This is a genomic window from Candidatus Paraluminiphilus aquimaris (assembly GCF_026230195.1).
GTDB lineage: Bacteria > Pseudomonadota > Gammaproteobacteria > Pseudomonadales > Halieaceae > Luminiphilus > Luminiphilus aquimaris.
The window spans coordinates 634,386-749,728 of sequence record NZ_CP036501.1; the positions used below are offsets into that span (position 1 = coordinate 634,386).

114 protein-coding genes and 1 tRNA gene (2 of these 115 cut by a window edge) are annotated in these 115,343 nt (G+C 53.0%); 76 read left to right on the top strand and 39 right to left on the bottom strand.

From position 1 onward, the window contains the following. Both E0F26_RS02850 and E0F26_RS02855 read left to right on the top strand, forming a co-directional pair. Positions 1-113, top strand: partial view of a cytochrome c oxidase assembly protein gene (locus E0F26_RS02850; protein WP_279242538.1) — the 3' portion only. 445 nt of this gene lie to the left of the window's left edge; the window shows 113 of its 558 coding nt (coding positions 446-558); the start codon falls outside the window, past its left edge; its stop codon occupies positions 111-113. A 42-nt stretch (positions 114-155) separates the two neighbouring features. Beyond that, on the top strand, positions 156-1,136 hold the full coding sequence (locus E0F26_RS02855; RefSeq protein ID WP_279242539.1) for a cytochrome c oxidase subunit 3: 981 nt from the start codon (positions 156-158) through the stop codon (positions 1,134-1,136). A 47-nt stretch (positions 1,137-1,183) separates the two neighbouring features. Here the strand turns inward: E0F26_RS02855 and E0F26_RS02860 are convergent, their stop codons facing one another. Then, positions 1,184-1,423, bottom strand: a complete 240-nt coding sequence (locus tag E0F26_RS02860; RefSeq protein ID WP_279242540.1) for a DUF2909 domain-containing protein — start codon at positions 1,421-1,423, stop codon at positions 1,184-1,186. Positions 1,424-1,512: 89 nt separating this feature from the next. Here E0F26_RS02860 and E0F26_RS02865 point away from each other — a divergent pair, with 89 nt between their 5' ends. Genes E0F26_RS02865 through polA form a run of 5 tightly spaced genes read left to right on the top strand, consistent with a single transcriptional unit; the run spans position 1,513 to position 7,213 of the window. Further along, the gene (locus E0F26_RS02865; protein WP_279242541.1) at positions 1,513-2,265 is read left to right on the top strand and encodes an SURF1 family protein; all 753 of its coding nucleotides are present in this window, start codon (positions 1,513-1,515) and stop codon (positions 2,263-2,265) included. A gap of 20 nt (positions 2,266-2,285) precedes the next feature. Then, the gene (locus E0F26_RS02870; RefSeq protein WP_279242542.1) at positions 2,286-2,942 is read left to right on the top strand and encodes a hypothetical protein; all 657 of its coding nucleotides are present in this window, start codon (positions 2,286-2,288) and stop codon (positions 2,940-2,942) included. A gap of 2 nt (positions 2,943-2,944) precedes the next feature. Continuing rightward, positions 2,945-3,832, top strand: a complete 888-nt coding sequence (gene cyoE, locus E0F26_RS02875; protein ID WP_279242543.1) for a heme o synthase — start codon at positions 2,945-2,947, stop codon at positions 3,830-3,832. Next, on the top strand, positions 3,829-4,488 hold the full coding sequence (locus E0F26_RS02880; protein WP_279242544.1) for an SCO family protein: 660 nt from the start codon (positions 3,829-3,831) through the stop codon (positions 4,486-4,488). Before cyoE ends, E0F26_RS02880 begins: the two co-directional genes overlap by 4 nt. Beyond that, positions 4,481-7,213: a DNA polymerase I gene (polA, locus tag E0F26_RS02885; protein WP_279242545.1), complete on the top strand. Its 2,733-nt coding sequence runs from the start codon at positions 4,481-4,483 to the stop codon at positions 7,211-7,213. Before E0F26_RS02880 ends, polA begins: the two co-directional genes overlap by 8 nt. Before the next feature lie 10 nt (positions 7,214-7,223). On the opposite strand, the gene yihA is transcribed toward polA, so the two are convergent. Then, complete coding sequence (gene yihA, locus E0F26_RS02890) at positions 7,224-7,943, bottom strand: ribosome biogenesis GTP-binding protein YihA/YsxC (RefSeq protein WP_420887700.1); 720 nt, start codon at positions 7,941-7,943, stop codon at positions 7,224-7,226. Between the two features lie 65 nt (positions 7,944-8,008). Between yihA and E0F26_RS02895 the strand changes: the two genes are divergently transcribed. The 3 genes from E0F26_RS02895 to E0F26_RS02905 are packed head-to-tail and all read left to right on the top strand — an operon-like array spanning position 8,009 to position 9,666. Continuing rightward, complete coding sequence (locus E0F26_RS02895; protein WP_279242546.1) at positions 8,009-8,317, top strand: c-type cytochrome; 309 nt, start codon at positions 8,009-8,011, stop codon at positions 8,315-8,317. A gap of 21 nt (positions 8,318-8,338) precedes the next feature. Continuing rightward, positions 8,339-8,974, top strand: a complete 636-nt coding sequence (locus E0F26_RS02900) for a c-type cytochrome (RefSeq protein ID WP_279242547.1) — start codon at positions 8,339-8,341, stop codon at positions 8,972-8,974. Between the two features lie 29 nt (positions 8,975-9,003). Continuing rightward, on the top strand, positions 9,004-9,666 hold the full coding sequence (locus E0F26_RS02905) for a thiol:disulfide interchange protein DsbA/DsbL (protein ID WP_279242548.1): 663 nt from the start codon (positions 9,004-9,006) through the stop codon (positions 9,664-9,666). A gap of 18 nt (positions 9,667-9,684) precedes the next feature. Here E0F26_RS02905 and E0F26_RS02910 read toward each other — a convergent pair whose 3' ends face one another. Next, the gene (locus E0F26_RS02910; RefSeq protein ID WP_279243186.1) at positions 9,685-10,161 is read right to left on the bottom strand and encodes an Lrp/AsnC family transcriptional regulator; all 477 of its coding nucleotides are present in this window, start codon (positions 10,159-10,161) and stop codon (positions 9,685-9,687) included. A 150-nt stretch (positions 10,162-10,311) separates the two neighbouring features. Between E0F26_RS02910 and leuA the strand changes: the two genes are divergently transcribed. From leuA to E0F26_RS02925, 3 genes are all read left to right on the top strand, one after another. Further along, positions 10,312-11,997, top strand: a complete 1,686-nt coding sequence (leuA, locus tag E0F26_RS02915) for a 2-isopropylmalate synthase (RefSeq protein ID WP_279242549.1) — start codon at positions 10,312-10,314, stop codon at positions 11,995-11,997. Between the two features lie 106 nt (positions 11,998-12,103). Beyond that, positions 12,104-13,126, top strand: coding sequence for a GGDEF domain-containing protein (locus tag E0F26_RS02920; protein WP_279242550.1), 1,023 nt, complete (start codon positions 12,104-12,106; stop codon positions 13,124-13,126). After that, positions 13,127-14,017: a DUF6279 family lipoprotein gene (locus E0F26_RS02925; RefSeq protein WP_279242551.1), complete on the top strand. Its 891-nt coding sequence runs from the start codon at positions 13,127-13,129 to the stop codon at positions 14,015-14,017. It abuts the gene before it with no gap. Here E0F26_RS02925 and ilvD read toward each other — a convergent pair. The 3 genes from ilvD to E0F26_RS02940 are packed head-to-tail and all read right to left on the bottom strand — an operon-like array spanning position 13,997 to position 17,347. Continuing rightward, positions 13,997-15,835, bottom strand: a complete 1,839-nt coding sequence (gene ilvD / locus E0F26_RS02930; protein ID WP_279242552.1) for a dihydroxy-acid dehydratase — start codon at positions 15,833-15,835, stop codon at positions 13,997-13,999. The genes E0F26_RS02925 and ilvD overlap by 21 nt on opposite strands. Before the next feature lie 28 nt (positions 15,836-15,863). Then, positions 15,864-17,120, bottom strand: coding sequence for an amino-acid N-acetyltransferase (gene argA / locus E0F26_RS02935; RefSeq protein ID WP_279242553.1), 1,257 nt, complete (start codon positions 17,118-17,120; stop codon positions 15,864-15,866). Positions 17,121-17,137: 17 nt separating this feature from the next. Then, positions 17,138-17,347: a hypothetical protein gene (locus tag E0F26_RS02940; RefSeq protein ID WP_279242554.1), complete on the bottom strand. Its 210-nt coding sequence runs from the start codon at positions 17,345-17,347 to the stop codon at positions 17,138-17,140. Positions 17,348-17,563: 216 nt separating this feature from the next. Here E0F26_RS02940 and glnE point away from each other — a divergent pair, with 216 nt between their 5' ends. The 6 genes from glnE (at position 17,564) to E0F26_RS02970 (ending at position 25,554) form a co-directional block, all read left to right on the top strand. Next, positions 17,564-20,368: a bifunctional [glutamate--ammonia ligase]-adenylyl-L-tyrosine phosphorylase/[glutamate--ammonia-ligase] adenylyltransferase gene (gene glnE / locus E0F26_RS02945; protein WP_279242555.1), complete on the top strand. Its 2,805-nt coding sequence runs from the start codon at positions 17,564-17,566 to the stop codon at positions 20,366-20,368. Positions 20,369-20,409: 41 nt separating this feature from the next. Next, a complete protein-coding gene (locus E0F26_RS02950; protein WP_279242556.1) occupies positions 20,410-21,339 on the top strand; it encodes a branched-chain amino acid transaminase in 930 nt (309 codons plus the stop codon). A 109-nt stretch (positions 21,340-21,448) separates the two neighbouring features. Further along, on the top strand, positions 21,449-22,285 hold the full coding sequence (locus E0F26_RS02955) for an alpha/beta hydrolase (RefSeq protein ID WP_279242557.1): 837 nt from the start codon (positions 21,449-21,451) through the stop codon (positions 22,283-22,285). 174 nt (positions 22,286-22,459) lie between these two features. Continuing rightward, positions 22,460-23,737 carry a glycosyltransferase family 4 protein gene (locus E0F26_RS02960; RefSeq protein ID WP_279242558.1) on the top strand — a complete coding sequence of 426 codons (1,278 nt, stop codon included), beginning with the start codon at positions 22,460-22,462 and terminating at the stop codon, positions 23,735-23,737. Continuing rightward, on the top strand, positions 23,731-24,474 hold the full coding sequence (locus tag E0F26_RS02965) for a class I SAM-dependent methyltransferase (protein ID WP_279242559.1): 744 nt from the start codon (positions 23,731-23,733) through the stop codon (positions 24,472-24,474). The genes E0F26_RS02960 and E0F26_RS02965 overlap by 7 nt, the downstream gene beginning before the upstream one ends. Positions 24,475-24,483: 9 nt before the next feature. Then, positions 24,484-25,554, top strand: a complete 1,071-nt coding sequence (locus tag E0F26_RS02970) for a prenyltransferase/squalene oxidase repeat-containing protein (RefSeq protein ID WP_279242560.1) — start codon at positions 24,484-24,486, stop codon at positions 25,552-25,554. 1 nt (position 25,555) lies between these two features. On the opposite strand, the gene E0F26_RS02975 is transcribed toward E0F26_RS02970, so the two are convergent. Then, complete coding sequence (locus E0F26_RS02975) at positions 25,556-26,161, bottom strand: class I SAM-dependent methyltransferase (RefSeq protein WP_279242561.1); 606 nt, start codon at positions 26,159-26,161, stop codon at positions 25,556-25,558. A gap of 148 nt (positions 26,162-26,309) precedes the next feature. Here E0F26_RS02975 and E0F26_RS02980 point away from each other — a divergent pair, with 148 nt between their 5' ends. Then, the gene (locus tag E0F26_RS02980; RefSeq protein WP_279242562.1) at positions 26,310-27,509 is read left to right on the top strand and encodes a 3-deoxy-D-manno-octulosonic acid transferase; all 1,200 of its coding nucleotides are present in this window, start codon (positions 26,310-26,312) and stop codon (positions 27,507-27,509) included. Between the two features lie 52 nt (positions 27,510-27,561). On the opposite strand, the gene E0F26_RS02985 is transcribed toward E0F26_RS02980, so the two are convergent. Continuing rightward, a complete protein-coding gene (locus E0F26_RS02985; RefSeq protein ID WP_279242563.1) occupies positions 27,562-28,986 on the bottom strand; it encodes a TolC family outer membrane protein in 1,425 nt (474 codons plus the stop codon). Between the two features lie 202 nt (positions 28,987-29,188). Between E0F26_RS02985 and E0F26_RS02990 the strand changes: the two genes are divergently transcribed. From E0F26_RS02990 to E0F26_RS03005, 4 genes are all read left to right on the top strand, one after another. Next, a complete protein-coding gene (locus tag E0F26_RS02990; protein WP_279242564.1) occupies positions 29,189-29,608 on the top strand; it encodes a DUF1249 domain-containing protein in 420 nt (139 codons plus the stop codon). Beyond that, positions 29,601-30,434, top strand: coding sequence for a metallophosphoesterase (locus E0F26_RS02995; RefSeq protein ID WP_279242565.1), 834 nt, complete (start codon positions 29,601-29,603; stop codon positions 30,432-30,434). The genes E0F26_RS02990 and E0F26_RS02995 overlap by 8 nt, the downstream gene beginning before the upstream one ends. Positions 30,435-30,485: 51 nt before the next feature. Further along, the gene (gene parE, locus E0F26_RS03000) at positions 30,486-32,369 is read left to right on the top strand and encodes a DNA topoisomerase IV subunit B (protein WP_279242566.1); all 1,884 of its coding nucleotides are present in this window, start codon (positions 30,486-30,488) and stop codon (positions 32,367-32,369) included. Positions 32,370-32,653: 284 nt separating this feature from the next. Beyond that, positions 32,654-33,238 carry a YceI family protein gene (locus tag E0F26_RS03005; RefSeq protein WP_279242567.1) on the top strand — a complete coding sequence of 195 codons (585 nt, stop codon included), beginning with the start codon at positions 32,654-32,656 and terminating at the stop codon, positions 33,236-33,238. Positions 33,239-33,247: 9 nt separating this feature from the next. On the opposite strand, the gene E0F26_RS03010 is transcribed toward E0F26_RS03005, so the two are convergent. From E0F26_RS03010 to E0F26_RS03020, 3 genes are read right to left on the bottom strand one after another with little or no spacing between them, the layout of a single operon-like run. After that, positions 33,248-35,563: a cytochrome c3 family protein gene (locus tag E0F26_RS03010; protein ID WP_279242568.1), complete on the bottom strand. Its 2,316-nt coding sequence runs from the start codon at positions 35,561-35,563 to the stop codon at positions 33,248-33,250. Next, positions 35,503-36,525 (bottom strand): MJ1255/VC2487 family glycosyltransferase, encoded by a 1,023-nt coding sequence (locus tag E0F26_RS03015; protein ID WP_279242569.1) that lies wholly within the window; start codon positions 36,523-36,525, stop codon positions 35,503-35,505. Before E0F26_RS03015 ends, E0F26_RS03010 begins: the two co-directional genes overlap by 61 nt. An 8-nt stretch (positions 36,526-36,533) precedes the next feature. Continuing rightward, a complete protein-coding gene (locus tag E0F26_RS03020; protein ID WP_279242570.1) occupies positions 36,534-37,097 on the bottom strand; it encodes a phosphatase PAP2 family protein in 564 nt (187 codons plus the stop codon). 79 nt (positions 37,098-37,176) lie between these two features. Here E0F26_RS03020 and E0F26_RS03025 point away from each other — a divergent pair, with 79 nt between their 5' ends. Continuing rightward, the gene (locus tag E0F26_RS03025; protein WP_279242571.1) at positions 37,177-37,884 is read left to right on the top strand and encodes a glutamine amidotransferase-related protein; all 708 of its coding nucleotides are present in this window, start codon (positions 37,177-37,179) and stop codon (positions 37,882-37,884) included. Between the two features lie 225 nt (positions 37,885-38,109). On the opposite strand, the gene E0F26_RS03030 is transcribed toward E0F26_RS03025, so the two are convergent. After that, the gene (locus E0F26_RS03030) at positions 38,110-38,550 is read right to left on the bottom strand and encodes a VOC family protein (RefSeq protein WP_279242572.1); all 441 of its coding nucleotides are present in this window, start codon (positions 38,548-38,550) and stop codon (positions 38,110-38,112) included. Between the two features lie 561 nt (positions 38,551-39,111). Between E0F26_RS03030 and E0F26_RS03035 the strand changes: the two genes are divergently transcribed. Continuing rightward, positions 39,112-40,017, top strand: a complete 906-nt coding sequence (locus tag E0F26_RS03035) for a recombination-associated protein RdgC (protein ID WP_279242573.1) — start codon at positions 39,112-39,114, stop codon at positions 40,015-40,017. Further along, positions 40,010-40,231: a DUF1653 domain-containing protein gene (locus tag E0F26_RS03040; protein WP_279242574.1), complete on the top strand. Its 222-nt coding sequence runs from the start codon at positions 40,010-40,012 to the stop codon at positions 40,229-40,231. Before E0F26_RS03035 ends, E0F26_RS03040 begins: the two co-directional genes overlap by 8 nt. Before the next feature lies 1 nt (position 40,232). Here E0F26_RS03040 and flgN read toward each other — a convergent pair whose 3' ends face one another. The 3 genes from flgN to flgA all read right to left on the bottom strand — a co-directional run bounded on the left by flgN (position 40,233) and on the right by flgA (position 41,828). Next, complete coding sequence (flgN, locus tag E0F26_RS03045) at positions 40,233-40,724, bottom strand: flagellar export chaperone FlgN (RefSeq protein WP_279242575.1); 492 nt, start codon at positions 40,722-40,724, stop codon at positions 40,233-40,235. Next, a complete protein-coding gene (gene flgM, locus E0F26_RS03050) occupies positions 40,724-41,035 on the bottom strand; it encodes a flagellar biosynthesis anti-sigma factor FlgM (RefSeq protein ID WP_279242576.1) in 312 nt (103 codons plus the stop codon). Before flgM ends, flgN begins: the two co-directional genes overlap by 1 nt. Positions 41,036-41,126: 91 nt before the next feature. Next, a complete protein-coding gene (gene flgA, locus E0F26_RS03055) occupies positions 41,127-41,828 on the bottom strand; it encodes a flagellar basal body P-ring formation chaperone FlgA (protein ID WP_279242577.1) in 702 nt (233 codons plus the stop codon). A 259-nt stretch (positions 41,829-42,087) separates the two neighbouring features. Here flgA and flgB point away from each other — a divergent pair, with 259 nt between their 5' ends. From flgB to E0F26_RS03245, 38 genes are all read left to right on the top strand, one after another. Beyond that, positions 42,088-42,489 carry a flagellar basal body rod protein FlgB gene (gene flgB, locus E0F26_RS03060; protein WP_279242578.1) on the top strand — a complete coding sequence of 134 codons (402 nt, stop codon included), beginning with the start codon at positions 42,088-42,090 and terminating at the stop codon, positions 42,487-42,489. Next, positions 42,486-42,905: a flagellar basal body rod protein FlgC gene (flgC, locus tag E0F26_RS03065; protein ID WP_279242579.1), complete on the top strand. Its 420-nt coding sequence runs from the start codon at positions 42,486-42,488 to the stop codon at positions 42,903-42,905. Before flgB ends, flgC begins: the two co-directional genes overlap by 4 nt. 10 nt (positions 42,906-42,915) lie before the next feature. Beyond that, positions 42,916-43,614, top strand: a complete 699-nt coding sequence (locus E0F26_RS03070) for a flagellar hook assembly protein FlgD (RefSeq protein ID WP_279242580.1) — start codon at positions 42,916-42,918, stop codon at positions 43,612-43,614. A 33-nt stretch (positions 43,615-43,647) separates the two neighbouring features. Beyond that, on the top strand, positions 43,648-44,856 hold the full coding sequence (locus E0F26_RS03075; RefSeq protein ID WP_279242581.1) for a flagellar hook protein FlgE: 1,209 nt from the start codon (positions 43,648-43,650) through the stop codon (positions 44,854-44,856). Between the two features lie 16 nt (positions 44,857-44,872). Beyond that, a complete protein-coding gene (locus E0F26_RS03080) occupies positions 44,873-45,613 on the top strand; it encodes a flagellar basal body rod protein FlgF (RefSeq protein WP_279242582.1) in 741 nt (246 codons plus the stop codon). 26 nt (positions 45,614-45,639) lie between these two features. After that, positions 45,640-46,425 (top strand): flagellar basal-body rod protein FlgG, encoded by a 786-nt coding sequence (gene flgG / locus E0F26_RS03085; RefSeq protein ID WP_279242583.1) that lies wholly within the window; start codon positions 45,640-45,642, stop codon positions 46,423-46,425. A 22-nt stretch (positions 46,426-46,447) separates the two neighbouring features. Then, a complete protein-coding gene (flgH, locus tag E0F26_RS03090; RefSeq protein WP_279242584.1) occupies positions 46,448-47,146 on the top strand; it encodes a flagellar basal body L-ring protein FlgH in 699 nt (232 codons plus the stop codon). A gap of 10 nt (positions 47,147-47,156) precedes the next feature. Then, positions 47,157-48,314, top strand: a complete 1,158-nt coding sequence (locus E0F26_RS03095; RefSeq protein WP_279242585.1) for a flagellar basal body P-ring protein FlgI — start codon at positions 47,157-47,159, stop codon at positions 48,312-48,314. Between the two features lie 8 nt (positions 48,315-48,322). Next, positions 48,323-48,724, top strand: a complete 402-nt coding sequence (locus tag E0F26_RS03100) for a rod-binding protein (protein WP_279242586.1) — start codon at positions 48,323-48,325, stop codon at positions 48,722-48,724. A 3-nt stretch (positions 48,725-48,727) separates the two neighbouring features. Further along, complete coding sequence (gene flgK / locus E0F26_RS03105) at positions 48,728-50,365, top strand: flagellar hook-associated protein FlgK (protein WP_279242587.1); 1,638 nt, start codon at positions 48,728-48,730, stop codon at positions 50,363-50,365. Beyond that, on the top strand, positions 50,362-51,270 hold the full coding sequence (flgL, locus tag E0F26_RS03110) for a flagellar hook-associated protein FlgL (protein ID WP_279242588.1): 909 nt from the start codon (positions 50,362-50,364) through the stop codon (positions 51,268-51,270). Before flgK ends, flgL begins: the two co-directional genes overlap by 4 nt. A gap of 373 nt (positions 51,271-51,643) precedes the next feature. Next, a complete protein-coding gene (locus E0F26_RS03115) occupies positions 51,644-53,122 on the top strand; it encodes a flagellin N-terminal helical domain-containing protein (protein ID WP_279242589.1) in 1,479 nt (492 codons plus the stop codon). 119 nt (positions 53,123-53,241) lie between these two features. Continuing rightward, the gene (locus tag E0F26_RS03120; protein WP_279242590.1) at positions 53,242-53,655 is read left to right on the top strand and encodes a flagellar protein FlaG; all 414 of its coding nucleotides are present in this window, start codon (positions 53,242-53,244) and stop codon (positions 53,653-53,655) included. 102 nt (positions 53,656-53,757) lie between these two features. Further along, complete coding sequence (gene fliD / locus E0F26_RS03125) at positions 53,758-55,179, top strand: flagellar filament capping protein FliD (protein ID WP_279242591.1); 1,422 nt, start codon at positions 53,758-53,760, stop codon at positions 55,177-55,179. 25 nt (positions 55,180-55,204) lie between these two features. Further along, complete coding sequence (fliS, locus tag E0F26_RS03130; protein ID WP_279242592.1) at positions 55,205-55,597, top strand: flagellar export chaperone FliS; 393 nt, start codon at positions 55,205-55,207, stop codon at positions 55,595-55,597. Continuing rightward, positions 55,597-55,983 (top strand): flagellar protein FliT, encoded by a 387-nt coding sequence (locus tag E0F26_RS03135; RefSeq protein WP_279242593.1) that lies wholly within the window; start codon positions 55,597-55,599, stop codon positions 55,981-55,983. The genes fliS and E0F26_RS03135 overlap by 1 nt, the downstream gene beginning before the upstream one ends. 92 nt (positions 55,984-56,075) lie before the next feature. After that, positions 56,076-58,457: an Ig-like domain-containing protein gene (locus E0F26_RS03140; RefSeq protein ID WP_279242594.1), complete on the top strand. Its 2,382-nt coding sequence runs from the start codon at positions 56,076-56,078 to the stop codon at positions 58,455-58,457. A gap of 12 nt (positions 58,458-58,469) precedes the next feature. Continuing rightward, positions 58,470-58,970: a hypothetical protein gene (locus E0F26_RS03145; protein ID WP_279242595.1), complete on the top strand. Its 501-nt coding sequence runs from the start codon at positions 58,470-58,472 to the stop codon at positions 58,968-58,970. 169 nt (positions 58,971-59,139) lie between these two features. Continuing rightward, a complete protein-coding gene (locus E0F26_RS03150) occupies positions 59,140-60,285 on the top strand; it encodes a sigma-54 interaction domain-containing protein (protein ID WP_279242596.1) in 1,146 nt (381 codons plus the stop codon). Positions 60,286-60,397: 112 nt separating this feature from the next. Beyond that, positions 60,398-60,730, top strand: coding sequence for a flagellar hook-basal body complex protein FliE (gene fliE / locus E0F26_RS03155; protein WP_279242597.1), 333 nt, complete (start codon positions 60,398-60,400; stop codon positions 60,728-60,730). Positions 60,731-60,743: 13 nt separating this feature from the next. Then, positions 60,744-62,357 (top strand): flagellar basal-body MS-ring/collar protein FliF, encoded by a 1,614-nt coding sequence (gene fliF / locus E0F26_RS03160; protein ID WP_279242598.1) that lies wholly within the window; start codon positions 60,744-60,746, stop codon positions 62,355-62,357. Next, positions 62,350-63,357, top strand: a complete 1,008-nt coding sequence (fliG, locus tag E0F26_RS03165; protein WP_279242599.1) for a flagellar motor switch protein FliG — start codon at positions 62,350-62,352, stop codon at positions 63,355-63,357. Before fliF ends, fliG begins: the two co-directional genes overlap by 8 nt. Beyond that, the gene (locus tag E0F26_RS03170) at positions 63,350-64,000 is read left to right on the top strand and encodes a FliH/SctL family protein (RefSeq protein ID WP_279242600.1); all 651 of its coding nucleotides are present in this window, start codon (positions 63,350-63,352) and stop codon (positions 63,998-64,000) included. The genes fliG and E0F26_RS03170 overlap by 8 nt, the downstream gene beginning before the upstream one ends. Continuing rightward, on the top strand, positions 63,993-65,414 hold the full coding sequence (locus tag E0F26_RS03175) for a FliI/YscN family ATPase (RefSeq protein WP_279242601.1): 1,422 nt from the start codon (positions 63,993-63,995) through the stop codon (positions 65,412-65,414). Before E0F26_RS03170 ends, E0F26_RS03175 begins: the two co-directional genes overlap by 8 nt. An 8-nt stretch (positions 65,415-65,422) precedes the next feature. Next, complete coding sequence (gene fliJ, locus E0F26_RS03180) at positions 65,423-65,866, top strand: flagellar export protein FliJ (RefSeq protein WP_279242602.1); 444 nt, start codon at positions 65,423-65,425, stop codon at positions 65,864-65,866. 20 nt (positions 65,867-65,886) lie between these two features. Then, entirely contained in the window at positions 65,887-67,017 is a 1,131-nt protein-coding gene (locus E0F26_RS03185) for a flagellar hook-length control protein FliK (protein WP_279242603.1), read from the top strand. A gap of 217 nt (positions 67,018-67,234) precedes the next feature. Then, positions 67,235-67,792, top strand: a complete 558-nt coding sequence (locus tag E0F26_RS03190; protein WP_279242604.1) for a flagellar basal body-associated FliL family protein — start codon at positions 67,235-67,237, stop codon at positions 67,790-67,792. An 8-nt stretch (positions 67,793-67,800) separates the two neighbouring features. Continuing rightward, entirely contained in the window at positions 67,801-68,772 is a 972-nt protein-coding gene (locus tag E0F26_RS03195) for a FliM/FliN family flagellar motor switch protein (protein ID WP_279242605.1), read from the top strand. After that, positions 68,769-69,098, top strand: coding sequence for a flagellar motor switch protein FliN (gene fliN, locus E0F26_RS03200; protein WP_279242606.1), 330 nt, complete (start codon positions 68,769-68,771; stop codon positions 69,096-69,098). The genes E0F26_RS03195 and fliN overlap by 4 nt, the downstream gene beginning before the upstream one ends. Positions 69,099-69,100: 2 nt before the next feature. Continuing rightward, on the top strand, positions 69,101-69,520 hold the full coding sequence (gene fliO, locus E0F26_RS03205; RefSeq protein ID WP_279242607.1) for a flagellar biosynthetic protein FliO: 420 nt from the start codon (positions 69,101-69,103) through the stop codon (positions 69,518-69,520). Next, positions 69,517-70,257, top strand: coding sequence for a flagellar type III secretion system pore protein FliP (gene fliP, locus E0F26_RS03210; protein WP_279242608.1), 741 nt, complete (start codon positions 69,517-69,519; stop codon positions 70,255-70,257). Before fliO ends, fliP begins: the two co-directional genes overlap by 4 nt. Positions 70,258-70,267: 10 nt before the next feature. After that, the gene (gene fliQ, locus E0F26_RS03215) at positions 70,268-70,537 is read left to right on the top strand and encodes a flagellar biosynthesis protein FliQ (RefSeq protein ID WP_279242609.1); all 270 of its coding nucleotides are present in this window, start codon (positions 70,268-70,270) and stop codon (positions 70,535-70,537) included. Between the two features lie 3 nt (positions 70,538-70,540). Further along, positions 70,541-71,311, top strand: coding sequence for a flagellar biosynthetic protein FliR (fliR, locus tag E0F26_RS03220; protein WP_279242610.1), 771 nt, complete (start codon positions 70,541-70,543; stop codon positions 71,309-71,311). A 9-nt stretch (positions 71,312-71,320) separates the two neighbouring features. Continuing rightward, positions 71,321-72,451, top strand: a complete 1,131-nt coding sequence (gene flhB / locus E0F26_RS03225; RefSeq protein ID WP_279242611.1) for a flagellar biosynthesis protein FlhB — start codon at positions 71,321-71,323, stop codon at positions 72,449-72,451. 13 nt (positions 72,452-72,464) lie between these two features. Then, positions 72,465-74,543 (top strand): flagellar biosynthesis protein FlhA, encoded by a 2,079-nt coding sequence (gene flhA, locus E0F26_RS03230; RefSeq protein ID WP_279242612.1) that lies wholly within the window; start codon positions 72,465-72,467, stop codon positions 74,541-74,543. Positions 74,544-74,662: 119 nt separating this feature from the next. Then, the gene (locus tag E0F26_RS03235) at positions 74,663-75,760 is read left to right on the top strand and encodes a flagellar biosynthesis protein FlhF (RefSeq protein WP_279242613.1); all 1,098 of its coding nucleotides are present in this window, start codon (positions 74,663-74,665) and stop codon (positions 75,758-75,760) included. Beyond that, positions 75,757-76,668 (top strand): MinD/ParA family protein, encoded by a 912-nt coding sequence (locus tag E0F26_RS03240; protein WP_279242614.1) that lies wholly within the window; start codon positions 75,757-75,759, stop codon positions 76,666-76,668. The genes E0F26_RS03235 and E0F26_RS03240 overlap by 4 nt, the downstream gene beginning before the upstream one ends. Continuing rightward, entirely contained in the window at positions 76,652-77,362 is a 711-nt protein-coding gene (locus tag E0F26_RS03245; RefSeq protein ID WP_279242615.1) for an RNA polymerase sigma factor FliA, read from the top strand. The genes E0F26_RS03240 and E0F26_RS03245 overlap by 17 nt, the downstream gene beginning before the upstream one ends. Here the strand turns inward: E0F26_RS03245 and E0F26_RS03250 are convergent. From E0F26_RS03250 to E0F26_RS03260, 3 genes are read right to left on the bottom strand one after another with little or no spacing between them, the layout of a single operon-like run. Beyond that, positions 77,359-77,934, bottom strand: a complete 576-nt coding sequence (locus E0F26_RS03250; protein ID WP_279242616.1) for a hypothetical protein — start codon at positions 77,932-77,934, stop codon at positions 77,359-77,361. The genes E0F26_RS03245 and E0F26_RS03250 overlap by 4 nt on opposite strands. A gap of 51 nt (positions 77,935-77,985) precedes the next feature. After that, on the bottom strand, positions 77,986-78,885 hold the full coding sequence (locus E0F26_RS03255) for a MotB family protein (RefSeq protein WP_279242617.1): 900 nt from the start codon (positions 78,883-78,885) through the stop codon (positions 77,986-77,988). Beyond that, positions 78,882-79,655 carry a MotA/TolQ/ExbB proton channel family protein gene (locus E0F26_RS03260; protein WP_279242618.1) on the bottom strand — a complete coding sequence of 258 codons (774 nt, stop codon included), beginning with the start codon at positions 79,653-79,655 and terminating at the stop codon, positions 78,882-78,884. Before E0F26_RS03260 ends, E0F26_RS03255 begins: the two co-directional genes overlap by 4 nt. Positions 79,656-79,747: 92 nt before the next feature. On the opposite strand from E0F26_RS03260, the gene fliK reads away from it, so the two are divergent. Continuing rightward, a complete protein-coding gene (gene fliK, locus E0F26_RS03265) occupies positions 79,748-80,866 on the top strand; it encodes a flagellar hook-length control protein FliK (protein ID WP_279242619.1) in 1,119 nt (372 codons plus the stop codon). Continuing rightward, complete coding sequence (locus tag E0F26_RS03270) at positions 80,863-81,135, top strand: EscU/YscU/HrcU family type III secretion system export apparatus switch protein (protein ID WP_279242620.1); 273 nt, start codon at positions 80,863-80,865, stop codon at positions 81,133-81,135. The genes fliK and E0F26_RS03270 overlap by 4 nt, the downstream gene beginning before the upstream one ends. Positions 81,136-81,558: 423 nt before the next feature. Here the strand turns inward: E0F26_RS03270 and E0F26_RS03275 are convergent, their stop codons facing one another. The 6 genes from E0F26_RS03275 to tdh form a co-directional block, all read right to left on the bottom strand. After that, positions 81,559-82,014: a YaiI/YqxD family protein gene (locus E0F26_RS03275; RefSeq protein WP_279242621.1), complete on the bottom strand. Its 456-nt coding sequence runs from the start codon at positions 82,012-82,014 to the stop codon at positions 81,559-81,561. Between the two features lie 129 nt (positions 82,015-82,143). Then, positions 82,144-84,660, bottom strand: coding sequence for an alpha/beta hydrolase fold domain-containing protein (locus E0F26_RS03280; protein WP_279242622.1), 2,517 nt, complete (start codon positions 84,658-84,660; stop codon positions 82,144-82,146). Positions 84,661-84,694: 34 nt separating this feature from the next. Continuing rightward, positions 84,695-86,128, bottom strand: coding sequence for an 8'-apo-carotenoid 13,14-cleaving dioxygenase (locus E0F26_RS03285; protein WP_279242623.1), 1,434 nt, complete (start codon positions 86,126-86,128; stop codon positions 84,695-84,697). Between the two features lie 100 nt (positions 86,129-86,228). After that, entirely contained in the window at positions 86,229-86,987 is a 759-nt protein-coding gene (locus tag E0F26_RS03290; RefSeq protein WP_279242624.1) for a hypothetical protein, read from the bottom strand. A gap of 272 nt (positions 86,988-87,259) precedes the next feature. Next, on the bottom strand, positions 87,260-88,450 hold the full coding sequence (kbl, locus tag E0F26_RS03295; protein ID WP_279242625.1) for a glycine C-acetyltransferase: 1,191 nt from the start codon (positions 88,448-88,450) through the stop codon (positions 87,260-87,262). Position 88,451: 1 nt separating this feature from the next. Then, entirely contained in the window at positions 88,452-89,486 is a 1,035-nt protein-coding gene (gene tdh / locus E0F26_RS03300; RefSeq protein WP_279242626.1) for an L-threonine 3-dehydrogenase, read from the bottom strand. 164 nt (positions 89,487-89,650) lie between these two features. Here tdh and E0F26_RS03305 point away from each other — a divergent pair, with 164 nt between their 5' ends. Further along, positions 89,651-90,379, top strand: a complete 729-nt coding sequence (locus E0F26_RS03305) for a class II aldolase and adducin N-terminal domain-containing protein (protein ID WP_279242627.1) — start codon at positions 89,651-89,653, stop codon at positions 90,377-90,379. A 74-nt stretch (positions 90,380-90,453) separates the two neighbouring features. Here E0F26_RS03305 and E0F26_RS03310 read toward each other — a convergent pair whose 3' ends face one another. The 4 genes from E0F26_RS03310 to E0F26_RS03325 all read right to left on the bottom strand — a co-directional run bounded on the left by E0F26_RS03310 (position 90,454) and on the right by E0F26_RS03325 (position 98,119). Then, entirely contained in the window at positions 90,454-91,614 is a 1,161-nt protein-coding gene (locus tag E0F26_RS03310) for an amidohydrolase family protein (protein ID WP_279242628.1), read from the bottom strand. A gap of 307 nt (positions 91,615-91,921) precedes the next feature. Beyond that, positions 91,922-95,908 carry a S8 family serine peptidase gene (locus E0F26_RS03315; protein WP_279242629.1) on the bottom strand — a complete coding sequence of 1,329 codons (3,987 nt, stop codon included), beginning with the start codon at positions 95,906-95,908 and terminating at the stop codon, positions 91,922-91,924. A 161-nt stretch (positions 95,909-96,069) separates the two neighbouring features. Then, positions 96,070-97,251: a TauD/TfdA dioxygenase family protein gene (locus tag E0F26_RS03320; protein ID WP_279242630.1), complete on the bottom strand. Its 1,182-nt coding sequence runs from the start codon at positions 97,249-97,251 to the stop codon at positions 96,070-96,072. Between the two features lie 37 nt (positions 97,252-97,288). Next, positions 97,289-98,119 (bottom strand): SDR family oxidoreductase, encoded by an 831-nt coding sequence (locus tag E0F26_RS03325; RefSeq protein WP_279242631.1) that lies wholly within the window; start codon positions 98,117-98,119, stop codon positions 97,289-97,291. Positions 98,120-98,227: 108 nt separating this feature from the next. On the opposite strand from E0F26_RS03325, the gene E0F26_RS03330 reads away from it, so the two are divergent. Next, positions 98,228-98,812: a TetR/AcrR family transcriptional regulator gene (locus E0F26_RS03330; protein ID WP_279242632.1), complete on the top strand. Its 585-nt coding sequence runs from the start codon at positions 98,228-98,230 to the stop codon at positions 98,810-98,812. Here the strand turns inward: E0F26_RS03330 and E0F26_RS03335 are convergent. From E0F26_RS03335 to mutY, 8 genes are all read right to left on the bottom strand, one after another. Then, a complete protein-coding gene (locus E0F26_RS03335) occupies positions 98,809-100,137 on the bottom strand; it encodes an MFS transporter (protein ID WP_279242633.1) in 1,329 nt (442 codons plus the stop codon). The genes E0F26_RS03330 and E0F26_RS03335 overlap by 4 nt on opposite strands. 168 nt (positions 100,138-100,305) lie before the next feature. Continuing rightward, on the bottom strand, positions 100,306-100,833 hold the full coding sequence (locus tag E0F26_RS03340; protein ID WP_279242634.1) for a hypothetical protein: 528 nt from the start codon (positions 100,831-100,833) through the stop codon (positions 100,306-100,308). After that, positions 100,833-101,288 carry a hypothetical protein gene (locus E0F26_RS03345; protein WP_279242635.1) on the bottom strand — a complete coding sequence of 152 codons (456 nt, stop codon included), beginning with the start codon at positions 101,286-101,288 and terminating at the stop codon, positions 100,833-100,835. The genes E0F26_RS03340 and E0F26_RS03345 overlap by 1 nt, the downstream gene beginning before the upstream one ends. Positions 101,289-101,565: 277 nt before the next feature. Beyond that, positions 101,566-101,641: transfer RNA gene (locus E0F26_RS03350), tRNA-Phe, on the bottom strand. 65 nt (positions 101,642-101,706) lie between these two features. Then, complete coding sequence (locus E0F26_RS03355) at positions 101,707-104,811, bottom strand: efflux RND transporter permease subunit (protein ID WP_279242636.1); 3,105 nt, start codon at positions 104,809-104,811, stop codon at positions 101,707-101,709. Positions 104,812-104,813: 2 nt separating this feature from the next. After that, positions 104,814-105,899, bottom strand: a complete 1,086-nt coding sequence (locus E0F26_RS03360) for an efflux RND transporter periplasmic adaptor subunit (RefSeq protein WP_279242637.1) — start codon at positions 105,897-105,899, stop codon at positions 104,814-104,816. Positions 105,900-105,925: 26 nt separating this feature from the next. Continuing rightward, positions 105,926-106,201, bottom strand: a complete 276-nt coding sequence (locus E0F26_RS03365; RefSeq protein ID WP_279242638.1) for an oxidative damage protection protein — start codon at positions 106,199-106,201, stop codon at positions 105,926-105,928. Positions 106,202-106,223: 22 nt separating this feature from the next. Beyond that, positions 106,224-107,321 (bottom strand): A/G-specific adenine glycosylase, encoded by a 1,098-nt coding sequence (gene mutY, locus E0F26_RS03370; protein ID WP_279242639.1) that lies wholly within the window; start codon positions 107,319-107,321, stop codon positions 106,224-106,226. Between the two features lie 88 nt (positions 107,322-107,409). Here mutY and hisB point away from each other — a divergent pair, with 88 nt between their 5' ends. The 4 genes from hisB to hisF are packed head-to-tail and all read left to right on the top strand — an operon-like array spanning position 107,410 to position 110,171. Further along, positions 107,410-108,018, top strand: a complete 609-nt coding sequence (gene hisB / locus E0F26_RS03375) for an imidazoleglycerol-phosphate dehydratase HisB (RefSeq protein WP_279242640.1) — start codon at positions 107,410-107,412, stop codon at positions 108,016-108,018. 4 nt (positions 108,019-108,022) lie between these two features. Then, positions 108,023-108,670 (top strand): imidazole glycerol phosphate synthase subunit HisH, encoded by a 648-nt coding sequence (gene hisH / locus E0F26_RS03380; protein WP_279242641.1) that lies wholly within the window; start codon positions 108,023-108,025, stop codon positions 108,668-108,670. Beyond that, positions 108,664-109,404, top strand: a complete 741-nt coding sequence (gene hisA / locus E0F26_RS03385; RefSeq protein ID WP_279242642.1) for a 1-(5-phosphoribosyl)-5-[(5-phosphoribosylamino)methylideneamino]imidazole-4-carboxamide isomerase — start codon at positions 108,664-108,666, stop codon at positions 109,402-109,404. Before hisH ends, hisA begins: the two co-directional genes overlap by 7 nt. Then, the gene (gene hisF / locus E0F26_RS03390; protein ID WP_279242643.1) at positions 109,404-110,171 is read left to right on the top strand and encodes an imidazole glycerol phosphate synthase subunit HisF; all 768 of its coding nucleotides are present in this window, start codon (positions 109,404-109,406) and stop codon (positions 110,169-110,171) included. Before hisA ends, hisF begins: the two co-directional genes overlap by 1 nt. A gap of 9 nt (positions 110,172-110,180) precedes the next feature. Here the strand turns inward: hisF and E0F26_RS03395 are convergent, their stop codons facing one another. From E0F26_RS03395 to gpmI, 3 genes are read right to left on the bottom strand one after another with little or no spacing between them, the layout of a single operon-like run. Beyond that, positions 110,181-111,632 carry a S41 family peptidase gene (locus E0F26_RS03395; protein WP_279242644.1) on the bottom strand — a complete coding sequence of 484 codons (1,452 nt, stop codon included), beginning with the start codon at positions 111,630-111,632 and terminating at the stop codon, positions 110,181-110,183. 13 nt (positions 111,633-111,645) lie between these two features. Continuing rightward, positions 111,646-112,818 (bottom strand): murein hydrolase activator EnvC family protein, encoded by a 1,173-nt coding sequence (locus tag E0F26_RS03400; RefSeq protein WP_279242645.1) that lies wholly within the window; start codon positions 112,816-112,818, stop codon positions 111,646-111,648. Between the two features lie 6 nt (positions 112,819-112,824). Further along, positions 112,825-114,369 carry a 2,3-bisphosphoglycerate-independent phosphoglycerate mutase gene (gpmI, locus tag E0F26_RS03405; protein WP_279242646.1) on the bottom strand — a complete coding sequence of 515 codons (1,545 nt, stop codon included), beginning with the start codon at positions 114,367-114,369 and terminating at the stop codon, positions 112,825-112,827. Positions 114,370-114,518: 149 nt separating this feature from the next. Here gpmI and E0F26_RS03410 point away from each other — a divergent pair, with 149 nt between their 5' ends. The 3 genes in view from E0F26_RS03410 to secB are tightly spaced (at most 27 nt apart) and all read left to right on the top strand, a layout consistent with a single transcriptional unit that may run on beyond the window. After that, on the top strand, positions 114,519-114,941 hold the full coding sequence (locus E0F26_RS03410; protein WP_279242647.1) for a rhodanese-like domain-containing protein: 423 nt from the start codon (positions 114,519-114,521) through the stop codon (positions 114,939-114,941). Beyond that, positions 114,938-115,198, top strand: coding sequence for a glutaredoxin 3 (gene grxC / locus E0F26_RS03415; protein WP_279242648.1), 261 nt, complete (start codon positions 114,938-114,940; stop codon positions 115,196-115,198). Before E0F26_RS03410 ends, grxC begins: the two co-directional genes overlap by 4 nt. Before the next feature lie 27 nt (positions 115,199-115,225). Next, positions 115,226-115,343, top strand: partial view of a protein-export chaperone SecB gene (secB, locus tag E0F26_RS03420; RefSeq protein WP_279242649.1) — the 5' end (the start) only. Its footprint extends 386 nt past the window's final position; the window shows 118 of its 504 coding nt (coding positions 1-118); its start codon is at positions 115,226-115,228; the stop codon falls past the right edge of the window.

Sequence of the window (115,343 nt, forward strand, 5' to 3'; positions counted from 1 at the left end):
CTTTGCAGTTTATTGTCGACCAAGACCTACCGGCTGATATCAGAACGATCACACTGTCTTACACATTGTTCGATGTGACAGCGCTAATGCGCGACAACGTCGCTTCGAGATAAACTAAAGGGGGCCCCGGGGGATGGGGTATAACGGAGAAAAACATGTCTAGCGCCCAACCAACAACAGAGTACGAAAAGTACTACGTACCTGAGAGTTCTAGCCTTGCGGTTAGAGCAACCATCGGCCTTGTGTTGACCGTCTTTGGTGGAGGTCTTGTCTTAAATGAGATGACTTTCGGTGGAACACACGACACCGGTGGTACAGCAAAGTACGTCTTGTTCGCGGGTCTTGCGATGTTCATCGCAACGCTCACTTACTGGTTCCGCACAGCGATTACGGAAAACAAAGCGGGCATGAATAGCGCCCAGCTTAGCCAAAGTTACGTGCTGGGCATGTTCTGGTTCATTTTCTCAGAGGTGATGTTCTTCGCGGCCTTCTTCGGCACGTTACTTTATGTTCGCTGGCTTGCCGGCCCTTGGCTTGCAGGTGAAGGTGAAGGCGGTCGAATGAACTTCTTGTTGTGGGAAGGTTTTGAGTACACGTGGCCACCGGTTGCTACACCTCAGGAGGTGGTGGGTGGTGCGCTTAGTCAACCTATCGCCAACAACGGTGAGTTTGTGTCTCAAGAGACATCGATGTCATTTGCAGATGCACACCACTGGTATGCATGGTTGCCACTGTGGAATACCATTATTCTGCTTACTTCCAGTGTGACCTGCGAATTTGCGCACCGCGGCTTGTCGGCGGGCAATATCAAGAAGTTTGAAGCATGGCTTGCTGTCACGGTTGGCTTAGCAATCATCTTCTTGTTTTTGCAGGCAGCAGAATACTACGAGGCCTATGAGCTCTTCGGTCTGACGCTCAACTCGGGTATTTACGGTTCAACCTTCTTCATGCTGACGGGCTTCCACGGCTTCCACGTCGCGATGGGTATGACCATGTTGTTGATTCAGCTTATTCGCTCTGTTCGTAACAAGCACATGACACCAACAGACCACTTTGGTTTTTCCGCGTCTAGCTGGTACTGGCACTTTGTCGATGTGGTTTGGGTATTCCTCTTTATCTTCGTTTACATTATCTGAAGTCAAAGTGGCGAATTGGAAAGGGGCGGGTTTATCCCGCCTTTTTTTTACTCTGTAGATTCAGCTGAGGGGCGGTTATCCCAAGGGCTTTGGTGGCCCAATTGACCAGTTGCGACGCCGTACACAATAAGCGCCATGAGTGTGCCGGCAATGCTGACGCGGACACGAAGCGAGTTTACGAGTCGCGTTTTCTTTACATCACCCCGGTCGATCATCAAGTAATAGAGACCGAACCCCAAGGTAACGACCAAGGCGATCATGAGTAAGACAATCAATCCTTTAAGCATGCAAAATCCTTACACTAGGCGCCGGTCTCTACCTCAGTGTGAGGTGAAACGTATGCGCCAAAATGAGCGTGGAGTGTAACCAAACCAAGATGAACTTGCGCGTCGAACTTGACTGGCGAACAACATTAGCCACGGTTTTATTGTTTCCCACCTTAGTCAGCCTGGGTTTCTGGCAGCTCGAGCGTGGTGACGAGAAGGCGGGGTTGATTACGCGTTTGGAAGAGCGCCGGCTTGAGCCGCCTATGTCATTACCCGCGGCGTTGCGATTGCCAACGGATGATCTTGCAGACCGCCAAGTTACGTTTACGGGCAGTTTTAACGCCCAGGACTTTGTTCTACTTGATAATCGACTACGAGATGGTCGTTTTGGCTACGAAGTTGTTGCCTTTGTGTCAGCCGATGCGTTGGTAGTGCCCCTCAATCTTGGCTGGATCGAAGGTGATCGATCTAGGATGACAACGCCGTCGCCCGAATTGCCCGACGGTGAGCACACCGTGCGCGGACGGATTTATCAACCCGCAGGCGATGCCTTTCTATTGGGTGAGAATAAGTTTCCTGAGGGTCGTCCCGCCATTGTGCAGCAGCTCACGCTTTCCAGTTGGGCTGAGCCGATGCGCGCAGCGTTTGAGCGTCCGGTTTTTCCCTATGAAATACGCCTCCTGCCGGCTGAGCCGACGGCTTTTAGAGCAGAATGGGCCGTAGTTAATCAAACACCTGCGAAACATCGGGGTTATGCCGTGCAATGGTTTACTATGGCACTGGCTCTGGGATTGGCCTTTATTTTTCGAAGCAGCAACCTCGCAGCGTGGCTGCGCCATCGACTCGTGAGTAACGGCTCCTAGGCCGTATTGGGGGATATAACGTGACCGAAACTAGCAACCAAAGCGGAGGGCGCGCCATTTTATTGCTCATCGCGGGCCTACCTGTGACGATGATTTTGGCGTCAACCTGGCTTTGGTACTTCGTAGAGCGAGGCGATGTCGACATTATCGGTGCGCTGGGTACAGCCAACAGCGGTGAGTTGTTAGCGGAGCCGATTAATATTCGCGCGCTCGAATTTGAGGCGACCGATGGTTCAACCGTAGGCTTATCCAGCATCGAGCCTAAGTGGACGATGTTGTTGGTTAATGACGGCGCCACCTGTGATACCGCTTGCAATGAATTGCTTTACATTACTCGCCAAATTCGCATCGCTATTGGGCGCGACTATCAGCGTACGCAACGCCTACTTATTGTTGATACCCCAATCGATCTGATTCAATCCAACGATGATGGCGGTGATACTGAGGGCCGAAGTGGTGACATGACGCCCTTGATGCCACAACTCAAACGCGACCATGTCGATCTCAATGTATGGCGCCGCGAAGATCAGGCCGTGCTTCCCGAGGGTCAGTCAGAGCCAAGCGCTTGGTACCTTGTTGATCCATCGGGTTGGGTCATGATGCGCTACACCGCCGACGTCAATTACAAAGATGTCATTGGCGATATTAAGTTCTTATTAAAGAACTCGGGGGGTTGATCATGAGCGATACATTGATGGCTCGATGGCCAGACTTTTTAGAACTCACAAAGCCCCGTGTCGTGGCGCTCATGCTGATTACAGCCTTAATTGGAATGTGCATGGCAGTGCCCGGATTTGTTCCCTGGGAGCCGCTCATCTTGGGCAATATAGGTATCGGCTTGTGTGCGGGAGCGGCCGCTGCGATTAACCACGTTGTTGATGAGCGTATCGATCAAAAGATGTCTCGGACCACCAACCGCCCGGTTGCTACAGGCCGGGTTAGTCAAACCGAGGCTCTGGTATTTGCCGCACTCTTGGCGCTTTTGGGCGCAGCCTTGTTGGCTTGGACTATTAATGTATTAACCGCCATTCTCACGGTTGCAAGTTTGGTTGGCTATGCGTTTATCTACACCATGTTTTTAAAGCGCGCTACACCCCAGAACATTGTTATTGGCGGCCTCGCCGGTGCGGCGCCGCCCCTTCTGGGCTGGACTGCTGTGACGGGTGAGGTTCACGCGCACGGCTTGCTGCTCGTCTTGATTATTTTTGCTTGGACCCCACCACACTTTTGGGCGCTTGCGATACACCGAAAGGAAGAGTACGCGGCTGTGGGCATCCCCATGCTGCCTGTGACTCATGGTAATCGGTTCACCGCTTTGCACATTCTCCTCTATACGATTTTAATGTTTTTAATCACGCTGCTGCCTTACGCGACGCTCTTAAGTGGTTGGATCTACTTGGTATCGGCCGTGGTTCTGGGCGTGATTTTTCTCTATTGGTCAATCGAGATTCTGCGTGAGAAGAACCCCAAAGCGCCGATGGAAACATTTAAATACTCCATCAACTATTTACTGCTCTTATTCGTAGCCATGCTGGCAGATCACTGGATTTTAGGAGCCCCTGCGTGACCTTTACTCAGCGCCAGCGCGTGGGTTTAACCGTTGCCGCGATTCTTTTAGGAATCGCAGTGATCGTCGCCGGATTTGTTCATCGTATTCAGCAACCAAGGATCATGACCGTATCTGAGATGCGGGCGAATGGTTTATTCCTCTTTGATACACCAAGGGATCCCGGTGAGTTTGCACTTACTAACCATTTCGGTGAGCCCTTTACTGCCACGAGTCTTGAAGGTGATTGGACGTTGCTCTTTTTCGGCTTCACCTACTGTCCGGACGTGTGTCCTACAACGATGTCCTTTCTCGCCGAGGTAAAAGATAATCTAGTCGGTACTGAAGCGGCGAGTACAAGAGTCGTAATGGTCTCTGTTGATCCGGCACGTGATAGCGTTGATCAACTCGCGCAATACGTACCGTATTTCCATCCGGAATTTCTGGGTGTGACGGGTGACTTCCCCAATATCTTGAGCTTCGCGCGTCGCTTTAATGCGCCTTTTCGCAAAGTGACCTCTGAAGACGGCGATTACCAGATAGACCATAGCGCTAATGTTGTACTCATAAACCCGAAAGGTGATTTCCACGGGTTTTTCCGAGCGCCACTGGATTTGGCCAAGGTCAAAGTGACCTTACGCTCTGCACAATATTATTGGAGTCAGCAATATGACTGATGCCTCTCGTCTTATTTTGGTCGATGGCTCTTCTTATTTATTTCGAGCCTTTCACGCGCTACCACCCCTGACGAACAGTAAAGGAATGAATACTGGCGCTGCCAAAGGCGTCATCGGTATGTTGAAGCGGTTACAAGCCGATAATCCTGCCGATCAACTCGTCGTGATTTTCGATGCCAAAGGTCCCACATTCAGAAACGACATTTATTCTGAGTACAAAGCAAATCGGCCGCCCATGCCAGAAGAGCTGCGCGAGCAAATTGAACCCATTCATAATGTGATCCGCGCCATGGGCCTTCCGCTGATATCGATCTCTGGCGTCGAGGCAGACGATGTTATTGGCACGCTTTCTGTTATGGCTGCAGCGCAGCGGCGACATGTGCTTATCTCCACCGGCGACAAGGACATGGCGCAGTTAGTGAATGACTACGTCACACTCGTCAATACGATGACGCAAACGGTGCTTGACCGTGACGGCGTAATTGAAAAGTTTGGTGTTCCTCCCGAGCTGATCATCGATTTACTAGCGCTCATGGGAGACTCGGTCGATAACATTCCCGGTGTGGCGGGTGTTGGTGAAAAGACCGCCTTGGCACTGCTCCAAAACCTGGGTGGTGTTTCCGATATTTATACGAACTTGGACCGCGTACCGGAACTACCTGTGCGGGGCGCAAAATCGCTGGGCGATAAGCTTTTGGTGAGCCAAGAGATGGCCGAGCTCTCCTACGTACTGGCAACCATAAAGACCGATTGTGATCTCGAGTTAACCGATGCGGATCTCATATCATCAGCGCAGGATAGTGAGCGGCTTATTGAGCTTTATCGCGATCTGGAGTTTAAGGCTTGGCTGGATGAGCTGCTCAGTCCGGGCCTTTTTGCAGAGGCGGCGCCTGAGGCTGTAGCGGTGAGCAAGCCCGAGCTGACGACGGTGACCATTACTCAGCAAAGCGTCTTGGACGAGTGGATTTCAAGGCTTAAAGACGCGCCACTGTTTGCATTTGACACTGAAACCACCAGCCTTAATTACATGCAGGCTGAGATTGTGGGCGTGTCATTCGCTGTGGAGCCGGGGGAAGCCGCTTATGTACCCTTAGCTCACATTAACCCTGGCCTTGAGGGACAGCTCAATCGCGAGCAAGTGCTGGAGCAGCTGCGTCCATTGCTTGAGTCCGACGCGATCAAAAAGGTGGGACAGCACCTGAAGTATGATGCGAACGTCCTTGCCAACCACGGTATTTCACTTCGCGGGATCGCACACGACACCATGCTTGAGTCCTATGTGCTCGATGCAGTGGGTAGCCGTCATGACATGGGGAGTTTGGCCCTTAAATACTTAGGTCAGCGGGTTATCTCTTTTGAAGAAGTTGCGGGTAAGGGTGCCAAGCAGATTACGTTTGATCATGTCCCCATCGAGCAGGCGGCGGAGTACGCGGCCGAAGATGCGGACGTGACATTGCGTTTACACGAAGCATTGATGCCGAGACTGGAGGCGGAGCCCAAATTACGTGAGGTATACGAGGATCTCGAGCTGCCCTTGGTGCCTGTCCTCTCGAAAATTGAGCGCAACGGAGCTTATGTCTCTGTCGATCGTTTACGCAAGCAAAGCGGTGAAATTGCCACGCGGCTGGCTGAGTTGGAAACAAAGGCTTGCGAGCTTGCGGGGCAGCCTTTCAATTTAGCGTCACCGAAACAGCTGGGTGAAATACTCTTTGAAAAGCTCGAGCTGCCCGTCATAAAGAAGACGCCAAAAGGAGCGCCATCGACCGCAGAGGAAGTGTTGGTTGAATTGGCTAACGATTATGAGTTGCCGGCCGTATTGATCGAGCACCGTGGGCTCGCCAAACTCAAGTCTACCTACACCGACAAGCTACCGGAGATGGTGGATGCGGCGACGGGTCGCGTTCACACGTCCTACCACCAAGCCGTGACGGCGACGGGTCGGCTGTCATCGAGCGATCCTAATCTGCAGAATATTCCGGTTAGGACGGAGGAAGGGCGGCGTATTCGTCAGGCCTTTATTGCGCCAATGGGCCGCAAGATTGTCGCGGCCGATTACTCTCAAATTGAACTGAGAATCATGGCGCACCTCTCCAGCGATGCAGGGCTGCTCCATGCGTTTGCTCATGAGCTCGATGTTCACAGTGCCACCGCGGCCGAAGTCTTTGATGTTGCTCTTGAGGCCGTGAATAACGATCAAAGACGCAAGGCCAAAGCCATTAACTTTGGTTTGATCTATGGCATGTCGGCGTTCGGGCTGGCCAAACAAATTGGGGTTTCTCGTTCAGAAGCGCAGCAATACATCGATCGATATTTTGCGCGTTATCCCGGTGTTGCAGACTATATGGATGCGACGCGCGCCCTCGCTCATGAGCAAGGTTATGTTGAAACCCTTTTGGGTCGGCGTCTGTACCTACCCGAAATTAACGCGAGAAATAAGCAGCGCCAATTGGCGGCGGAGCGGACGGCAATTAATGCGCCGATGCAAGGTACGGCGGCCGATATCATCAAGTTAGCCATGATCGAGGTGGATCGTTGGCTCACAGACTCAGCCCTTGATGCGAAGATGATCATGCAGGTACACGATGAATTGGTGTTTGAAGTTGCCGATGAAGCGTGCGACGCGTTGTGCGCTGAAGTCACAGCGCGCATGGCAAATGTCATCGAACTCAAGGTGCCATTACTTACCGAGGTGGGTGTGGGCGCTAACTGGGATGAGGCTCACTGACCCGCGCGCTTTACTCGTCTTGAGTATCTTCAATTGGCGCGACATTCTCATCGGGTAGCGTGAGCCACCAGTTGAGCGTCCGCTGAAGCTCGTCCATTCCCTCGTGTGAATGTGACGAAAAGAGCTGTACCGAAATCCAGCGCTCATGCTTCTGTAGCTCCTTCTGTACGGCGAACAGCGCGCTTTTTGCTGGGCCGCGTTTTAGCTTGTCGCTTTTGGTTAGCAATATATGCACGGGCATTTCGCTTTTGACCGCCCACTCGATCATTTGTCGATCGTAATCCTTGAGCGGGTGGCGAATATCCATAAGCAGGATCAGCCCCTTAAGGCTCTGTCGCAATTGCAGGTAGCGCTCAAGCTGCTTATTCCACTCCTGCTTTACTTTAAGTGGAACTTTGGCAAACCCGTAACCCGGTAGGTCCACAAGGCGAATCTGATCGGCAACCGTAAAAAAATTGATGAGCTGTGTTCTGCCCGGTGTGCGCGAGGTTCTTGCTAACTTTGTGTTACCCGTTAGCGCATTGATGGCACTGGACTTACCTGCGTTACTTCTGCCAGCAAAAGCCACCTCGCAACCGAAGTCGGCCGGTGCGTTACTCAAGGCACTTGCAGATTGTAAAAATTCAGTGACTTTAAAATTAAGCTTTTGAGACTTATTGGGCGTATTAATGACAGTAATCCACGTAAAGTTTGGCGTTTTCGGCTCAGTGACTATAATGCCGTGCCAGATGACGTGGGTATAGCCACAAAATCACAGGTTTAAACGGTCTTCGCGCCGGTAGGAAGGGTGAAATCATGAAAGCAAACATCGTAAAATTCGTATGGGTGGTTGGCGCCACAGCGCTGACGGCAGCATCGGTCCAGGCGGCAGAGCAGCCTCCACAGTACGCCGCATCATGTGGCGCTTGTCACGCAGTCGCTGTTGCAGGCGCGCCAAAGACGGGCGATGCCGCGCAGTGGGAGCCACGTTTGGCGAAGGGCATGGAGGCGCTAGTGTCTTCGGTGAAGAACGGCTTGGGCATCATGCCTCCCGGCGGTCTCTGCAATGGCTGTAGCGATGATGACTACAAAGCCCTGATTACATATATGTCTACGCCGCAGTAAACGCGGAACAAGGAGTTAAGGATGATCTTTAATCGTGCGATCGCGGCAATGGCCTTCGTAATGTTTGCCAACGTCGCTATGGCTGAAGGTGTTTTAAAAGGCGATGCAGCCGCAGGTGAAGCGTTGTCGGCTTCCTGCGCCGCGTGCCACGGCACCGACGGTAACAGCCTCGCCCCAACATTCCCAAAGCTTGCAGGCTTGGGTGAACGTTATCTGCTCAAGCAGATGAAGGACATCCGCGACGGACGTCGTCCTGTCGCGCTCATGGCGGGTCAGGTCGACAATATGACTGATCAGCAGCTCGCAGATCTCGCTGCGTTTTACGATTCACATGAGCGAACCTCGGGTACAACGGACCCCGATCTCGTAAAGCTGGGCCGAAAAATTTACTTAGCCGGCGTTGCTGAGCGAAAGGTTGCAGCCTGTTCAGGTTGTCACAGCCCTTCTGGCAAAGGGAATGGCCCTGGCGGTTACCCTGGTCTTGCGGGTCAGCATGCTGACTATGTTGCGCAGCAGCTTGAAATGTTCAGACTCGGTTACGAAGACGAAAGTGGCCGAACAAACGGCGGTGACAGCATGATTATGCGCACCATCGCTTTTGGCTTAAGTGACCTTGAGATCAAAGCTGTCGCAAGTTATGTTTCGGGTCTGCAATAAGACCCAATAACATATCGGGGGATATGAGTATGTTGCGCCTTTTACGTTCGGTTACTGTCATTGCTGTGGCACTGTTTTCAGTGACTGTGGTATCCCAAGAACAATATCAGGAAGGCGTCCACTACGAGCTGATTGAACCCACTGTTCATACTGGTATTAGCGACAAAGTTGTTATTTCAGAGTTCTTCTCTTACGGATGTGGGCACTGCTTTAACTTCGAACCATTACTGGAGTCATTTGAGACGCGGTTACCTGAAGGTGTTGTGGTGCAGCGTATCCCTGTGATCTGGAATAACAACGCGGGTATGAAGCTACTGGCTAAAGCCTACTTTGCCGCACAGATTCTCGACGTGTTGGATCCGGTACACGGCGCCATGTTTACGGCGATTCATAGGCAGCGCAAGCGTATTGCAACACCTGAAGCCGTCCGGGCTGTCTTTGTCGACAGCGGTGTCGATGCCAAAAAGTTTGAGCGTGCCTTTAACTCCTTCGGTACCGACAGCATGGTCCGCCAAGCGGCCGCGCGCACAGAAGGTGCCCGCATAAACGGCACGCCCTCGTTGATGGTGAATGGCAAATATCGAATCGATACGCGTCAAGCTGGTGGCCAACCAAATATGCTTAAGATAGCGGCCTTTTTGGCGGATAAAGAGCGAGCGCGTATGAGCACAGCGGCGGGTGCGGCGGAATAGTCGTTCGCCGGCGCGCGCTTAAGTTAGCGGAATCTCCGTCCGGCTGATTACCTTTCTCAACACGAAACTTGAGTGGACCCCCGTAACGCCGGGTATCCGTGTCAGCTTGCCTAGCAAGACGGCTTCAAAATGCTTCATGTCTTTTACAACCACCCGTATTAAGTAGTCGGCACTCTGCCCCGTCACGACCGAGCAATCCACAACCTCGTCATACCTCGCAATTTCAGCCTCGAAATTTTCGAACCGATCCGGTGTGTGGCGATCCATTGAGATACTCACGTGGGCCGTCAAGTCGTAACCCAGTTTTTCGGCGTTGAGCACAGCAACCTGTCGCTCGATAAAGCCGTCAGTAATCAGCCGCTTTACCCGGCGGGCGCAAGGTGTGGGGGAGAGCCCCACGCGCTCAGCAAGCTCGAGATTGCTCAGGCTGGCGTCTCGTTGTAGTTGAGCGAGCAGCTTCAAGTCAACTCGGTCTAAATTGTTTGTGTCATCCATAAATTGAAAATTAGCGATATTCACTCTAAAAATCTACTTTAGTCGTATAAATCGCTAAATAAGCACGTATTTACCGATAATTTAAAATATTTCACTCAGGGTGTGAGCGTATAATTCAGCGTGTTTTGCGTGAATGAACGAGATAATGCTATGAGTAGTAAAGATTTTGGTGTGTTCGATCACCGGAAGTACCCGGTTTATCAGCCGCTAAAGAAATCAGACCGCCGATGGCCTGACCAGGTCCTCTCAAAGGCACCCCAGTGGTGCAGTGTCGACTTGCGCGATGGTAACCAAGCGCTCATTGAGCCCATGACTTCAGACAAGAAGTTGCGGCTATGGGAGCTGTTAGTAGATCTCGGATTCAAACAGATTGAAGTGGGCTTCCCGTCGGCCTCCTCGCATGATTATGACTTTTTGAGAAAGCTGATCGAAGAGGATCGCATTCCGGGTGATGTGACGGTACAGGTACTCACTCAGGCGAGAGAGGAACTGATTACACGCACCTTCGAGGCACTCAAGGGCTGCCGCAGTGCCGTTCTCCATTTCTATAACAGTACTTCAACCGTTCAGCGCGACTACGTATTTGGGCTCGATCGTGCTGGTATTACCGAGATTGCTGTGAAGGGCGCTGAGCTTGTGAAAGCGGCAGCAGCCCAGTATCCAGAGACCCAGTGGGTATTTGAGTACAGCCCGGAGAGTTTTACTGGCACGGAGATGGATTTTGCGGTCGATGTATGCAATGCCGTTATCGACGTTATTAAACCGTCGCCGGACAATAAAATGATCATCAATTTGCCGGCGACGGTGGAGGTGAGCACGCCGAACGTCTATGCCGATCAGATCGAGTGGTTCTGTGACAATGTGAACCACCGTGAATCGTTGCTTGTCTCATTGCACACGCACAACGATCGCGGTGGCGCTGTGGCGGCGAGCGAGCTAGGCCTTTTGGCGGGTGCTGATCGTATTGAGGGCACATTGCTGGGGAATGGTGAGCGCACCGGTAATATGGACATCGTGACCATGGCAATGAACCTCTATAGCCAAGGCATCGATCCCATGCTCGATTTTTCGCAAATGGATGAAATGATTGCTGTGTGTAAAGAGTGCACGCAATTACCCCTGCATCCTCGACACCCTTATGCCGGTGAACTGGTGTTTACGGCCTTTTCAGGCAGTCATCAGGACGCCATCAATAAGTGTCTCGCACGGCGCGATGATGAGAGTCTGTGGGAGGTCGCTTACTTGCCAATCGACCCGGCGGATATTGGCCGCAGTTACCAAGAAGTAATTCGCATTAATAGCCAGTCTGGGAAAGGTGGTGTGGCCTATGTCCTGAACCGAGACCATGGACTCGATTTACCTCGCTGGCTGCAGGTCGACTTTAGCGCCTCAGTTCAGGCACTTGCTGAGCAATCCGAGGCTGAGGTGCAGTCCGACGATATTTATGGCCTTTTCTTAAGTACTTATAAATTAGACGAACCTGCGCTCACCGTGGGAAAGTATCAGCTGTCGCGCGATGACAGTGTTGATAAGCTGAATGTTCAAATTGAGGGACTTAAGGGCTCCCCAACTTTATCGGGGAATGGGGCCGGTGTGGTAGGTGCGTTCACAGATGCGATATCCCAACACACCGGGCATAAAATCATTGTTGTTGAATACAGTGAGCACACCTTGGGTTCAGACGGGGATGCGGAAGCCATTTGCTATGTGCAGCTCGCGATTGACAGTACACGCGTGTGCGGTGTGGGCCGAAGCACCGATATCGTGCAAGCAACAATGTCCGCTATTTTATCCGGGTTGCACCGGTATACCGGCGACTGGATGCGCGCAGCATAATCTCGCGGAAGTAATCCGCCCAGTTTGCTGCGGCATACTTCTGGTAAAGGATGCGCTATATTTTTGATCTTACGGCAAAACCAAAAGCCTCGGGGATAGATGCTAGATGCGAAATCTCTTTACTAAAAAAGTGACAGAAGGCCGCGTTGCAAGCGCTAAGTCGTATCAATCTTTGCCGTTGGATAGTATTGAAGTCCGCGATCTCACGCGATCATCGGTACTCTATTTATCCGCCTTTATAACGGCCGGGGGATTTCTAAATATTACCCGGCGAGGAGAGCCACATATCGAGATGTGGTTGTCGCTCATTCTTGCCACCCTTACCCTTTTTTTCGTGTGGCAAGTACGTTCAACATCGCGGCACATGATTGCGAGCCTCCATTTATTGATGTCGATTATGGTGTTTAACATCAGTGTGCAGGTTGTTCACGGTATTCACTACCAATTGATGTGTGTCCTACCATTTTATTTAATTTGGATAGGGTTGTTGCCTACGCTTGCGGTGGCCGCAGGCGCGTTCGCTGTCACTGCATTGACAGTGCTACTAGCTGCTGAGAACCCCCTCATTCCGGAAAATGTGATGTTGGCGGTTTCTTCGGGCATTGTAGTCCACTTCGCAAAAGAGCAGATGCGTCGTCAAACACAGCTAGCGGCAAGTGACGCTCTTACCGGCGCCTTGAATCGGCGTTATTTACTCACACAATTAAGTGCAAGGCGTGCCGAGTTTCTTCGCACTAATCGCATATCAAGTTTAGTGCTGATCGATGTGGATGGTTTAAAGACAATTAATGATAATTTTGGTCACAGGGCTGGTGATGATGCACTGAAATCCTTCGCCGAAATTACCCGTCAACGTGTTCGCGGCTCGGACCTTTTGTTTCGCATAGGCGGGGATGAGTTTGCATTGATTCTTGCGGATGCGAAACCGCATGACGCCTTGAAGGTATCAAATGATATTCGGCATTTGCTAAGGGAGCATTTATCAGACGATAAGGCCCACTTTTCGGTTTCTTTTGGTGTGTGCGCTGTCGACGAATCTAGCTCGCCAGACGATTGGCTTGAACGGGCCGACGAGGCGCTTTACGAGGCAAAAAAGGGCGGCGGTGATATTGCTCGAATGGCAGCCTGAATGCTTTTGCTTAGAGGGCCGCGCTGTCGCTTACTGATATTTTCGCTCGTTTGCACACTTACCCTTGCGAGCTGCTCTGCAAACCGCCTGCTGTATAACCGCGCTGATACCTTTATTCGCTGGGCGGCGGATGATTACGTCACACTAACACGAGACCAACAAGCAGCGTTTGATTCGCGGCTCGATGAGTTCTTGCGTTGGCATCGCAGTGAAGAGCTACCGCACTATCGCGATTTTATTGTTAACGCATTGGCAACGCTTGAAGAGGGCGTAACGCTTGAGGAGGCGGTCGTCATTTCAGAGGAAATAGACTTGGCGGCGGATCGCTTTCAAGCGCGGTTTATTGAGTTATTGCTCGCGACTGGCGAGGACCTCTCGGATGAGCAGATACAAGCATTTTTAGACGTGCTTGATGAGAGTCAAGCCAAGTATGCCGAGGACCGATTGGTCAGGAACGAGGAGACCTATTACGCGGACTCAGCTAAGACAATGACGGATTTGGTTAAGCGCTTGATGGGGCGGTTAAACACAGCGCAGAAGGGAGATATAAGCCTGCGAAGCAAGCAGCTTATGCGTCTTGACCGTCTTTGGCACGACGACCGTGCACGCTGGGGCAGCGAATTGAGGCGGTTACTCGAAACGAAAAGTCCTGGCTGGCAGGATGAAGTGCGAAAGCTCGGAGAGACACGGTCTGAGGCGCGAATTCCTGACTACGTGGCGGGGATCGAGCACAACGGAGAAGTCATACTGTCACTGCTGGTCGACGTCATTAATTCGCGCACAGATCGGCAAGACCGCCGGATGCGACGGTTTTTAAAAGGCCTTATCGATGATATTGATGCGCTAACAAGCGCGTCGGTTGCCGAGCGCTTAGTCGTCGAGCAGGGATAGATCTCTCACCGCGCCTCTGTCAGCACTGGTTACCGTCTTCGCGTAGAACTTCAGTGCGGGACTCACTTTTCGCGGTCGGCTTTTGACTGGCTTGAAGCCTGTCGCCGCCTGGACGTCACGGCGTGCATCGAGCTCTTCCTGATCAAGCTGAACGTTAATTGTGCGATTCGGGATATCGATCAAGATTCGGTCCCCATTGTTCACTAGGGCAATTGCACCCCCTGCGGCAGCTTCTGGCGACACGTGACCGATTGACAGTCCAGAGGTGCCCCCAGAAAAACGACCGTCCGTAATCAGTGCGCAGGCTTTGCCCAGGCCCTTCGATTTTATGTAGCTCGTGGGATAGAGCATTTCCTGCATGCCAGGGCCACCACGCGGACCTTCATACCGTACGATAACCACATCGCCGGCCTTTACGCGGTCTTCGAGAATATCGGCCACTGCATCCTCTTGGCTCTCACAAACGTGCGCCCTACCCTCAAAAACGAGGAGCTCGTCTTCAACGCCGGCGGTTTTAACGACACAGCCGTCCTCAGCGATGTTGCCAAACAGTACGGCTAAGCCGCCTTCTTCAGAGTAGGCATGTTCCGCTGAGCGAATACAGCCCCCTTCACGATCTAAGTCGAGTGCCGGCCAACGTGTTGATTGACTGAACGCTTCCTGCGTTGGAATACCCGCTGGTCCTGCTTTAAAGCGTTCAAGAGCGACCGCGTTATCGGTGGTGGTGATGTCCCAATTTCTAATGGCTTCTCCAATACTCGGACTGTGAACTGTATTGCAGTCGCTGTTGAGCTTTCCTGATCGTGAGAGCTCGCCCAAAATGGCGAGAACACCCCCTGCGCGATGGACATCCTCCATGTGATAGAGGGGGGTGCTCGGCGCCACTTTGCACAGCTGGGGCACGTTGCGCGAAAGCGCGTCGATGTCGGTCATCGTGAAATCGAGCTCGGCTTCTTGCGCGGCAGCTAATAAATGCAAAATGGTATTGGTCGAGCCGCCCATGGCAATGTCGAGACACATCGCATTCTCAAAAGCGGCACGATTGGCAATATTTCGTGGAAGTACGGAGGCGTCGTCTTCGATGTAATAACGTCGAGTGAGATCAACGACCACTCGGCCCGCTTCTAAAAACAGCGCCTTTCTGTCGGCGTGGGTGGCCAGCAAAGAACCGTTACCCGGTAAACTAAGTCCGAGCGCCTCGGTCAGGCAGTTCATAGAGTTTGCAGTGAACATGCCTGAACAGGAGCCACATGTGGGGCAGGCAGAACGCTCATAAGCCTCAACTTTTGCATCGTCCGCACTGCTGTCGGCTGCGATAACCATCGCATCTACGAGGTCGAGTTTATGCTCTGAAAGCGCTGTTTTGCCCGCTTCCATGGGTCCGCCTGACACGAAGACCACGGGAATGTTGAGACGCATGGCGGCGTTTAACATCCCGGGCGTAATCTTGTCGCAGTTTGAGATACAGACCATGGCATCCGCGCAATGCGCATTCACCATGTACTCAACCGAGTCCGCAATAATGTCACGCGATGGCAGGCTGTAGAGCATACCGTCGTGCCCCATGGCAATGCCGTCATCGACTGCGATGGTGTTGAACTCTTTGGCAACGCCTCCGGCATTTTCGATTTCGCGCGCGACCAGCTGTCCTAGGTCCTTTAGGTGAACGTGGCCCGGTACAAACTGAGTGAACGAGTTCACGACGGCAATAATCGGCTTTTCGAAATCGTCGTCCTTCATGCCTGTCGCGCGCCAAAGCGCTCGCGCTCCGGCCATATTCCGGCCGGCGGTGGAGGTTCTGGAACGATACTCGGGCATGGTGTTTCTCCTGTGGTCGCGAACGGCGCTATTGAGTCGCGCGTATCAGCGTATTCGAATTTCGGTCTCTGGACGATTTCGCTTGCTCGGCGGGCGGCAGTGCATCCCCGTCGATGGGTTTAAAGCCTAACTCCCGGAACCAGTGTCCCGTTTGAGTAGTACGCACATACACCTGCTTGAGGTCCAGTTCGCGTGCATTTTCGACGAGTTTTTCAATAAGGCGTTCACCGTGCCCTGACTCCCGGTAATCGGGATGGGTTGCGACACAGGCAATCTCACCGATCGCATCCGTCATATTTGGATGAAGCGCCGCGCAGGCGATAACGCGACTGTCCTTTGTAATGACGGTGAAGCACTCAAGGTCTTTTGCAATTTGCTCGTTGGGGCGGTCAGCGAGAATCCCCTCTTGCTGTAGCGGCCTTATAAGCTCAAGAATGCCCGCTAAGTCATGGTTTTGCGCGGTAACTATTTGTTCGTACTCATCAGAGGAAACCAGCGTACCCGCACCGTCATGCGTATAAAGCTCCTTGATTAAGCCACCGTCACAGCTGTAACTGACAAGATGAACCCTTTGAACACCCGCATCACAGGCATCACAGGCTAGCCTGATGTTCTCATCCATACCTGCCGGTGCTGAAGCGATGCATCCGCGCGCGGCATCCACGGTAAGCTGTCGCGCTAAATCGCCATCGGCCGTTGTAACGCCCTCGTGCGCAGACATGACAATTAGCTTTTCGGCGGAGAGGCTTCGACTGACCACTCGCATAAGCTCGAGTGCATTAACAGCGAATACGTCACCTGCGGCGGAGTGGCCGATTGTAGAGAGCAAGCAAATGGCGGCGCCGTCGAGTGCATGTGTAACGCCTGCGACATCAACCTGCCGGACAATGCCCAGCGCGCCGTGATCGATGCCCTGCAATACACCTGCGGGGCGAGCGGTTACGAAATTGCCGCTGATGACACGTAGCTTCGCGTTGTGCAGAGGTGAATTAGGCAGACCCATCGAGAACATGCGCTCTATTTGGCTGCGCTCTAGCGAAATGGCACCGAGCAAAGCGCTCATGGCGTCATGCGTTAAGGGTGCATTCTCGAGCGCGTCGTGTTCGTGAATGATCACCAGTCGCATGCCAAGCGAATGCATCAGTGCAAGGTCGTGTACAACGTTGATGAAGTTTTCACTGGAAACCGCACCAGCCCTGAGTCCAACAACCACCGTTGTACCTCGGTGCGTATTGATATAGGGCGCGGTATTTCGGAACCAATCAATGGTGTCTGTATTACTCATCCGGCGGCGTGCCCCAATTACCCTAACAAGGCGTTAAGTGAGAGATAAAAGCCGATCAATAGAACGGGGGGCATAAAAGTGACCTGCTTCAAGTCGACTGCGCCTGAACCGATCCATGACATCACCGCGTTCTGCCCACTCTTGGCGCCGCAACTCCACGCCAGAAAGCCGCCGAGGCCCAGCACTAGAAATAGTATGATCGAGCTGTTCGCGGCGAGCACTGCCATGTTGTCGTCCTACGGGGCTACATAATTCAAGGTTAATGAGCATTTTTGCAGGGCTATTGCGGTCAATTCACCCATGAAACCTGCAAGCCGGGTGAAGTATATTCGGAGTTAGTTTTTGTTCATACCCTTTGTGCTTTATACCGGTTCAGCGTAAAGGTGTGTGTAGAGAAGCTCTGCAAGCGTGCAGGCGATAGAGAGGGGCCAGCGAGGGGACTGATGTCAGGGCAAGACCAGCTAGAACTGTTTGCTAACCGACTGGGCAATGAGCGTTATCAACGTCTCGTTTTATCGCTTGATGGTTGCGCAGCAGAGGGCGCGACAAATCGCCTTCTAAGGGGTAGCGAATTTTTCCGCACCCTTGCTGAACGTCAGATTGACTGGTTAGAGCATGAGGCCGATTTTAGTCAGCCCTCGATCGATACACTGCTAGCGGCCACCCTTGCTGACAATCTCAAGAGCCAGGATGAAGCGAGCGTCATTAAAGCCCTTCGCGTACTTCGGCAAAGGGCAATGCTGCATACCGTGTGGCGAAGTTTTACGAGTCCAAACGGTCTTGACGAGACACTCGACTCAATGACCAAGCTTGCAGATTTTGTCATTCGCTGCGCAGTCGATTACGCGGAGCACGCAGTGAGTAAACGCTACGGGCATGCGGTGGGAGACGATACAGGTGCACCCCAAAAACTGATCGTCGTTGGTATGGGGAAGCTTGGCGGCCGCGAGCTCAATCTATCGTCCGATATCGACATTATGTTTATTTATGACGAGACGGGGTCGACACAGGGAGGCCGCACAAGCACGAGTAATCAGGAGTATTTCACCCGGATTGCTCAGCTTGTCATTCGGCTCATTGACGCGGTGACTGTCGATGGGCGCGTGTTCCGAGTCGATACGCGGTTGAGGCCGTTTGGCGACAGCGGTGCACTGGTGGCGAGCTACGGGTCGCTCGAAAATTATTATCAGCAACACGGTCGCGACTGGGAGCGTTATGCCCTGTTAAAGTCCCGTTGTATCACGGGTCCTTCGGAGCAGGCGGCGCCTTTTCAGCGTTTGGCAAGCCAGTTCGTCTATCGGCGCTACACTGACTTTGGCGTGATTGATGGTCTTCGTACGATGAAGGCACTGATCGATGCCGAGCGCATCACAAAGGGACTGGTCAATGACGTAAAACGCGGCCCTGGCGGGATCCGAGAGGCTGAGTTCATCGTTCAATCGCATCAGCTGGTGCGCGGTGGCCGAATCCCCAGTGTTCAAAAAGTAAGCTTCAAGGAGTCAGTTGCGGCGCTTTCGAGCGAAGAATGTATACCCTCAGACGTCGCCGAGTGCTTACGGGTGAATTACCGTTATCTGCGGCAGCTTGAGCACGGGATTCAGGCGCTGAGAGATGAGCAAACGCACACCTTGCCCTCTAGACCACAGGATCAAGGCGCACTCTGCGAGCTTCTCGATTATGAGGATTGGCAGACACTGGCGACAGCCACTGAAGCGAGTCGACGAGCCATCGCGGTTGAGTTTGAAGCGCTACTTCGTGACTCAAGTGAACAGGCTGATCTCATTTTAGGCCTGGACTCCGAGACACCCACCTTAGATACAACGGCTGTCAGGGCGTTATCGCTGAGATCAGAAGGGGTGGTCCTTGATGTACTAGAGACGTTTATCGCTGAATCGCGCTTTCGAATTATGGACACGGAGGCTACGCACCGCCTGCAAAAGGTCCTCCCTCTCTTGGTCAAGGAGGCAGATCAACACGCTCAACCAGCCGATGCGCTGACGCGTATTCTCTCCATTGTTACGGTCATCTTTAAGCGAAGTGCCTACCTGTCATTGTTGGCAGAAAACCCCCAAGCGCGAGAGCGATTCGTCGGCCTAGTGGCGCGAAGTCCGTCAATTGCAGCCAAACTCCGTGAAGCGCCCGAGCTTTTGGACGAGCTACTATTCCCTAAGCGGTTATTCACAGTGCCGAGCAAGGAAGATATTCGTGAACAATTGGACGCGCTGACGACGTATGTCGATCCTGATGACCTAGAGGCTGTGATGCAGCACCTGCGCCGCCTAAAGGATGCAATCACCTTTCGAGTCGCTGTTAGTGAGCTTGAGGGTTCGATTCCCCTCATGAAGGTCAGTGATAATCTAAGTTTTCTTGCAGAGGTCATTGTAGAGCGCGCGGTAGCCGTGGCTTACCGCGATCTTGTCAAAAAATACGGCGAACCGGCTAACGGTGCAGCGTTTTGTGTCCTCGCTTACGGCAAGTTAGGCGGAATTGAGCTGAGCTATGAGTCGGATCTTGACCTTGTCTTTATTGCTTCAGGCGAAGAGGGTGTAACCACGGGTGCAAAGGCGGTCGATCATCAGCGTTTCTTCACTCGACTTGCGCAGCGTGTCATTCATATTTTGTCCACTAATATGATGGGCGGACGCTTGTACGAGGTCGATTTGCGACTTCGCCCCAATGGCGACTCTGGCTTATTGGTCACCTCGCTTCCTGCACTTAAAAAGTATTTAGAGACCGACGCCTGGACGTGGGAGCATCAAGCACTGGTTCGTGCGCGCGTCATTGCCGGCGGACCAACGCTGGTAGACGCGGTTGAAGCGCTTCGTGTGACGGTTCTTTCGCAACGACGTGACAACAGCTCGCTTGTGCACGATGTGACATCGATGCGACAAAAAATGCGCGATCACCAAGGGGATGTCGGGTCCAAGTCCAAGCGAACCGATCTGAAATACGCTCGGGGTGGTATTGTCGATATTGAATTTGTGGTCCAATACCTTGTGCTCAATCACGCTGCCACGCGCCCGGAAATCTGTCGCTGGTCAGATGTCATCCGTATTGTGGATGAACTCGAGGTTGCGGGTATTTTGAGCGAAGATAATGCTAATAGTTTGCGAGATGCTTATTTACAATTAAGAGCTGCAACGCATCGCATTGCCATGTCCTATGATACACAGGACGATCTCGCTCAGGCCGTCGAGTCAATGGCACGAGCGAAGGCTGCCTGCGCAGACTTGTTGCCGAATTTATAATGCGCGACGTTTTGGCCGCGCGGTGGATGTAAGGGATTTCTATGGATCTGTCTAAGCTGACTGGATCAATTTGGTTGGACGGCGAGCTTGTGCCTTGGGAAGAGGCGAAAGTTCATGTGCTCACACACACGTTTCACTACGGGTTAGGTGTTTTTGAGGGTGTTCGAGCCTATGCAACGCAAGACCAGGGCACGTGTATTTTTCGACTAAAAGAGCACACCGATCGCCTGTTCCGCTCGGCGAAAATTTTGCAAATGGATATGCCCTTTGACAAAGCAACGCTTAATGAAGCGCAGCGCGAAGTTGTCAGGGTGAATAATCTCGATGAAGCCTATCTTAGGCCTATGTGTTTTCTGGGCTCTGAGGGGATGGGGCTGCGAGCGGACAATCTAAAGACGCACGTGATGATTGCCGCCTGGTCATGGCCCTCTTACATGGACCCCGAGGCGAGAGACCGCGGCATTCGGGTAAGGACGTCGAGTTACACGCGGCATCACGTCAACATCACGATGTGTAAAGCCAAGGCCAACGGCAATTACATCAATTCGATTCTTGCGCTGCGAGAGGCGCTCGACGCCGGCTGCGAAGAAGCCTTGATGCTTGATAACGAAGGATATGTCGCTGAGGGAAGCGGAGAGAATGTCTTCGTAGTGCGAGATGGAAAAATCTATACGCCTGAACTGACGTCGTGCCTCGAGGGGATTACACGAGACAGCATTTTCCGCATTGCGGCTGATTTGGGGTACGAAATTAAGGAGCGTCGCATTACGCGCGATGAGTTTTACGTCGCTGATGAGGCTTTCTTTACCGGTACGGCCGCCGAAGTCGTTCCGATCCGCGAGTTAGACGGTCGAGCAATTGGCACAGGCTCCCGTGGCCCACTGACACAAAAGCTACAAGCAATTTACTTTGATACGGTTCGTGGTCAAGAGACGCAATATGGTGACTGGCTGACTGCCGTAAGCGAATAAGTAAAAAAGAAACACTCAAAGTGACGTGAGGCCTGCACGGCAGTGGTGTGTCACAAACGGCGTATCACAACCGGCGCATCACAAACGGCGCATCACATAAGGGGCGAGGATGGATAAGGTAACGGGTGAGCTGAGTAGCGGTCTGTTCTATCGATTCTGGCCGGCCACGGGCCAGGCCGATTCGGTTGTGCTTATAAGCCACGGCTTGGGTGAGCACTCGGGGCGATACGAACATGTTGCCGCCGCCTTTAATGCGGCTGGCTTTAGTGTCTTTGCGCTGGATCACCTTGGTCACGGACATTCCCCAGGCAAGCGTGCCTTTATCAATCGATTTACCGACTTAACCGAGGGCGTCTCGGAGCTGCGTGCCCACATTGCAAAAGAGATGCCCGCCTTGCCGGTTTTCCTCGTAGGACACAGTTTGGGCGGCCTGATTGCAGCCAGTGTGGTGTTAAGCGCTGAGCAAGACTACGAGGGGCTTATCATGACGGGGCCAGCTCTGGGTGTTCCCACCCCACCCCCTTCGTGGCAGGTACTCCTTTTGCGAGTCTTTAGTGCCCTGACACCAGGCTTGAAAGCGCTTGAGCTTGATGCCAACGCCATTTGTAGAGATCAAGCAGTCGTGGAGGCGTACGTTGCGGACCCGCTTGTGCATCATCAAAACATCCCCGCGCGGATGGTCGTGTCTTTATTTGACGAAGGTGCGAGCGTCATGTCCCGTGCACAAGACATCAGCCTCCCCGTGCTGTTACTTCATGGCGAAGCCGATCAACTGACATCCTCCGCTGCGTCTCAGGAATTTGTGGAGACACTCGGATCGAGTGATAAACAATGCACGATCTACGAGGGGATGTATCACGAGCTGTTTAACGAGCCAGAACAAGACGAAATTCTTAGTCGGTGCTGCGAGTGGATCTCCAAACACCTGACGAAAGGTCAGCCATAAAGTCTTGAAGGCAATGTTTAGATGCCGGACTTGGCGAGTGGTTTTAAAAGTGAAAGCGAACGTAGATAAAACGACAGAGCGCTGGTTGTTCAAAGGTTTATCTTGCAGAAGCCCTTGTTGTGTCGGGAAAGCTGTATTGGCATACTCCGTGCCAAATTTAGTGGTTACCTTTGCGTGAACTCTCCCTTACCTCATAGCGCCACTGCGTCACCGGGCGGCGCCTTAAAGCCCCTGCGCATTGCCTTGTTAGGTTATCGTTCTGCGCCCCACTCCGGCGGGCAAGGGGTTTATCTCAATTACCTCTCTCGGTATTTGCGCAAGCGAGGCCACAGTGTCACGGTTATATCAGGCCCGCCCTATCCCGAATTGGATGACGACATTGCGTTAGTAAAGCTCGATAGCCTCGATTTGTACGAGCACGGACTGGGTTCGGTGAGGCTTCGGCATTTTTTTTCGCGCCTTGAACGCATTGAGTGGTTCAGCAAATTGACCGGTGGTTTCGCGGAACCCTATACCTTTGGTGAGCGAGTAAAACGGTGGTTCATTGGTCGCGAACAAGACTTCGATATCATCCACGACAATCAAACCATTGCCGATGGTGTTCTCGATCTTCAAGCTCGAGGCCTGCCACTTGTTACGACAATCCATCATCCGATTACCCGCGACTATCGTGTGGCGCTTGAGGCGGAACCTAAGTGGTACATGCGGTTATTGATACATCGCTGGCATAGCTTCTTACTGATGCAAAAGCGCGTAGCGCCACAGTTAAAGTCGGTGGTCACGGTGTCGAGCGCATCAGCCACTGACATCTGTACGGACTTCGGTGTCTCGCCCGAGGCAATCTCTGTTATGCATTTAGGCGTCGATACGACGTTGTTTCGCCCCGCGCCGCAGACAACGCGAGAGCCCCATCGCCTTATGACAACGGCTTCTGCTGACGCACCCTTAAAGGGTCTTTCTTATCTCTTAAAAGCCATGGCGTTACTCAGACCTGAGTACCCTGAAATGAAGCTGACGTTAGTGGGTCGCCCTAAACCCGATGGCGAGACGCAGCGGCTTATTGACTCCCTTGGGCTTGCCGACTGCATTGAATGTTGTAAAGGCATCAGTCATGAGGAGATGGTTGAGAAATATGCCTTCGCAAGTGTGGCGGTTGTACCCTCTATTTATGAGGGATTTGGCCTGCCCGCAGTCGAGGCAATGGCGTGTGGCGTGCCCCTTGTCTCCACCAGCGGCGGGGCCTTAGCTGAGGTGGTATCTGATGCGGCTCTGGTTGTGTCGCCGGGTGACAGCGATGCCCTCGCTCAACAAATTCGCAGATTATTTGACGACCAGTCGCTCAGAGCTGAGTATGCGGCTCGGGGGCTCGAGCGAGTTGAACGGCATTTTTGCTGGGAGCGCTGTGCTGAGCGCATGGAAGCGTATTACCGAGAGCGCATTGCCTCATGTTAACCGTCGATTTCGATTACTTTGACCTGAAGAGCGGCCATGTCCTTGTGGACCTTGGTTGCGGTGAGGGTAGGCACTCACTTACCGCTCATAGAGCAGAGGGTGTGACGGTCCTAGGTTTCGATCTCGCTTATACGGACTTGCAAACGGCGCAATCGCGTATCGCTGATATGGCGCCCTACCACCCTGCGGGCGACGTACATTTTATCCAGGCTAACGGGATGACACTTCCTCTTGCGGATAACTCGGTTGACCGGCTTGTTTGTTCCGAGGTTTTGGAGCACATCCCTAATTACATCAGCTTCATCGAAGAGATTGACCGCGTGCTGAAACCCGACGGGAAGTTGTGTGTCACAGTGCCACGGGCTTGGCCTGAGAAAATCTGTTGGCTCCTCAGTAAGGACTACCCTAAAACCCCCGGCGGTCACATACGTATCTTCAATGCCACGCACCTTCAGCGTGAAATCGAGCGCTATGGGTTTGAAGGCGTTCGGCGGCACGGCGCTCATGCGCTGCACGCGCCTTACTGGTGGTTGAAGTGTTTGTTTTGGCATGCAGAACAGGAGCCGTGGTTGCTGCGGGCTTATCATCAATTCCTCGTTTGGGATTTAATGAAGCGACCGTTGCTTACTCGGCTGCTCGACGCGGTTATGAACCCGTGGATGGGTAAGAGTGTTGCGCTTTACTTCGATCGACAACAGGTTGATATGTTGGCGGCCGAAAACTCGGATGTGAGGTAGTTTCTTGCTATGGCCATGACCCCTCCAAAATCGTATCCCTATCCCGAGGCGGACCTGAAGACGACGGTTGATTACCTCATCGCGGCTCAGCGTGAAAACGGCGAAATACCTTGGTTTGAGGGCGGACATACCGACCCATGGAACCATACTGAGGCGGCAATGGGGCTCAGTATTGCCGGCGAGTTCGCAGCGGCAGAGCGTGCTTACGACTGGCTCGTCAACGAGCAGCTCGAAGATGGAAGTTGGTGGGCTTCATACATTAATGGTGAGCCTTCCAACATCACCCGTCGAGAGACTAATTATGTCGCTTATATTGCCACCGGTGTTTGGCATCATTTCTTGATTACCCGCAACCGGGAATTTTTGGATCGCCTCTTTCCCGCCGTTGATGCCGCTATCGAGTTTGTTATATCGATGCAGTCTGAGCACGGCGAGGTGGCCTGGGCTTGCGATACGCTGGGTGCGCCGATGGACGACGCGCTTGTGACCGGGAGTAGCTCCGTTTACAAATCGCTCGAATGTGCCTTACACCTTGCACGTACAGTCGGCGTTTTGAGGCCTAAGTGGCGCATTGCCCGACAGAAGTTGGGTACGGCACTGAGACACCGACCTGAGCGGTTTGACCGTAATTGGGAGAGTAAGTCGCGTTACGCGATGGACTGGTTTTACCCTGTTTTGGCGGGCGTTTTCCAAAGTGAGCAGGGATTGGAGCGGATCAACGCGCGCTGGGATGAGTTTGTAGAAGAGGGGCTCGGCTGCCGGTGTGAAAATCATCAGCCTTGGGTGACGGTGGCAGAGTCCTGCGAACTTACCATGGCACTTTTGTCAGTGGGTGAGACGGGCCGCGCGCATACGCTTTTCGACACCTTGTGGCAGTGGCGTGACGACGCGGGTGTCTTTTGGACAGGGTACCAATTTGTCGAGAAGGTTCTTTGGCCGCTTGAGCAGCCGACCTGGACCTCGGGTGCTGTGATGCTTGCTGCCGATGCGCTGAGTCATCACACCCCGGCGTGCCGCTTGTTTACCGAGGTTGATCAGTCGACCGCAGGTGTTGCCGATCAGCTAAGGTTAGGTACTTAACTCAAAGCCTGCGCAGCGCGCGGATACTCTCGCAAGTCGCCACCGGTTCAAACAAACCAGATTGCTTTGCCAACTGCCATATAGCGTAGGGCGCCTGTCCGCCTTCCGCGACATGCGGGAAGACGTCATGGATGACCAGTAGCCCACCCTTCACAACATGTTGAGACCAATTTCGATAATCGGCCAAGGCGGCGTCGAGGCTGTGACCACCGTCGATAAATAAGAGGCCAAGGGGTGTCGTCCAATGCTGAGCCGCAAGTGTTGCGGGAGCCACAATGGGAATAACCACATCTTCCGCATCATAAGCCTGCAGGTTGCGCCTAAATTCGGGTAGCGAGTCAAAGTTTCCCGCTTCATCAACCAGTGCTTCGTCGTGGAAGAATTCACCCACTTGATGCTCTTCGCTGCCGCGATGGTGATCGACAGCAAACACGATGGTCCCTGACGCTCTCGCCACTTCCGCCAAGCAGAGGGTGGATAAGCCGCAGTAACTTCCGATTTCGAGCAGCGGACCAAGGCAAGCGACATCACGGGCCCAATCCGCGAGTTGCACGGCTTCATTTTCAGGAAGGAAACCTTTTACGTCGGCAAACCGGGTCGGTGTCATGGTAGGCTCCACAAAAAGCGTCAGTATATGGCGTAACGACCGAATCCTTGAACCTTCATCACTTTTCATCATTATGGCGCGTCTTTTTTACAGTTTGCTGATCTCCTTGCTGTCGCCACTTTTCGTGCTGCGGCTACTGGTAAAGAGTGTGAGCGAGCCCGGATACCGGCGACAGTGGTGGCGCCGCTTTGCGCTTGGGTTGCCCAGCCGTATTCGCTCGGGTGATGGCCTAATCTGGGTTCATGCAGTCTCTGTCGGCGAACTGCTGGCGGTGGCCCCGTTGGTTGAGCGCATTTTGCTCGAGTGGCCCGACAAAGCCGTGTTGATTACCAACACAACACCGACGGGTTCGGAGCAAACACAGAAATTGTTTGGTAGCCGCGTCGAACACACGTGGTTTCCGTTTGACACGCCACTGGTCACAGGCGCTTTTTTACGCCACTGGCAGCCCCAGCTGATCGTCATGGTCGAGACTGAGATTTGGCCCAACGTCATGGCGTCTGCGCGCGACCAGGGAGTTCCTGTTGCCTTGGTAAATGCCCGCCTATCCGCCCGCTCGGCGCGTGGGTATGCGCGTTTGGGTAGGTTTACGCGCGACACCCTGGCCGGTTTCAGCCTTATCGCCGCACAGTCCAAGTCAGATGACCGTCGTTTTCGGCGAATTGGCGCTGAGCCAGAGGCAATGCACGTTGTGGGCAGCATCAAGTTCGATATCGATCTCGCCGCCCGGCGCAGTCAGCTTGAGGTGATTGCTGAGGAATTGGGGCGTGATATCAAATCTCGTCCTCTGTGGGCCGCAGCGAGCACCCATCCCGGTGAAGAGCAGCTTGTTATCGACGCCTATCAGGCGTTGAGTGAGCGTGGGTTATCGACACGTCTCTTGCTGGCGCCGCGGCACCCAAGCCGAACTGGGGACATCATCAAGCTCTTAGCGAAAGCAGGCCTTAAGTACCAAAAGCGCAGCGACAACCTGCCGGTAACCATTGAAACCGATGTTCTGTTGATCGATACGCTGGGAGAGTTAAGTGCCTTCTTAGGCCTGGCGGATGCGGCGTTTATTGGCGGTAGCTTGGTACCCAGAGGCGGACACAACCCGATCGAGGCAGCCGCCTGGGGTTGCGCGGTTATTACCGGACCGCATGTTATTAACTTTGCGACTATCGTCAGGGATATGGAGCGTGGCGGTGCTATCCGTGTTGTGACGGACCAGCACGAACTCGCAGATCGCTTGGCGAGTGTTTGGGAAAATGAAGGGCAAGATAGCGAGGCCCGGCGTGCTCGCAGCTTTATCGAGACGCGCCGCGGTGCAACACGGCGTCAGCTCGATTTATTAAAGGGGCTGCTTTAAGCAGGTTTTAAAGTTCGAGGGGGCCCTTGAATAAAGGCCCGATTCCTCGTTTTTAGCCGTCCTCGGAGGCCGATGCTGCCTCTGGCTCGACCAAGAAAGCCTCAAGCGCCGCGATATCTTCAGGTGACAACGTACCCGCATTCTCTTTGAGTCGCATACTGTTCAGGACGTAGTCATAACGGCTGTTCGCGTAATCGCGCTGAGCGCTAAATACGGCGTTTTGCGCGTTTAGAACGTCAACAATGTTACGTGTACCCACTTCGTAGCCGGCAACGGTGGCATCAAGTGCGCTCTGAGTCGATTTGATCGCTTGCTTTCGGGCGTTTACGCGTGCGACATCGGAGTTCACGGTCATGTGCAATGAGCGCGATGCGGTAATGGTATTACGAGTGAGATTGATACGATTCTCTCGTGCTGCGTTGAATTGTTCTGCGGCACGACGACGGTTAGCACTGATAGCCCCACCGGCGTACAAAGGCATATCGAGTCGGATTTGAAACGACTCGTCCTCGCCTTCTGAATTGGGCGGTAGGTTAAACGCATTCGGTGGCGTGACCGTACCGGCCGTATCGCTCTCTGCATAACTTACTTGTGCACTCACGCGGGGGGCGTGGCCCATTTGCCGAGACTTTGCGTTTTGTCGCGCCGCTTCTTCGGCAAACCGAACCGCAGCCAACTCGAAATTGTTCTCTAAAGCGAAGTCCACCCAAGCTGAGCGGTCGGTGGGCGTCGGGAGCTCGGGCGCAAATGCCTCGCTTAGCAACCGCAGCTGGCCGTGTTGTTGCCCGGTTAGCACCGACAAGCGCTCAAGTGCTACCGCGACATTATTTTCTTCAATGATACGTGTAACGCCGGCAAGGTCATGACGCGCTTCGGCCTCATAGACGTCGGTTATGGCGATGAGGCCAACATTGAAGCGCTGCCGTGTTTGCTCGAGCTGTCTGGAGAGCGCACGTTCCTGAGCTTTTGCCGCGCGGAGGTTATCTTGGGCTCTTAATACCCCAAAGTAGGCTTCGGAGACGCGCACAATGAGGTTTTGTTGCGCCGCTGCAACGGTGGCCTCGGCCTGCTTACTTCGCTCGCTACCTGCCTTCCAGTCGAACCACGCGGAGAGATCAAAAAGCGTCTGCGATAGGCTGATGTCGTAGCGTGTGGTGTAGGTGCGCGAGCCCGTTGTTTGGTTCTGAATGACAACGTTGCCGTTGTCAAAGTCAACAATACTAAGCCGGGTGTTCTCACTGTCTCGCATTGAGCGCGAGACGCCTGTATTGACTTGCGGTAACAGGGGGGCAAGCGCCAGCGTTTTCAGTTCAAGGTCTGCACGGTATTGCGCGGTTTCAGCTCTGAGTTGCGCGTCGTTATCGAGCGCTATCTCGTAGATATCCAACAGACTCTCGCCCGAGGCAAGGGGCGCCAAAATTAATGTTGTGCTTGCAATCGCCGCTGCGGTGGCTCGTCTTACAAGATGAGAAACCATTCAAATTTCCTTGATTGTGTCTTAGACCTTAAGAGGCGCGGAGTTTAACATCGTATACGTAGTGGCGGCGAAAATACGTTCATCTTCTGTATTGACACAATTTTCGCTATTGATTGCTACACTTTGTACAGTTAAGCGCGACGAAGACAGTTGGGGCAACCTCGGTTTGGTGCAAGAGAGTCGGAAAAGGAAGCGGTTTCACATGGATCTCACAGAGCTACACGCGCTCTGTGAGGCGAATTACGTGCGCTTACTCAGCTTGTTCCCTGACTATCAGCAAGCGAACGAGCGGCGCTTTAAGTTGGGCTCGCGTTTGATCGTGATGACCGTTATTGAGCGTGACCGCCACACTACGACCCTCAGTATTAATTACCACGCGGCGGGGCTTCCCCAGCATATGCATTCAAACCTGCATCTTCGGATGTATCACGATGTGGCAATGGCTGAGGTTGTAAAATTACGGTCGGGTCGTCGTTTAGAATCCCGCTATGACTACCCCAACTCCGACATGCATCAACCGGACGAAAAGCGTCAGCAGAATAGTTTCGTATCCGAGCTATTAAGCCTGTGTTTATCCGAGGCCCATATCGACGAAACCGTATTTGAGGCGGGCGATGTCTAGCGGCCCCCTTCTCAATGGCGATAGCGTCCTTTCGGGCCATTCCAATGAGCTGAGGTTGGTTCAGATCACGGATACACACCTAACCGGCACGGCTGACGGTGCGCTGTTGGGCATGAACACCGAGCGCTCAGCGCGTGCGGTCATTGACGCGGCTAAGGCCTCGGGCCCCATCGACTGCTTTCTGATTACAGGCGATATTGCGGCCGACGAGCAGCCCCAGGCGTACGCGCAGTTAGAGGGTCTGCTGGGCACCGACATACCGAGTTTATGGTTGCCGGGTAATCACGACGACATCCGCACGTCCTTTGCGTCATTTGAACCTCATTTGAAGCGACGCCTTCGAACACCCTTTTGGGATGTCTTGATGCTCGAGACTCAGGTTGAGGGAGAGGTCGGAGGCTCGCTGAATAAGACCGAGCTCGATGCGCTCAGCGCTGCCATTGATGAGGCGGCGACCGAGAACAAATCTTTATTGATCGCAACACACCACCCCTTGCGATCAATGTCATCGGCGTGGCTCGATGAGCAGACGGTTCGCAACGCGGCTGAGGCTTTGGGTAGGCTGGCGCGCTATGCTGATCGGAGCTTAATCATCAGTGGGCACGTACACCAAGCAAGCGACGCGGTAGTGTCGGGCGTCCGAATGCTCACTACGCCCTCGACCTGTGTGCAATTTACACCTCAGTCGAAGGACTTTGCACTCGATGACCTCCAACCGGGCTATCGAAGTTTGACGCTACGGCCTAATGGCTCGGTGCAAACCGAAGTTCTTCGTATTTCGGATGAGAATAACCGACCTCAGATGGGTTCCTCGGGTTATCATTGAGCGAGCCGAAAAGAAGGCCGACCCCACTCATCGTCAAGGTAGTTTTTATTCATGACGCAGTACAACGCAGACGCCATTGAAGTATTGACTGGCTTAGAGCCGGTCCGTAAGCGCCCCGGCATGTACACCGACACCGTTCGGCCTAATCACCTCGCTCAAGAAGTAATCGATAACTCGGTGGACGAGGCGCTCGCAGGGCACGCCAACCAAATCGATGTGGTTGTGCACACCGATGGTGCCATCACCATTTCTGACAACGGGCGAGGCATGCCTGTCGACCTGCACCCAGAGCAAAAGAAGCCGGGTGTTGAGGTCATTTTGTCGACGCTCCACGCAGGGGGAAAGTTTTCGGACAAGAACTACCAGTTCAGTGGCGGCTTACACGGCGTGGGTGTTTCTGTGGTGAATGCGCTCTCAAAGCGCTTAGATATTACGATTCGCCGCGACGGCAATGTTTACAGCATGGCGTTTGAGAACGGTGACAAGGTTGAAGACCTCGCCATTACGGGTCAGTGCGGGAAGCGTAATACCGGTACGGGTATTCGATTCTTGCCCGATGAAAGCTTTTTCGACAGCGCGAATTTCGCGATGTCACGGCTCATTCACGCGCTGCGAGCCAAAGCGGTACTGTGTCCAGGACTGCGCGTCACACTCAGCGACGAGAAAAAGGGCGAGAAGCAAGAGTGGTATTACGAAGATGGCATTTCTGACTACCTAGCCGATGCGACAATTGACTACTTGGTCATACCCGAGGAGCCCTTTACGGTAAGCTTTGCCGGCGAGACAGAGGCTGTCGATTGGGCTATTCAATGGCTGCCCGAGGGCGGAGAGGTCACGGCTGAGTCCTACGTAAACCTTATTCCGACAGCACAGGGTGGTACACACGTAAATGGTTTGCGCTCGGGCTTACTCGAAGCCATGCGCGAATTCTGTGAGATCCGAAGTTTACTCCCGCGGGGCGTTAAGCTCACAGCGGAGGATGTTTGGGATAGATGTTGCTATGTACTGTCCTCGAAGCTTGCTGACCCTCAGTTTTCAGGTCAGACAAAGGAGCGTTTGTCTTCGCGCGAAGCGGCGGGCTTTGTCTCGGGTGTAGCAAAGGATGCCTTTGCACTGTGGCTTAACCAACATACGTCTGATGCCGAGATTCTGGCCGAGCTATGCATCAACCGAGCTCAGGCGCGTATGCGCTCGGCGAAAAAAGTGGTTCGCAAGAAGATTGCTTCGGGTCCACAGCTACCGGGCAAACTTGCCGATTGTTCGATCGAAGACCCCGCACGCAGTGAGCTGTTTCTCGTTGAGGGCGACTCCGCCGGTGGCTCGGCAAAGCAGGCGCGTGATCGCACGTTCCAAGCGATCCTCCCGCTGCGCGGGAAAATTTTGAATACCTGGGAAGTGGACGCGGAAGAGATCCTTGCCTCCCAAGAAGTGCATAATATCTCGGTGGCGCTAGGTATTGACCCGGCCAGTGATGATCTCGATGGTCTGCGCTATCAAAAGGTTTGTATCTTGGCGGATGCCGATTCGGATGGGTTGCACATCGCAACGCTGATTTGTGCTCTGTTCCTTCGACATTTTCGGCCGCTGGTGCGCGCAGGACATGTGTTTGTGGCGATGCCGCCGCTCTATCGTATCGATGTTGCGAAAGAGGTGTATTACGCGCTTGATGAGTCAGAGAAAAATGGGATCTTGCAGCGCATAGCGGTTGAGAACTCGCGGTCAAAACCCAATGTTCAGCGCTTTAAAGGCTTGGGTGAAATGAATCCATCGCAGCTTCGTGAGACGACCATGTACCCCGATACGCGTCGTTTGGTGCAGCTTGTGCTCGATGCAGACGATGACACAAACAGTGTTTTCGACATGCTTCTTGCGAAGAAGCGAGCGGGCGATCGACGCCAGTGGCTGGAGTCTAAAGGCGACCTCGCTGACGTGTAGAGTAGGCGCATCAAGGTTCGCAGACCCCGGGTCTTAGGCTTAACCGCTCGTTTAGTGAGGACTAGGTGATGTAGTGGTTAAGACGTGCTTAAGGTCAGCGCGATCGTAAACGGCGCCGGCGAGCTTTTTTGAACCAAGCCGTGACAAGCCAGTTGGTTTTGATCTGAGCTGTTATACCCTCGTTGTCGTAATCACTCACTCGAGCGTGCTTTCGTACACGACCTTTGCACAGAGTCGTGTGGTGACAACATGTTTTACTGCCGTTTTTTAAAGGGATATATCCAATGAAAAAGTTACTAATTGCGACAGTGGGCCTTGCGTCAACGATCTTCGCAGTGCTTCCGGCGCAGGCTGATTGGGTGGTGGATGAGGCGTCGCGTATTGGCTTCGTATCGATCAAAAACAACGTCGTGGGTGAGAACAACGTTTTTGAGCGGGTGTCAGGACGTATATCGGGCGCCGGTGCTGTCGCTGTAAACATCGATTTAACCTCAGTCGAGACGGGCGTTGGTATTCGCAACGAGCGTCTACAGAAAATGCTTTTTAATGTCGCGAGCTTCCCGAAAGCCACCGTGTCAGCTCAGCTTACTCAAGATCAGTTAACCGCGCTTGAATCGGGTGGGAACGCTGCGGCGTCGGTCTCGGTAGCCGTTACGCTGCATGGGAATACAGTTTCTAAAAAGGCTGAGCTTGCCGCGGCCAGAACAGGTGACACCGTGCGTGTGACAACCACACAGCCCATTGTGATTTCCGCTTCAGAGTTTGGTTTGGAAGCAGGGGTTGCCGCGCTACAAAGCATTGCCGGGCTGAATGCGATTAGTCGCTCTATCCCCGTGACGGTGGATTTACAGCTAATTGCCGCAGATTAGCTATTGCGGCTATCGTCGCCCTGATGCCTGCATGATCGTCATTAGTTGCGCACGGTAGCGTTCGTATCGAGTGCGGTCACCCGCATCGCGAGAAAAGGCCAGCAAACCATTGAGAATGTCAGGCTGACCCGGATGGCGTGTATTGACCGCTTCAAGCGTCTTCATGGCGGTTGCTTTATCGCCGGTATCGTTGAGGGCGATGGCATAGACGTAGCGGTGACGCGAGCCCTCCTCCTCTAGCGACGCAGCTTCCTTTAGCGATGCAAGCCCCTTAGCTGTCTCACCAAGGCGAATAAAATGTAGGCCTTGTGAAAACCAGAGGCTGCCCGACTCGGGAATCCGTCGTAGTGACTCATCGAGAAGCAGCGATGCTTCCTCGTTGCGACCATCTCGCCGCAATAAATCTACCAAGTTCACGATAGCCGGCTCGAGCTGATCGTTTAGCACGAGGGCCTCACGCAGCGCATTTTCTGCGCTTTTTGTGTTGCCGCGATCCAACCAAAAGTTGGCGAGCTGTAGCTGCACAGAGGGCATGTCGAGATGGTCACGCTGTACAGCAAGGTACTCATCAAACAGCGGCCTAAGTGAGTCAATGTCTTGCGGCCTAAGCTCTTGGTCGGGCACGCCCGCAAGGTTTTGTGCAACCTCCATGCGCACGCTGAGGACGGGGTCGTTAATGAACGGCCGTAACATAAGAAAGCGTTGTGCCGGCGGAAGTCCTCGCAGCGAGCGAACAGCTGATGTGCGTAAAATAGGATTATCTGCTCGCAGTAGCATCGCGCTCATATTAGGCAACGCCGGTGCCCCTAAATTGCTGAGTTGTTCGATCACTGACGCCCGCATGAGCGCGGATTGGGTGTCATCGGTGACGATCGCCTCGAGCGTGGGTAGCGCTCTCATATCACCCCGATCTGCGGCAAATCTTGCTTTGACGTGTTTGAGCGTCTTGAGATCACCTTCAACACCCCAAGACTGAAGCGCATCATAGGCCCAGGCATTGCTTTTATCCGAGTGGCATTGGGTGCAGGCGTTAGGACTGCCTGTGGAGAGCGAAATATCCGGCCGCGGAATGCGCATGCTGTGATCGCGGCGCGCATCAACGCCCATATACACCTGTGAAGGCATATGACAATTCACACAGGCGCTGCCACCGCTGCTAATCGGATGGCGATGGTGGCTCACAGCATCGTAGGTCTCGGGCTTGTGGCACTGGGTGCATACGCCGTTGCCCTCTGCAACGAGTGCATTGCTGTGCGGGTTGTGACAGTTACTGCAAACCACACCAGCTTGCGCCATTTTGCTCTGCATGAAGGAGCCGTAGACATAAACTTCATCGCGGATTTGTCCGTCGTGCCAGTACAGTGGCGACTCCAGTACCGAAAGTCGGTGGGTGTCTAATAGGGACTGTCCATAGTGGTAGTCCCCAAGTGTTGCTCGTCGCGCATGACATCGACCACAGTTGTCGACCTGCGTTGTGTTGTTTAACGGTGTCGATCGGTGCGCAATATTTTCATCTGGCGCTCGCAACCAATGACCGCGGGCAGCGAGTGCGAGTTCGAAACCCATATTGCTCGCTGATCGCCTCTCAGAGCCGGTTTGCGAGGGGGCGGGTATTTTTGCTGCCTCAACCAATGACACGTGGTCAGAGCCCGGGCCATGGCAAGACTCACAGCCAACGTCTATTTGGTCGAAAGTTGTTTGGTAACTGCGTGTTGTCGCATCGTAGCCTTTAACCACATTCGTGCTGTGACACTCCGCGCACCGACTGTTCCAGTTGTGGTAAATGCCGGTCCAGTGAAGTGGACTCTCCGCGGTGACAGCGTCCTGCCCTTCGTAAATGTGATACCACCTTTGACCCCCCTCCAGCTTGCTTCGGCTGTCCCAGGCTATACTTAAGGCATTAAGGCTGCCATTTTTAGTGGGTAATAATAGCTGCTGGAGCGGATAGACCCCAAAGACGTATTCAACGGGATAGTCTTGAAGTTCGCCGTTTTCGTTATCGGTATTGACCCAAAAGTCACTGCCCTTCTTGAAGAACGTGGTAGTGACACCCTCGTAAACAAATTTGGCGTCATCAAAGTTACCCAAGACGGCTTGATTGGACGCCACCTGCATCGCTAGGTCGTGGTGCGAGTTAGTCCAATCGTTTGCCTGGGACTCATGGCAGCTCGTACATGTCTGGTTTCCCACAAACTTAGCATCACCCGCAAGCGCAAATGGAGAAAGCGATGCCAGTGCGACAAGACTGCAGCCAAGGACGCCTTTTAGGACCAGAGCTGCTTGCTTAGCTGCGCCACGGGTTCTCTGGCGCCCCGTGCTAGCCACTTGGCGAGTGCACTTGCTACGTTTTGGAAATGAACCTTGGGTGCCGGAGGCATATCGTCTAACCACGCACGAGCCTTATGAGTCTCTAGTGCCTGCATTGTAGTGGCATAGCCAAGTTGCTCAAGCGCTGCTGCGTTGGAAAGTTGCTCCATCTGTTTTGCGAGTGGGCGGGTTAAAACCGGCTTCCTCCACTGGAGGCACTCGGAGATCAGCTCAAACCCTGTATTGCAGATAACGCCTCTCGCGGTTGCCAAGTCGCGTTTGAAGCCACCAACATTGGCTTTTTGTCGCAGCACATTCCCTCGCCGCTCATGGGTTATGGCGGGTGAGTATTGAATAAAAGACGTGTCTGTAAAGTCCTGCAGCCACCGAGTGGTCGCGTCCTGATCCTCAAAGGGTAGATACACCAACACATGGTCTTGTGTTGTCTCAGGGTCAATGTCCGGCAAATCGAGAATCGGCGGGAGAATATTGTCGTCAAACGCGGCCCAGTGAAGGCCGACGGGAATATCGACCGGTGCAAATTGGTTCATGACAAGCCGGCTCACTACCGTATCGCCGGTGAGCGGTGTTTGCTTCCCAAACGCGTATTGATGCCCAATCCCGATGTTTTCTCGGCGCCTCGCTTTGGCCGCCCAGGCGATGACGGGTTCATAGTCGCAAACAATTAGGTCAAAGGGGTCTAGGTCAAGGCGGTTTACGTCCCGCAAAAACGTGGCAGGCGCTACATTTAAAGCCGTCTTACGGTACTTCATTTGTCCCGCCTCGGTAACCATGGTGAGGCCCTCGCGGTGTTTGAAGTCGCCAAAAGGCTCCATATCGAACAACTTTGACTTTTCGCGTCCGGAAAATAGCCAGGTCACGTCAACATCGAAGTCTTTGAATGCCTCGGCAAGCCCTCGTGCGCGGCTAATATGGCCCTGCCCGGTGCCTTGAACCCCATAGAGGATTTTTCGCGTCATAGGGGCTCTTACCAGAGTTGTAGCAATGAGTGGGTACTGAGCGCGACGCTTGTTCCCAATAGCGCGCCAGCGACGACATCGCCGGGAAAGTGAACACCCACAATGACTCGAGACAGGCCGACAGCTGCAGCCCATAGGAACAGATAAGAGGCGATGTTTCCAAAGATGAGTAAGGTCATAACACACAGGCAGAACGCGGCGGACGTGTGCCCAGATGGGAAGCTGAACTTGTCAGCTGCGATAATGAGCGAGTGAACGCTCGGTTTTAAATCGTAAGGTCGTGGCCGTTTCAGCGTGTTCTTCAGGACGTAATAGCTCGCTCGCTCCAAGGTAAAGGCAACCGCCAAAGCAAGCGCGTAGGTGGGAGCAAGGACTGAACCGGATAACCAAACGATCAGAGGCAAAAACAGTTGCGCGTAACCGTCGCCCGTCTTAGACACGAAAAGTGCAACCTGTGTAACAGCGTGGCGCGCTCGTGTGTAACCAAATACTTTGTTAAATAAGGCTAGGTCTATTTGTTGGAGTAATGACAAAATCACTACGCTTGTTTTAAGTTCAGTCGCAGGAATCATTCAAACGCCCCCTGAGTTGATACTGTAGACAAGTTTGCAATCCAAATATCACAGAATTATGAACGTAAGGAAATAGCGGGTGCACATAGGAATTTTGAAAACAGACGCGGTTCGCACTGAGTGGGTGGCGGAGTTTGGTGAGTACCCAGATATGTTCGTCCGGTTGGTCGGAGATGCCGATCCTGAAGCCACTTTTTCCACATGGGACGTTGAAGAGGGTGTTCATCCCACGCAGGACGACATCGATAGCGTAGACGGGTTCATTATCACCGGAAGCAAGAGCTCAGCTTACGATGATAAACAGTGGATTAGAGACCTTGAGGGACTCATCCAGAGACTGCACGCCGCGCGCAAAAAGATGGTGGGGATTTGTTTTGGCCATCAAGTTATCGCGCAGGCACTGGGAGGCGTGGTGTCAAAGTCAGATAAAGGCTGGGGTGTGGGTATTAATGTCTACGAGCTTGGCGGCGCGCCTTTTAAGGGCGGGCACACGGGTCAATTAAAGTTAATTGCTTCGCACCAAGACCAAGTGCATGTCTTGCCCCCAGGGGCGCAAAATGTCGTGAGTAATCCGCACTGCGAAAACGCAGGTTTTGTGATGGGCGATCATATTTTTACCCTGCAGGGGCACCCTGAGTTCGTGCCAAATTATTCAGAAGCCATCATGGCCTTTCGCGGTGACATGATTGGGGGTGAGCGAGTGGCCGAGGGTCGAGCGTCGTTGGAGACGCATCAACACGAAGGCGCCAAAGTCGCGAACTGGATGGTCGATTTTTTCGCGAGTTAATGGCCGCGAAGGCTGAACGTGAAAAAGTGAAGGCGGGGGAATGGGCTGCCGGCTGTGGCGCCCCTTAGCTAAGGGCAAACGCACTCTGCCTAGGCGGGTGTACAAAGGCATGATCAACCTGTGACGGGCCCTTGTGACAAAGAGGCGCCCGCTGGTTCACTGAAGGCCTGTCGTTTTCGTTGCTTCAAGACTAGGAGTATTTAACCGTAAGTAAGCGCTCGCTTTTTACCAGTTTCCGATGTTCTCCATGGACGCCCAGGGCTCTTGAATCGCCAGCGCCGCACCGTCTTGTAGCAGCTCAATGGAGATACCATCTGGCGACTTTACGAAGGCCATTCGGCCATCGCGTGGGGGTCGGTTTATTGTCACCCCACCGTCCATAAGACGTTGGCAGGTCGCGTAGATATCGTCGACCCGGTAGGCGAGGTGACCAAAGTTACGTCCCCCCTCATAGCTTTCGGGATCCCAGTTGTAGGTAATCTCCACCAGGGGGCTTTGTTTGCTCTCAGCATCCTTTGCATCCCCAGGTGCCGCGAGAAATACAAGCGTGAAGCGGCCTTGCTCGCTGTCATAGCGGCGCACTTCTACGAGCCCTAAATGATCGACAAAAAACGAGAGAGTTTTCTCCAGGTCGCTGGCTCGAATCATTGTGTGGAGGTAGCGCATGGTTCTTATGTCCTAAATGTCCAATGGGGAGTCGAGCACACAGTGTAGCTCTTCATTCCCAGTGTCCCACACCCCGCCCCTTAACCCGCAATCGATGCGCTCAGACAATTGCGACAAAACGACCGGGTTTAGTCAGATTTGTCACACGATGAGGCAAATGGGGACCTAGAGACTTCGCACTGACTGAGGTCGTGAAATATCCTAGACGATCTCCTCAAGCAATGTAGGTTGTAATAAGAAGTTTCCATGAAAATCATGTCAGACACTGAGCTGTGTCCAGCCTGTGGCAGCGATAATTTAGAGCGTGTTCGCCGCAGCGGAAGGGAGGACTGGGTTTTTGATCGCGTTTTTGTGTGCTCTAACTGTCTTCAGCGCAGCGGCCGCGTCCCACCGGGGAAAACGACGTTAATCGCACGCATCATGTTGTTATTTAGACTGATATAGCAAGATGGCGGTGTAAGCGGGCGTACCGTTCTTAGCCTCAAATTTTTCGCTTCATCTTCAGAGCAATTTCTTTCAATTCAGCCTACACTTGCGCTCCGTTTTTTTTGAGCCCTCGCCATGTGGTTTCGTAACGCACGCCCCTATAAATTGCCCAGCCGGTTAGGCATTGATGCCAGCGAGTTGTCACAGCGGCTCTCTCGTCGTCCGTTTGTTCCTTGCAGGCCGAGTCAGCCCACCTCCAGCGGATGGGTAGCCGCGCTGTCTGACGACGCCACAGATTTTGTGCACAAGTCGGGGGATTATTGGCTGGTGCGACTGCAGCGTGAGGAGCGCTTACTGCCTGCGTCGGTCATTCGTAGCGAGGTCAATAACCGTATTCAGGAGATACAGGCGGGTCAGGGCCGACGCGTTCAGCGTAAAGAGCGCTTAGACATTGTCGATGAAGTCACGCAGGACTTTCTTCCTCGCGCCTTTACAAAGTCTCAGTATTTGGAAGGACTCATAAACGATCGCGAAGGTTGGGTTTGGGTGAATACGGCGAGTGCGGCGCGGGCCGAGGACTTTCTATCGCTGTTGCGCGAGGGGCTGGGTAACTTGCAGGTGACGATTCCCGATACGCAAAAATCACCGGTTATTGCGATGAGCCAGTGGGTCTTGAACGGCGGGCTCCCCGACGGCATGAGCTTGGGTGGTGACGCCGATTTGGAGGACCCTCACGAGGAGGGGGGCGTGGTACGCGCGCGGGGCGTTTATCTTGAGTCCGATGAAATCCGCAGCCACATCGAAAGTGGCAAGCAGGTCGTGCGGCTCGCCTTGTCGTGGCAGGACCAAGTTGATTTTGTCCTGGATAAAGACTTAAGCATTCGCCGAATCCGTTTCAGCGATGAGTTAAAAGAAATAAACGATGAGCTCCATGAAGACAAGCTCGCCCAGCGCGATGCGGACTGTCTGCTCATGGGTGAGACGCTAGAGACGCTTCAAAAAGCCATCACTGCTCAGTTCGGTGGGTTAGCGAATGACTAATGCGCCAACGCCGGGTCCCTACAAGCATTATAAGCGTGGCGATGACTACACCGTCATAGACGTTGTTTTTCATTCAGAGACTCAGGAAGCTTTGGTTCTCTACCGTGCTGAATATGGTGAGCGGCAGCTATGGGTGAGGCCACTTGAGATGTTTGTCGAGTCAGTTGTTGTGGATGGTCAACAGGTACCGCGCTTTCGATATGTGGGTGATTGACTTAGGCGCTACCTAAGAGTCGAGACCCCATGGTGTCCTCGGCGGAGCCGCCTTGCCCGTATAACGTAACGTTTGCCGCATCGGGCCTTAAAATGTTGAGCGCAGTGCGAGTTCGCTCACGTAAGCCGGCAACAAGCATGCCGTTTCGTTGATTGGCATTTTTACTTACCGCAGCCTTTTCGCGGAGCGCCTCAATATTTGTAAGCGCGGTGTCTTTAAGACCGTTGAAAAAGCCAGGGTGTGAGTCCACTTGCTGCTTTAGATTATCCCGAAGACCTAGCGACTCGCGCGCATGACGAGCTTGCGCATGCGCCGCAATCGCACGCTGTTTTGCCGCAACGGCCTGTTCAAGCCTCGCTGCATCCGAACCCAGCAGCGCCTCGTGCTCGATATCGAGCGTTTCAACAACCCGAGTAAGCGTTTCTAGCTCGTTGGCAAGTGCTGCCGCAATGGCTTCAGCACTGGATGCGTGACTATCAGCGTTAAACATCATTACAGCAGTTCTTTTTCCATTGTCATAAGTGCGTCAGCGATACGGTCCGCATCTACTTCGTAACTGCCATCAGCAATTTGCTCTCGGATAGCTTCTACGCGCTCTAAATCGACGCCTTCGGCGGCATTTACCTCAGCTTGAAGCTCTGACAGCCTTGCAGCCGTATCAGTGAGTTGCACTGAATCCGCTGGCTTGGTTGCCGCTGACGCTGATGAAGAAGCCGCCGTTTCATCGCTGCGAACGCGCGCTTCCTGTCGTTCAGGGTCAACGCGTAAACTCGCTTTTGCTCCTGATATATCAATAGGGCTCATTGTTCTCTCCACGGCCATGGGCCGTTAAATTTGTTTCCTGCGATGAGTGTAGCGGCACATCTTTCATAAACTTTAGTTTTTTTTTCATTTTCTAGTTCACCAATACACTGCCCGATGCCAAGACTAGGCCCTCGACCCGTTTGCCGGAGCTTAAGTTCTTAACGTAGAGGCGATCACCAACGCCACCACGGCCTAATGACTTGCCCTGCATATGCACTTTCAGGCCCGCAGCTTGTGCGACTAAGTCTACAGTTTGGCCCCGCTCAATGATCTTGGGTGATATGAGGTCGGACGAGCGCACCAGCTGTCCGGAGGCCAAGTCTCGCCTAGCTTCCCGTCCAACGATGTCTTCAGGCTTTGTTATGAAGCCTACGAGGTCTTGCGTCACGCTGCGGTCCGCGAATAAGAGATCTCCTTCGCCAATAACGCTACCTCTTGCAATGGGTGTGTTCAGCGTCGGTATGGTCACGATGGCAGAGACGGTAGCTCGTGCATACACGGTCCAGGGCTCGGGACTTAAGCAACGAATGCCGACACTGGTTTGGCCTAATGTGCGCTTAGCAACCGTGGGTATAACCGATAAGGGTTCGCCGCATTTGGTGAGGCGTAATCGCGTATCGACAGGACGAACCGCCACTTCTACACGCTGATAGCCTTGCGCCAGCGCCCGTGCTTCCGCGACACGCGCTGCGGTCGCTCCGATGCTCGACACAGACTGTGTCTCAGCAAAGACCTGAGCGCCAAGCCCTATCAAGCCACTACCTAGCAGTATGTTTATCAGTATGCGTTGCATTCGCCGCTCCAATCACTGTCGTGAACGATTCCGAGAATGCAAAGAGGATGCCAACTTTCCCAGAGCCGCGTTACATAAAGGCTTCAGGGTGAGGGGTGGGACCCCAAAGTCAAAATTTTCACGTGTTGATCAATTCGCGCGTCAAAACCTTGGCGGCCGCCCAATTTGCATCTTAAGTAACTGATTTTTATGCCAAAAAAAAATTGGCACGCCTTTTGTATGTGGCAACTACGAGAAAACGCGTCAAAAAGAGCGAATTATGTCAGGAACAGGTATCGATAAAGCATTGGGAATCTCCCCGCAGGTGTTGCAGCTGCGCATGCAGCGAATGAATTTGCTGACCACCAATATTGCCAATGCGAACACGCCAGATTACAAAGCGCGCGACATTGATTTTCGTGCCTCACTTGAAGCCGCGCGCGATGCACAAGCGTCGATGCATGCCACGAATAAGCGCCACATTCCGCTTGCGGGTGGCGGTGTACAACCTGACGTTTTGTACCGAACCCCATCGCAAACATCGCCCGATGGCAACACGGTTGACGGGCATCAGGAACACGCCGCATTTATGGATAACGCCTTGCGTTATCAAGCCAGTCTACAGCTGCTGGATAGCCGCATCAAAGGTATCAAAAACGCCATTAAAGGAGAGTCATCATGAGTTTGTTTGATGCTATGGGCATCGCCAGCACAGGTTTGACCGCGCAGTCCGTTCGACTCAATACCATCGCCTCAAATATGGCGAATGCAAACACGGTCGCGTCGAGTGCTGAAGAAGCCTATGTAGCGAAAGCGCCGGTATTTAACGCCGTGTTGGACACAGAGCTCGAGTTTGCTGAAGACGCCATGCTGGGCGTTAAGGTAGAAGATATTGTTGAGGTAGGAGGTCCTGCCCGCCAGGAATTCAATCCTTCTCACCCGTTGGCGGATGAGAACGGTTACATCTATCGACCCGACATCGACGCGACGACCGAAATGGCCAACATGATGCAGGCTTCCAGGTCTTATCAGAACTCAGTTGAAGCCATTAATACCGCTAAGCAATTGGCACTACGAACGCTGACACTCGGTAAGTGAGGAGCTTGATATGTTAAGTACATCACCAATGGATTTATTCGCGCCCGCTAATGCACGGGGTGCTGACCGGTCAGGTTCGACGCGCGTCGAGGACATGGGATCTGAGGACTTCCTCGCGCTCATGATTGCTCAGATGAAGCACCAGGACCCTACCGAGCCCATGGATCAAATGGCGTTCATGAGTCAGATGGCCCAGTTTGGAACGGTCTCTGGTATTCAGGAGCTCAACGGTTCGTTTAATGGCTTGAGCGATTCGATATCGAGCGGCCAAGCAATGCAGGCTTCCAGCCTCGTTGGACGCAGCGTGGCAACGCCTTCGAGTACAGGCGCGCTTGCACCTATTGGGCTCAATTCTGAAGGTTCACCGGTTTACGCATTAAAAGCGTCCGTGGACATGGGTGTTGGAGCCGATGGAGGCCAGTTCTTCGTTCACAATGTCCAGGGCGATGTCGTGTTCACTGGCAATTTACCTGCGGGCACCGGATCGGTTCCTGTTCTTTGGGATGGTGTGGACTCCGACGGGCATCAGCTACCACCTGGTGACTATTACTTATCCGCGGAATTAACCAACGGAACGAGCGTTCGCGAGGGCCGTGTCTACGGACACGAGCAAGTGCTCAGCGTCTCGATTAGCGGCAATAACCAAATCACATTAAACCTCGCGAGCGGGCGCACCATTGATGCGGCCGACGTCCGAGAATTTTTCTAGCGAGTAATTCAGTAGCAAGTAGAGGATCTATAAATGGCTTTTAGTACTTCATTATCAGGTGTTAACGCAGCCCAGCAGACGATGGACGTTGTGAGCAACAACATTGTGAACGCGGGAACCATTGGCTTTAAGAAAGGAGAGACCGAGTTTGCGGAAATTTACGCGTCGTCTCTTCAGGACTCTGGTCAAGGCGCGGGTCAGGGTGTTGCGCTTACTACAATACGGTCAGATTTCAGTCAGGGGGAGTTCTCCTTTACTACAAGCGCACTCGACCTTGCCATCGACGGTAGCGGCATGTTTGTTCTCAGCGACGGTGATGAGGCGCTTTATACCCGAGCTGGCTCATTTCGTATCGACGGAGAAGGCTATGTGGTGAGCACGAGCGGAGCGCGTGTTCAGGGATTCCAGCCAGACCAAAACGGTGTGATCACGCCTGCAATTAACGATCTCCAAATTAGTTTGGATCTGATGCAGCCCCAAGCGACGACCGAAGTAGCGTTCTCGGGCAACCTCGACACGCGGACCGAACCTGCGCTGACGCCCTTCTCTGCAGGCGATACCGACACCTATAACTTTTCGACGTCAACGACCATTTACGACTCTACCGGTACGCCTCATCAGCTCGATATTTATTTCGCTAAGGCGGCCGAACCTGATGGCACATACAATGTTTATGCAACCATTGACGGCGATTTGCAGCCTGAGTCTGCATCGATGACTTTTGATGGTACCGGGTCGTTGACGGCTGACTCTGATCAGCAACTCGAAATCCTAACGTTCGCTGCACTGGGAGCAGATCCACAAACCTTTACGATTGATCTCGCCTCGACCAGCGGATTGGGTGCTGAATCGAGCACGCAAACCTTGTCACAAAATGGCTTCAAGCCAGGTGAGGTTGTGTCATTTGAATTTGACGATACGGGAACCGTTTACGCGCAGTACACCAATGGTGAAATTCGCGCTATGGGGCAAGTGCTCTTGGCTAATTTCATCAACCCGTCAGCCTTATCACCCGCCGGTAATACCAACTACCGGGCGAGCGAGGGTTCGGGTATTGCTGTAGTGGGTAAGCCGTCGACAGGTTCTCGGGGTTACATCCGTCCCTCTGCACTGGAGGTGTCAAACGTGGATATCACCCAGGAGCTCCTCGCTCTGATTGAAGCGCAGCGAAACTTCCAGTCGAGCGCTCAGGCCATTCAGAACGAAGACGAGATGTCTCAGTCCATCCTTAATATTCTTTAAGAGTGAATAGACCGTCATGAACAGTGTTATCCAAATAGCGGCCGAAGCCGCGCGAAAGGTCAGCCAAGCTCAGGCTCTCGTCACCAATAATTTGGCGAATGCGGGAACCACAGCTTTTAAAGCCGATCTCTACGCGGCCCAAGCAACGTATCTCGGCGCTGATAGCCGAGATGCGAGCGCTATTCCAAGCACGCCCGTATCAGCTGTCGACTTTGGTGGCGGCAGTTTGGTAGCAACGGGCCGTGACCTTGACGTTGCCATTAACGGACAGGGTTGGATGCAAGTCATTACGCCGCAAGGAGAGCAGGTACTGAGCCGGCGCGGTGACCTTCGCATCGAGAACAACGGTAATTTAATCGATGCGGCCGGCAACCAAATTATGGGTGAAGGTGGACCGATAAACCTTCCGCCAGCGACCTCAGTCAGCATTGGAATGGACGGAACCATTTCCCTTATTCCACTAGGCGAGGCACCTGTTGCCAGTGCAACCATCGATCGAATTTTATTGGTGAACCCAAATCCTGAAAATTTAGAGAAGGGATTAGACGGTCACATCAGAGCTAATGCCAACGCAAATCTCGAGCCCGATGCAGCGGTAACCGTTGTTGTGGGTTCGCTTGAAACATCAAACGTGAATTCAGTGGCTGCCATGGTGCAGATGATCGAGCTATCTCGCAGCTTCGAAAGCCACGTGAAAGCCATGCAATCAGCCGATGAGCTTGATAATTCCAGCGCTTCAATTATGAGGCTTGAGTAGCCATTACATTGGCTTAGGAGAAAACAATGACCCAGTCACTATGGATTGCTAAAACAGGTCTCGACGCCCAACAGACAAAGATGGCGACGATTTCAAACAACTTAGCCAATGTCAGTACGAATGGTTTTAAGCGAGGTCGCGCTATTTTTGAGGACCTGCTTTACCAAAATGTGCGTCAAGTGGGCGCCCAGTCGTCGCAAGACACCCAGCTTCCCTCGGGCCTTCAAGTGGGTACTGGTACGCGAGTAGTAGCCACAGAGCGGGTTTTCACTCAGGGCAATTTAGTCACGACTGACAACGCGCTCGACATTGCGATTCAGGGTCGAGGATTCTTCGAAGTTCTGCTTCCTGATGGCACTCAGGCCTTTTCACGTGACGGATCGATGCATTTAAACAATCAGGGTCTGCTGGTGACGTCAGCGGGCTATCAACTTCAGCCGCCTATTACGGTTCCTCAGGATGCGCTGAGCGTCACCATTGCGCCCGATGGCACCGTTTCCGTTCAGCAGCCGGGTGCACCACAGGCCACCCAGGTGGGACTCATTCAGTTGACCGACTTTATTAACCCTGCGGGGCTTCAAGCGCGGGGTGAAAACTTGTTTTTAGAGACCGGCGCCAGTGGTGCGCCGTTGCCGTCTAACCCGGGTCTGAATGGCCTTGGCACATTGCAGCAAGGTTTTGTCGAGGGCTCTAACGTCAACGTGGTGGAAGAGATGGTCAACATGATTGAGACACAGCGCGCCTACGAAATGAATTCCAAAGCCATCTCTACAGCAGACCAAATGCTGCAGTACGTATCACAGAACTTATAAACACGAGGTTTAGGAGAGCGACATGAATCTGCCAAAGACTGTTACACCCGTGTTGACACTGTTGCTGTTGAGCGGGTGCGCGGGTATCGAAGGGAAAAGTCACCCGGCGTATGCGCCTATGCAACCAATTGTTTACACGCAGCCCAAAGAGGGCGTGACCCAAGGCAGCCTGTACAGCGAGCAACGTGGTATTTCGCTCTTTTCTGACACTCGCGCACGGGCCGTGGGCGACATTATTAGCATCGTGCTTTCTGAGTCGACACAGGCCTCCAAAAACGCAGGGACAGCCATTGGTCGTGACTCGGGAATCGACGTAGCAAAGCCGACGTTGTTTGGGCGGGAAAATCCGGACTTTGCAGTCGACGGCTACACAGGCTTAACGCTTGAGCAGAGTATTTCGTCAAGCTCTGAGTTTGCCGGTAATGGCTCGAGTAACCAGTCAAACTCACTCACCGGCGCTATTGCCGTTCAGGTGGCCAGAGTCCTCCCCAACGGTAATCTCATTGTTCAAGGTGAGAAGTGGTTGGCGCTTAACAAGGGCGAGGAGTTCATTCAGTTGCGCGGCATTGTCAGGCCGCAAGATATCAGCGCCACGAACACTATCCCTTCGACTTTGGTCGCCGATGCACGCATCTCTTATGGCGGTACGGGCGTGATCAGTCGTGCCAATTCGCCCGGCTGGTTTTCAAAATTCTTCAACAGTCCGTTGAACCCTTTCTAAGGAGATCCTTATGTTGAAGCGATCAATTCTTCGAATGTCAAAACCGATTTTTGCTACGGCACTCGGATACCTCGTGTTGGTGCTTGCGCTGACAGTAATATTGCCCAAAAACGCCCACGCTGAGCGCATCAAAGATATTGCGATGGTGGAAGGGGCGAGGAGTAATCAGCTCGTAGGCTTTGGTCTGGTTGTTGGTCTTGATGGGACCGGCGACCAGGTAACCCAGACGCCGTTTACGATTCAAGCGGCGCGAAGCATGCTGCAGCAGTTTGGCGTTAATTTGCCCCCCGGCATTAACCCACAGACTAAAAATATGGCGTCAGTTATGGTGACAGCTGACTTGCCCCCATTCGCAAAACCTGGCCAGACCGTTGATGTAACGGTCTCATCAATGGGTAATGCAGGCAGCCTTCGCGGTGGTGAGCTGTTACTCACAGAGCTCAAGGCTGGCAATGGGCAGATCTATGCGGTTGCACAGGGTGGCTTGGTTGTCTCTGGCTTTGGTGCAGACGGAAATGACGGGTCGCGCATCAGCGTAAACACCAAAGCGGCTGGCCGTATTCCAAATGGTGCGATGGTTGAGCGCGAGGTGGTGAACCCCTTTAGTGACGGCAGCAATAAACTGACTTTTCATCTTCACGAGTCAGACTTTACGACGGCTCGCAACATGGCGTCGGCAGTTAACAGCATCATGGGCTCTGGCACAGCCACAGCGCTTGATGGTGTATCTGTTGAAGTCTTAGCGCCCACCGATGCCGGTGAGAAGGTGGCCTATCTAGCAGAGTTGGAAAATATTGAAGTGTTAAAAGCGGCTGCGGCGGCAAAAGTCATTGTCAATGCGCGCAGCGGCACCATTGTTATTGGCTCAGAGGTCATGGTGAAAACGGCGGCTGTGGCGCACGGTAACTTGACCGTCACCATTGATGAGAGCTTTGTCGTTTCGCAGCCAGGTCCCTTTGCAAGTTCAGCAGAGACCGTCGTTCTACCGCAGACAGAAATCAATATTGAGAACGAAGAGGTAAGGATGTTCGTCATGGAAGAGGGTGTGAGCCTTCAGGAAATTGTGACGGCAGTGAACCGTGTCGGTGCAGCCCCCGGTGATCTCATCGCCATTCTCGAGGCCTTACAGCAGGCAGGTGCGCTCAGTGCGCAGCTGATCGTGATCTAGGAGGCGGTATGACGGGCGCAATTTATTCTGACTTTACCCAATTTGGCTCGCTAAGAGCCGAGGCGACTGAAAACCCTAATGTAGCGGTTGAAGAAGTAGCCGCGCAGTTCGAATCGCTGTTTCTTCAGCAAATGCTTAAGACCATGCGTGACGCCACGGTGAAAAGTGATCTCATGAATTCGGACAGTACGGACACCTATCAATCTATGGCAGACCAGCAGCTCGCGCTTCAGCTATCGGAGCAGGGCGGCATAGGTTTGGCGCGCATGATGGTGGAGCAAATGCAAACTAAAGGCATGGTTTCTGCGGGGCGTTCCGAGGAGTCTAGCCTCGGTCTATCGACCGGCGGAGCGGCTGCCGCGATGAGGTTGGACGCAGCGAAACCTTATTACGAAGGAGGCGAGGGATAAGCCATGGCAGGAATTTTTGATGTCGGTGCTTCTGCGCTGTCTTCGCTTCAACGAGCGATTGCGACCACCGGCCACAACATTGCTAACGCCAACACCGAGGGTTATAGCCGACAGAACATTACGTTTGTCACCCAGGAGTCCGAGTTTGTAGGTGGGCAAGCGTTTGGTACGGGTGTAAAGGTCGGTGACGTCTCTCGCTCCTACGACCAGTTCCTAACCGATGAGCTTCGTGATCGGACCACCGCTAGAAACTACCACGACTTTTATTACGGCACGTCACAGCGGGTCGACAGTTTATTTGCCGACGCATCAACCGGTTTAAGTGTGGCTATGGATAACTTCTTTGTCGCGGTCGATGCCGTTGCGACCAGTCCATCCTCTTTGCCTGAGCGCCAGGTCTTGATCTCAGAAGCGGAAATGCTGGCCAGCCGCTTTAACTACATGGACGAGCGGCTGGGCAGTATCTATACAGAAACAACGTCTCGCATGTCGAGTAAAGCAAACGATATTAACCAGTTCGCACAGGAGTTGGCGACGCTCAACGAGCTCATTCAGCGTTTTGCTAGCGAGTCATCGGCGATGCCCAACGACCTGCTCGATAAGCGCGACCTGACACTGCTTGAGCTAAGTAAGCTCATCAACGTCGACGCGCAAGAGCAGTCGGACGGGTCCGTCAACGTGTACGTGGGCGATGGCATACGTTTGGTGGTGGGCTCGTTCGCTGAAAGCGTCCGCGTGACCGGAGAGCGAACCGGTGACGGACGTCCCAGTGTTTTCATTACAACACCGGGCGGCGCCGAGGATAACGTTACCAGTAACATGACGGGTGGCGAATTAGGTGCCGCGCTGGATGTGGCAAGTAACGTCGTATTTCGTGCACGGCGAGAACTCGGACTGTTAGCCATCGGACTTGCCTCTATTGTGAATACACAGCATGCGCAGGGCGATGACTTATCCGGTGAGCCAGGCGGTCCGTTCTTTGGTGATTTTGGTACGCCAATGATCGGCACAGGACAAAACTCAGGCCTGTCGGAAGTTTCGTACGTCATTGACGAGCCACTGGCGCTGACCGGTGATGCCTACCAGATAAAATACGGTGTGGCAGGACCGGTGCTGACAAACCTGACAACAGGTGAAAGCCAGGCGGTAACCGGCGATTCTGTGTCCATTGACGGCTTCACCATTACCCTCAGTGAATTTGCTGAAGGCATGGAGGGCGATGAGTTCCGCATTGCACCCACCGCGGACGCTGCAGGGCTTATGCGTGTGGTGATTCGCGCACCCGAAGACGTAGCCGCGGCCGCGCGCGGCGGCTCGGTCGGTGACAACCGCAATATGCTCACTTTATTTGATATGCGCCAAACCGGCTCGTTTATTAACACCAATCGCAGTGTCGACGATATTTACCGAGACACGCTCTCTCACGTGGCGGTGGAGACGCGAACCTCTAAGTCCAGCGCCTCTTTGGAAGAGACCCTGCTTCGCGCCGCAACAGACCGGCGCGACAGCATTCAGGGCGTCAACCTCGAAGAGGAAGCGGCAGATCTCGTCCGCTATCAACAGGCCTACCAAGCTGCAGCCCAGGTAATCGCTGCCGCTAACCAGGTATTCGATACATTATTAAGGGCGACTGAACGATGATTACGCGCATGTCTTCCGCGCAGCTGCAAAATGCAGGCTTGCGCGCAATCACAGATGCACAGACTAGATTAGCGAGTCTTCAACAGCAGGTGGCGACAGGTAAAAAGCTGCAAAGCGCGGCGGATGACCCAAACGCGGCGGTTCAGCTTCTCGAGCTGCGCTCTGAGCTCAGCCTTATGCAAACTCACCAAGAGAACATGACCTTGGTAAACGCAGCACTGTCTCAAGAAGAGTCGGTGATTAGCAGCGTTAATGATGCGCTGAATCGCGCGCGCGAACTTTCGATTCAAGGCCGAAACGAAATTTTGGCGCAGTCTGACCGCGAGGCCATTGCGACGGAAATGGACGGGTTACGAGAGCAACTTTTGTCGCTTGCCAACAGCACCAACTTCAACGGTGAGTCTATTTTCGCCGGCTCAAGAACCGACGCGCCTGCCTACTCAGAAGAAGGTGTATTTCAAGGCGATGACCTCGTCCGAGAAATTAATATTGCGCGAGCGGTCACCATTAAGCTCGGCCATACGGGTACCGATGTTTTCGAGCGCGGTGAGGGTGAGCCCAATGTATTCCAGATTATCGCAAACTTGGCCGAAGCGCTGCGGCTCCCAGCAGAAGAGGGCTCTGAGAGACTTGATGTTATGCAAGCCAACTCCATTGCGCTTGATGCATCTATCGACCAAATAGCGAGTTTGAGAACGTCCATCGGTACGCGCATGACGCTGTTAGACGATCAGCTCGCGCTTAACGACGGTCTAACCTTTGAGCTTACAAAGACAATGTCGAATCTAGAAGACTTGGACATGCCGAGTGCGATCAGTGAGCTAAACCTCAAAATGGTGACCCTACAAGCCGCACAGCAGACCTTCGTAAAAACGCAATCAATGACCTTGTTTGATTATCTTTAAGGCATCTTGAGGTCGCACGAAATCGTAAAAGAGACCGTGTTTTTAACGTTTACTGTTCATGGTCTCGCTGTCCGTTGCTACGGTTGCTAACTACATAGCCAGCTCCTGCGCAGCCTGCCTATTTTTTTACAAGCTTTCATGGGCGACGCTTTGCGCCCATCTGTTTAGCCGTCAATTTTTCTAGCAACGTTGCACCATAGCGATTTAGATGGCGCTCTCCGCTCTCCTTTCTTTGCTCATTACTTGGGACGAGAGCTCCTAAAATTTTTTTCTAAAGCTTCTCTTCTCTTCGCCGCTAATTGGGGTGTCCGGGGAATTATCCCCGACAATTTATCCACAACGGCGCGCGCAGCGGGCCACAAGGAGAGAAAAAATGGCATTGGGAATTAACACAAACCTCGCATCTCTGAGTGCGCAACGCGCGTTGAACACCACTCAGTCTGATACGAACACGGCGATGCAGCGCCTGTCGACCGGTCTTCGCATTAACTCTGCGAAGGACGACGCGGCGGGTATGGCAGTTGCTTCACGTTTTACATCACAGATCAGCGGCATGCAGCAAGCGTCTCGAAACGCAAGTGACGCCGTGTCGATGCTGCAGAGCGCAGAGGGTGGACTTCAGTCAATCACTGACAACCTTCAGCGGATTCGGGAGCTGGCCGTTCAGGCGTCGAGTGATTCAATTACTGACACTGACCGGGCTTACCTCAACACAGAAGCAAGCCAGCTGGTTGCGGAAATTGAGCGCGTTGCTGATACCACAAAATATAACGGTACTTCGCTTCTGAAGGGAGACTACAGCACAACTGGTAGCGGCTTAACCTTCCAGGTGGGTGCGGACAATACTGCAAACGACCGTATGGAAGTTACTATCGGTGATTTTAACAAGGACAAGCTTGGTAGAAGTTCGACAGCCACTTCTGGTGCGCTTTCTGTTACCCAGGCAACGACTGGAACTGGTCAAGTTACGATTAAGGTCGGCAGTGGAGATGCTAAAGACGTGGGAGCCGTTACGGCTGGCACCAACTTGGCGGGCGCCTACGCAACGGCTGTGACAAACAATACCGACGCTACTGCTACCGCAGGCGCTGCTGTGCTTGAGTTCAACCTCGGCGCCGTCACGGCTGCTGATGCGAGCAATGATGTTACCATTACCGTCACGAGCGGTGGACAATCAAGCGATTTAAACCTGACCGCAAATACGGCGGCAGCCTCTATTGATTTATCAACAGCAGTGGCCGCAGTTAATACTGCAAATGGTAATTCAAACTTGACCCTCTCGGGCACTAATGGAACCGACGCGAAAATCACCTCTGCCGATGGTTCTGACGTTTCTATTACCATAACTAAAGTGGGCACTGGTGCTATTGCAGCTTCGACAGCGGAAGGAGCGGCCATTACAGCGGGTGGTGGCGCGACAACTGCTTACGGTACGGTTACTGTCACGGGTTCGGATGATATCACATTTGGCGGTTCAAGTGAGACATACATCGGAGCAACTGATGGTCAGACAAATGCTGCGACCGCTAACGCGTCGACAGGCGTTGATCAAATTAAAGTGGATAGCCAGGCTAACGCCCAAACGGCGATCGACATCGTTGATCGTGCATTGAAGGACGTTAATGAAGGCCGCGCAAATCTGGGTGCTTTCCAGTCGCGTTTCGAGTCAGTTGTGTCTAACTTGGACTTGGGTGCTGAGAACGCAACTGCAGGTCGTTCACGAGTGCAGGATGCGGACTTCGCGGTTGAGTCAGCCAACCTTGCTAAGAACCAGGTACTCCAGCAGGCTGGTATGTCTGTCTTGGCCCAGGCTAACGCCTTGCCACAGCAGGTACTTGCACTGCTTCAGTAAGTGGTTTGAGCAAGTAGTTAGGCTTGGGGCGGGTCGTGCAGGAGTGCGACCCGCTTTTTAGCCTCAGCATGAATTGTTGTGAGTTGTTTTAGTTGCAATTTACGTAAAGGAGAAGAGGTATGGCAGCGTCAATAACAAACGTCGCGGCGCCGCAGGTGGCGAGCCCCGTACCTAAACCGGTACCGGCGGCGGAGACAAAAGCCACTCAGGCGGTGACCGAAGAGGCCGTTCCACAGGTTCAGCCTATTGAAGTCGACACGGCAGATAGCCGAGAGGAGACACAGGAAGATATCCGTGAGGCAGCTGAAGTGCTGCGCGAGGCGGTAAACCGTTACTCGCCTTCGCTTGCGATCGATGTAGATGAAGAGCTCAACAAGACTGTTGTGACGGTGATGGATGCTGATACCAACGAGATCATTCGGCAGATCCCATCCCAAGACTTATTAGATGTTGCTCGTGCTATTAAGCGCTACGGCGTTGATGCTCTCGGTAGCGACTACGTGAACGGAATTCTTCTCGACGAGTACAGCTAACAGTTGGCACGCAATGTGCTTTGTTTGTGGTAACTGCCTGCGGGCACCTTTATTCGTCAATAAACCGACACCCCTCTGAGTGTCGACTTTAGGGAGAGCGTCATGCTGACCAGCACAGGCATTGGTTCCGGCCTCGACATTGGCAGCATAGTGACTGCAATCGTTAATGCCGAGAGGCTCCCGCTGATGGCTCGTGTCGATGCGCGCCGCGCTGAAGTCGACACACTCGTTAGCGGATTTGGCATTTTGCAGACTCAGTTAGAGTCGATACGCGCAAACGTTACGTCACTGGCCGACGCTTCAAAACTAAAAGCCACACAAGCAAGCACCACGGACGCAAGCGCCGTAACCGTTGAGGCTTCATCCGCCGCACAGCCAGGCTCATACACTGTAAATGTGTCAGCGCTTGCCTCGGCACACTCGTTGGTTTCAGGCACCTTTGCCGCAACAACCGAGGTTGTCGGTTCGGGGACACTCTCCATTAAAGTTGGCACCGGCTCTGCGACAGAAATTACTGTTGCGTCAAATTCCACGGTTGCGGAAGTCCGCGATGCTATCAATGCCTCAAACTCCGGAGTGACCGCCTCAATATTGAAAGATGGCGCTTCCTATCGTTTGATGATCAACGCGGATGCAACAGGCGCCGCTAATACGATATCGATTTCGGTAGCCAACGATGGGGACAGTAGCAACGGCGACAATGCTGGGCTTAGTCAGCTGGCGTATAACGCTAATGAGGCTCATCTCTCGCAGTCACTCAGTGCAGCAGACGCGGCGTTTACCTTAAATGGCCTGTCGCTCACGTCTTCTACTAATCAAATTACAGACGTTGTTGACGGTGTGGACGTTACCTTGAGTTCGATAACAACGAGCTCCGTTTCAGTATCAGTTACCCGAGACAGCAGCAAGATTACTGGCTTTGTAGAGAGTTTTGTAAGCGCCTATAACTCTTACGTAGGCAGTGCAAAATCACTCATCAAATACGACGCAACGACTGGCGAGGCGGGTTCACTTCAAGGCGACGCGATGTCTCGCGCCATGCTGTCGCAGGTGCGAGGGCTGGTCACCGGTACGTATTCAGATGTCGGTGGTAATTACGATGCGCTGACTGACATAGGTGTCACGCTCCAGGCCGACGGGTCGCTAAAAATTGACAACGCAAAACTTGATACCGCGGTGCGGACTGACCTAGATTCGATTGAAAAATTGTTTGTTGGGCAGACGGTCTCCGGGACCACTCACAAAGGCTTGGCGGTACAACTTGACGAGCTGATGGATGGCTTTTTGGATGCTACCGGCTTGTTACCTGAGAAGCTTGAAGCGCTCGATGCGCGCATTGTCGATATTGAAAAAGACCGGGCGGTATTTGATGCCCGAATGCTAGCGCTCGAAGAGCGAACGTTAAGAAAATTCAATGCCATGGATTTGTTGCTGGGTGAAATCACCTCAACCGGCGACATGCTCAAGGCGCAATTAGACGCATTGCCAGGGTTTGCAAACCTGCGGCAAAGCGGCAGTCGTTAATTAAATTCAAAAGGGGCAAGTTACGATGACACAGGCAGCATTAGCGGCTTACGGAGAAGTAAAAGTTCATTCAGCCATTGAGGGCGCCTCGCCCACTGAGTTGATTTCGATGCTGTTCGATGGTGTCTCATCTCGACTTAATCAATCGTTAACAGCCATTGAGTCGGGTGACATTCCTAAGAAGGGCGAACTCATCAGCCAGACCATCAGCATTCTCGAGTACCTGACGGCGGTTTTAGACGAGCACAAAGCACAGGAAGTTGCAGACAATTTGAGTGGCCTTTATCGCTACATGGTCACGACATTGTTAAGCGCCAATATCAACAACGACACCACGGCGATCAAAGAAGTCATTTCCTTAATGACCGAAGTGCGTGACGCCTGGTCAGAGATGATGAAAAACGAGGCTGCCCAGTAATGATGTTTGAGCGAGCAGAGATTTTTCGCGAGGCTAACGAGCGTGTGGCCGGCCCCCCTGGGCTACTGGCCGCAATTATTGGCATTACCAGCGAGATGCTTGCCGCTGCGCAAGCTAACGAGTGGGAGAGCGTCACGACAGACGAAGTGCGTCGCCGTGCTTTGTTAGATCAATGTTTTGCTGAGCCCGTAAAGCCTGAATATTCCGAGGTGTTTGCCGAGGCGCTGGCAGTCTTACTACATATGAACGAAGAGCTGACGGAGTTACTTCGCTTTGCGAAAGGTGACCTGCTTAAGAGCATGGAACTCAAAAGCGTAAATACAGGCTCCTCGCAAACGCCGAGTCGGTCGATTGGCCATTACCTTGATGTCAAAGAGGCTGAGTAACGAGATATGGTTCGCTGCGCTTTTTGGCTGATCGGTTAATTGCCAATGTGCTCGCCGACTCGTGAAATACACGCAAGAAATAAGAGGGTTTTATGAGTATGACCCGATGGTTTATGGGTGTTGCTGCGGCGCTGCTGTCAGGCTGCGGAAGCAGCGATGGGCAACCTAATGTCACTGTCTCGCTCAGCGCCTCGCCACTCACTGTTGTGGCAGGTAACCCGATAACCCTTAACTGGTCTAGCACCAATGCCACAGGCTGCACCGCTTCGGGTGGCTGGTCAGGGGGTAAATCGGCTTCTGGGAGTGAGACCGTTACACCGGAGGGCGCTGGAACCGTTGAGTATTCGATCAGCTGTCGTGGAGAGGGTGAGGCTTACGGCCGCGCCGTGAGCGTTGAGGTATTGCCCGTGCTAGAGGTCGCTGCCACCGATAGTGCATTATCTACGGCGGAAGACCTGATGGTTTCCGTGACCATCGACAATTTTTCCACCAATCGCGATGCGCTCGAGTCATTGGTGTATTCCATTAGCACGCAGGCCGTAAATGGCAGCGTAGCGCTCGACGGTGCTGAGCTTACTTACTCGCCGGCACAGGACTATTTCGGTAGTGACACCTTTGAGATTGCCGCGTCTGCCGAAGGCATCACTGCCTTTGCAAACTACAGCGTCTCGGTAAGCCCTATTAATGACGCGCCGGTTATTACCCTGACAGCCAATGGATTACCCACTGACATTGGACTGGATGTTCTTTGGGCCGACCCTGACTTCGAAGTAACGGCAACGGTTTCCGATGTGGATACGGCTTTGAGTGAGCTTGCTTACAGCGGCACACTAGACGGTACCTCGGTGACTGTTGAGGTGACAGAAACTACCGTCACGCTGAGTGTGCCTGCAGATTATGTTGCAGGCCCCAGCAATGCGACGCTTTCAGTGACCGACGGCACCAATGAGGCTGAGGCCAGTCTCGATTTCTGGGGTGCGCAAATCATGGCGAACAGCCCAAACCGTGCGCGAGTAACACAGCTGTTTGGCGATGTGCGAAACCCAAACCGGCAAATTGATCATTACGTTTACCTCGACGGCATCTCTGATGGGGCCTTGCTGGCAGCCTCTTGGGAGGCACTGGCCTATTTCTACGACCAGTTCTTACCGGAAGGTGATACCAGTCGCGAGGCGCTTATTGACGAGCTTTTCAATCTTATTGTGATCGATTTTCCTCCTGGCGCGACAGATCCTATTGAGGTCACCACCGGTTGTGACGGTGTTGACGAGACCATCTACTGCATTGGCGATGTGGCCGGTCAGGCAATCCCATTTTTGGAAGACTTAGAGCTCTATGACGCCTTTGCGGACGTACTTCTCACGGCCGATATCTTTTCGGTTCTGACTGACGTGCCAGGACGCGGCGTTGCGATGGGTCGTTACAATATTCAGCCGCTAGTGAGCGCGAGCAACGAGCCCGATGCCTTTGGCCCGAACGAGATGTTGTGGGTCTTAAAGCACGAGCTAGGACACTCGTTTGGCTGGCTGGGCGACCACTACACCAGTGACTTCTTGGCAGAGCAGCCTAACGGTCTTCCGGCGAATGACTTCTCCAATTTATGGGGCACGGTGGATTTTTGGTACACCGACATCTCGACCGAAGATGAATACGAGAAGGTCAAGTGGCAGCACAAATTTCTCGAAACGACCTCGGTTCCCGGTTGGAACACGACCGACAATAAGACAAACGATGCTGTGGGTTATTGGGCGGGTTGTTACTACCACGACAAAAATTGTTTTAGGACCTCTTACAACAGCATCATGAACGGGGACTACACTTCGGGTACTGAGTTTGCCGATTGGCTGGAGTTCCGAACGGTGTCCGACGCCTTCAATTACGACCCTGTGGCAAAGGAAGCGCAATACCTTCGCGCTATCCATTTACAGGGCGCCAAATCCATTGACGTCACGCTCCCTGAAACCTCGTCCGATGGCTTAGTGGTAACGCACTCAGCGCGTCTCCCAACCGATTTGTTTGCGATCGACTGGTTTGTGAATGGTGAGTTGGTTAGTGACTGGTCAGCCTATGGCGCAACCCTGTCTGTTGGGACTCTCGCGGATGACTTTGTCCAAAAGGTGACTTTCCCAAGACCCTCATCAGCCACTGAAACCTCAATTGCCTACCGCATTCGTGATCTCAACGATGAGCCGGTGATAGAGGTTGTAGATGCGCTAGATGATTTTGCTGATGTTTACGGCGGGCGCTTCTCGTTTGAGGGCGGCTTTTACATTTGTCCTGAGACCAATACGGGCTGGGAGGGTGTCGCTGAGCAGTACTGCCACATCACGCTCAGCGCTTATCTGTCTGACGGCACAGTCATATACGATGAGACGAGCCGTGCAGCGTTGCTAGAGCGTTATCCTGACGTTACGCATTACATTGAGCGATCGGGCCTTGGCGCACAAGTCATGATCGATTGGTCACGTTTCTAGGAGAGCAGTTCGATGAAAACAGTTTCTTCGCAAGTTCTGGTAGCCGCGCTTTTTGCGTTATCCGCGTCTTTAGTGGTCAGTCCGTTTGCGCTAGCAACTGAGATGTTAATCAACCAGAAAACCGGAGCGGTTCGTGTTTTGGGGCACGCGCCTTCCAATCAAGTAGCGCTTCACAGCAGCCCCTCAGAGAAGAGAGAAAGTACTCGTGAGGCACGTGCGCAGACGGCAAAGCAACTTGCCGCGCGAAAAGGTCTGGACAGGCTGCCCGTAGGGGGGCTTTTGGCGATAACTAAATCCCACAAAGATTCAGTGAGACAAGTGGTCCTATTGGTGGGTGAGCGTGCAAGGGTCATGGACCGCCCGCTTCAAAAGAACGGTTTGCAAGTAACAGTAAGCGACGTTCTCTACACCCTGCCCGACTTTTTGACGAACGCTAACTCGGCTGGCAAGGTTGAAGTTGAGGTTTGGCAGAAAGTTGGTGATAGACAGTTCGCTTGGCTGATAGCGCTTTAATTTGAGACACTTCGCCACTGTGTGAGCTGAGTCACATTCCCTCGGAATTTGTGAGACCTCATTCATACTTGCGTCAAAAAACTGGCGCGCGCTTCCATGCGCTTTGATAGCTTGTTAGTGTTAGCCATCCGGCCTCGCCGGATGTGGATAAATCTAGGGATATCGACACGTGACCGTGACGGCCAAGAACACCACAGCGCAGCGCCACCTAAAGCACCTCGAGCGACGTTTGGTGGGTGTCAGTGACGCTGTTTCACAAGTTCGTTCCTTAGTTGCCAAAGTTGCTCCCACCGAAGCCACTGTTTTACTCCAGGGCGAATCGGGCACCGGTAAAGAGGTCATTGCCCGATTGGTGCATGACTGCTCGGAGCGTGCAGACGGACCGTTTATTCCCGTGAACTGCGGCGCTATCCCGGGCGAGCTCCTAGAAAGCGAATTGTTTGGTCATGAGAAAGGTGCGTTTACCGGTGCGGTTGCTAGCCGCAAAGGTCGTTTCGAATTAGCCGAAGGCGGCACACTGTTCCTTGATGAAATCGGCGACATGCCCTACGAGATGCAGGTCAAACTGCTCCGGGTGCTTCAAGAGCGCACGTTTGAGCGTGTAGGTGGTGGAAAAACCATCAAATGCAACGTGCGGGTTGTGGCAGCAACCCACCAAAATCTTGAGCAGCATGTTGAGGAAGGCAAGTTTCGTATGGACTTGTACTACCGTCTGAACGTATTCCCGCTAGACGTTCCGGCACTGAGAGAGCGGACGGCGGATATCGATGGGCTTGCGCAGCGGTTTATCGATAGTTTTTCAGCGCAAGGGCGCGGCGCTATCCGCTTAGAAGATGACGCGCTTGCACACCTTCGTCTTTATGCGTGGCCGGGCAACGTCCGTGAGCTGGGTAACCTGATCGAGCGACTGATTATTTTGAACACCGACGAGATGGTTTTTGCGGCTGACTTACCAGTCAAATACCAAAGTACTGAGCTCGCAGTTGCCGAAAGGCCTGAGAATCTCGAACCGCTACATGATCAATGGCTGGATAATGAGCCTGAGGATCTAACGGCTTTATTCGCGCCACCTCCGACAGTCCCTGTCGCACCTCCAACACCCGTGCATATTGAAGAGCCGATAAACTTGAAGGAGCACATGGCCGATACCGAGCGATCGCTCATTATTTCTGCTCTTGAACAGACAGGCTGGGTGAATGCTCACGCCGCCAAGCTTCTCACCCTACAGCGCACAACGCTCGTTGAGAAAATGCGCAAGTACAATATCAAGCAAGAATCGGATTCGTCAGAATTTCGTCGCGCCGCTAGCGAATAGCCGCTAAGCGTCTGTAATTTATAATAAAAAATCTATTGGCACATCGTTAGCTAACTAGTCTGTTGACAGAAATACGCGTCAAATTTGGCGCCTTGAAACAACAGGTTTAAGCATGAGTGATGTAGCGATTAATCAAGTTCTTGCCCAAATGCGCAGCATGCAGACGCTAGCGCAGGGCCAGAGCATTGGCTCAGAGTTGCGCGCGACTGAAGCGGTGTCCAGCTCCCAGTTCTCAAATCTCATGACCCAGTCGATAGCGGATGTAAACACCTCCATGCAAGAGTCAAAGGCTGTAACAGCGGCGTTTGAAAGCGGTGATCCATCTGTTTCGCTTGCTGAGGTAATGATTACGGCTCAAAAGGCCAGTCTTCAATTCACAGGAATGACGGAGGTGCGCAACAAATTGTTAACGGCGTACCAAGAAGTCATGAACATGCCGGTATAAGGAATAAGTTCGTATGGCGGATAACCCCGTTTTAGATCGTTTAAGTGGTTTCGCAGCTCAACCGGCGACGAGACAGTTGTCCCTACTTGCAGGCTTTGCGGCCAGTGTGGCCTTGGCCATTGGCGTAGTGAACTGGGCGAGTACACCTTCCTATGAGTCAGTCTACGGAGCCATGTCTCCGGCCGACAATGCGACGGCAATCAATGTTCTGCAAACCAACGGTATTAAATACCGGATGGAGCCAGGAACTGGGCTGCTGGAAGTGCCCTATGATGACGTGCTTCAAGCGCGAATGGCGCTGGCTAGCGAGGGGTTCCCGCGAAATGGCGGGGGTGTCGGTTTTGAGTCACTTTACGAAGAGCAGCAAATGGGGCTCTCAAGCTTTATGGAACAAGCGCGCTATCACCGAGCGGTTGAAGCGGAGTTGTCTCGTACTATTGCTGCGATGGATTCAGTGTCGGGCGCACGTGTCCATCTTGCTATCGCGAAGCAGTCCGCGTTTATGCGACGTGGCAACGAGCCGTCGGCGTCTGTCATGGTGAATTTATTGCCCGGTGTTCGGCTCAACGACCGCCAGCTTGCTGGAATCATTCACCTAGTGGCGTCGAGCATCCCAAATCTCGACTCTGATCGCGTGTCGGTAGTTGACCAAGGAGGTAAGCTACTCTCGAGCCAAGGCGAAGACACGGACTTTGGTTACACCTCCGAACAGTTCCGTTTGGCGCAGCAATTTGAAAACTCTCTTAGCGACCGTATTTTGGCTATTTTAGAGCCTATTCTGGGTCCCGGTGCGGTGCGCGCTCAAGTGACCGCTGACATGGATTTCACGCGCATCGAGAGCACCAACGAAATTTACGACCCGACCACCGTTTTGCGGTCGGAGCAAACCACACAGGACATTACTAATCGCGGAGCGGGCGGTCAAAACCCGGGCGATTTAGTTGCTCAGCCGCCTCAGCAACAGGCCGCTGCTGACCCAGCAGCACCGCAGGTTGCCCAAAATGTACCAGACCGCGAAAGCCTCAAAGAGACACGAAACTATGAGGTGAATAAAACGATTTCGCACACCCGGCGTGTCCCGGGAACCATTCAGAAGCTATCTGTTGCGGTGGTGGTTGATTACGTTCTTGACGAAAACGGTGAGCGCATAGCACTTGATCAAGCGCGCATCGACCAGATCACGGCGCTCGTAAGGGAGGCCATTGGGTTCTCGGTTGAGCGCGGAGACAGCGTTCAGGTCATTAACTCGCCCTTTGTCGCGCCGGCGCCACTCGAGCCTCTACCTGAGCTCGGACTTATGGAGCAGGCATGGGTGTGGGAGCTTGGGAGGGGTGTGCTCGCTGCGCTCGCAGTATTGGCGCTTATCTTTGCCGTGCTTCGCCCAATGGTTCGATACTCAACAAGCTACACGCCTCCTGCGCCCCCCGCGCCTTCGCGCCTCGAAAGTGCAATGGCGGACGCGACGACTGAGGGCGACACCTTGTCTTTGTCGAGCCCGGCAGATACTCCGGCTTCGATCCCTAAGCCCAACTATCATCAAAGTGTCGCGATGGCGCGCAATACAGCGGTAGAGCAACCCGTTAGGGCCGCCTATGTTGTTAAAAACTGGATAGCAGCAGATGGCTAATGAACTTAATTTAAAAGGCGCCGAGCGCGCAGCGATTTTCTTACTCGGTGTCGGTGAAGAGGCCGCAACTGAGATCATGCGTCACATGAGTGCGAAAGAAGTCCAGCAAGTGGGCGAGGCCATGGCCAGCATATCGAAACTCACTAATGCGCAGGTTGAGAGTGTGCTCGCGGATTTTCACGAAGATTCGGCCGAAATTAACCCGTTGGGACTCGAGGCGCCAGATTTCACGCGCCGAGTTATGACGTCTGCACTGGGGCAAGACAAGGCCCAAAATATACTCTCGCAGGTTTTAGAGAAACCGGATGAGCACAATGGCGTTGAGGCCCTCCAGTGGATGGCACCCAAGGCCATTGCTGAGGTATTGGAAGAGGAGCACCCTCAAATTGCGGCCACTGTTATGACTCAACTATACGACGAGCAGGCGGCGAAAGTATTGGAGTTACTCCCTGAAGAGATCCGCAAAGATGTCATTCTTCGAATAGCACGCATGGAAGAGTTGGATCCGCGAGCCATGGAAGAACTCGATCGTGTCCTAGAAAGTCAGCTGGGCAAGTTGCAACGAACACCGCCGAGAAAGGTGATGGGACCGGATAACCTCGCTGCCATCTTAAACGCTACCGACAGTCAGCTTGAGCAGGAAATGCTGGATGCGCTCACTTCGGTTGATGAAGGGTTAAGTGATGACGTTAAAGAAAAGATGTTCATATTTGACAGCCTTATGCAGCTCGACGACAAGGGCTTTCAGCGATTGGTTCGAGAAGTGGCGCAAGAAAACCTACTGACTGCCCTGAAAGGGGTCGATGATGTGCTGGCTGAGCGGTTTTTTAACAATATGTCTGAACGCGCGGCTGAGATTTTGCGTGAAGACATGGATGCGTCAGGGCCAGTGAAGCTGGCGGACGTTGAAGCGGCACAAAAAGAGATTGTTCGAACCGCGAAAAAGTTAGCCGATGACGGCGAGCTCATGATCGGTAAGGCGGCGCGAGATTATGTCTGAGTCAAACGTGCAGCGTTGGCAACCGCGTACTATAAGTGTTGTCTCTACGAGTAATAAAAGTCTCGAGGAGATTGCCGAGACAGCTAGGAAACAAGGCTACTCAGAGGGCTTTGCAAAAGGCCAGGCTGAGGCACAACGCAACGGCGAACAGGCAGCCGGAGAATTAGCAGCTTTATGGCGTTCAATGAAGAAGCCAATGGCTCATCAGGATAATGAAGTAAGCGAGCACTTACTTTCGCTTGTAATTTCGCTTGCTGGGGCGGTTGTAGAAAGAGAATTAACGACTGACGCTGAGTTTATAAAGTCGACGCTTGATGCGGCGCTTATGCATCTTTCCGAAAGCGAGGCGTCACTCACTGTGACGCTTAATCCTGCAGACAAGGCACTGCTTGAGAGCCTGCTCGAAGCGGAGGGTATCCACGCTGAACTCAAGGTGGATGCCGCTATGTTGCGCGGCGGGTGTCGAGTAGCCCGCGGGCATGCGCTAGTGGATGCCACCATTGAATCTCGGATTCGAGCTCTCATAGAGCAGATAACCGCCAACAGCTCGAGTACCGAGGCGTCTACTGAGACGGCGGCTGTGCTGGATGCTGACCGTATCCAATCAATCGCCGATCGGTTTAGTGGCAACCAAGATGGCTAGTCCTGAATCGTTCCAGTCAGCACAGTTTTCACGTGTTAACGCGAAGCTATCGGCAATCTCCAATTCGCTTTATGCGCCTGAGCCTCAAGTTATCGGCAAACTCACTCGGCTTTCAGGCATGCGACTTGAAGTGAGCGGTTTGCGCGCAAGGATTGGGGCGCGCTGTTGGATTGAAACAGGTCATCGGAAAGGCGTTGTGGCCGAAGTTGTTGGTTTTGAGAATGATGAGTTAATTCTAATGTGTGAAGGCGCTGCTGCGGGTTTAATACCTGGCGCGCGCGTAACCGTGCTAGGTGACAGTGAGTCAGTCATCGTTGGGGAGCAGTTATTGGGTCGCATAATCGACGGCTCGGGTAAGCCGCTGGATGGTTTGCCGGATATGTCGGGCGACTCCGTCCCACTGCGCGGTGACACCATAAGCCCCATGTCACGAAAGACGATCTCTGAGCCACTCGATGTTGGTGTTCGGGCAATCAACAGCCTACTCACCATTGGAAAGGGGCAGCGCGTCGGTCTATTCGCGGGCTCTGGTGTGGGTAAAAGTACCCTGCTGGGCATGATGACCAGGTTTACCGAAGCCGATGTGGTTGTTGTGGGTTTGGTGGGCGAGCGTGGGCGTGAAGTTAGAGAATTTGTCGAAGAGAGTCTTGGTCCAGAGGGGTTGGCGAGATCAGTAGTGGTTGCAACACCCGCTGACACGTCACCGCTGATGCGCGTGGCTGGCTGTTGGCGGGCCACGGCAATCGCCGAGCATTTTCGCGACCAGGGAAAAAATGTTTTATTACTTATGGATTCGCTTACCCGCTTTGCACAAGCTCAGCGAGAGATTGGGCTCGCCGCAGGTGAGCCGCCGGTATCGCGGGGTTACACCCCATCGGTCTTTTCTACGCTGCCTAATTTGATCGAACGGGCAGGTAACGTTGGCACAGGATCAATAACGGCGGTTTACACCGTTTTGGTTGAAGGCGATGACTTACAAGACCCGATTGCCGATGCTGCACGTGCTATTTTGGACGGTCACATCGTGCTTTCACGCACCATGGCGGAGGCAGGGACGTATCCAGCGATTGATATTGAAGCGTCCATTAGCCGGTCGATGTTGCAGATTACTCAAGCCGAGCAACAAGAGAATGCAAGGCTGCTTAAAGAAGCATTCGCAACCTATCGGGCGAATCAGGATCTTATCTCTGTCGGTGCATACCGCATGGGTACTGACCCGAAAATTGACCGCGCAATAGGTAGCCAAGACGCGATCAAGGACTTCGTCTCGCAGTCGCTCAGTGAGCGGGTGAGCTTTGATGAGGGGCTCGCCACACTATCGCAGGTTGCCAATGCGTCCTTGGTTACACAAGCCATAGAGCCTGCGGCGCACGGTATGAATCCGTCAGTCCCACAAATGCCGCAGACCAGGTAGTGTAATTTATGTCGCGCGATCAACTTGCTCTGGTACAAGACTTAGCCGAGCGTCAGGAAAAAGAAGCGGCAAACCGCTTGGGGAGTGCGCAGTCTCAGGTGGATGTTGCGCAGGGCCAGCTTAACCAGATGATGGACTATCGAAGCAGCTATTACCGACTCGCGACTGGGGCCGGTGGTGATGTTATTGACACCAGCCAACTCCAAACCGCCCGCCATTTTTTGTCGCAGCTCGATACGATTGTGGGCCGTCAGCAGAAAACAGTAGGGCAAGCTGAGCTAGTCCTTGACCAGCAGCGCACGGCGTGGATTGAGACTAAGCGGCGTCTCAATGCCATAAAAAATTTACGCGCGTCCAGAGACCAAGCTCGTTTCAGGAAAGATGAAAAAGTCATCCAGCGCTTGCTCGACGAGCTCCATGCTACGCAGACATTTTTTGCAGAGGCGCGGTAATCGCACCTCGGGGATCACAGATGAATACGATTATGGAAACCTTGATTACGGACATAAAAAAAGCGCCAGGTCAGCTCGATCAAAAGTCAGCAAAAGATGCCAGCGCTTCTGAATTTGCCGCAACATTAGATGAGGTGGTTGGACAAGACAGTACAAACCGCGAGACACCGTTTGCGCCAACACGGACAAGCCACCTTGCACAAACACCGAACTCGACAGGTATGGCGCCTCGGGCGGTCGAATCTGACAATGTGTTAGGTGGCAGTAACCACCCAGATTCCTCTCGAGAAGTCCAAGACACGCAGTCGTTGGAGGCCGAGGAGGCTGAATCCGAGTTATCCGAGTCACCTGATTCGACCGAAACATCGTCGGAAGTCGGAATTTCAGCTGAAGAGCGGGTGATGCTCTCTATGGTTGAAGTAGGTAACAAGCTTTCAGATTCTCAGGCCGTCACCTCGCTTCAGCCCTTGGCAATGGCGCAGCAACACAATGCAGAACTCTCTACCATTGTCTCGCGCGGGACCCTAGATGGCTCGTTTGAACGCTTGAACTTGAGCACAACAAATTTAACTGCGCTGACGTCAAACCCTGACAACCTCACGGGGCTCCTTTCTCCTGAGCAGCCTCAATCGGATCGGCCTTTGCAACCCATTGCACCGGCATTATCAGCGCTTTCGGGTACCGCTGAATCTACTGCTGGACGTGGAAATAGCCCAACGAGCACTTTGGAGCTATCTACCAAGGAACCGCAAAACTTTGCCTCAAGTATGGCAACGCACCTACGTGTCATTAAAAGTCAGGGCGGGGGCGAGGCTAAAGTCAATTTGCATCCTGCGGAGCTCGGTCGTATGAGTGTCTCTGTCATTACTGAGGGCAGCGAAACAAAAGTGGCGTTCACTGTGGAGACGCCGCAAGCTCGCCAAGCTATCGAAGCAAGTTTAACGAGACTGCGCGAAATGCTTGAGCAGGCTGGTTTATCGCTTTCAGATAGTGATGTTTCGGAGCAGAACCAGCACACACCTTCTGACAGCCGCAGCGGTGACGCACGATCTAAAGACACAGGGGCGGTTGAGACGGGCGATGCGTCCGATTCAGCTTTGACGCTATCGGTTACTCTTGATCCCAGCCGCTTGGTGGATCTTTTCGCATAGCCTTCATTTGCTCCGCACAGCACTGTTCCAGCCGTAAACGTTTTATTGACGTGGCATCTTTGGTTAATCTGACCCTCAATGAGGCCGTCAAGGTTTTGACTGCCTTAATATATTAAATTTAAGTTATTAATTTTAAAGCATATTTTTGCTTTGGTCTGATGGTTGCAGAGCCTCACGGCCGGTGCGACGACGTGCTCACCGATTAAGGATTTTTGTTGTGAATGACGAAGTGGCAGTTGAAAACGAAAAGTCAGGAAGTTCGGTTACCAAGTTGGCCTTGGTCGCCGTGCTTTGCTTATTAGTAGGCTTTGGTGCCGGCGCATTTACGGGGCAGCCGGTTCTGGCCGCCTTGGGTTTGGTCGCTGGCGGTGATGCGGGGCTGGGCGATGCCGACCTTGATGGCGACGCTGCCTCGCCTGCGCCACTTTTTGAGCCGATGGCGGGTGTTTTTGATCCAGATAAAAAGCGTTTCTACGCTGAGGTCGGAGAACTGCTAATTGCAATGCAATATCGCGGCGCAACCCGGCATCTGCAGCTCACCGTGCAATTAGTGGGTCACGAAGAGAAGTACATGAAGTCGGTGGAGAATGATGTTCCGGCGATTCGAAACGGGCTGCTGATCTTTTTCAATCAGCAAGAATTTGAAGTGGTTAACACCTACGAAGGTCGGGAAGCATTGCGACGTAAAACTTTGCAACGTGTTAACGAAATTATTGGTGCCTCGGGAGAAAAACGAGTCGCCGATGTCTATTTCACAGCGTACATCACGCAATAGGGGATGGAGTGGTTGAAGAGTCCGACAACGAACCGGTACTAACGGATGAGGAGATCGAGGCACTTGTCGAGCACGCTCAAGAAGGCGGTTTCGATGATGGCGAGTTCCGCATTCATGATTTTAGTGCTGGCGAGTCACTCACACTCTCAAAGTGGAGTGAGCTTGAGGGGCTTCACCGCAACCATGCCGAAGCCTTAGGAAAAGCCTTATCTAGCGCCTTCGATCTTGAGATCGGCGTTGAGCCGCGCCCTTCTTCTTACGCGGTTGCGAGAGACTTGCTTATCGGGTTTCCACAACGGATGTGCCTTGTAAGCACACAAATTGGGCCGTTCGAAGCGGAGAGTCACCTTTTAATATCGGGTGAAACACTCTCGTTTTTGGTCAATCAATATTTTGGTGGTGGCTCTGTTACGCCACCTAAGCTCACCGCCAAGGTAACACCTTCTGAGCAGCGCATCGGTGAGAGAGTGGCGCGCGACTATCTGCGCACCATGTCTGAGATTTGGGTCGACCGTTTGGCGTTGCAAATGTCGGACCTTTATATCGATGTCACGCCCGACCGTTTTGCTCTGATACCGGAAGATGAGGGCTTCGCCGTTTTTGACTTTGAACTGAGTATTGGAGACGGACACCAAAGTCTGGTTCAGCTGCTTATTCCATTCGACAGCTTAGAGACACAGAGCAGCGCTTTGGTGCCGACCAAGAAAGCGGTACCGGAAGATCCAGCTGCAGCGACGTGGGAACCACAACTCCGTTCGACCATTACAGATGTCAGTGTCGAACTATCCGGTTCTATCGATGCCATCGAAACAACCATTAAGAGCCTGCTTGCCATGAAGGTAGGTGTGACGATTCCTATTCAAGAGCCAGATGCTATGGCGCTGTTGCTCAACGGCCGTGCTGTTGCCCACGGGCGCTACGGTGCACATGAAGGACTAAAAGCAATGCAATTTACCCATTTTAAGGAGCGTGAATCATGAGTGACGATGACGCAATAACAGCCGTGCCAAATGAGCTGACCGATGCGCCAACAGGTGCGGCCGGTGATATTGATCTCGATATGTTGATGGATGTGCCGGTGACAATGACCGTAGAGGTGGGGCGTAAAAGCCTAACCATTAAAGAGTTGCTGTCGCTAACGCCAGGCAGCGTGGTCTCTTTCGATCGCAGCGTGACTGAGCCAATGGATATTATGATCAATGGCACATTGGTTGCACGCGGTGAGGTTGTCTCAGCTGACGGTAAATTTGGGTTGCGCCTCGTTGATGTAGTCAGTCCAAAAGAGCGACTGGAGCAACTGGGCTAGTCATGCGCTTCGCTGCTTTCTTAACAACATTATTCTCGCTGCCCGCGATGGCAGAGGATGCCGCCCCCGTGGTGTCGCCGAGTACTTTGTTTACCGGCGATTACCTCTTGCAGGTAGTCGGCTCGTTCGTAGTGGTTATTTTACTGCTCGTGGTCGTGTTGGTAATGCTCAAGCGCTTCAATGGTGTGAGTGCTTCAATCGGTGGTGATCTTCGCGTCATTTCCAGTGTGGGTGTGGGTCAGCGAGAGCGTGCTGTTTTACTGCAGGTGGGCGAGCAACAGATTTTATTAGGCGTCGGACCTGGTAACGTCCGAAGGTTGCACGTCTTTGATGAGCCCGCGGTGACGTCAGCTGCTTCCGCGTCTCCCAGCTTCTCTGACGTGTGGAAGGTGGCGACGAGAAAAACAGGAGCGGATCAGTGAGGTTCCTTAAGCTCTCTCTGGCCCTGCTCTTCGTACTCTTACCGAGCATTGCCGCAGCCCAGACGATTCCACTGGTGACCTCTTCACCTATGCCAAACGGTAATACCGAATACGCGCTGGGCATTCAGATACTCATGGTAATGACTGTCCTGACTCTGCTGCCGGCCATGTTGATCACCATGACGGCATTCACGCGGATTTTGATAGTGCTGGCAATACTTCGTCAGGCGATGGGTACGGCACAGACGCCCTCTAACCAGATCATCTTGGGTCTCTCACTCTTTCTTACCTTATTTGTAATGTCCCCAGTCATTGACCTCATATGGGCACAGGCTCTGAGTCCATACCTCGATGGTCAAATGGGGTTTGAGGACGCTCTGAATACGGCGCAGGTGCCACTTCGTGAATTCATGTTCACGCAAACACGTGAGTCAGATCTGGCGATGTTTGCTGAGTTAGGTGGTTACGGCGCATTTGCCTCGCAGGACGACGTACCGTTATTCGTCCTCTTGCCCTCATTCTTGACGAGTGAACTAAAGACCGCGTTTCAAATTGGGTTTTTGTTGTTTGTGCCGTTCTTGGTGATCGACTTGGTTGTGGCTGCGGTGCTGATGTCTATGGGCATGATGATGCTCTCGCCCATCATCATTTCTCTACCTTTTAAACTCATGCTTTTCGTGCTGATTGATGGCTGGTCACTCATTTCCGCCACCCTTGTCAGCAGCTTCGCGTTGTAGGTGATTTATCATGGGGCCTGAAACGGTACTGGATATTGGTCGCGAGGCACTTTGGCTTGCTGTGCTTCTGGCCGGACCAATGTTAGGGGCGGCGCTGGCTGTCGGCCTGTTCATCGGGGTCATTCAGGCGGCCACGCAGATTCAAGAGATGACACTTAGTTTCATTCCGAAGCTTCTTGCTCTGGTTATTGTGCTCTTCATCATTGGGCCTTGGATGTTACGCATTATCGTCACGTTCACCGAGCGTCTTTTCATGGACATTCCAGGGCTGGTGGGCTGAACCATGCCAGTCTCCTTCGACGAGATTCTTTCCGCCATGACGCTGTTCGCAGCGCCCTTCCTCAGGTTGTCGGCCATGATGGCTGTGGCCCCCGTGTTCAGTGCTCAGGGTTTTAATGTGCGCACGCGGGCACTGTTTGCGCTCACCATCGCAGCCTTGGTTGCACCCTCGCTACCACCTTCGCCAGTGGACTCGCTCTTATCGGGAGCGGGGGTATTGATGGCTGTTCGTGAAATCGGAGTTGGGCTTATTTTGGGCTTTGTCATCCAGCTGGCTTTTGGGGCGGCTGTCTTCGCAGGTCAAGCAATATCGATGACGATGGGGTTGGGTTTCGCGATGGCCGTGGATCCACAAAATGGGGTTCAGGTTCCCGTTCTTTCGCAACTGTATATTATTTTAGCGACCCTATTATTTTTAGCCCTCGATGGGCATCTCCTGCTTATTTCCGCAGTTGTTGAGTCTTACCAGCTGATTCCTATCGGCGTCAGTGGTATCCCTGAGGCCAGTTTGTCGGCCGTGGTGTCCCTGGGAACAATTGTATTTGCTGGGGGTATTTTGTTAGCACTGCCAGCACTCACTGCGCTGCTGCTCATCAACATTGCGTTTGGCATTGTTACCCGAACCGCACCACAGTTGAATATCTTCGCCGTTGGCTTTCCCGTAACGATTCTCGCGGGACTGCTCATCATGTTCATCGTTATGCCTGGATTCATTTCCGCACTCACCGAGCTTATGGGCTCGTCGATAGAGAGTGGAATGGGTGCATTGGGCTAAGGGGCGGGCGTGGCAGAAGAGCAGCAGGGACAGGAACGCACAGAAGAGCCCACCGCCAAGCGTCTCAATGAGGCGCGCAAGAAAGGGCAGGTCGCTCGCTCGCGGGAGTTAAATACGCTTCTTGTTATGTTGGCGAGTGCTGTTGCGCTGTGGCTACTTAGTGGCACGGCCATGTCGGGCCTCACCGATATTATGAGTACGGCGTTGAGTCCTGAAGGAGATGTTCTCAAAACACCTGAGCTGATTCCTGCGCATCTCTCTCATGCTCTGATCTCAGCCTTGATATTGATTACGCCTTTCCTGTTGATCACGGTGGTCGCCGCTTTAGCGGGTCCTGCTGTCATGGGCGGGCTTCTCTTTAGTCCTGAGGCGGTAGCGTTCAAGCTCGAAAAGCTCGACCCGATTAAAGGTTTGGGACGTGTTTTTTCAACGAAGGGTTTGATCGAGCTTGTAAAAGCGCTTCTGAAATTCTTCCTCGTTCTGGGTGTGGCCGTGTTGGTCTACAAGGCCATGGAGCGCGAGGTTATGGCACTCATCACTTTTGACGTCATGGAGGGCATCGCTCGCTCAGGAAGCATCATCATGTTGGCCCTCGTCTTACTCTCTGCGACCTTGGTGCTCATTGCTGCCATTGATGTGCCTTTCCAGCTCTGGAGTCATAACAAGCAGATGAAAATGACCAAACAGGAGATCAAGGATGAAGGTAAAGAAACCGACGGTCGTCCTGAAGTAAAGGCCCGTGTGCGCCAGTTGCAACAGGAAGCGTCACAGCGGCGCATGCTCCAGGATGTTCCTGATGCTGACGTGGTGATTACAAACCCAACACACTATTCCGTTGCGCTGAAATACGATTCCGACGGTTCAGGTGCGCCGCGCGTGGTTGCGAAGGGCCAGGATCTTATTGCGCTAAAGATTAGATCGATTGCTATTGAGCACGATGTCGCTATTTATGAAGAGCCGCCGCTTGCGCGTGCGCTCCATGGCACCACAGAAATTGGTGACGAGATACCGGGCCCCCTTTTCCTCGCCGTGGCACGCGTGTTGGCCTATGTCTTCCACTTAAAGAAAGCATCACCCACAGATTATATTCCTCGCCCAGAGGCTGCAGAGCTTCCGAGTGAGTTTGCAGCATATCGCTAGGAGTTAGCTCGCTATGGCAACGAATACACTCGTTCTAAATTCGCCTCCAGGAGGAAATTTCCTCAGCGGACTGGGTGCGCCCGCGATTATGCTGATGATGTTGGCGATGATTGTGTTGCCCCTTCCTCCAATGGCCCTAGATCTGTTGTTTACAGTGAGTATCGCACTCTCAATTATGGTGCTGATGGCATCTGTCTACGCGACCCGTCCACTGGATTTTGGTGTATTCCCCACCGTTTTATTACTCGCCACGCTTATGCGTCTGGCGTTGAATGTCGCATCCACTCGTGTGGTTTTGATAAATGGTCATACAGGGACGGGCTCGGCGGGACGCGTGATCGAAGCCTTCGGTGAGTTTGTTGTAGGGGGCAGTTATGCCGTAGGTCTTGTGCTCTTTACCATCTTGGTGGTGATCAACTTTGTTGTTGTCACCAAGGGTGCAACTCGCGTTTCGGAGGTGACCGCACGATTTACCCTCGATGCGATGCCCGGTAAGCAAATGGCGATTGATGCTGACTTGAATGCAGGTTTGATTTCACAGGACGCAGCGCTTGAGCGCCGTGAGCGAGTAACTCGCGAGTCGGACTTTTACGGCGCGATGGACGGTGCTTCAAAATTTGTAAGAGGTGATGCGGTCGCCGGCATATTGATTTTGTTTATTAATATTCTGGGTGGCTTTGCTATCGGTACTTTGCAGCACGGTTTAGACGCATCCACCGCGGCACAAAATTATGTGCTGTTAACCATCGGGGATGGTTTGGTTGCACAAATACCCTCGATGCTGCTTTCAACCGCTACCGCCATTATCGTGACACGTGTGTCTGGTGAGCAGGATATGAGCGCCGAGGTTTCTAAACAGCTTACTGACAACCCTAAAGTGCTTTATGTTGCATCAGGCATTATTGGAGCAATGGGCCTTGTGCCAGGCATGCCTAACTTGGTGTTCCTCTCGATTGCCACGTTGCTGGGCGTCGCAGGCTATCTTCGAACCCAAGAGGGAATTCAGCCTGAGGTGATTGAGGCTGCACCTGAGCCAGATGCGAAGCCTAAGTCAAATGAGCTCAGTTGGGATGATGTCTCGAATCTCGATCAGATTGGCTTGGAAGTGGGCTACCGGCTAATTCCCCTTGTCGATGCGGGTCAGGGCGGTGATCTTCTTAGTCGGATCAAAGGTGTGCGGAAGAAGCTTTCGCAGGAGCTCGGTTTTCTTGTCGACTCGGTGCACATTCGCGACAACCTCGATCTCGGCCCCAACAAATACCGAATAAGCATTCACGGTGTAAGCATGGGCGAGGGTGAAGTGATTCCCGATCGTGAGTTGGCGATCAATCCCGGGCAGGTATTTGGTAATGTCGATGGCATTGCGACGAAGGACCCAACTTTTGGTCTCGACGCTTTGTGGATTTCTCCTTCGCAACGCGATGCGGCCCAAACTGCGGGTTATACGGTGGTCGATAGCTCCACGGTCATCGCTACGCACCTTAGCCAACTGCTCAAGAACAACGCAGCCAAGTTGGTGGGTCAGGACGATGTTCAGCAGTTGCTGGAGCGACTCAAGCAGTCAGCACCTAAGCTTGTGGAAAATCTGGTACCAGGGACCATGTCACTCGCTGATGTGACCCGGGTGGTGCACAACTTGCTGGATGAGGGTGTTCCCATCCGCGATATGCGAACCATAGCCGAGACGCTCTCCATTCATCGTGGTTTAGAAAATAATCCGGATGAGCTAACGGCGCAGGTTCGCGTGGCCTTGGGCCCGTCAATTTTTCAATCTGTCACAGGCATGGCTGCAGAGTTACCGGTAATGGTTTTGGATCCGCAGCTAGAGCAAATGATGAGCAGTGCAGTGCAATCAAACCAAGGCGTTATCGAGCCCAACTTGCTCGACACAATGGTCAAAGGCATTGGTGAGGCTGCGGGGAAAATGGAAGCCGAGGGTGCGAGTCCCGTGCTTTTGGTCTCGGGGATAATTCGTGGGTTCCTCTCTAAACTTTTGAGAGGCCGAATGAGTAACTTCTACATTTTGGCCTATGAAGAAATCCCGGGTGATAAAAATATTCGCGTAGTTACAACGGTTGGCGGTCAAAACTAGAAAGTTGGCCTGCTAATTGCTTTGTATAGGTTAATTAATAAGTTTTCACGATATAAACCAAGTGAAAACAGGGCTTTAGCAGTATCAACGTCAAACATTTGGCGTTTTAGGAGAACACTATGAACGTACAACGCTTTATTGGTCGCACGAATAGACTTGCTCTGGAGCAAGTGCGCGCGTCTATGGGGTCTGAGGCGCTCATTCTATCTAACAAACGCACATCCGAAGGTGTAGAAATATGTGCCATGCTCGAGACCGGCTCGGTTGTATCGGCGATTGAACAAGCAAGGCCTGCCGTCGAGGATTTAACTGGCGGTACAAATGAAATAGCGCTTGCGCACTTAAAGCGCGAGCTCACGGATTTACGAGAGACCTTGCATGCAGCGCTGGGCGAGCGACAGTGGCAAGATTCTGCTGGAAAGCGACCTGTCATCGCGACTGTTGAACAGCGGTTATCGACTTTAGGGTTACCGCGTTCGCTGATTGGCAACCTCGTGCAGGGCATCGGTAGTGACGCGAAACTCGACGACGCTTGGCGCCATGCTGTCTCGTTTCTGGCCTCTCGTATTGAGATCCTTTCCGAAGCTGAGCAAACGGGCCTGCGAGTAAAGGCACTTATTGGTGGCAGCGGTGCAGATCGTGCCACAGCGATACAGCAATCCGTGCAGGGTGCCTTGAGGGAGTTTGCGCCCAGCAGTGTCGCTGTTATTAGTATGTTGACCGATCCATCGGCCGCTCTGGGCCGCTATTGTCATGAGCACGGTGTCGCCAGCTACATGGCGCCGGACGCTGCATCACTTAAAAAGGCGCTCGCGTCAGTAAAAAGTTGCCGCCAAGTCTTTATCGAAACGCCAGATTTAATGCCCTCAAAGGGCTCGCAAGATCCTGCGTTATCAGTGTTACTCAATCAACGTGCGAGTATTGCAACGTTGTTAATTCTTCCCTGCACAGCTCAGAGTGATTATTTGGAGTTGCTAGTCGATCACGCTGAGCAACTCCGCGTTGCTGGCGCGGTACTAACACACCTGGAAGACGCTACGTCGCTGGGCGCTGTGCTCGGAGTTCTTTCAGGCCACGAGCTGCCAGTCGCTGGAGTTGTAGACGCGGCGAACAATGCGATTGCACAGATTACAGCAGAGGGCCTCATAAATGAGTCCAAGCGCTTAGCCCGCCGCAACCTAGATCGAAAAAACCAACAACTCAAGGTCGCGGTATGACTATGTCGCAGTTTATGAGCTACGATGCGCCTTACAACGTCGTGCCGTTCCGGCAGGATGATGCAGTGCGGTCGATAGCAAGTAGGGAAAGTGCCATGCAAGTAATCGCGATTACGGGCGGTAAAGGTGGTGTGGGTAAGACGAATGTCGCAGTCAATCTAGCGGTATCGATGTCGATGGACGGCCTCGATGTCATGCTGTTTGATGCAGACCTTGGGCTTGCGAATGTTGATATCGTCCTTGGCATGCAAATTAAGCATACCCTCGCCGATGTTGTCTCTGGTGATAAAACGCTGGCAGACGTCGTTGTTGACGGTCCAGAGGGGCTGCGGGTTATTCCTGCCGCATCCGGTGTCGCGCAAATGGTTGATATGCAGAGCGCTGATCAGGAGATGCTTATTCGCCAACTCTCGGATCAACTGATGCCACCAGATGTGCTGATTGTCGATACAGGTGCTGGTATCGACCAGACTGTTCAGACATTTGTGGCAGCATGTCAGACCGCGGTGCTTGTTGTTTGCGATGAGCCTGCGTCACTAACAGATGCCTACGCATTGATGAAAGTGCTCCGCGCGAAGAAGGATATTCGAAGGTTTGAGATTCTTGCAAACCAGGTCGATACCCCAATTCAGGGCAAGCAGCTGTTTGAGCGTATTGCGAATGTTTGTGATCGATATCTTGATGTTGAGTTGGGCTACCTAGGCGGTGTTCCAACCGACATGTACCTCCGCAGAGCAGTGCAAGAGCGAAAAGCACTGGTGAGTGTTTATCCGCGCTCTCCCGCGGCGAATGCAATACGCGATGCCGGCCGACGACTCAATCGTCTTGCGCCTGCGAGTCAAAGTTCTGGCGTGGGTTTCTTCGTCGAACAGCTACTGAGTCAGCAGTCTCATGCGGTTCGGCACTGAAGCCATGTTGTCAGAGTATGAGGTTCATTCGCGTCAGCCGACCGAACACCTCATTCACCAGCATTTGCCGCTGGTGAAGCGCATCGCGAGTCAATTGGCGGTGAAGCTGCCATCGCACATAGAAATAGATGACCTGATTCAAGTGGGTCTGATTGGACTCCTAAAGGCGGTCGATGACTACCAAAGTGACTCAGGTGCCGTCTTCTCAACTTATGCAACGATTCGAATTCGTGGAGCAATGCTTGATGAGTTGCGTGGTCGAGATTGGCTTCCTCGAAGCGTACAACGTGACTTGGGGCGGGTAGCCGCTGCAATTGAGCGATGCGAGCAGCGCTTGGGTCGTCCCGCGGGTGAGAAGGAAATCGCCGACGAATTAGGTATGCCTGTCGAGGAGTATCGAACCTTAGCTGGTGAGTTGGCGTGCGCTCGGATAACGCAGCTCGATGAGGCGGAATTGCCGCCCGGGGCTGATGAGCCCGATGACCAATTTTTTGAGTCAACGAAGCGAGAAGCCCTCGTTGCTTCTATCGAAACCTTGCCCGAGAAAGAGCGGATAATGCTTTCTTTGTATTACAGTGAGGGGCTAAATCTGAAGGAAATTGGCTTGGTATTGGGCGTGAGTGAATCACGCGTGTCTCAAATTCACGGGCAAGCCGTAGCGCGTCTGAAAGCCAAATTGAGTGACTGGCGCTAGCCGTCAGACTCGGTTCCGCCACTCGTCTGAGTCCGGCGCTGTAATTGTTCAAACTGCCGCTGGTTCACGTGCGCGACAATAGCGTCTACCTGTTTGTCTTGATCTTCTAGGAAACGTCCCCGCAACCAATATCCGGGATTTTCGGCATCGGCAGAGACGCGTGACTCAATGATGATCATGCGCACTGCAATCTCAACATCGATGCTCTCTAAATTTAGAATTACTTCTACGGCAGAGCCCTCTTCTGCATTGGTGAGCGAGAAGTAGCCCATGCCCGAACCACTTAAACTCACATCGACATAAGCTTTGTCGCAGAACCCACCGAGATTGCTGGTTCCACCAGGGCTGGCTGAAGAAAACGAAGTGAATAACTCGATTTTCCGGTTGAGTAGGGTGAGCACTTTGGCGAGTTCGGGGTACTCATCGTTGAGTTCGAGTAACTCACTTTCAATATCGCGGTTGACAGCCAGCATTGCAGACTCAGACTCACTCTTCGGAGTCACATCTGCATGGCGCCAGGCCATAAGCAGACGGTCTTGAATCCGATAAAAATCACGCTGGTTATCGCTCATTCATGTTCTCCCGGATCTCCCCTTGAAGTGGAGTCGCACTAATACTCGTTTTCATTGCAGCGCGGTTTCGATCGCGATCTTACTATCATCATTGAGTGGTTGTTTAACCACAATTTCCACTCGACGATTACGTGCGCGACCCTCGGCAGAAACGTTATTCGCTTGCGGTCGCGTGTCGGCAAACCCAGACGCAGTGACTCGATTGGGTACCAGCGGTGCAATATCGAGCATCCTTCTTACCACAGCTACAGATCGCGCTGCAGACAAGTCCCAGTTCGACGGATAGGCGAACGTGTTTATTGGAACGTTGTCAGTATGCCCTTCAACCGCTATTTTACCCTCAATCTGGGTGAGTGCACCGGCAATTTTGTCTATAACTCCGACAAATGAGGTGTTTAGCAGTGCAGAGCCAGAGTCAAACGACCCCTTTTCACGGATTCGGATGAGGATTGTGCGTGCTGTTGTTTCGACGTCGATCTGCCCCTGATCAATTTCAGTTCGCAACAACCGCCTGAGCATTTCCGCGTCAAGCTCGGTTTCCTGAATGAGCTGCATCATTTCGTCGTAGGTGATGACCTCATCGCGAATATCTTTTTCGTCGGTATCCGGTGCGTCAGGATTACCGATTCGCAGTGAGTTGCGGGTTTGATCTTTGGTAACTTGCTCTACTGCGTCGATGATGGTCTCGTCGGGGATGCCCGGGCGGAACTCGGTAGACACGACGCTCGTCCCTTTTGGAATAGACTCAAGCTCTAAGTCCCGCTGCACGCCGAAAGCTTCTGCCATCGAATCGGCCAGCTGTTTGTAGCGAATAATGTCGACTTCCGCCATTGATAAGATGAGTACGAAAAAACACAGAAGTAATGACATGAGGTCGGAGTAGGTGACCATCCAGCCATCAGCATTCCCTTCGTCCTCTTCCTCTTCAATAAAAAGATCGTCGTCACTCATTTGGCTTTCACTTTTGCCGCCGTGACACGTTGAGTTGGATCGAGGTAAGCGCTCAGTACCGAGGCGATAACTCTCGGGTTCTGTCCCGCTTGAATCGCCATAACACCATCAATACATATGGTTAATTTTAGTTTTTCTGATGTTGATCGATACTTGAGTTTGTCGGCGACAGGCAGGAATACAACATTCGCCAAAACTGAGCCCCACAGTGTGGTCAGTAGTGCAAGGGCCATGGCGGGGCCAATCGCTTTGGGGTCATCCATATTTGCCATCATGGCAACAAGGCCCACAACGGTACCGATCATTCCAAAGGCGGGCGACGCCTCCCCCATGGAGCGCCATACTTTTTCGGAAGACGTATTTCGCTCAAGTATGCCGCGCATATTTTTTGACATACTTTGTTTGACGACCTCGGGGTTGCTGCCGTCAATCAGCATTTGAACCCCTTCCTCAAGGAAGTCTTCAGAGATTTTTATTTTCTCAAGTGCCAGAAGGCCATCTTTTCGGCTGACAGTCGCGAGTTGGACGATCTCGTCAATGAGGGATTGGGGGTCATCGTTGCTACTTGCAAATGTTTTCGCAACGACTTTTAACGAGTTGAAGAAGTGCCCGAGAGAAAATCGGATCATTACGCCCAACATAGTGCCCGACAGCACAAATATGGGCGAGAACAGGTCTTCGGTGAACAGCGGGAGTTGGTCTGTCTTGATCACTGAATAGGTGACCACGCCAAACGCGCCGAGCATGCCAATAAGTGTGGCTAAATCCACCTAAACCTCCGAACGAATTTTTATGCCTTTAGTTAGCGGCAGTTTATGACGCTAATATAGGGTAAGAATCTGACGTCTTCTCGACAAAATTTATGGAAGAGCTGCAACTAACATTAACACCATCGCGCGTCGATCAGCGAAATTTTGGCGTTATGTTGAGTAACTGGCGCGTCGGTCAGGTACTCAACGCCTTGGTAGTTGACCGGATGCCTAGCGGCAACGTGCTACTCAATGTAGGTGGCCGGGAATTTGTCACACCGCTGGATTTGCCGGTTCAAGCGGGTAATCGCCTGCAGCTAGAGGTTCAGCAAGTCCAACCCCAAATGACGCTTAAACTACTGGCAAATCTGAGTGAAGCAGCGTCGTCACAATTGACGCAAAAAAACGCGCCAACCCTCACGTCTAGCCACTTAGGGTCTCACTCTGGGGACAAGCCGGCGTCAGTCGCCGCGCTTTTGTCCACGCTCTCGGCGCAACCGGGACTTCGAGCGCTCGTTACGCAAACACCAATACTCTCTGCTTTGGTGACTGCGCTTTCAGCCCACAGCTTACAAGCTAACGCGCTGTCATCGAGTGCACTCTCAGCCGCAATAGATAGATCGGGTTTATTCAATGAAGCCAATTTAACCGCGGGTCGTTCTGAGCGGGCGCGAGACTCCTCGAAATCACAATTAGTACAACTTCAAAAAGCGATAGGCGATCTGCCCGCAGTCACCTCAAATCCAGAGATGCGTGCCTCACTGAATGCGCTATCTGATCTCACGAATGCGGCTATTGCAAATTTGACACAGCAGCAGCTCATTTCCATGCCGCAAGAAGGCGGTGCTCAGCGTTGGTTTTTTGAGATCCCTCTGGCACTGGGGCTCAATTTTATAGACCTCAAACTTACGATTGAGCGAGATGAAAAAGCGCAGGGCTCGGAAGACGATAAACCGGCTTGGCGGGTGGATTTGTCCCTGGACTTACCCGAGGCAGGTCCTATGCGGGTGCTGTTAACCATGGTCGACCGAGACGTAAGTGTTGTTCTAAGTAGCGATTCGCCCCGCATTCGGTCCATGGTTGACGCGTCATTTGGCCAGTTGAAAACCCGTATGGTAGTGAGTGATTTTCGCGTGAAATCTTTGGTGACGCAGGCGATGACGGACACGAGCGATTCGTCAGGGCTTTCAGAACCGTCGGCACCGTCCAGCACGTTCGAGGTGCGAGCATGAAGGATAGCGAGTTCGAGCGTGCCGTTGCGCTCCATTATGACCAACAAGGTGCCCCCACTGTTCTTGCAACTGGCGAGGGAGAGATTGCGCGATTGATCAAGGAGCGGGCTGAAGCCGCAGGCGTACCGCTGGTAGAAGATCCGAAGTTGAGTTATTTGCTGTCGAAAATTCCATTAGGTGACGAGATTCCACCCGAGCTTTACAGAGCGGTGGCGGAGGTGCTGGTTTTTGTTTTGCGGTTGGAGAAGTCCCTAGAAGTCCAAGTCTAATTGTTGATAAAACGGGATTTTGCTCACAGTTTTGACCCATATGGGCGTGTTTCTGTGGATAAGCGTGTGGCGACTGCCGCTTGCTGTGGGTATAGTGGGGTTTGCATGGATGCACTTCTGAAATTTCCGATACCAGAGAGAGGATGGGGCTGGGTCGGTTAAATAGGAGGTGCATTATGCGTGCTCCCGCTCCTACGACCGTAAAGCCGTTGGTGTTTCGTCCACTCCGGGCGGCGCCTTATTATATTTTTTCCCAAGTGGCCCCCGAGGGTCGACATCATTCGTCGGGTATTCGAAGACGTCTCAGATCGGCTGCGAACGATATTTGCTTGGCTCCTGAGTTTCGGGACTTCACTTAAGTTCCGAAGCGCTGAATAGGGCGGTGGCGCCCTAAGGGCCATCTTGGCCATTAGGCTTGGCGGGTTATGAGTCTTTCTGCGCTCGGGTTAGAAGACGATCGAGTTGATCTGAAAAGTGTTTCCGGTCGCTTAAGCTGAGCGCTGGGGGACCCCCCGTTTGTGCGCCCGATGATCGCATTGTTTCCATAAAATCCCGCATCTGTAGGCGCTGCTTAATATTATTATCGGTGTATCGCTCGCCGCGAGGCGTCAGTACCAAAGCGCCACGTTGAAGCACATCGGAAGCGAGCGGGATATCGGAGGTAATAACCAAGTCACCATGGCTTACGCGACGCTCTATTTCCTTATCGGCCTCGTCAAAGCCACTGGGCACCTGGTAAAAGGTGACAAACTGCGAGTTTGGCAACGAGAAGTGGTGGTTCGCAACGAATGTAGTGGTAATCATGCGGTTATGCGCAGCCTTGGCAATGATGTCTCGAATCACGCTGGGACAGGCATCAGCGTCTACCCAAATTTGCATTGTCTTGTTCCCCGATCGCCAAGAACGGCTGTCGAAAGCTGTCTTAAAAAGTCTGACAGCCGCTTCTCAATAGGTTCAAAAAAAAGGCCCGGCAGTTGCCGAGCCCCCTTTGGTTTTAGATTGTAACCTCTAGGCGGCTTGAAAGCCGCGATATCCAGCAGCAGCAACTTGATCGCAGATCATTCTGTAGGTTCCAACCCCACCCACGTAAGCCAAAAACATCCGGGGCTTTCCAGGAACGTTGGCGCCCATGTACCAACTATTGGCTTTTGGATACAGCGTCATATTGGCCAGCTGTTCTGTGTGTTCGGCCCATTCCTGCTCAGCGCTATCTGAGGGTTCAATGGTGGCCTTACCCTCAGTTTTCATCCACTGAATACAGTCGCTAACCCAATCCACGTGTTGCTCAATTGATACCAGCATATTACTCAGTACCGAGGGACTTGAGGGGCCTGTGATTGTGAAGAGATTAGGGAAGCCGTGAATGGCAATGCCCAAATAGCTTCTTGGGCCATCGTTCCAAGCGTCGGTCAGTTTCACCCCGCCGCGCCCTCGAATATCGACCCTCAACAGCGGTCCAGTCATGGCATCAAAGCCCGTTGCGTACACAATCGCGTCGAATTCACGCTCGCCCTCGGCAGTTCGAATGCCTTTTTGGGTAATCGTCTCGATGGGTGTGCGTCTTAAATTAACCAGCGATACGTTTTCGCGGTTGAAGGTCTCGTAGTAATTGGTATCGATACACGGTCGTTTAGTGCCGTAGGGGTAGTCCGTAGGTAGCAGGTCCTGCGCGGTCTGCTCATCCTTCACGGTGTCGCGAATCCGGTCTCTTATGTACTCGGAGATCGCGTCATTCGCTTCTTGCTCGACCTGTAAGTCAGCAAACTGGAACAGCATCCCCGGTAGGATGCCGCTCTCCCAGCCTGCTTTAAAGCGCCGATCGCGCTCTTGGGCCGATACGTCCATGGTTCGCTCAAGAGATCGTTCATCCACCACACCCAAGACATTGAGGCGTTGTTTGGCGCGATATTCGGCATAGTTTGCTTTGATGACGCTCGCATCATCTTTATTGAGTGCATGATTAAGCGCAGGAGTCGTGAAAGTCGCCGTACGCTGATAAACGACGACGTCGTCTGCCTCCTCGGCAATTAATGGAATCGCCTGAACGGCCGACGAGCCAGTGCCGATAACCGCGACCCGTTTCCCGGTAAAGTCGACACCCTCTTTTGGCCAGAGACCCGTTCGATAGGTTTCCCCTCGATAATTGTCTCGACCCGAGATGTCAGGGGTTTTTGAAGCGGATAGCACGCCGGTGGCCATGACGAGGTGTTGCGCCCGGACACGACGCCCGCATTCGGTGGTCACCAGCCACTCATTTGTGTCTTCGTCGAAATGTGCACTTGCGACCCGCGTGTCGAATGCAATATCGCTCTTGAGATCAAAACGATCAGCGATGTGTTGCGCGTATTTTAAAAGCTCGGGTTGAGGTGAGTATTTCTCCGACCACTCCCACTCCTGCTGTAGTTCGTCCGAAAACGAAAAAGAGTACGCCATACTTTCAATATCAACCCGTGCACCGGGGTAGCGGTTCCAATACCAGGTTCCACCCACGTCGCTTCCGGCTTCAAAAACCTGAACGTTAAGTCCCTGCTCACGGAGCTTGTGAAGCTGGTACATGCCAGAAAAGCCCGCACCCACAACCACAACATCTTTGCGCTCCGTAGGGTTGAGATGTCTGTCCATTTCCTGCGCGAGCCAAGCCATGGCTTTTCCGGCAGCTGGAAGGGCCGCAGGCATTGCGAAGAAGCCATGCATCTGCTGGGCGAAGTCCCGATAGCTTACGGGAACCCCTGAAGCCTTTAGGTGCTCGGCGAAAGTGCGGCCCTCATCCACAAGAATGTCGAACTCTGCGGTGAGTACGACGGCAGGGGGTAGATCGGCTAAAGAAGCTGTTAGCGCAGGGGACGCCAAGGGGTCGAGTCGCGTTTTGGAGTCGGCGTAGTGATCCCAGAAAAACGCCATGATCTCGGTCGTCAGGAAGAGCTGCTTGTCCTCATGAGTGAAGCTTTCGGCTCCCATACGACCGTCGGTGACTGGGTAAATCAATGCTTGTAAGGCAATTTCGGGCCCGCTTTCATCGCGGGCTTTTATTGACATGACGGCGGCGAGATTACCGCCGGCGCTGTCACCGGCAACGACGAGAGGTAAGTCATGAATGCGCAGTTTGCTGCGCTGCGTATCCACCCAGTTAAGTGCGGCATAACAGTCATTAACGGGTACGGGGAAGGGGTGCTCGGGTGCTTTTCGGTAGTCAACCATGATAACGATTGCCTGACAGGTCTCTGCGAGATGTCGGCCCACTGCATCGTAGTCATCGATATTGCCGATTACCCAGCCACCACCATGGTAGTAGACCATGACGCTTTTCGCGGTCATTGAAGGGCGAAGGATGCGTCCCCGGATAGCGCCGCCCTCAACCGGTATTTGGCAGTCCTCGCTTGATACCTGCTCAGGGCCCGGCGGCATAGAGCGATTGATTTCTGTAAAGACGAGGCGCGCTTCCTCGGGAGTCAGTGTGTTGAGTGCAGGTGTCTCGTTGAGCGCCATACCTGCGAGCATTGACGTGGTTGCTAGATCTAGGTGCATGATTATTTTCCTGTCTTCTTGTTATATCTGACGGTTAGTCTGGAATCCAATTTCCGTGGAAGCCCGGAGGTATGCGGTGTGGGATGTGTACCCTGCCAATAGGTCCGGTCTCGATATTAAGTGCGTTAAATATTTGAAGTTGGGTTGTCTGCGTCTTCGCATCGATAACAAGGCCCATCAACCAGCCATCGCCCTCGGGCGCAGATGGCTCCCGTGCGATGAATATAAACTCGCCGCCAATCATGTTGGCGCCGAATGAAAAGTGTTTCCGCTCCCCTGTTTCGAGGTCATGGTGGTATAGCTTGTTCTCGGCAACAAAGTTAGACACGGTCTCGCTGGGCTGCCCCATGATCCAGGTATGGCGATAGCGTTGGCCGAAGTAACGCTCGTCGATGCGAGGGAATTCTTGTGGCGATGCATCGAGTGTGTTGCGCGTCACTTTCTGAGCGCTGGGGTCGACGTGCCAGCGCTCAAAGCCGCAGGGCACACCGTTTGGTCCGTCTGGGCCGTGGGCAAACATGCTTTCGTAAGCGCAGCAGTCAATGGTTACAGTGCCATCGGGGTTCTGAAAACTATTGGCGACGTGAAACACGTAGCAGGGGTCGACATCACACCAGACAATATCGGACACCTCGCCCTGTCGGGGTAGCAAGCCGATGCGTGCTTTGTGGTTGTCGTTCCAGCGATAGGGAAAATGATAGCCCTGAGCCAGTGCAGCGAGCGAAATCGTCACCGGTAAGTCGAAGACAATGACGAAGTCATCAGTAAGGCAGCACTCATGTATCGAGGGGCCATCTTGAACCGGTATGGTTCGCTCCGAGGTCACTTCACCCTCGCGATTGATCACGACATGCCAGACTTTATCCTGAGTTTCAGACTCGTAGGTGATGGCATGCCACTCACCTGTCTTCGGGTCCTCGTGGGGATGCGCGGTAAAAGGCGCCGTTAGTTTGCCGCCAAAATTGGTGGACTCAGTGGTATCTAAATTCTCATCAAGCTCGAAGGGAAAGGGACCTGACTCCACCAGTGCCAGTGTTTTGTCCGCCAGTTTTAATATGTTGGTATTAACGGTATCCCGGGCGCCGCGTCGAGGCCCACCTGCTGCCTTGGGTCCGCCTTTTCTCTCAAGCGTCCCGGCTTTGATATAGCGGTTGTGATACCACTCGGCGCGCCCATTACTGAGGCGAATGCCATGTACCATGCCGTCTCCGACAAACCAGTGGTGTCCGCGGGGGTCGGGGTTGAAAGGATTTGGGCCTATTCGCGCATATTTACCGCTAAGCGCCGCCGGTATCTCACCCGTCACTTTAAGATCATCAAGTGTGAGCTCTTCGAGCATGGGCGCATGAACACCCGTTAGAAACATGTGCTTTCGAAATGGGTTTCTGAACTGGCGGTTGATGGCGGCTGATGTGTTCAGCATCTTGGTCACCGCTTTTCTTATATTGACCTCGGTCTGGCTAGGCATGAGCGTTGTCTTTTCATTAGCGTTATCACACTAATAAACACCATGAAGGCAAGCTATGGCAAGTAGGCGTCTCGCTTTGCAAGGTCTCGATCTAAACAAGTTAGAAGTAGATTTCGAGCCACCTCGCCACGGGGCTTGTGGAGGCAATTTTTATTTCACTGGCGTTCGAATTCTCGCAAGATACTACGGTGCGACGAGACCACCACCCTGATGCAATCCTGTAAGTACATTGGCGGGTTTTAGATGTTGCATAGAGGGGAATTTCTGTTGTGTGAATGACAATATCTGAATCCACAAAGCCACTTTCACCCATATCGATCAATGCGACCACACCCGCCCCTAAAAGTGGGTGCGAGTAGCCGTCTTTAACCGCTGTCATGACCGACCGATTAACCGCGATGCTCTCGTTGAGTGCCGCAGGTGTTCCATCCCACGTGTTATTCATGGGCTTCCAGCCTAGCGCAGTCATGCAGTTCCGTCGTTCACGTGATTCGCGATGATTCTGAATGCTCGTAGCCCCAATGGTTTCCCAAATCGAGACATCAGAGCTTGCAGAGGCCGCAATCCTGCTGTTCTGGGTTTGGGATACGGTCGCACCAAGGCTGCTGCCTTCTACGCTCACATTGGGAGAACCATTGATCAGCCGCACACCACTGTAGTCGAAGCGTACCTTGGGTAGCGGTATCCATTGGTCTGCAGCTTGAGCGCAATAAGTCGCTTCTTGCTCGTACAGTGTGCTCTGCAGGTGAATAGGCAGCGCCGAATTGAACCACCGTGCCTCACCCAGTGTGTGGGTTATTGAGCTACACCCTACAAAGAGAAGCCCTAACAGCGCAGATACCGGAGCACGCAGCGGCATTGATTGTCACTCCCACATTAAACACATCTAGTGTGTTAGCGGCCAAACGGCAGTAATGCTTAGTGTCGTGGGAAAATACAATCGTTTGACTGGCGCAAGGAGGTCGCGCGTCAGGCCAGCAAATGAAAACAGCACAGGGGCAGCATTGCAGTGAGGTACCGCATGCGGTCAGCTATTGCGTGGACGCTAGAAGGCCGGCTGCTTATGTCGATGATGGTCACCCCGACGCTGTCAGGCGAGGACTTCAGAATGAGCAGCATAAAGCGGGTGCGTCAGGCCAGTTCGTCCCGCGCCGTTGCAAAGGCGGCAACCGCTTTATCGAGGTTGGCTTTTGTGTGCCCAGCTGAAATCTGAACGCGAATACGCGCTTTACCTTTGGGCACAACGGGATAGAAAAAACCGATCGCAAAAATATCAAGTTCGAGTAAGCGCTCAGACATTTTTTGCGCGAGCACCGCATCACCCAACATCACAGGCACAATTGGGTGGTCGCCTGCCGGTATCGAAAAGCCATTGGCTTGCATCTGTGCTCGGAAGTAGTGTGTGTTCTCCTCGAGCTGATCTCTGAGCGCCGTGGATGCTTCCAGCATATCAAGTACTTTCAGTGATGCGGCGCAGATCGAGGGCGCAAGTGTATTGGAAAATAAATAGGGACGAGACCGCTGGCGTAAGAGATCAATAATTTCTTGTCGTCCTGAGGTATAGCCGCCAGAGCCACCGCCAAGCGCTTTGCCAAAGGTTCCAGTAGTGATATCTACCCGGTCCATCACGTTGCAGTATTCGTGAACGCCGCGTCCCGTTTTACCCATAAAACCTGTTGCATGACAGTCGTCGTGATGCACCATGGCGCCGTATTGGTCAGCAAGGTCACAGATCTTATCGAGTTGAGCGACGGTGCCATCCATCGAAAAGACGCCGTCGGTTGTAATGAGGATGCGACGAGCCCCACCGTCCCGAGCAGCAATGAGCTGCGCTTCAAGGTCTGCCATGTCGTTATTTCGATAGCGAAAACGCGCGGCTTTACACAGACGGATACCATCGATAATTGAGGCGTGGTTTAGCTCGTCTGAGATTACAGCGTCCTCAGGTCCCAAGATGGTCTCGAACAGACCCGCGTTCGCATCGAAACAGGCCGCGTACAAAATGGTGTCTTCCATACCAAGGAAGTGTGAAACGCGTTCTTCCAGCGTCTTGTGGATGCCTTGGGTACCACAAATAAATCGAACTGACGCCAACCCAAAGCCCCAAGTAGTTAAGCTGTCACTTGCGGCTTTCTTGACCTCTGGATGATTCGCTAAGCCAAGATAGTTATTAGCGCACATATTGATAACGTTCGAGCCATCCGCAAGGCGGATATCACTTTTTTGATCGGAGGTGATCACCCGCTCAGTCTTCCAAAGACCCGCAGCTTTTATCTCTGCAATTTCCTCAGAAAAACTGGCCTTGGCGCTTGTATAGCTCATGTTAGTCCTTCCAATCGAGGATGATTTTTCCGGATTGCCCAGAGCGCATGATGTCAAAGCCCTCTTGGAATTCTGTGTAGTGGAGGCGGTGTGTGATGATGCGCTCAACCGGTAAGCCGCTCTGAATCATCATGACCATTTTGTACCACGTTTCATACATTTCTCGACCGTAAATACCTTTGATATTGAGGCCTTTGAATACGACGTCGGTCCAGTTAATGCCGGTGTCATCAGGCATGATGCCAAGCATGGCGATATTGCCACCGTTGATCATCTTGTCGAGAACATCCCGAAACGCAACAGGTGAGCCTGACATTTCAAGGCACACATCAAAGCCCTCGAGGATGCCAAGACTCTTCATGAAATCGCGTGTGATTTGCTGCTTGCTAACGTTGATTGGCTGAACCTTCGGAACGATCCGCTTAGCCAGGTCGAGTCTGTAATCATTCACATCGGTGAGAATGACATTCCTCGCCCCGCAGTGCCCCGCTACCATGGCTGCCATGATGCCAATGGGTCCTGCGCCTGTGATGATGACGTCCTCGCCCACCATATTGAATGACAGCGCCGTATGCGTCGCATTACCGTAAGGGTCGAAGATCGCCAGCAGTTCAGATGGGATATAAACACTCGGTCTGAAGACATTGGTGGCCGGAATAGCAAGGTATTCGGCAAACGCACCGTCTCGATTGACGCCAACGCCTTGGGTATTGGGGCAGAGGTGTAGCCGACCTGCTAGGCAGTTACGGCAACGCCCACAAACAATATGACCCTCGCCCGAGACAATATCGCCAATGTTAAGCCCGGTAACGTTTGCCCCAATTTCAACGATTTCGCCAGCGTATTCATGGCCACTTACCATGGGTACGTTTATGGTTTTTTGCGCCCAATCATCCCAGTTGTAAATATGAACATCGGTGCCACAAATGGCCGTCTTATGAATTTTAATCAACACCTCATTTCCCGCTATTTCGGGAATAGGCACGTCCTCTAACCAAAGACCTTCTTCGGCGTACTTTTTAACGAGAGCTTTCATGGGATTTTAAGGCGTCGCTTACATTCACTGAGGATTGTATGCTCAAAACAGCGACTTGGATGACAAATGATTTTCTCGTTTGCGTCGCGCAGGCTTCAGGCTAGGCTCATCCAAACGAATTAGCAGCCTAAGTATTGTCATTAATGGCTTGAGGATAGGTTTGAATGACGACTGATCAGGCGCGTGTAGATCTTGCAGCCGCCCTTCGCTGGGCCGCAAAACTGAACCTGCACGAGGGGGTGGCAAACCACTTTTCACTTGCGATCAATGACAGTGGCTCACGGTTTTTGATGAATCCGAATCAGCGCCACTTTTCTCGCATCAAGGCGAGTGAGCTTATTGAAATTGACGTGAACGATCCTGAGGTCCTGACCGGTCCCGATGCGCCAGACATTACCGCGTGGGGTCTGCATGGCAGCATTCATCGCCATTGCCGCCACGCACGCTGTGTCATGCATGTGCATTCGAACTATGCGACGGTACTCGCGGCGCTGGCGGATAGTCGACTGCCACCCATCGATCAAAATGCGGCCATGTTTTACAACCGCTATGTAATTGATGAGGCCTACGGAGGTCTTGCACTTGAAGACGAGGGTGAGCGATGCGCCCGGTTACTCCATGACCCCAAGAAGCGCGTGATGATTATGGGCAAACATGGACTTTTGGTTGTGGGAGCGTCGGTGGCGGATACCTTTAATCGCCTTTATTACTTTGAGCGTGCCGCTGGCACCTACATCCAGGCATTGCAAACGGGTCGAGAGCTCCGAGTGTTAAGTGATGAAGTGGCCGAAAAAACAGCGCAGCAACTAGAGGCCTATCCCGAGCAAGACGAACGACATTTTGCCGAGCTAAAAGCGATCCTCGACGATGAAGGCTCAGATTACCAAAACTGAAGTTCTTCCCGGCTCGCGCGCGTTTTGAAGGCTTGGCTTAGCGAAGCCGGCCCCATACTTTTTTGACAGCAGTTTTAGACGTTAAACACGCGTCTAAAATTATCCTCATAAAACTTGGTATGCGTCGCCTCAGCGTGGTGTGTAAGGAAGGCATCGAACGAGCCGAGAGGGTCTTTGCCGCCCTCGATGTGCGGATAGTCGCTCGCAAACATATAGAGGTCGGGGTTGGAGTGCTCGATCAATGTGCCAACGTCTTCAAAAGGGAATGCGGTAAAACCCATTTGCTCCGTTATTTGCTCCGACGGTTTTCTGGACATAGCAGCCAACTCAGGTTGCGCACGTTTGAACGCGTGGACGGTGTTGTCGAGAATATTCAGAAACGAGGGCACCCAGGACGCACCGAGTTCAACCGCTGCGCCTTTCAGCTTGCGGTGTCTTTCAAACACACCACTCAAAACCATGGCGCTGATAAAGCGCTCCGCCGCGTGGTGCAGTACTGAGTAATCGAGGGCTCTAACGTTCTCACCCCCATCGAAGGCGTCTTTGGGGAGGGGCTTGCCGTTGTTAAACCACGCCGGGTCGATATGGTAGTTGCTGCCACCAATGTGAATTAAAAAGGGCACACCACTCTCTGCAAGCCTTGACCAAAAGGGATCAAAGTCAGGGTGGCCGGGTGATTTATCGCCGCAGATTCGGTGCGGTACCCAGATTCCCTTGAGCCCGGACGCCAGTGCAAACTCCAACTCTTTTACGGCAAGTATCGGGTCGTCGAGTGAAATACACGCCATACCCATTAGTCGATCATCGGCGCCGCAAAAAGCGGTCATCGCGCGCGTGTGTGCGCGAACAGCACCGTACTTTACGTGAGTCTCAAGTGTAGCTGAGAACGGGGCCTTGGCTGACAGCGTTGAAAAGATTATTTGCTTTTTAAAGCCAAGCATATCAAGCGCTTGCGAGCGGTGGCTGCCATCGAAAGCACCCAGAGCCTGGATTTCCTTTGATTCTGCGATCAGACCATCCCCTAAGGAAAGGAGACGATTGATGTGATCATCTGAATGACGACCACCCTGAGCAACGAGTACAGCGACTTCTTCTTCGGTGACGCTGGAAGCAGAATAGCTGGTCAGGGGAATCAGTTCTCTTACATCCGGGTCCGCAAACTCGCGTAAGTGGGTTGGCAATTCCATGATGTGGCCGTCAGCATCATAAATGACACGGTTTCCAGCATAGCTCATCGTCCTGTCCTCTTATTATTGTCGCCTTTTTGTGATGCGGCCGTTTGTCCTGCTGCAGTGGGCGCTTTTTATACACAACACGTTTTATAAAATGCCTATATAAATCACCCTTTCTAATCAAATACGTCTAATCAAATATGTTCTGCTCGAAGCATGTTCTATGCACCGTTTTTTTAATTGTCGGTGCTCCCTCTTTTGGCGCATCCGATTATCTCAATATCATCAGACTCCCTCTTCCTACGTCGCCTTGTCAATAAGTATGGACGGAAAGAGGGGTTTCTACGGGCTGCGCGCTTGGAAGCGGTTGTTATAACAGTGGGCGCCCTCCGCGATCTGTTCTCAACACATTTTCAGGAGGTCGCTCAGCGCCTTGTATCTCCGGTTGTACTTTGGCGTTAACGGTCTGTGTCAATGGGACTTGCTTCTCTGACGCTGCGTCACTGAGCGAGGTGGCTACGTAAAGCATCCAGATTGGCAGGCCTGTCGCGGCCTCTTCTGATGCCCCATCACTGGGCTGCGAACTTGCGTCATTGGGGTCCGACCCAGCGGTGACTTCTGCTCCATCTGACACACCGTCACCATCGCTATCGGCGTTGTTTGGATCGGTACCGAGGGCAACCTCATCGCCATCGTTTATACCGTCGTCGTCAGAGTCAGCGTCTTGCGGATCCGTACCAAGCTCAGCTTCTTTTGCGTCACTCAGGCCGTCGCCGTCGCTGTCTTCGCGATTATCCTCAACGGTAATGGAAACAGTGGCTTTTGCGCTTTTGTGTGATGGATTGGCTGAGTCATAAACCTCGTAGGTAAATGAGTCAGTCCCAACGAACCCTGTACCTGGCGTGAACTCGAAAACGCTAGCCGTACTGCCGGGCTGATCGCTCGCGAGCGCAAGCTCGCCATGCTCAGTCTGTGAAACGATACCGTAAGCCATTTCGCCCGCAGGGAAGTTAACAGGGAGCGTGCCCTCATATCGCTGCCCGTTGACATCTAACAGAGCCGTTAGCCTGTCATCGACTCGATTTTCCGTTGTAAGCGCACTGAGATCGATGGTCTTACTGGTATTGATCTCCATGGACATTGAGCCATCCGTAACCGAGGCAATGGGTGACGACTGTACGTCGAAGCTGACCGTCGCGGAGCCTTTGAAAGCGTCGACATTGAGACGGTGCGAGGTGTTTGCGGTAGGCGCCTCCCCGGTCCCACTGAAGTAATAACTGATACCTGAGGCACCACTGCCGTCCTCAAGGCCAACCGAGAGCATTGTGGGTAACGCGTCGAGTGATGTGTAGTTTATATAGATCTCATCACTATTCGCTTTCATCCACAACGAGAAGGTATAAGAAGGATCAGTGACGCTCGAGCCTTCCTCGCTCCATTCATAGGCATTCCACCATTCTATAACGACCCAGTCTTCCTCACCGTCGGCGACGATACCAAAATAGACGTCGCCTTCAACCGCGTTACTTCCGAACACTAAGTCAGTCCAGAAAGGCGCAATGATGCTATTGGGTCGGGCTCTCAGGGGAAGCTTCTGCGGACTGTAAGTATAGGCAGAGGCGTCTTCATCGGTGTAGTTGAACACCACTAGACCATTAGTACTTATACCGAGTGTTTCAATGAGTTCACCGGCAATCTGCAAGTTGAGCCCGGCAACTTCAAAGCCCCAGAAGATGTCATCACAACCGTCGGGTTTCGTGATGATATTGTCGCAGTCCAGTTCACTGCCTATGGCACTTTCAAAATCATTTTTTAACGAAAGACCTGTGGCAAAGAAGCTTTCAGAGGTAATAGCGCCGGAGAGCTCACTCAAGCTGCCGCTCCAACGCACGGTTCCTGACGCCGCATTCCCGAGCAACGTTGTGCTCGTGGCATTATTTAACTGCTCGGTAACCGAGGCCTCGTCAACTGTTAACCCATTGGGGCTTGTTATGGTGACGTTATAGGTTGCATCGGTTGCTGTGTCCGGTGCGCCTGCAATACCAACCACAACGGTGCTTGCCGTTCCGGGTGTAATTGACCCGGAGATACCCAAAACCTGGGCGTCTTCCTTCTCGCCAACCAAGATTGAAAGGGGCACAGACGCGCTTGAGATGGTTTGTGACGGGTCTTGAATGATAAGTCTCCCCGTAAGCCAGCCCTCTGAAGCACTCGAGACGTCTAGAGTCAGCGGGACCTCAAAAGCATCGCCAGGGGTGACGGCTAGCGTTGATGCAAGCGTCACGGCGGCGTTGCTGTCATTGAGTACGAGACTCATTGAAAGCGTCAGAGCGTTGTCACCGGTGTACTTACCAACGAGCCGATAATCACAGGATGAAAAGCACCCCTCCGACAGCGAAACCGTATCGAAAAGTAGCTCAGCACCGAGTGCACTCGCTAAATCCAGAGCACCCGCGCCGGATGCAAAAACACTCGCGGTGGTACCCGCATTTCCGATTGCCGCATCGGGATTAGCAGAATTCACCAGTGCCGATTTGACCTCAGTGGCACTTAGCTCTGGTTTGTTTTGCAGCACCACAGCGGCTGCACCAGCAACATGAGGGCTCGACATGGACGTTCCTGACAGTGCGACATAGGAGTCGCTAGTTGAGCCGATGGCTGCAGACAGAATGGGGCTGCCAGGAGCCGCAACGTCAGGCTTTAAAACCGCTGCCTCAAAGTTCGGACCGCGTGAACTGAACGACGAGATACCGCCCTCAGGCACTTCAGATCGTTGAAAGGCGCCAATCGTGATGTCGTCGCCCTCGGCGACGGTGGTGTAAAGCGTGAGGCCTTGGTTCAGATCAACCATGACAGAGGGGAAAGTGAGGTCGGTGAGACCGCCCATAGCGATAGCATCACCTGGCACATTGTTCATGATAATCATGCCCTGTGCACCGGCGTCTTTGAGATTCGCAGCTTTAATATAAAAGTAGCAAGGGTCACCATCGGGAGTTAGGCCACCTCTCATGGCGATGCCAATGCCGCCATCGAAGCTACCTGCTTCAAATGGGGCACAAGCGTCATCATTATTTGAATCGATGCTGTCGGCTAAAACTGCTCTCGCGGTGAGGTCCGTGTTGTGCACCACATCACCGCCCGGCACAGCAGGGAAGTCAACGTCATTCAACGTCACGACGCTGAGATTGATAGAGGAGCTTTGTGTATTCGTTGACGCGATTGCAAGACCTGGCTCAGCGCAGGCAGGGCAACCGACGCTAGATGCGTTGGGGCCGGCATTTCCCGCCGAAGTTACGAGTACGACACCTGCGGCTTCGATCCGCCTAAAAACATCCGTATACAACTGATAATCAAATGACGAGGCTGAGCCCCCCCAAGAGTTGTTTATGACGTCCGCACCATCAGAAACAGCATCGTTGAGTGCTTGAAGAAGGCTGCTGGTGGAGCCACTCGCCGAGCCTGAACCATCCGCCCATAGCGCTTTGTACGCCATCAAATAGGCGCCAGGAGCAACACCCGAAAGCTCCGTACCTTGTGAATCGCTTACGCGATTTCCAACCGCTGTCCCTGCAACGTGTGTTCCGTGGCCATCAACGTCATAAGGCGTGTCGATCTCTTCGGCGTTAATGTCTGAGGGGGTGTAGTGTCGGGCTACGATCAGTTTTCCGCTACAGAATGCTGGGTCGACAGTGGCGCAGTAATCATCGTCGGGTAGCACGGCCGGCGCTTCGAAGTTTGTGGCATCGAACATGGGATGTTCTGGCACGATGCCCGAGTCAATAACGGCAACCCGTACTCCGGCGCCTGCCGTATCGCGGCCACCAACGAGTGACCAAGCTTCAGGCGCTTTTATCAGTGGAAGCGATGCGTCCATATGTGCTCGGACAATTGAATCCCGAACGACATATTTCACGTCAGGCATGTTGCTAAGGATGTCTCGTGCATCTGGCGCGTTACTTTGAACGACCACACCGTTGAGAACCGTGTCGTAGCGCAAATTGACCTTTGCGCCCGGTAAGTCTTGTCCCAGACCTGATACAAAAGCGTTTTGCTGCTGTTCTATAAGCTGGGCTTGCGCCTGCCGCGCGGCGAATTTCGGTGATCGGCTCGGTGAAGATTCATCGCGATCGCGAGAAAACCTGTGGTCTTCAAAGCTAACGAGCGGCTCTTCGTCAAGGACCACAATATAGCTTCTTAGATTGAACGGACTGACCGATTTATTGATGGCGTTTTCAGCAATGACTTTACCTTTCGGTACTTGGGTCTGGGGCGACGCCGCTAGAGATTCAAGGGTCGTTGAAAGCCCCAAAGCAAGTAAGGCGGCCATTACGAAACTGGTTTTCAGTTGATTCACCATTTTTGCAACCCCGACGTGTTAACGATCGGTCGAGTGTATCGCTTCTGAAGCAAGAACGGACATTCCCGCGCTTCAAGAGTCGTTATTGTCCCATTTTTTTAAAGTCTGCCTTGGAATCAGCAAGACCTCAGTGCACGTCAAGGCTGCTTCGTGGAAGCCTGCTATAAAGTTGATTGGTAAGGCGGTGAAATGTGCTCGTCGATCCACGCTTTTGAGTCTCCTCGCGGGAGATCGAAACTCGGAGAGCCTTTACAGCTGATCCGATACATTAATCGCGCGTCATCCGGCGAGTTAATAATGCTTTTTGCTGGAGGCGCATTATGCACGGTAGAGAAATTGCTCCATATCGTTACATCGCCAGGCTGATGGAGATGATCGTAGCGATATTTTGGGTCGAGAATGTGCATTTCAAGCTTATCCAAAAAATGACGAGACGCTGCGAGCGTCATACCTTCCACTTGTACGGGTGCAATATTGTCGCCGCGCGATGCCCAAATAGGACTGTGGAGTGATTTCTTCTGCGTACGTGGATTGGTGTAGACCAGGGGTATCAGCCAGCCTTCATCGTTCACTCGTACCCGGCGACGGAGGATGATCTTTTCCAATGCCAGTTGTTCGCTCGAAGGCAAGTCGCTAAATGCGGCCGCAGTATCGGCGTAGGCGGTTTCTCCGTTCAGCGGCAACCTCTCTCTTCTTTCCATGAGTTCCGGCGATGAGTCAGGATGGTAAAACCCCGTTTCACGCTTGATGTTGGGTACCCAAGTATTAAGCGGACTGCTGCGCGTTTTTGGCGCTGCCTGGACATAAAACATGCTGGTTGAAAGGGGTATAGGTTCAAATTCGATGTCTGTATGCCAGTGTAAACCACCGACAAACTTTTCTTCGCAGTGCTCGCCGCTCCCCGGGAGATTTGTAACGATATAGACGGCCGGGCTATTCGCACCTTTAGCGCAGGTAATGTGATCAGGAAAGGCCGCATTGCAACGGCTACTGGATTGTTGATGTGCAGGTAAAGGTTTTAGCGCTACGCCTTGCCTGTGGTACTCGACGTAGTTTGCGAAGTTCTTTGGGTGCGGAATAGGGGCCCCAAAGTGATTGGCAAGCCGCTCAAGATTGGTGACGTGAAAGCCGTTTTGATCTTGCCCCGGAAAACTGATGACCTGATATTCATCGAATAGCGCAATCAATAGCGTGGCCTGCTCACGTGATAAGGACTGACTCAAATCCACACCGCGGATACGTCTCCCCATGCGGTCGGCGGACAAGACGGGTGTCATGCTGGAGTGCGAGCCAAAGGTGCTCAATAATTTCTGCTGAAATGATGTGTCGCGGGAGTGTGTCACTGAGAAGCCTCCAGAAGCCCTTTAAAAAAGGGTTGTCTTAATGCGGCGTTGTCATGGCCCGAGGTGGCCTTACGACAATATCGGCAACATTCACATTGATAGGTTGCGTCACCACGTACATGACTGCATTGGCGATATCCTCGGCACTGCAGAGATTTTTCTTCATGTTTTTCGCGAACTCACCCAATGTTTCCGGGGAGTAATGCTCGCCGCGTTTCGGCGTAAGCTCGGTGCCCGACATTTCAATCATTTTCTCCACGAAGGGCCCCGGGAAGTTGCGCGCAAAGTTAGTTGCGGTTGCGCCGGGTAGGACATTGGTGACTCGAATATCGTCCTCTTCAAGCTCGTCTCGTAAGCTGGCGGAGATCACATTAACGGCGTGTTTTGTTGCGCCATAAACACCCGAGTTTCTTCTTTGTGCGGAGACCGAGGAGATATTGACGATGTGCCCCTTTGCGCCACACTCCCTCATGGCGACAACCGCTGACTGACAACCGACCAGCAAGGCGAGAACATTTGTCTCTAACATGGCTCGCCACTCTTCAGGACTTCCATCTACGATCGAGGAGGGGAACTCAAGGCCCGCGTTATTGACCATGATATCCAGGCGGCCAGTTCGCATAACGGCGGCCTCCACTAAATTCTGGACTTGAAAGGGGTCACGTAGATCGACTGTAAGCACCGTGGCGTTTCCGCCGTCTTGCTCAATGGTGTGCTTAGCCTCCTCCATGGGTTCAGAGGTTCTGCCGGCTAGGAAGACGTGAGCACTTGCCTGTGCGAGTTGTTTTGCAATGGCCAGTCCAATGCCGCTGGAGGCGCCTGTGACGATCGCTGTCCGTCCGCTGAGTGTTTTCTTATCCATTGTCATTTCAACGCCACATCATTTTTTACAATTTGACAAAAGATGCCAATAATGTCAAAAAAAGGACGGTGTACAAGCTCGACTAGTTCTCTGCTTTTGGGCAGACTTTTCAATATGCCTACCAACAATAAGCGCGATTCGATCACCCGAGCGGCCCATGCGCAGTTTCGCCTATACGGTTATCGAAAAACCTCTATGGAGGACATTGCAGGCGAATTAGGTATATCGCGTGCTTCGCTGTATTCATACTTTAAGAATAAAGATGAGATCTTTAGGTCAGTCTCTGTCTCGCTGCACGAGCGAGCGCTGGCAAATGCGAAGCAGTGTTTACTGGGGCGTTGGAGCCGCGAAAACGCTTTGTCAAAAATCGAGCAAGCATTACTCGCAAGGCACCTTCCCTTTCATGACGAACAATTTCACTCGGCGCATGCCGGCGAACTGCAGGATGAGTACAGCCGGTTGTGCGGTGATGTCGTAACGCAGTCAAATACTAAGTTTCAGCAATTTCTCAAAGAAGCCTTAGATACGGCAGTCGAGGCGAAGCTGATTCGCGTCCAATCTACCAAGCTCAGCACTGCTGAGGTTGCGGAGCTCTTAAATTTGGCGACGGCTGGGCTAAAGCGAGGAGCGGATAGGCCAGGTTTATTTGAAGCGCGCGTTGCGCATTTTCTGGGCGTATTTGTCCGGGGGCTATCCTAAGCCTTCTCCGAAAGGTCTTGCTTTATTTCAGCCTGCTTTTCCTTACTGAGCGGATACCGGTGAAGGGGCAGGTAGGTTATTGCTAGTGCGGCTGCAGGCGCGAAGCAGAAAATCACTAGTAGACCTTGAATAGCCTCAGGTGAATTCTTTAAGCCCGGGGTAAAGCCAAAAAGCCGGTCGGCGAGGGTGAGTGTTAAGCCCACGGCTGAGGCACCACCGAGCTTATTGACCGTAGCAAGTAGCGCAAAATACATCCCAGCGCGCTTTTGGCCGGTTTTTGATTCATCGATATCGGTGAGATCAGCCATCATTGAGTGCAGTAGTGTGGGCCCGGCACCGAACGCCAGCCCAGCCAAAAATGTGTAACCCCAGAATAAGGGTACATTCCCCGGATCAGTTACGAAAAATAAGCCAGCTTGCAGCAGCATCGTGTAACCGATAGCCACTCTTATGGCGCCTACTTTCCCCATGCGATAGGCCAACTTGAGCCAAGCGGGCATCGCAAGGAAGCCAGCAAGAAAATATAGCAGCAGCGCCAGACTGGCATGGTCTTTGAGCTCGAAGGCATAGGTGGCGAAAAAGATGTAAAGAGCTGCCGTTGCTGACATGGCAAAGGCGGTCGTGAAGTCAGCGAACAATAACCGCCAAAGGGTTGGATTTGAGCGGACAAGTTCAAGTGCATCTTGGAGACCTAGGGTCTCTGTGCTAACGGATGGCTTATCGGGAACCCCCAGAACTGTTGGTAGCACCGTGAGTGGAAATAAGACCAGGCAGAACATTCCCATTGCAGCCAGTTTCTCTGAAATGGGTGTTTCTCTGGAGAGGTCGAGCGCGGCCGGAATTGCCAGTACAAGGGCCATGCCTAAAATGATAAAAATTTCCCGCCACCCGAAGATTTTCGATCGCTCGTCATAGTCCCCTGCTAAGACACTACCCCACGAGTTATGAGAGATGCTCAACATGGTATAACCAACATAAAGCACCAGTAGCCAACCCCCAAGATAGAGCGCACTGACGTCTGAGGGGTTGGGGAGAAACAGCTTGTAGACGGCCAACATAAGCAAGGGAATGGCGAGAGCCACCCAATGTTTATATTGTCCCCACCGGCTTCCGTAACGATCAATGACAACGCCCATAATTGGGTCTGTGACTAAATCCCAGACCCGCGCAACGGTGAAGATGAGACCGACGGTTGCGAGACTTAAGCCTAAACTGCCGCTATAAAACGGCGGCAAATAAATGGCAATGGGCATCGCCATGGCGCCAATGGGCAGCGCTACCATGGAGTAGCTTGCGAGCACTCTCTTGTTGAGTTGACGGGCCATGATGACAACAGCTTTGGCGTTATTATGCGTCTGAAAATGACGTGGTTGCTCTGTATTGTCAACGCCGGATGCTCGCCCGCCCGAGCGATTTGTCTCAGGTGGACGTCGCTAAGCCCGTATTTTCAAGGCCACTTTAGACGAAGGGGTCAGAGTCATCTACGAGCTGCTTTAGAGCGACCACTCGCTCTCGAACGATCTTTCATCTTCGAGGGCAAGCAACACGGTGAGGGCAATGATGGATAAGTGAATCGCCGAGTAAAGCAGCAAGAATGCAGGGTCAGCAATCGCCACGTCATACTCTATTAAGCGACTGATACTGGATGCAAAAAAGTAGATGACGATCGAGGCGGCGCACAGCCCCGCTGTGTAAAGCCGTTGTCGCAAAAGCAGCAGCCCATGCAGTGTTGCGAGCATGACGAAGCCGAGGGCGAACCTGAGCTTATGCAGTTGATGATCTTCGGCAACGGAACTCCAGCCATAGGTCAAGTGGGCGTCGAGGCCTCCTAAGAAGTACGCTATCAAATAGCTAGCCGTAATCCCTGAGATAAGAAAAAAATAAACTTTAAATGCCAGTGTTTTGTTGGTCAGCACCTCTTGATACGTACTGAGCGTTAACTCTCTAGGCGCGTTTAAAAGGGCCTCGTATTCCGCTTGTGTGAGAACGTGTTTGCTTTGATTGTCGTTTGAGTCTGCCATCAGAGCTTATTCCTCTGAGCTTCTATTGCCATGTATGTGAGCGCCAGAATGAAGAGGGGTCTGGTGAACTGGACTACTTTAGCCAGCGCAAGTTCGGGGACGAAAAACGCATTCTCCAAAGCTAAGAGGTCTTCTAAAAACATGACCCAAGCCAGTAACGCTGAAATACATATCGTTGTATGTATTTGCTTTCCGATGACCCTAAAAAAAACGTATAGGCTGACAAGGCACACAATAAATAGGGTTCGATAGTCAACCAGCGAGCGCGCCAGAAAAACGGCATCCGGACTTTCCGAGGGAATGCCGCCAATTGCATTCATCTGCAATGAAAAGGCTGCGTAATATCCCAGAAAAATAAAGACAATCGCCTCGCAAAATTTATACATATACTCGCCCCCCCCAGGAGGTTGCCTGATTAGCCTGTCATAAAGTTGGTCGGTTGCAAAATACCCCATAGGGTTTAAGTGCTCTTAAATTCCCAGGGGATAGATGCGAGCCACCATACGGTGGGAGTCAAAGCGCCGAGATGGCGGCGATGGTTACTTACCCTCAAAAGGTGATTCTTTGCGTTCTTAACAACCGCGCCGTTGAGCGCTTTGCCGTCTAAGGTAGGACTCAGAGTCGCTCTGGTAAGTTCGATAAGGGTAAGTTCGAGAAGGGTAAGTTCGAGAAGGGTAAGTTCGAGAAGGGTAAGTCCGCGACGTTCGCAAGTGCACTCTTAGCTTATTGGAATGGTGCCCAGGGACGGAATCGAACCGCCGACACGGGGATTTTCAATCCCCTGCTCTACCAACTGAGCTACCTGGGCTAATCTGAAGAAAGTACTTCGGAGGGCGCGTATTAAACCGTTGAGTTGTTTAGCCGTCAAGTAAACTAGGCGATTGCGGCTTCATTATCCAAGCTCGCCTCAATCTCACTGCTTTTAGCGTCTTTCGTCATGTCGCGATTGGAGGCGAGCACCGCGTAAACAGCCGGCAGAATCACTAACGTAAACAGCGTTCCAATGAGCATGCCAAATACCAATACGGCACCAATGCTATTTCTCGCTTCTGCGCCGGCACCCGTCACCAAAACTAACGGAAAATGCCCGAGGACGGTTGCGCCCGTTGTCATCAGAACAGGTCGTAATCGGGCGATCGCACCGTTTTTGATCGCCTGAAGCTTCTCAACCCCGGCAATGCGCTCCTGATTGGCAAAGTCGACAATTAATATCGCGTTTTTGGTAACCAGCCCCACGAGGGTGACAAGACCGACCTGCGAGAAAATATTGATGGTGCTGAAGTTGAGGAAGGTAATCGTTAGCGCGGCAAACAACGCCAGTGGTATGGATCCCAAGAGAATGATGAGGGGATCTCTAAAGCTATTGAACTGTATGGCTAGAACCAAGAAAACAAGTGCGGTGGCAATCAAGAGTACACCGGCCATGGTGTTGCCTTCACTTCGTAATTCACGCGACTCACCGAGGTAATCGAGTACATATCCCTCCGGGAGCATGCGGCTAGCAATGTCTTCGATGATCTTAAGGCCTTGATCTTTTGTGGTGCCCGGAAGGATCGCGCCATAGATCTTAAACCCGTCTTTTTGCTGAAACCGAGTGAGGGCTCTGGGCTGAGTAGACCGACTCAGCGTTACCAGCGAGCCAAATGGCACAAGCTCGCCGTTCGGAATGCGAACCGGGATATCGAGCAACGCTGAGGGCGAGCTTCGCTGCGCATCTTCTAACATTGGAATAACGCGATAAGCACGTCCCCGTTCGTCAAAACGTGTCACGTAGGCAGGCGAAACCATTAGCCCCATTTGTGCAGAGAGGTCTCCTAAGCTCATGCCAAGGTCAGCTAAGCGCTCCTTATCTATTTCAAACTCGGCTTCAACGCGATCAATCTTGATATCCGTTTCGACAAACAGAAAGCTGCCGGAGGACTGGGCTTCGTCGACCATTTCTCGCGCGACGTCGAGCATATTCTCGTTGGTGTCTGAGGAAGTAATGACGACTTCAACGTCAAATCGGCCCGCCGATGGCAAGGAGGCCTCCTCGAACGGAATGGCCGAGACAATCGGGGAGTTTTTGATGCTCTGGTAAATCTCAAAAACCATATCTGTGACCCTGCGATCACGCTCCTCTGGTGGCACAAACTCCTGTCCACCAAACCCGCCATTGGGCTGCACGATTTGCCACATGTAGGAGGGCTCAGGCTTTTCCTCCAGCGTAGAAACGACCTGATAAAAACCTTCGTAGGTTTCCTGTAGCGACGATTCTGGCGCTGATTCAAAAACCAAACCGAGACTGCTTTGGTCTTCAACGGGAGAAAGCTCTTTGAGCGAAAAAAGGTATAGCGGTGCCGATAGTAAGGAGAAGAAGACACCCGCCGTGATAAGTTGATAACGCCATTTGAGCGAGAAATCGACGACATAGGAGTAAGCGTCAGCCGTTGCGTCAAAGCGCTGGTTGACCCAGCGTGTGGTTCGGGATTCATGTCCCTTGTCAGGGCAGACCCACGCACTCAGGACAGGAGACAGGGTCATGGCGACGAAGCCGGAGATGAGAACTGCGACCGCTAGCGCGAAGGCGAACTCTCGAAACAGCACGCCAGAAAGGCCTGATAAGAAACCAATGGGTGCGTAGACCACCGCAAGCGTTGCCGTCATGGCAACGATAGGTCCGAGCAGCCTTCTTGAACTGGTTAGGGCCGCTTGATATCGACTCATACCGGCCCTCAAATTTCGAGCGACGTTTTCCACCACTACAATGGCGTCGTCGACCACCAAACCCACCGATAGGACGATGGCGAGTACCGTCAGAAGGTTGAAAGAAAAGCCAATGACGGACATGGCGGCCACGGCGCCGAGTAGGGAGATAGGTATCGTCATGAGCGGCACAAGTGCGGTTCTGAATGATCCCATCAGCGCGACAACAACGAAGCCGACCAGCAGGATGGTTTCGCCTAATGTGGTCACGATTTCTCGAAGCGAGTCACGCATGTAATTTGAAATATCGAACGCCATGATGAGTTCGAGGTCTTCAGGCAGTACCTCATTAATGTCTTCAATACGGTTGTACAGAGCGTCGGCAACGGCGATCTCACTTGCACCAGGGGCCGCATAAATGGGCAGGAACACGACGAGATCCTGTGCGTAGCGACTGCGCATTTGCATGTCTTCCATGCCAAGCTCGATGCGAGCGACATCTCCCAGACGGATCTCTGCGCCATCTTCAGCCCGGATGATCATGGACCGGAAGTCGTCAGCCGTCCTCGCTGTCGCATCTGTCTTCAACGTGATGCGCTGGGTTGCACTCTCGCTGGCGCCTAATGCGCCAATGACATTGTTACTCTGTAAGGTATCGCGCACGTCGTGCGCGGTTACGCCAAGCGCCGCCATCTTCCAGGCGTTGAGCCAAATCCGCATGGCGGGCTTAACACCGCTGTTCTCAACACGCTGAACATTCGGAACGGATGTTAACTGGGGCACGATATCGCGTTGAACGATGTCAGTAACCTCACCTAAAGACCGCGTTTTGGGAACACTGACCGCCAGATAAAAACTGGCGTAGGGGCTGTCCGCCCGGCTTACCTCAATGAACGGATCTTCGGCACCGTCTGGTAGTTCAAGCCTAATCTGACTCAGTCCTGATGACAGCTCTGCGAGCGCGTCTGTGCTGTCCTCGTTGAGCTGCATCCAAGCGGTGACGATGCTCTCGCCCGATGTGGTGACGGACTCAACGTAATCGACCCCTGGAATCGCGTTGGCGACGCGCTCAATCGGTTCGGTGACGAAGCCTTGTACCGACTCGGCCGTCGCGCCCGGGTAGGGCGTGATGATCTGGATCGAAGAACTTTGAATAACCGGGAACTGCAAAACGGGGATATCTACCGCAGAGCGGAGGCCGGCGAGAAGAAGAAACAGCGACACGACAATCGCGATGACGGGGCGTTTTACAAAGATGTCATTCCAGCGAGGCCGGTCTTTCAGATCCGCCATAATCACTTCGCCCCAGAATAAATACGGGCAAGTACGCCGTCTGAGAGCTTAAATGAACCGGTGGTCGCAAAAAGCGCCGTTTCATCTAAGTCCGCAGTAAAGATCGCCGAGTTTGCGGTTTCATCGATGAGCGTGACCCGCATCGGCACAGCGCGCAGAGGCTGTTGAGCACCGGCTTCGGCGTCTGCTAGTTCGAAAATGTAAGTGCCCTCGGTGTCCCAACGGATACTGGCGGGTGGGAGCTCATACACAATGCTAGGTGTACCACTAGCTAACTCGACTTGAAGCAATTCTCCGTGTTTTAAGCGGGCATTTTGGGTCATTGCCCGCACGTCGAAAGTGCGCGTCTTGGCGTCGATGGTGTCTGAAACAACAATCACCCTTGCCGTTCCTAAAAGAGAATTATCGAGGTCGAAAATATTCACGGTGTCGCCTACACCAATACGTGCAAGACCTTGTGGAACCTTGAAGTCGACCCACCGTTTTGCACCCAAGCCGGTGAAGTCAGTGATGATTTCGCCGCTATCAATCATGTCTCCCACGACGTGGGTGTAGATACCCATGCGGCCATCAAAAGGCGCCCTGAGCGTCAGTCGGGTCAACTGTGCATCGATGGCACGGATCTGTGCGTTCAACGCGTTGAGACGGGCTTCTTGAACGTCGATGTCATCCTGTGCAATGAGTGACTGCGCCTTCAGTTTTCGGCTTCGCCCCAATTGGGTAATCGTTAGGTCACGCTCTGCCCTGAGTGCCTCTTGTTGGGCTGTGAGGTCGGCTGAAAACAGCTCGAGCAGCGGTTGTCCTTTTTTGACCGCGGCGCCAGATTGAAACGGAAGGGCGACGATCCGACCACCCACTTCAGGGCTAATCTCCACATATTCTGGACGACGGACAGTGCCACCCAAACGTCGAACAGGCGTGTGGGACACGGTGCTCACCTTTTGTGCACTGACCACTTCATAGGGCTCTGGAAAAGAGGCGCCAAAGGCGATGGCGGCAGTAATCTGTTGGTATTTCACTGCGGCCAGCGCGCCAGTTACTAAGAAGCAACCGGCTACCGTAATTAGCCATGGCAAGACTCTGCGCATTTAAATATCTCTCGTAGGGGTTTTATTTAATTGGACTGTGAGGGAGGAACGTAGCCTTCCGCGTGGTCGTGTTCACCACCGCTTAGAAAAAGCTCCATCTGTTCCGATAGGTATTTACGCGCATCGGGGTCCATCATATTGAGGTGCTTTTCGTTAATAAGCATGGTCTGGAGCGCTTGCCAGTCGCCCCAAGCTTGCTTTGAGACCGAGTCAAAAATGGCTTGTCCCTTTGCTCCGGGAAGCGGTGGTCGATCGAGACCTTCGAGCTCTTTATTGTAGCGGCGGCAGTGTACGGTACGCATTCCAGAAATCCTTAGTATGAGCTTACACAGTGAGTGACTGCAGCATTTTGACCACAGGTGCCGGTAGGCCCAGCGTCAAAGCGCGCGCTATTGTAAACCAGCCGTAACGGTCACGGTCAGCTATTCTTGACACATCAGTCTCAACGCGACAGAGCACAGGCGTAATATCGAGCCGAAAATGGCTGAAGGTGTGTGTATGTACGGCTTGATGCTCAGGTGGTTTAGTCGTGACGAGTCGATACTCAGAAAGCCACGACATCACGGGGCTGACGGCCTCAATCTGAGATTGACTCGTTTGAATAGCAGAGGCTTCAGTATTTTGCACTTCCGGGAATGACCAGAGCCCACCCCAAATACCGGATGGAGGACGCTTTTCAAGTAGAACATCACCTTGTTCATCTACGCAGATGACGAATTGAGTGTTGCGAGTGGGAGTCGCCTTTTTAGGCTTCTTTCCCGGGAAGGCGGCTTGCGTGCCGGCAAGTCTGGCTTGGCAGTCGTCAGTTAGAGGGCAGAAAAGGCACTCGGGTTTCGACTTTGTACACAGTGTCGCACCCAAATCCATGATGCCTTGGGTGTAATCAGCGGTCCGCTGATGCGGTGTCACCTGCTCTGACGCAGACCAAAGTGCGGTGAGTACGTCGGCCCGACCCGGCCAACCCGCGATAGCGTAATACCGGGCTAGGACACGCTTTACATTCCCGTCGAGAATAGGTGCCCATCCGCCATGTCCGAGGGTGAGAATGGCGCCGGCTGTGGATCGTCCAATCCCCGGTAACGATTCGAGTCCCTCTACCGAGTCCGGAAATTTCCCGTCGTAATCGCTTGCAACAAGGCAGGCCGTTTTATGCAAATTGCGAGCACGAGCGTAGTACCCCAGACCCGTCCACAGGCTCAATACGTCATCAATAGGTGCCTTTGCTAGGTCCTCTACCTCTGGAAACCGGGCCATAAAACGGGTGTAGTAGGGTATGACTGTTGCCACCTGAGTCTGTTGCAACATGATCTCTGAGACCCATACGCGGTAGGGCGTGCGATTGTGCTGCCAGGGCAATGATTTGCGGCCATGTTGATCAAACCACGTTAATAGTCGCTCTGAGAAGGGAGGCAATTCGTTCATAAGATGAGCTGACTGGCGCTTTGCTATACAATTCGCCGCCTAGTGTAGCGCCTCATAGGTGCGGTCGACTCAAGTTTAGGAAAAACAGATGGACAACGCTCAAACGACAGTTCGTTCAGCAACCGTGTCTCGAGACACCTTGGAAACACAGATTACTGTCTCGGTCTGCCTCGATGGCACCGGTAAAGCAGAGTTCGATACAGGGCTGCCCTTCTTGGAGCACATGCTCGATCAGATTGCTCGACACGGTATGGTTGACCTGAACATAAAAGCGAATGGCGACCTACACATCGACGCACACCACACCGTTGAGGACATTGGTATTACGTTGGGCCAGGCGTTGGCCGAGGCGGTTGGAGATCGCCGCGGTATCTTGCGCTACGGGCATGCTTATGTACCGCTCGATGAAGCCCTATCGCGTGTTGTAATCGATTTTTCTGGTCGTCCCAGTCTCCACTACAACGTCCCCTTTACGCGCGCATCAGTCGGTGACTTTGACGTGGATTTATTCGCAGAGTTCTTCCACGGGCTGGTTAATCACGCGCAACTTACGTTGCACATCGATAATTTAAAAGGTGAGAACAGCCATCACCAAGCCGAGACAATGTTTAAGGCATTTGGTCGTGCGCTTAGAATGGCCGTATCCGCTGACGAGCGTGCCCCGTCGGCAATGCCATCGACGAAAGGCGTTTTGTAAGGCGATGACACAAACAGTTGCCGTTATCGACTACGGCATGGGTAACCTTCACTCCGTAGAAAGTGCGCTGCGCAAAGCCGGTGCAGAGGATGTTGTTGTCACGGCCGATCGCGCCCCGATCTTGAGGGCTGACCGTGTTGTTTTTCCTGGCGTTGGCGCCATTCGCGACTGCATTAGTGAATTCAGACGTTTGGGTTGTGATGAAACGTTGAAGCGTGTCATTGAAGCGGGCACACCGGTGTTGGGCATTTGCGTAGGTATGCAGTCGCTGATGACACACTCAGAGGAAAACGGCGGCGTTGATTGTCTTGACTGCTTGACGGGCCCCGTTGCGCGGTTTCCACATGATCATCGCGACGAGACGGGCGTCAAACTGAAGGTGCCGCACATGGGTTGGAATCGGGTGAGGCAATTAACACCGCACCCCATGTGGAACAACATAGAAGACAATGCCTATTTTTATTTCGTACACAGTTTTTATGTGCCCGCCGATCAGTGCGAGTTGGTGAGTGGAATTTTCGAATACGGCGTCACAGGGTCAGCTGCGGTGGCCCATGAAAATGTGTTCGCAACGCAATTTCATCCGGAAAAGAGTCACGACAACGGTGTGAAGCTGTTGGCAAACTTTTTAGATTGGGACGGTAGATGTTAGTCATTCCAGCAATAGACCTAAAGGACGGTCAGTGTGTTCGTTTGCGCCAAGGCGATATGGACGACAGCACTGTGTTCTCTGATGACCCCGTAGCGACGGCCGCACAGTGGGCGCAATCCGGCGCGCGCAGGCTGCATATGGTTGACCTCAATGGCGCCTTTGCCGGTACTCCTAAAAATGCTGCTGCGGTCAAGGCCATCACGCAGGCTTTACCCAGCCTGCCAGTTCAAATCGGTGGTGGAATTAGAGACTGCAACACGATTGAGAGCTACTTAAACGCCGGCGTTCACTACGTCATCATCGGCACCGCTGCTGTAAAGAATCCTGAATTTGTCCACGAGGCTTGTGCGCGGTTTCCGGGGCACATTATCGTGGGTATCGACGCTAAGGCGGGGTTTGTTGCCACCGACGGTTGGGCGGAGACCAGTACCGTACAAGCTGTGGATCTGGCGCGCGATTTTCGCGATGCCGGTGTCGAGGCCATTGTCTACACAGACATTGAGCGCGACGGCATGATGCAGGGCGTGAATATCGCCGCGACTGTCAATCTGGCTGTTGAGGGTGGGCTTCCTGTCATCGCGTCGGGGGGTGTCACCGACATCGAGGATATTCGTCGTCTAGCAGAGGTTAGCCATAACGGTATTGTCGGCGCGATCACTGGGCGTGCAATTTACGAAGGTACTTTGAATGTGGCGGAAGCGCAGGCGCTATCAGACCGGTTGGTGCGCGCCTGATGGCGCTCGCTAAGCGCATAATTCCCTGCCTCGATGTTGATCAGGGACGTGTTGTCAAAGGGGTCAATTTTGTTGGCATACGCGACGCCGGTGATCCTGTGGAGATAGCGCGTCGATACAACGACGCGGGTGCCGACGAAATAACCTTTCTCGATATAACAGCGACGCACGAGCAGCGTGATACCACGTACCGCACAGTTGAGCAGATAGCGTCAGAGGTTTTCATACCGCTTACTGTTGGTGGAGGTGTGCGAGCGGTAAGCGATATTCGAACACTGCTTAACGCGGGCGCCGATAAGGTCAGTATCAACACGGCGGCCATCTTCAACCCTGAGCTTGTGAAAGAGGCGGCAGAGCGCTTTGGTTCACAATGTATTGTCGTTGCTATGGACGTGAAAGACCTCGGTAATGGCTCGGGTCGATACGAACTCTTCACGCACGGTGGTCGGAAGGCGACTGGACTTGAAGCGGTGGCCTGGGCAAAAAAAATGGCAGAGTTCGGTGCGGGCGAGATTCTGCTAACCAGTATGGATAGGGATGGCACGAAGGATGGCTACGACCTTGGCATTACACGCGCCATTTCAGATGCCGTCGATATACCGGTTATTGCCTCCGGCGGCGTTGGCAATCTTGACCACCTCGTAGATGGATTCACTGAAGGTCGCGCTGATGCCGTGCTCGCAGCCAGTATCTTTCACTTTGGCACTTACACGGTCGCCCAGGCGAAAGCGCATTTAGCGAGTGCGGGTATTCATGTCCGGCGCTAGCCTAGGACGTTACTCATTAAGCGCTTTTACTTCCTCGGGCGTTTGATCTGGGAACGCAAGTTCAGAAGTCGTCACCTGTGAACGTTTGGCATCAATTCGCTTATAAACATTGATCCCCTTCAGCAGGGTAAACGCCTCGTATAATTGGTTGTCGTCTTCCCGCAAGCTGGCCATTTCCTCGGTTTCAGAGGCTTGCGTTTCAGCGGTGTTCTTCAGGCTGCGATTTAAATCAGCCTCTCGAAGTCTGCGCCCCTGCTCAAGACTTGTAAGCTGCGCGCGCTCTACCACTACGTCGGGAACGATGCCTTCTGCCTGAATGGATCGGCCGTTGGGCGTGTAATAAAGCGATGTCGTCAATTTCAGTGCTTTGGTCTCTGAAACGGGTAATACGGTTTGGACTGACCCTTTGCCAAAACTGCGGGTGCCCATGATCACGGCCCTGCCTCTGTCTTGCAGTGCGCCGGCGATAATCTCTGAAGCACTAGCTGAGCCACCATTCACCATTACGACTATTGGGACATCCGGTAATAGCTCTCCGGGCTCCGCTTCTAACACGGTTTTTGACTCGGGGTGCCGGCCTTGGGTGTAAACAACAAGACCGCCATCTAAAAAGTTACTGGCCATTTCGACGCTGGCGTTGAGTACACCGCCAGGGTTGTTTCTGACATCGAGCACAACACCGTTAACCGGCCCTTTTTCGAGGGCATCGAGCAAAGCGTCAGCGACCTCTTTTCCTGAGTCGCGCTGAAAGCGAGATACGCGAATGAGCCAATAGCCAGAATCTATTTCTCTCGACCGAACGCTGGGGACGTCGATGACCCCGCGGGTGACAACGATATCAAGCGGTTGGCTCTCACCGGCCCGGCCAATTTCAAGTGTCACGTTGGTGCCTTCAGGGCCGCGCATGTAGGTTGAGGATTCGTTTGTCGACATACCTTGAGTAGACGTGCCATCAATTTTCAAAATGACATCTCCCGCTTGAAGTCCTGCGTCCTCTGCGGGCGATCCGTCAATAGGGGTGACGATCGAAATAAAGCCACCGCGGTAACCAATTTCGATCCCAAGACCTGTGAACTGGCCCTCGGTTGATTCCTGCAAATTGCTGTAGCCGTCGTCTGTTAAGTAGGCCGAGTGCGGATCAAGGCTAGTCAACATACCTTTTACGGCCATTTCAAAGAGTTCGGCGTCGGTGACTTCCTCAACGTAACCTCTGCGAATGGCATCAAAGGTGTCGGCAAAGAGTTGCAACTCATCAAATGAAATACTGACCGGCTCGCGAGTCTCAGCTGGGTCCGTTTCCGGTCCAATCGCCTGTGCGGATTGCGCCGTTTTGACCTCTACCGCCGCTGGATCCTCCGTCTGGCCCCATGCCTCCAAAATTGTGAGTGAGAGTGCCGCCGTCAGTGCCGTAACAAAAAGCTGATTGCGCGGGCGCCATTTTTTTGGGGTAGTGATAGTCATCGTTTTATCAGTCTCACTGAATCCATTTAGCAGGGTCAACGGGCACGCCGTCAGAACGTATCTCAAAATACAGCGCAGGGTCCGTAGCGCCGCCGCTTGAGCCGACTCGCGCGATTTCCTCACCCGGTGCGACCCAGTCGCCCGTTGTTTTCAAGAGGCTTTCATTTCTACTGTAAAGGCTCATCCAACCATTGCCGTGATCGATGATAGTAAGCAAACCCTGACCTCTGAGCCAATCTGCGTAGACAACTCGTCCGAAATGAATGGCACGGACCGCCGTTCCACGACCGGCGGGCATGAGCCAGCCCTGCCAGCGAAGATCGCCGCGATCGCGTTTCTGCCCAAAGCGCGTTTTGCTTGGGCTTTTAATCGGTGCACGCAGCTTACCTGCCGACGAGGCAAAGTCTTCAAAATCACCGAGCAAATTAAGATCGGCCATTCGTCGAGTGAGTTCTGTTAAAAGCGTATTGAGACGAGCGAAGTCTTCCTTTAGCGCCTCAATTTGTTGGCCGTCGCGCGCGAGTAAGGCGCTGAGCTCGGCGATGATTGATCTCTGACTGTTTCGCTGTGCGAGCAGATCGGCCTGTTGTTCTTTCAACACCTTTTGCTTGTGCTCTTGATCGGCCCGGATTGCCTCTTGTTCCTTTTGATTCGCGTCGAGGGTGCTGACTGCCACTTTGAATGCGTTTATCTCCGCTAATTGTTCACGCAGCAATAGGTCAAAATACGCTCGATGGCGCTCGGTTTCATGCGCACCACTGTCACCCAGTAAAATCTTCAAATCCCCGCCTTGGCTCAAAATGGAAAACGCACCTAAGGCGCGCTCCAATTGTGACTGCCTCGACGCGATATCGCGCTCTAGAGATACAGCCTCGGCTTCTAAGTTGTTGATTCTGCGATTCAGCATCTCGATGCTACGGGTGCTTTGTGCAATGGATTGCTTCGTCGTTGCGATGACTGTGTCGGTGTCACGAAGCGCACTTTGAAGCTTGGCACGTTCGCTGGATCTCGAGATGACCATACTTTCGAGAGTGGCGATTTCTCGATTAACGCGCGCAATCTCTTCTTTCGCTTCCTCTGCCGTGGCCGGGTCGTCAGCGGATTGTGCAGCCGCTAAAGGTGTGGCCAAACTGAGTCCAATGCCGAGTAACGCGGCACAAACACTAAAAGGCGAAAGCGGCTTCACGGTGGATTATTCGACGGCCTGTAGAAGCGACGTTCCTGTCATTGCGGGCGGCTTAGGAAGGCCCATGATATCGAGCACCGTCGGTGCTATGTCAGCAAGAACGCCTGGGGCTTCTCTGAACCGCCTTGGATGGCAGCCGATATAGAATAAGGGCACCGGTTCGGTGGTATGTTGAGTATGTGGCTGCGCTGCGTGGTGGTCATGCATTTGCTCACAGTTCCCATGGTCGGCGGTAATTAGTGCCTGCCCACCGGCCGCCAGAACAGCACTTTCCAGCCTTGCTACACACGCATCGAGCGTCTCTACTGCCTTCACGGCGGCATCAAAATTACCCGTATGGCCTACCATGTCACCGTTAGCAAAATTCACAACAATGAGCTCATGTGACTGCTTTTGAATGCTGTTGATGACCGCATTGGTTACATCATCGGCGGACATTTCCGGCTGTAGGTCGTAGGTGGCGACATCGGGCGATGGAATAAGAACCCGCTCTTCGCCATCGAAAAGCGCTTCGCGCCCGCCGCTAAAGAAAAACGTCACGTGAGCGTACTTCTCGGTCTCTGCAATTCGCGCTTGCTTCAGGCCATTTGCGGCGATGACCTCGCCCAAGGTGTCCTCAATTACGTCAGGGGCGAATGCAACCGTAGCCTTCACACCCTCATAGTATTCGGTGGTAGTGACAAACGAGACGTTGGGTTGACGACAAGAAAATTCAGTGAAGGTTGTATCGGTAAGAGCCTGCGTCAGCTGTCGCGCGCGGTCAGCTCGGAAGTTCATAAACAGTACGGCGTCACCGTCCATAATCGGTGCGGCGTCACCAATGCATGATGGAGGAACGAATTCATCGTTTTCGCCCCGCGCGTAGGCCTCTGCCAATGCCTGCATTGCGGAGTCGCAACTAAACGCAGCCTCACCTTCGATCAAAAGCTTTGCTGCCGCTTCAATGCGATCCCAGCGCTTGTCTCTGTCCATGGCAAAGTAACGACCTTGTACCGTGGCTATGCGCGCCGCCTTCAGCGAGGCGAGCTCTGTTTCGGCCCTTTCGATCGATGCTTGTGCGCTTCTCGGTGGCGTATCTCGCCCATCCAGAAAGGCATGCAAATAAATGGCTTTTGCGCCACGTTGGTGAGCCAGTCGCGCGGCTGCAAAAATATGGTCTTCGTGGCTGTGGACGCCACCGGGAGAGAGCAAGCCAAATAAGTGCACAGCGCCATCGACGGCGACTGCGTTGTCGATAGCATCACAGTAAGCGCTATTCGTGTCGAAATCGCCATCGGCAATCGCTTTATCAATGCGCGTGATGCTTTGATAAATTATTCGACCCGATCCCAGACTCATATGCCCAACTTCAGAGTTGCCCATTTGACCCTCGGGTAGCCCCACATCCAGGCCCGACCCGGATACAAGTGTTGACTCTCCTTCACGCCATAGCCGGTCAAACGTCGGTGTTTGGGCATGGAAGATCGCGTTATTTTCGCTAGCTTCTCGATAGCCAAACCCATCCAGAATGACAAGGATTGCAGGTGAAACAACGGGGCTAGTTGGGGGCATAGGGTTTCCTCTGAGCGCACGCGACATTTTAGCAGTCATGGCAGGCAAAGATCACCTATGTCACATGTTGATAGTGCCACTGGAGAGGGTGGTATGAAGCACGTATACTGCGGCGCACACAAACCATCCCGTAAGGCCAGAGAGCACCCGTGTCGTTCAGTCATTTCTTGATTTTCATTTCCGAGCAGTGGGTCTTGGTGTTTGCGCTACTTTTGAGTCTGAACTTGTTATTGTTCACTGAGTCTCGCAAGGCTGGGCCCGCACTGAGTCCTCAGCAAGCTATTAACCTCACTAACAGAGAAGGTGGCATTTTTCTCGACGTTCGAGACGCAAAAGAATACAAGCGCGCCCATATCTCAGAGGCAGTGAATATCCCGGCTGCGAATTTATTAGGCCGACTGGGCGAGCTCGAGAACTACAAGGACAAGCCCGTTATTGCGGTGTGTCGAATGGGGACCAACGCCAGTGCGGCGGTTAAACAGCTAAAGGCCAATGGTTTTAGCCAGGCGCATCGAATGGCGGGCGGTATGATGAATTGGGACGAGCAACGTTTGCCGGTGACCAACAAGTGAAGCCAGTAACAATTTATACAACTCGATGGTGCCCCTTTTGCGTCCGGGCTAAACAACTCTTAAGTAACAAGAGCGTCTCGTTTACCGAAATTCCGGTGGACGGTGACGCGCCCTTGCGCGCAAAGATGGCATCGATGGCGGGTGCAACAAGTGTTCCGCAGATATGGATAGGCGACCAGCACGTCGGAGGTTGCGACGAATTGTATGGCCTCGAGCGGCAACAACGATTAGATTCCATGCTTCAGGAAGAAGCGTAATAAACGTCGAATACAGGAGACACCGCAATGGCGGAAGAGCAAGCTGCAGGCGCAGCGCAAGATGACCAAGTACAGCAGCAGTTCACTATGCAGCGCATGTACACCAAAGATATTTCATTTGAGTCGCCCGCGACGCCCGACATTT

Coding starts and splice junctions, on each gene's coding strand:
- E0F26_RS03175 (WP_279242601.1), top strand. CDS start 63,993: ATGGCTAGTCCTGAATCGTTCCAGTCAGCACAGTTTTCACGTGTTAAC.
- E0F26_RS02955 (WP_279242557.1), top strand. CDS start 21,449: ATGGATAAGGTAACGGGTGAGCTGAGTAGCGGTCTGTTCTATCGATTC.
- cyoE (WP_279242543.1), top strand. CDS start 2,945: ATGAGCGATACATTGATGGCTCGATGGCCAGACTTTTTAGAACTCACA.
- E0F26_RS03285 (WP_279242623.1), bottom strand. CDS start 86,128: ATGCCTAGCCAGACCGAGGTCAATATAAGAAAAGCGGTGACCAAGATG.
- E0F26_RS03235 (WP_279242613.1), top strand. CDS start 74,663: ATGAACGTACAACGCTTTATTGGTCGCACGAATAGACTTGCTCTGGAG.
- flgA (WP_279242577.1), bottom strand. CDS start 41,828: ATGCAACGCATACTGATAAACATACTGCTAGGTAGTGGCTTGATAGGG.
- E0F26_RS03135 (WP_279242593.1), top strand. CDS start 55,597: ATGATGTTTGAGCGAGCAGAGATTTTTCGCGAGGCTAACGAGCGTGTG.
- flgG (WP_279242583.1), top strand. CDS start 45,640: ATGACCCAGTCACTATGGATTGCTAAAACAGGTCTCGACGCCCAACAG.
- E0F26_RS03100 (WP_279242586.1), top strand. CDS start 48,323: ATGACGGGCGCAATTTATTCTGACTTTACCCAATTTGGCTCGCTAAGA.
- fliO (WP_279242607.1), top strand. CDS start 69,101: ATGCGCTTCGCTGCTTTCTTAACAACATTATTCTCGCTGCCCGCGATG.
- E0F26_RS02990 (WP_279242564.1), top strand. CDS start 29,189: ATGGATCTCACAGAGCTACACGCGCTCTGTGAGGCGAATTACGTGCGC.
- E0F26_RS03335 (WP_279242633.1), bottom strand. CDS start 100,137: ATGGCCCGTCAACTCAACAAGAGAGTGCTCGCAAGCTACTCCATGGTA.
- E0F26_RS03005 (WP_279242567.1), top strand. CDS start 32,654: ATGAAAAAGTTACTAATTGCGACAGTGGGCCTTGCGTCAACGATCTTC.
- hisB (WP_279242640.1), top strand. CDS start 107,410: ATGGACAACGCTCAAACGACAGTTCGTTCAGCAACCGTGTCTCGAGAC.
- fliS (WP_279242592.1), top strand. CDS start 55,205: ATGACACAGGCAGCATTAGCGGCTTACGGAGAAGTAAAAGTTCATTCA.
- fliJ (WP_279242602.1), top strand. CDS start 65,423: ATGTCGCGCGATCAACTTGCTCTGGTACAAGACTTAGCCGAGCGTCAG.
- flgH (WP_279242584.1), top strand. CDS start 46,448: ATGAATCTGCCAAAGACTGTTACACCCGTGTTGACACTGTTGCTGTTG.
- E0F26_RS03245 (WP_279242615.1), top strand. CDS start 76,652: ATGCGGTTCGGCACTGAAGCCATGTTGTCAGAGTATGAGGTTCATTCG.
- E0F26_RS03035 (WP_279242573.1), top strand. CDS start 39,112: ATGTGGTTTCGTAACGCACGCCCCTATAAATTGCCCAGCCGGTTAGGC.
- E0F26_RS03290 (WP_279242624.1), bottom strand. CDS start 86,987: ATGCCGCTGCGTGCTCCGGTATCTGCGCTGTTAGGGCTTCTCTTTGTA.
- E0F26_RS03075 (WP_279242581.1), top strand. CDS start 43,648: ATGGCTTTTAGTACTTCATTATCAGGTGTTAACGCAGCCCAGCAGACG.
- parE (WP_279242566.1), top strand. CDS start 30,486: ATGACGCAGTACAACGCAGACGCCATTGAAGTATTGACTGGCTTAGAG.
- E0F26_RS02925 (WP_279242551.1), top strand. CDS start 13,127: ATGCTTTTGCTTAGAGGGCCGCGCTGTCGCTTACTGATATTTTCGCTC.
- E0F26_RS02985 (WP_279242563.1), bottom strand. CDS start 28,986: ATGGTTTCTCATCTTGTAAGACGAGCCACCGCAGCGGCGATTGCAAGC.
- E0F26_RS02965 (WP_279242559.1), top strand. CDS start 23,731: ATGTTAACCGTCGATTTCGATTACTTTGACCTGAAGAGCGGCCATGTC.
- E0F26_RS02950 (WP_279242556.1), top strand. CDS start 20,410: ATGGATCTGTCTAAGCTGACTGGATCAATTTGGTTGGACGGCGAGCTT.
- E0F26_RS03280 (WP_279242622.1), bottom strand. CDS start 84,660: ATGCACCTAGATCTAGCAACCACGTCAATGCTCGCAGGTATGGCGCTC.
- E0F26_RS02905 (WP_279242548.1), top strand. CDS start 9,004: ATGTTGCGCCTTTTACGTTCGGTTACTGTCATTGCTGTGGCACTGTTT.
- E0F26_RS03015 (WP_279242569.1), bottom strand. CDS start 36,525: ATGACGCGAAAAATCCTCTATGGGGTTCAAGGCACCGGGCAGGGCCAT.
- E0F26_RS02970 (WP_279242560.1), top strand. CDS start 24,484: ATGGCCATGACCCCTCCAAAATCGTATCCCTATCCCGAGGCGGACCTG.
- fliQ (WP_279242609.1), top strand. CDS start 70,268: ATGGGGCCTGAAACGGTACTGGATATTGGTCGCGAGGCACTTTGGCTT.
- E0F26_RS03395 (WP_279242644.1), bottom strand. CDS start 111,632: ATGACTATCACTACCCCAAAAAAATGGCGCCCGCGCAATCAGCTTTTT.
- E0F26_RS02855 (WP_279242539.1), top strand. CDS start 156: ATGTCTAGCGCCCAACCAACAACAGAGTACGAAAAGTACTACGTACCT.
- E0F26_RS02900 (WP_279242547.1), top strand. CDS start 8,339: ATGATCTTTAATCGTGCGATCGCGGCAATGGCCTTCGTAATGTTTGCC.
- gpmI (WP_279242646.1), bottom strand. CDS start 114,369: ATGCCCCCAACTAGCCCCGTTGTTTCACCTGCAATCCTTGTCATTCTG.
- E0F26_RS03250 (WP_279242616.1), bottom strand. CDS start 77,934: ATGAGCGATAACCAGCGTGATTTTTATCGGATTCAAGACCGTCTGCTT.
- hisH (WP_279242641.1), top strand. CDS start 108,023: ATGACACAAACAGTTGCCGTTATCGACTACGGCATGGGTAACCTTCAC.
- E0F26_RS03305 (WP_279242627.1), top strand. CDS start 89,651: ATGACGACTGATCAGGCGCGTGTAGATCTTGCAGCCGCCCTTCGCTGG.
- E0F26_RS03040 (WP_279242574.1), top strand. CDS start 40,010: ATGACTAATGCGCCAACGCCGGGTCCCTACAAGCATTATAAGCGTGGC.
- E0F26_RS03140 (WP_279242594.1), top strand. CDS start 56,076: ATGAGTATGACCCGATGGTTTATGGGTGTTGCTGCGGCGCTGCTGTCA.
- E0F26_RS02940 (WP_279242554.1), bottom strand. CDS start 17,347: ATGGCAGTGCTCGCCGCGAACAGCTCGATCATACTATTTCTAGTGCTG.
- E0F26_RS02920 (WP_279242550.1), top strand. CDS start 12,104: ATGCGAAATCTCTTTACTAAAAAAGTGACAGAAGGCCGCGTTGCAAGC.
- E0F26_RS03365 (WP_279242638.1), bottom strand. CDS start 106,201: ATGCGTACCGTACACTGCCGCCGCTACAATAAAGAGCTCGAAGGTCTC.
- E0F26_RS03185 (WP_279242603.1), top strand. CDS start 65,887: ATGAATACGATTATGGAAACCTTGATTACGGACATAAAAAAAGCGCCA.
- E0F26_RS03315 (WP_279242629.1), bottom strand. CDS start 95,908: ATGGTGAATCAACTGAAAACCAGTTTCGTAATGGCCGCCTTACTTGCT.
- E0F26_RS02895 (WP_279242546.1), top strand. CDS start 8,009: ATGAAAGCAAACATCGTAAAATTCGTATGGGTGGTTGGCGCCACAGCG.
- E0F26_RS03080 (WP_279242582.1), top strand. CDS start 44,873: ATGAACAGTGTTATCCAAATAGCGGCCGAAGCCGCGCGAAAGGTCAGC.
- flgB (WP_279242578.1), top strand. CDS start 42,088: ATGTCAGGAACAGGTATCGATAAAGCATTGGGAATCTCCCCGCAGGTG.
- flhA (WP_279242612.1), top strand. CDS start 72,465: ATGGCAACGAATACACTCGTTCTAAATTCGCCTCCAGGAGGAAATTTC.
- E0F26_RS02860 (WP_279242540.1), bottom strand. CDS start 1,423: ATGCTTAAAGGATTGATTGTCTTACTCATGATCGCCTTGGTCGTTACC.
- fliR (WP_279242610.1), top strand. CDS start 70,541: ATGCCAGTCTCCTTCGACGAGATTCTTTCCGCCATGACGCTGTTCGCA.
- E0F26_RS03340 (WP_279242634.1), bottom strand. CDS start 100,833: ATGGCAGACTCAAACGACAATCAAAGCAAACACGTTCTCACACAAGCG.
- E0F26_RS03030 (WP_279242572.1), bottom strand. CDS start 38,550: ATGCGCTACCTCCACACAATGATTCGAGCCAGCGACCTGGAGAAAACT.
- E0F26_RS03255 (WP_279242617.1), bottom strand. CDS start 78,885: ATGAGTGACGACGATCTTTTTATTGAAGAGGAAGAGGACGAAGGGAAT.
- fliN (WP_279242606.1), top strand. CDS start 68,769: ATGAGTGACGATGACGCAATAACAGCCGTGCCAAATGAGCTGACCGAT.
- E0F26_RS03020 (WP_279242570.1), bottom strand. CDS start 37,097: ATGATTCCTGCGACTGAACTTAAAACAAGCGTAGTGATTTTGTCATTA.
- E0F26_RS03095 (WP_279242585.1), top strand. CDS start 47,157: ATGTTGAAGCGATCAATTCTTCGAATGTCAAAACCGATTTTTGCTACG.
- polA (WP_279242545.1), top strand. CDS start 4,481: ATGACTGATGCCTCTCGTCTTATTTTGGTCGATGGCTCTTCTTATTTA.
- fliF (WP_279242598.1), top strand. CDS start 60,744: ATGGCGGATAACCCCGTTTTAGATCGTTTAAGTGGTTTCGCAGCTCAA.
- E0F26_RS03115 (WP_279242589.1), top strand. CDS start 51,644: ATGGCATTGGGAATTAACACAAACCTCGCATCTCTGAGTGCGCAACGC.
- leuA (WP_279242549.1), top strand. CDS start 10,312: ATGAGTAGTAAAGATTTTGGTGTGTTCGATCACCGGAAGTACCCGGTT.
- E0F26_RS03145 (WP_279242595.1), top strand. CDS start 58,470: ATGAAAACAGTTTCTTCGCAAGTTCTGGTAGCCGCGCTTTTTGCGTTA.
- fliE (WP_279242597.1), top strand. CDS start 60,398: ATGAGTGATGTAGCGATTAATCAAGTTCTTGCCCAAATGCGCAGCATG.
- E0F26_RS03120 (WP_279242590.1), top strand. CDS start 53,242: ATGGCAGCGTCAATAACAAACGTCGCGGCGCCGCAGGTGGCGAGCCCC.
- kbl (WP_279242625.1), bottom strand. CDS start 88,450: ATGAGCTATACAAGCGCCAAGGCCAGTTTTTCTGAGGAAATTGCAGAG.
- E0F26_RS03240 (WP_279242614.1), top strand. CDS start 75,757: ATGACTATGTCGCAGTTTATGAGCTACGATGCGCCTTACAACGTCGTG.
- flgL (WP_279242588.1), top strand. CDS start 50,362: ATGATTACGCGCATGTCTTCCGCGCAGCTGCAAAATGCAGGCTTGCGC.
- fliK (WP_279242619.1), top strand. CDS start 79,748: ATGGAAGAGCTGCAACTAACATTAACACCATCGCGCGTCGATCAGCGA.
- mutY (WP_279242639.1), bottom strand. CDS start 107,321: ATGAACGAATTGCCTCCCTTCTCAGAGCGACTATTAACGTGGTTTGAT.
- ilvD (WP_279242552.1), bottom strand. CDS start 15,835: ATGCCCGAGTATCGTTCCAGAACCTCCACCGCCGGCCGGAATATGGCC.
- E0F26_RS03070 (WP_279242580.1), top strand. CDS start 42,916: ATGTTAAGTACATCACCAATGGATTTATTCGCGCCCGCTAATGCACGG.
- glnE (WP_279242555.1), top strand. CDS start 17,564: ATGTCAGGGCAAGACCAGCTAGAACTGTTTGCTAACCGACTGGGCAAT.
- E0F26_RS02995 (WP_279242565.1), top strand. CDS start 29,601: ATGTCTAGCGGCCCCCTTCTCAATGGCGATAGCGTCCTTTCGGGCCAT.
- flgN (WP_279242575.1), bottom strand. CDS start 40,724: ATGATGTTTAACGCTGATAGTCACGCATCCAGTGCTGAAGCCATTGCG.
- E0F26_RS03355 (WP_279242636.1), bottom strand. CDS start 104,811: ATGGCGGATCTGAAAGACCGGCCTCGCTGGAATGACATCTTTGTAAAA.
- tdh (WP_279242626.1), bottom strand. CDS start 89,486: ATGAAAGCTCTCGTTAAAAAGTACGCCGAAGAAGGTCTTTGGTTAGAG.
- E0F26_RS02910 (WP_279243186.1), bottom strand. CDS start 10,161: ATGGATGACACAAACAATTTAGACCGAGTTGACTTGAAGCTGCTCGCT.
- E0F26_RS02865 (WP_279242541.1), top strand. CDS start 1,513: ATGAACTTGCGCGTCGAACTTGACTGGCGAACAACATTAGCCACGGTT.
- argA (WP_279242553.1), bottom strand. CDS start 17,120: ATGAGTAATACAGACACCATTGATTGGTTCCGAAATACCGCGCCCTAT.
- E0F26_RS03360 (WP_279242637.1), bottom strand. CDS start 105,899: ATGCGCAGAGTCTTGCCATGGCTAATTACGGTAGCCGGTTGCTTCTTA.
- hisA (WP_279242642.1), top strand. CDS start 108,664: ATGTTAGTCATTCCAGCAATAGACCTAAAGGACGGTCAGTGTGTTCGT.
- hisF (WP_279242643.1), top strand. CDS start 109,404: ATGGCGCTCGCTAAGCGCATAATTCCCTGCCTCGATGTTGATCAGGGA.
- E0F26_RS02975 (WP_279242561.1), bottom strand. CDS start 26,161: ATGACACCGACCCGGTTTGCCGACGTAAAAGGTTTCCTTCCTGAAAAT.
- fliG (WP_279242599.1), top strand. CDS start 62,350: ATGGCTAATGAACTTAATTTAAAAGGCGCCGAGCGCGCAGCGATTTTC.
- E0F26_RS03275 (WP_279242621.1), bottom strand. CDS start 82,014: ATGCAAATTTGGGTAGACGCTGATGCCTGTCCCAGCGTGATTCGAGAC.
- E0F26_RS03330 (WP_279242632.1), top strand. CDS start 98,228: ATGCCTACCAACAATAAGCGCGATTCGATCACCCGAGCGGCCCATGCG.
- flgC (WP_279242579.1), top strand. CDS start 42,486: ATGAGTTTGTTTGATGCTATGGGCATCGCCAGCACAGGTTTGACCGCG.
- flgK (WP_279242587.1), top strand. CDS start 48,728: ATGGCAGGAATTTTTGATGTCGGTGCTTCTGCGCTGTCTTCGCTTCAA.
- flgM (WP_279242576.1), bottom strand. CDS start 41,035: ATGAGCCCTATTGATATATCAGGAGCAAAAGCGAGTTTACGCGTTGAC.
- fliD (WP_279242591.1), top strand. CDS start 53,758: ATGCTGACCAGCACAGGCATTGGTTCCGGCCTCGACATTGGCAGCATA.
- E0F26_RS03345 (WP_279242635.1), bottom strand. CDS start 101,288: ATGGGGTATTTTGCAACCGACCAACTTTATGACAGGCTAATCAGGCAA.
- E0F26_RS03310 (WP_279242628.1), bottom strand. CDS start 91,614: ATGAGCTATGCTGGAAACCGTGTCATTTATGATGCTGACGGCCACATC.
- E0F26_RS03325 (WP_279242631.1), bottom strand. CDS start 98,119: ATGACAATGGATAAGAAAACACTCAGCGGACGGACAGCGATCGTCACA.
- E0F26_RS03270 (WP_279242620.1), top strand. CDS start 80,863: ATGAAGGATAGCGAGTTCGAGCGTGCCGTTGCGCTCCATTATGACCAA.
- E0F26_RS03170 (WP_279242600.1), top strand. CDS start 63,350: ATGTCTGAGTCAAACGTGCAGCGTTGGCAACCGCGTACTATAAGTGTT.